The organism is Microbacterium invictum, assembly GCF_014197265.1.
In the GTDB taxonomy this organism is placed as follows: Bacteria; Actinomycetota; Actinomycetes; order Actinomycetales; family Microbacteriaceae; genus Microbacterium; species Microbacterium invictum.
Genome location: NZ_JACIFH010000001.1, coordinates 1017707 through 1132131 on the forward strand (window position 1 = coordinate 1017707; position 114425 = coordinate 1132131).

Here is a 114425-nt window from a genome sequence, read left to right on the forward strand (position 1 = left end):
CGTACGGGCGTCGCCGGGTCGACGAGGAGCGGTTCACCGCTGAGCTCGCCGGACTCGACGACCGGTTCCGCGGGCTGTCGCTGACCATGCCGCTCAAGTCCGCCGCGTACCGTGCCGCCGCCCGGCGCGATGCGCGCGCCGAGCTGACCTGCGCCGTCAACACCCTCCGCCTCACGCCCGACGGCCCGATCGGGTTCAACACGGACGTCGGTGGCGTCGTCGCGGCGCTTCGCGAAGAGGGGATGGATGCCGTGGCCGAGGCCCGCATCGTCGGCGCGGGCGCCACGGCGACATCGGCCCTCGTCGCCCTGGCCGAGCTGGGCGCGCAGCGCGTCGAGGTGGCGGCCCGGCGGCCCCTGGCGGTCGCGGGACTGGAAGCGCTCGGTGAGCGGATCGGCATCGCCGTCACGCCGGTGTCGCTTGCGGCATCCACTTTCGCAGACGTGCCCCTCACGATCGCGACGCTGCCCGGCGATGCCCGGGTGGCCACGCACACTGCCGACGGGCTCGCCGGCAGCGGCGGGCGGCTGCTCGACGTGGTCTACGGGCACTGGCCGACCTCGCTGTCGGAGGCGTGGGAGGCCGCGGGGAACCGGGCGGTCAGCGGAGCGACGATGCTGCTGCATCAGGCCGTGCTGCAGATCCGCGTCTTCGCCACCGGCGACGTCACCGAGCCGCTCCCGGACGAGCAATCGGTGGTGGCCGTCATGCGGCGTGCGCTCGTGGGAGGATAGAGCAATGCTCCGCGTGCTCACGGCCGGCGAATCGCACGGCCCCGAACTCGTCGCCGTCATGGAGGGATTGCCTGCGGGCGTCCCGATCTCCCGTGCGGCGATCCAGGCCGACCTCGCCCGCCGAAAGCTGGGCTACGGCCGCGGCTCGCGCATGAAGTTCGAAGAGGATGAGCTCACGATCTCGTCCGGCGTCGTCCACGGTTCGAGCCTGGGCAGCCCGATCGCGCTGCGCATCGGCAACACCGAGTGGCCGAAGTGGGCCGAGGTCATGAGCGCCGAGCCGGTGGAGCTGACCGACAAGTCCCGCGGCCGCGGTGCGGCCCTCACGCGGCCGCGCCCGGGCCACGCCGACCTCGTCGGCATGCAGAAGTACGGGTTCGACGAGGCACGGCCGATCCTCGAGCGCGCCAGCGCCCGTGAGACGGCGGCGCGGGTCGCTCTCGGCGCGGTCGCCCGCGCGTTCCTCAGCGAGCTCGGCATCGGCCTGGTCAGCCATACGCTGTCGATCGGCCCGGTGCAGGCGCCGGAAGGTTCCGCACTTCCCACTCCCGGCGACGTCGACGCGCTCGACGCCGACCCGCTGCGGTGCTTCGACGCCGGCACGTCGGCCGCGATGGTCGCGGAGGTCGACGCGGCCCGCAAGGACGGCGACACGCTGGGCGGCATCGTCGAGGTCCTCGCCTACGGCCTGCCGCCCGGGCTCGGCTCGCACGTGCAGTGGGACCGGCGTCTGGACGCGAAGCTCGCCCAGGCGCTCATGAGCATCCAGGCCATCAAGGGCGTCGAGGTCGGCGACGGATTCCAGACGACGCGTCGCCGGGGCTCTGCCGCGCACGACGAGCTGTTCGCCACCGACGACGGCATCACGCGCGCCAGCGACAAGGCCGGCGGCACGGAGGGCGGCATGTCCACGGGAACCGTGCTGCGCGTTCGGGCGGGCATGAAGCCGATCGCGACCGTACCGCGGGCGCTGCGCACGATCGATGTCAGCACCGGAGACGCGGCGACCGCGCACCACCAGCGCTCCGACGTGTGCGCTGTTCCCGCGGCGGGCGTCGTGGCCGAGGCGATGGTGGCGATCACCCTCGCCGATGTGGTGCTCGAGAAGTTCGGCGGCGACCACGTCGCCGAGACGCGCCGCAACGTGCAGTCGTACCTCGCCGCGATCCCCGAGAACCTCCACACCGCGCCCGACAGCGCCGACGCCCCCGAATGAGTGCCCCGGCCCTGGTCCTCATCGGCCCCATGGGCGCCGGCAAGTCCAGCGTCGGGCGCCGCGTCGCCAAGGCGCTCGGCACGTCCTTCTACGACAGCGACGCAGCCGTCGTCCGCGCGCACGGCCCGATCGAGGCGATCTTCGTCGACCACGGCGAAGAGCACTTCCGCGAGCTCGAGCGCGACGCCGTGCAGACCGGCCTCGACCAGGGCGGGGTCGTGGCCCTGGGCGGCGGGGCGATCCTGCATCCCGACACCCAGGCGGCCCTCGCCGCGCACCGGGTCGTGCTGCTGACCGTGTCGCCGCGGATCGTCGCATCCCGCATCGGCGGCACCGCGCGCCCCCTGCTGCAGGACGGCGACGCGGTGACGCGCTGGAACGAGGTCTACGCCTCACGGCGGGCGCTGTACGAGCGCCTCGCCGACGTCACGTTCGACACGTCCACGGGCCCCCTCCAGGCCGTCGTCGACGCCATCGTCACCTGGGCCCGAGGAGAGAGCACATGAGCCAGACCACGGTCATCCCGGTCGGCGGCGACCAGCCCTACGAGGTCCAGGTCGGGCGCGGCATCGTCTCGCGCCTGGGCGAGATCCTTCCCGCCGCGGCGACGCGCGTGCTGATCGTGCACCCGCCGACGCTGAGCGCACAGGCCGAGCAGCTGCGCAGCGCGCTGGGCGCGGACCGCCAGGTGCTGCTGGCCGAGATCCCCGATGCCGAGCAGGGCAAGCGCGTCGAGGTCGCCGCGTTCTGCTGGCAGGTCATGGGGCAGGCCGACTTCACCCGCACCGACGCCGTCATCGGGTTCGGCGGCGGCGCGGTCACCGACCTGGCCGGATTCGTCGCGGCCACGTGGCTGCGCGGCGTCGCCCTCGTGCAGGTGCCGACGACCGTGCTCGGGATGGTGGATGCCGCGGTCGGCGGCAAGACGGGCATCAACACCGCAGAGGGCAAGAACCTCGTGGGCGCCTTCTGGCCGCCGCAGGCCGTGCTCTGCGACCTCGACCTGCTCGACTCGCTGAGCGATCACGAGCGGGTCGCCGGGTTCGCGGAGGTCGTCAAGGCGGGGTTCATCTGGTACCCCGAGATCCTCGACCTCATCGAGGCCGGCCCCGTCGCCGCCGTCGACCCGCGCAGCGACGCGTTCCGCCGCTGCATCGAGCTCGCGATCGAGATGAAGGCGAAGATCGTGGGGGAGGACCTCCGCGAAGCCGGGGTGCGCGAGTTCCTGAACTACGGGCACACCCTCGGCCACGCGATCGAGCACGCCGAGCGCTACCGCTGGCGCCACGGTGCCGCGATCTCGGTCGGCATGCTGTTCGCCGCCGAGCTGTCGCGGCTGGCGGGGCGGTTGCCCGATGCCGCGGCGCAGCGTCACCGCGACATCCTCGAGCTGCTGGGCCTGCCCACGTCATACCGTCCGGGCGCCTGGCCGCAGCTGCTGGCCACGATGCAGCGCGACAAGAAGACGCGCGGCTCGATGCTGCGGTTCATCGTGCTCGACGACATCGCCAAGCCCACCGTGCTGCAGGCGCCCGACGAGTCGCTGCTGTTCGCGGCCTACCAGGAGGTCGCGGGGTGAGCGGTGCCGTCACCGTGCGCCGCGTGCGGCTGCACGAGTGGCGCGAGGTGCGTGACCTGCGCATCGAGGCGGTCAGCGACCCGGCCGCGACCATCGCGTTCCTGTCCACACGCGAGGAGGAGCTCGCCCGCGACGACGCCTTCTGGCAGCGTCGCGCCGCCGACGCGTCGCTCAGCGACCAGGCCGCCCAGTTCATCGCCGCCGCCGCCGACCGGTGGGTCGGCACCGCGACGGTGCTCCTGCGCGAGCCCGGCACCCGCAACCATCTCGGCCACGAGATCACCGTGCCGCGCGCCGACGTCGTCGGGGTGTACCTGGCTCCGGAGCACCGCGGCACCGGCATCCTGCCTCGCCTGTTCGATGAGATCGGCACCTGGGTCGCCGATCGGGGGATCGACGCGCTCCATCTCGATGTCCACGCCGAGAACGTCCGTGCCCAGACTGCATACCGGAAGGCCGGATTCGTGCCGACGGGTGTGACCTTCACGAGCACGATCGGTCCCGAGATCGAGATGCGCCGCGGGCTCGGCTAGCCGCCCTCCGCGACGATCTCGGCTTTGAATCCGGCGCTGTTCTCCAGCCAGCCGGCGTAATGGTCGGGCCCGCCCGCGTGCGGATACCGCTCGTGGTAGAGCGGTGTCCAGCCGTGCGAGCCGGCATCCATCATCACCGCGTCGACCTCGGCCCGGGTGCCGCCCCAGAGGGCGAGGTGATTGAGTCCGGGGCGACGACGATCATGCGGGGCAGCGGCGAGGTTCGGCGACGTCGTGAACGTCACGTACGAGCCACCCGCCGCCCAGGTGCTGCCGTCCGCCCAGTCCGGACCCCGCTCGAACCCGAGACGCTCCAGCAGCCAGCCCCACTCACGACGGGTCTGGTCGAGGTCGGCGATCCAGATCTCGACGTGGTGGATTCCGGGCATGGATGCCATCGTGCCACGCCCGGCTCGCTAGGGTGCTGACGTGACCAATCGGATCCTGCTCGTCAACGGCCCCAACCTGAACCTGCTCGGCACGCGCGAGCCCGCGGTCTACGGACACGAGACCCTCGCCGACGTCGAGGCGCTCGTGGCCAAGACCGCAGCGGCCCGCGGCTTCGAGGTGCGCGCGGTGCAGAGCAACCACGAGGGAGTGCTGATCGATGCGATCCACGCCGCCCGCACCGACTGCGCCGGCATCGTGATCAACCCGGGCGGCCTCACCCACACCTCGGTGGTGCTGCGCGATGCGCTGTCCGGCGTCGCGCTGCCGGTCGCCGAGATCCACATCTCGGACGTGCACGCGCGCGAGGAGTTCCGGCACCACTCGTACATCCACGACGTGGCCGTCGTCCACGTGATCGGCGAAGGCGTCGCCGGCTACGCGAGCGCGGTCAACCAGCTCGCCGACGCCATCACCCAGTCCTGACCCCCTCACCCGACCCGCACGTGCGCACAATCGCGCGAACTGCGCATCCGGAAGGGCGATCCGATGCGAGGTCGGCGCGATTCTGCGGACTTCGTGCCCACCGCCGCGGACCGGTAGAATCGACCGTCGGGCCCCGACTCGCCCACGAACCCACACGAAACGGAAACGCGACACTCATGGCATCCACCGCAGACATCAGGAACGGCGTCGTCCTCAAGATCGACGGACAGCTGTGGAGCGTGGTCGAGTTCCAGCACGTCAAGCCGGGCAAGGGCGGCGCGTTCGTGCGCACGAAGATGAAGAACGTCGTCACCGGCAAGACGGTCGATCGCACGTACAACGCCGGCACGAAGATCGACATCGAGAACGTCGACCGCCGCGATTTCAGCTACCTGTACAACGACGGCGACAACTTCGTGTTCATGGACCTGGCCGACTACGACCAGATCACCGTCCCGGCCGCCACGGTCGGCGACGCCGCGAACTTCATGCTCGAGAACCAGCAGGTTCAGATCGCACTGAACAACGACACGCCGCTGTACGTCGAGCTGCCGGCGTCGGTCGTGCTCGAGATCACCTACACCGAGCCGGGCCTGCAGGGCGACCGCTCGTCGGCCGGCACCAAGTCCGCCACGGTCGAGACAGGCTACGAGATCCAGGTGCCGCTGTTCCTCGAGACGGGCACCAAGGTCAAGGTCGACACCCGCACGGGCGACTACCTCGGCCGCGTGAACTGAGGTGAGCGCACGCTCCAAGGCCCGCAAGCGCGCGCTCGACATCCTGTACCAGTCGGATGTCCGCGGCGACGACCTCGGCACCACTCTCGCCGACGAGGCCAAGCGCGCGGCGAGCGAGCCCGCCCGCGAAGCGTCGTGGCTGTACGCCCGTGAGATCGTCGACGGCGTCATCGACAACCGCGATGAGATCGACGAGCAGATCATCACCCACGCGCGCGACTGGAAGATCGAGCGGATGCCGGCCGTGGATCGCGCGGTCCTCCGCATCGGCGTGTGGGAGATCGTCTTCAACGACGAAGTGCCCACCGCGGTGGCGATCGACGAGGCCGTCGAGCTCGCGAAGGAGTTCTCCACCGACGACTCCGGCTCGTTCGTGCACGGCGTGCTGGCCCGCATCTCGCGCGCCCAGTGAGGACGAGCTGAGTCGCGTCGGCGGCGGATGCGAGGATGGATGCCGTGCCGGCGCCCCGCATCGATGATCAGGCGATCCGCGACCTGACCGATGACGGAGCCTACGGTCGCGGGGCCGCCTACGCCCGCTCGGGCGCCGTGCGCCACATCGCCTGGGACGACCAGGCGAACACGCTGACCGGGCTGGTCGCCGGAAGCGCCGCGCAGCTGTACCGGTGCACGATCCGCATCGACCTCACCGCCGAGCCGCCACGCATCATGTCGGCCCGGTGCTCGTGCCCGATGCAGGCGAGCTGCAAGCACACCGTGGCCACCCTGCTGCGCAGCAACGCCGGCGGCGCGGCGTCCGTCATCCGCTCGCCCGAGACGGCGCCGCGTCCGAGCCCCGTGACCGCCCCGCCACGGCCACCGTCGTGGCGCGACGTGCTCGATCCGCTGCGCGTCCCGGGCGCTCAGCCGCTGGCGCTGGGTCTCGAACTGCGCGTGCGCGAACGTGCGCCCCACGATCCGTGGGGCCCGCAGCGCCTGCGCACCGCGACCGCGCGCGACCTCGCCGGCACGCCCCAGCTCCTGGTCGGGATGCGGCCCATGGCACGCAGCACGAGCACCGGCGCGTGGGTCCGCTCCGGGGTCTCGTGGGACAGCGTGCGCCGCGACGGCCGCCGCTTCGGAGACGCGCAGCGCCGATGGTTCGCCGACCTGTACGGCATCACCCGTGATGTGTACGGCATCACCCGCGACGAAGCGGACTGGGTCACCCTCGACCGGGTCGATTCGGCGCTGCTGTGGCCGCTGCTGACCGCCGCCGCCGCGCACGAGATCCCGCTCGTGAGCGCCGGCAGACGGCAGGAGGTCGCCCTGGCCGGACCGGCCGAGATCGCGGTGGAGCTGGCCGAGGCCTCCGACGGCGCCCTGCGACTCACGCCCCGGGTCACGATCGCGGGTGAGGCGGCCGACATGGCACACGTGCGCGCCGTCGGACGCACGGGCGTCTACCTGTTCGAGACACGCGGCACCGGCATCCATCTCACTCTCGCTCCGGTGACACTCAGCGAAACCGCCCACGCCCTGCTCACCGCGTCGGCAGAGGTCACCGTCCCCGCCGACGAGGCCGGCGAGTTCCTGCGCGAGATGTACCCGCGGCTGGCCCGCTCGGGGCATGTGCGGCCCGCGCCGGGGCTGAAGCTGCCGCCGCCCGAGCCGACGTCGCTCGTGGTCACCGTCGCGTTCCGGCCGCGTGACACCATCGACTACCGCCTGCACTGGCACCGGCCCGGATCGGGCACGGCGTCCTACGACGAAGCCGACCAGAGCGACACGAACGAGACGGCGCTGCGAACCGGCGTGCAGACCGCGTGGGCGAGGGCCGCGCCGCTGCCGTTCGCCGCCGCAGCGACCCTGGCGGGGGTGGATGCCGCGGAGTTCGCCGCGCACGTCCTTCCCGCCCTCGAGGATCTCGACGGCGTGCGGCTCGAGGTCTCGGGCCGGCGGCGCACGTACCGTGAGCTGACCGGCGATCCGCGGATCACCGTGAAGACCGTCGAGTCCACCGATCCGGACTGGTTCGACCTGGGCGTGCTCGTCGAGATCGACGGCCGCCGCATCCCGTTCACGCCGCTGTTCACGGCTCTCGCGACGCGGCGCAAGAAGCTGCTGCTGTCAGACGGACGCTTCTTCTCGCTGGCGCATCCCGCCCTCGACCGGCTGCGCGAGCTCATCGACGAGTCGAACGACCTCATCGAGTGGGAGGCCGGCCCGAAGATCAGCCGTTACCAGCTGCCGATCTGGTCGGACTTCGAAGACCTCGCCGACGAGGCCGAGCCGGCGGTGAACTGGCGCGACACCGCCACCGCGCTGCGCACCATCGACCACATCGATCCAGTCCCGCTTCCGGTGGGTCTGCACGCCGAACTGCGCCCCTACCAGCGCGAGGGCTACGACCGGCTGGCGTTCCTGTGGCGGCACCGGCTGGGCGGGATCCTCGCCGACGACATGGGGCTCGGCAAGACCCTGCAGATACTCTCGCTGCTGGCCCGGGCACGGGAGGACGGCGAGACGCGGCCGTTCCTCGTCGTCGCGCCGACCTCGGTGCTGTCGACCTGGCGCGACGAGGCAGCGCGCTTCACGCCGGGACTGACCGTCGCCACCATCGACGCCACGAGCGCGAAGCGCGGGCGCACGGTCGCGGCCACGGCGGCGAGCGCCGACATCGTCGTCACCTCGTACACCGTGCTGCGCCTCGACGAAGAGGAGTTCGCCGCCGTGGACTGGGCGGTGCTCGTGCTCGACGAGGCGCAGTTCGTCAAGAACGCGAACACCAAGCTCCACCGCGCCGTCGCCGGCCTGCGCACCGAGGTCACCATCGCGGTCACCGGCACGCCGATGGAGAACACCCTCGCCGAGCTGTGGGCACTGCTGTCGCTGACCTGCCCGGGACTGTTCCCGTCTGCGCGGCGCTTCCGCGAGGAGTACATCAAGCCGATCGAGAAGGGCAAGGTACCCGAGAACGAGGAGGACGGCCCGTATCGTGCCCGGCGCCTGGAGCGCCTGCGCCGGCGGATCCGCCCGTTCATGCTGCGGCGCACGAAGGACCTCGTCGCGAAGGACCTGCCGCCCCGTCAGGAGCAGGAGGTCCGCGTCGACCTCAGCCCCGCACACCGCACCGCATACGACACCGTCCTGCAGCGCGAACGGCAGAAGGTGCTGGGGCTGCTGGCCGACCTCGACCGCAACCGGTTCATCGTGTTCCGGTCGCTGACGCTGCTGCGCATGCTCGCGCTGGCCCCATCGCTGGTGGATGCCGGGGACCCCGGCATCCGCTCCAGCAAGCTCGATGCGCTCACCGAGAGACTCGAGGAGCTCATCGCCGAGGGGCACCGCGCACTCGTGTTCAGCCAGTTCACGTCATACCTGAGCCTCGTGCAGGACGCCCTCAACGCGCGGGGCATCGACTACGCCTACCTCGACGGCAGCACGCGCCGCCGCGACGAGGTGATCGGCGGGTTCCGCGCAGGCGACGCGCCGGTGTTCCTGATCAGCCTGAAATCGGGCGGATTCGGTCTCACGCTGACCGAGGCGGACTACGTGTTCCTGCTCGACCCGTGGTGGAACCCGGCCACCGAGGCCCAGGCGATCGACCGCACCCATCGGATCGGCCAGGATCGTCCCGTGAACGTCTACCGGCTCATCGCCGCCGACACGATCGAGGAGAAGGTCGTCGCCCTGCAGCAGCGCAAGGCTCGGCTGTTCCGGGCGGTGCTCGACGACGACGACCTGTTCGCCCGATCGCTCACCGCCGACGACGTCCGCGATCTCTTCGACGCCTGACAGCACGCCCTCACCCGGCTCGGCGCCAGGTTCGGCGCAGTCACTCGCGTAGACTCGTGGCGCTCGATCAGGAGGTACTTCATGCGGATCACAGGCCTGGGCCACGCCGGGATGTTCATCGAAACGGCGGGCGGCAGCATCCTTTGCGACCCGGTCATCGGCCCCACCTTCTTCGGGTCCTGGTTCCCCTTCCCCGACAACCGGGGCCTGGACTGGGAGCGCTTCGGCAACGCCGACTTCCTGTACGTGTCGCACCGGCACCGCGACCACTTCGATCCGGCTCTCATGCACCGCTTCGTCCCCAAGGACATCAAGGTGCTGCTGCCGGACTACCCGACCGACGACCTCGAGCGGGACCTGCGGGGACTCGGCTACGAGAACATCATCTACACGCAGGCGGGCGTCCCCCTGAGCTTCGGCGACCTCACGGTGATGGTCACCCCGCTGCGCGCCCCCAGCGACGGCCCCATCGGAGACTCGTCGCTGTCCGTCGATGACGGCACCGCCAGCATCCTGAACCAGAACGACTCGCACCCGCTCGACCTCGAGAAGCTGCTGTCGTTCTCCCAGCCCGACGCGTACTTCACCCAGGTCTCCGGCGCGATCTGGTGGCCGATGGTCTACGACCTGCCCCAGGATGCGAAGCAGAACTTCGCTCAGCTCAAGCGCGGCGCGCAGAACAAGCGCGCGATGTACTACATCGAGAAGGTCGACGCCGAGCACGTGTTCCCGATGGCGGGGCCGCCGATGTTCCTGCGCGAGGAGCTGTTCAAGTACAACGGGTTCGGGCAGGACGGCGACGCGATCTTCACCGACCAGCGCCAGTTCCTCGCGCACATGAAGGACCTCCGGCCCGAGCAGAAGGGGTACGAGTTCGTCCCCGGCACGGTCGTCGAACTGACCGGCGGCGAGATCTCGGTCACCCAGACCCTGTACACCGAGGCCGAGATCGACCACATCTTCGACGAGAAGTGGGAGTACCTCGCCGAGCAGCAGGGCAGCCGGCAGGACGAGGTCCGCGCCGAGGAGGCCTCGCGCGCACCCGTGCTGCCGCCCGCGGAGATGCTCGCCGAGCTCAAGGCCTGGTGGGAGCCGCTGCTGCGCCGTGGGCGCATCTTCCGCAACGGGGTCGGCGGCCCGGTGCGCATGACCATCGGCGAGCTCGACCTGTGCATCGACTTCCCCAAGGCGAAGGTGCGCGAGTACGCGGGAGAGGAGACCGCCTACTGGTTCACGATCCCCGCCGATCTCGTATCGACGAACATCCGCGACCACGAGATCGACTGGTCCAACTCGATCTTCCTGTCGATGCAGTTCACCGCCGGACGCATCGGCAAGTTCAACGAGTTCATCTACACGTTCTTCAAGTGCCTGTCGCGCGACCGCATCGAGTACGTCGAGAACTGGTACGCCGAGCAGTCCGATGTGTCGGAGGACATCGACCTGAACGACTGGACCGTGCAGCGCCGCTGCCCGCATCTGCGCGCCGACCTGTCCAAGACCGGGAAGATCGAGAACGGCGTCCTCACCTGCTCGCTGCACGACTGGAAGTGGGACCTCGCCAGTGGCAGGTGCCTCACGACGCAGGGCCACCCGATCCGGGCCTCGCGCAGCGCGGACGACGGCATCACCGAGGCCGCCTCGGTGCCCGCCGCCGTCTGACTCGCGCTCGAGAGGGCAGCCCGGCACGGTAGGCTGGACACCGCAAGCAACCCAGCAACCTTTAACCCCGTCCTGTGAGGCGGAGAAGGGAGCGGCGGATGAGCACGCGCACCGCGCTGCCCCGTGTCGTTCTGCACAGTGCCGACATAGCCCGGGCCCTGACTCGGATCTCGCACGAGATCCTCGAGTCCAACAAGGGCCCCGAGAACCTGGTCGTCCTCGGCATCCCGACCCGCGGCGTCACCCTCGCGGAGCGCATCGCTGCGCTGATCGGCGACATCGCGGGGGATCCGGTTCCCGTCGGCGCACTCGACGTGACGATGTACCGCGACGACCTGCACCGAAACCCCACCCGCACGCCGCGCCCGACGCAGATCCCGCCGGACGGCATCGACGGCAAGACCGTCGTGCTCGTCGACGACGTCCTGTTCTCGGGACGGTCCATCCGGGCGGCGCTCGACGCGCTGCAGGACATCGGCCGCCCCGCGGCGGTGCGTCTTGCGATACTCGTCGACCGCGGCCACCGCGAACTGCCGATCCGGCCCGACTTCGTCGGCAAGAACCTGCCCAGCGCCCGCGACGAACGCGTCAACGTCCACCTCGCCGAGGTCGACGGCGTCGAGGAGGTGACGATCGCATCATGAGGCACCTGCTCGACACCAAGACCCTCGCACGGGAGGACGCCCTGCGCATCCTCGACGTCGCCGAGGACATGCGCGACACGCAGAGCCGCGAGGTCAAGAAGCTGCCGACGCTGCGCGGCAAGACGGTCGTCAACCTGTTCTTCGAAGATTCCACCCGCACCCGCATCTCGTTCGAGGCGGCCGCCAAGCGACTGTCGGCCGATGTGATCAACTTCTCCGCCAAGGGCTCGTCGGTCTCGAAGGGCGAGTCACTGCAGGACACCGCGCAGACTCTGCAGGCGATGGGGGCCGACGCCGTGGTCATCCGCCACGGTGCCTCCGGCGCTCCGCACACGCTCGCCACGAGCGGATGGATCTCGGCCGGCGTCCTCAATGCCGGCGACGGCACGCACGAGCACCCCACACAGGCCCTCCTGGACGCCTTCACGATCCGCCGGCGCCTGTTCGCCGATGACAGCCGCGGCCGCGACCTGACCGGCGTGCGCGTCACCATCGTGGGCGACGTGCTGCACTCGCGGGTCGCGCGCTCCAACGTCTGGCTGCTGACGACACTGGGCGCGCGCGTCACGCTGGTGGCCCCGCCGACCCTGGTTCCGCAGGACGTGTCGGCCTGGCCGGTGCAGGTGACCTACGACCTGGACGAGGCGATCTCGGCCGGTCCCGACGCGATCATGATGCTCCGCATCCAGCTGGAACGCATGAATGCCGCCTATTTCCCCACTGAACGGGAGTATTCACGTCGCTGGGGTCTGGATGCCGGGCGGATGGCGGCGCTTCCGGACGGTAGCATTGTCCTGCACCCCGGGCCGATGAACCGCGGGTTGGAGATCTCCGCCGACGCCGCCGATTCCCCGCGGTCGACCGTGCTCGAGCAGGTCGCGAACGGCGTGTCGGTGCGCATGGCGGCCCTGTACCTGCTGCTGGCAGGCGAACGCGACACGAGCAACGCAGAGGAAGAAGCACGATGACACAGGCCATCCTCATCCGCGGTGCACAGCTCGCCTCCGGAGTCACTGCCGATCTCCTCCTCGAAGACGGCCGCATCTCCGAGACGGGCAGCGGCCTGACCCGGACCGGCGCGACGGTCGTCGACGCCGACGGACTGATCGCGCTGCCCGGTCTCGTCGACCTGCACACGCACCTGCGCGAACCCGGCTACGAGGCATCCGAGACGATCCTCAGCGGCTCACGCGCCGCCGCCGCCGGCGGCTACACCACCGTGTTCGCGATGCCCAACACCTCGCCGGTGGCCGACACGGCCGGGGTCGTCGAGCAGGAGCTCGCGCTGGGCGAGGCCGCCGGATACGTCCACGTGCAGCCCATCGGCGCGGTCACCGTCGGGCAGAAGGGCGAGCGTCTGGCCGAACTCGGCGCCATGGCGTCGTCCCGCGCCCGCGTGCGGGTCTTCAGCGACGACGGCTTCTGCGTCTTCGACCCGCTCATCATGCGCCGGGCCCTCGAGTACGTGAAGGCATTCGACGGCGTCATCGCCCAGCACGCGCAGGACCCCCGGCTCACCGAGGGCGCCCAGATGAACGAGGGCACCGTGTCGGCCGAGCTGGGCCTGGCCGGCTGGCCCGCCGTCGCCGAGGAGTCGATCATCGCCCGCGACGTGCTGCTCGCCGAGCACGTCGGCTCCCGGCTGCATGTCTGCCACCTGTCCACCGCCGGGTCGGTCGACATCATCCGGTGGGCCAAGAAGCGCGGCGTGAACGTCACCGCAGAGGTCACCCCCCACCATCTGCTGCTCACCGAGGAGCTCGTGCGCGGGTACGACCCCCGGTTCAAGGTCAACCCGCCGCTGCGCCGCGACGAGGACGTCCTCGCGGTCCGCGAGGGGCTCGCCGACGGCACGATCGACATCGTCGCCACCGACCACGCCCCGCATCCGGCCGAGGCGAAGTCGTGCGAGTGGCAGGCGGCGGCGAACGGCATGGTGGGCCTCGAGTCGGCGCTCCGCGTCGTCCAGCAGGCGATGGTCGACACCGGCCTCATCGGCTGGGACGACGTGGCCCGGGTCATGTCGGCCGCCCCCGCCCGCATCGGCCGGCTCGAACGCGCCGGAACCCCGCTCGAGGTGGGCGCTCCGGCATCCCTCACCCTCTACGACCCGGCGCCGGTCCGCACGTTCTCGCGCGACGACCTGCGCGGGCGCAGCCAGAACTCGCCCTACCTCGGCCGTGAGCTGCCGGGTGAGGTGCGCTGGACATTCTTCGGCGGTCGCCCGACCGTCGCCGACGCCCGCATCGCCGAGGAGGCGCGCGCATGACCCGCGAAGTCCTTCTGCTCATCTTCATCGCCCTCACCGTGGTGCTGATCGGGCTGGGGATCTGGGCGTGGCTGCGACGACGACGCCGGGACAGCGGCCTGCCGGCACCGTTCGCGGAGCTCCCGGAGGGCGCGACCACGACGGCGGTCTTCGCGGGCTTCTACGTCGCCACCACCCGTCATGGCGAGCCGCTCGAGCGTCTCGCCGTCCGCGGGCTCGCGTTCCGCTCCCGCGTGGCGATCACCGTCACCGACATCGGGGTGGCGCTCGACCTCACCGGCCAGCCGCGCATGTTCCTGCCCGCGACGCAGATCCGCGGTGTCGCCCAGGCGACCGTCGCGATCGACCGCGTCGTCGAGAAGGACGGCCTGGTGCGCCTCACCTGGCCCGCCGGCGACCAGCTCGTGGACTCCTATCTGCGGCCGCAGGACGACTCGGCCCGCGCCCTGGCCGATGCGATCACCGGCATCCTCCCCATTTCTGCCCCCGAGACCACACCGACGGGAACCGACGCATGACCTTCACTCTCGATCCCGCTGTCCTCGTCCTCGAGGACGGCAGCCGCCACACCGGACGCGCCTACGGCGCACGCGGCACCACGCTCGGCGAAGTCGTCTTCGCCACCGGCATGACCGGCTACCAGGAGACGCTCACCGACCCGTCCTACGCCGGCCAGATCGTGCTGCAGACCGCGCCGCACATCGGCAACACCGGCATGAACTCCGAGGACGTCGAGTCGCGCCGCATCTGGGTCGCCGGCTACATCGTCCGCGACCCCTCCCGCATCGTGTCGAACTGGCGCTCGGAGGAGTCGCTCGACGACGCCCTGACCCGCGACGGCATCGTCGGCATCAGCGGCATCGACACGCGCGCCGTGACCCGCGTACTGCGCTCGGCGGGCTCGATGCGCGGCGGCGTGTTCTCGGGCGAGGCGGCCGGCCTCGACCCCGAGGAGCAGCTGCGCATCGTCCGCGAGGCGCCGCAGATGGCCGGGCAGAATCTGTCGGCCCAGGTGTCGGTCGCCCAGGCCGAGGTGACCCCGGCGACGGGGGAGCGGATCGGCAGCCTGGCCGTCCTCGACCTGGGCGTCAAGAAGGCGACCGTCGACAATCTCGCCGCCCGCGGGTTCGACGTGCACGTCCTGCCGCAGGATGCCACCATCGACGACATCCGAGCCCTCGACCCGGTCGGGGTCTTCTACTCGAACGGTCCCGGCGACCCCGCCGCCAGCGACGACCACGTGGCGCTGCTGCGCTCGGTGCTCGACGAGAAGCTGCCGTTCTTCGGCATCTGCTTCGGCAACCAGCTGCTGGGCCGTGCCCTCGGCTTCGGCACCTACAAGCTGCCCTTCGGCCACCGCGGCATCAACCAGCCGGTGCTCGACAAGCAGACCGGCCGCGTCGAGATCACGGCGCACAACCACGGCTTCGCCGTCGACGCGCCCACCGAGGGCACCGTCGACAGCCCGGCCGGCTACGGCCGCGTCGAAGTCAGCCACGTCGGCCTCAACGACAACGTCGTGGAGGGCCTGCGCGCCCTCGACCTCCCGGCATTCTCGGTGCAGTACCACCCCGAGGCCGCAGCGGGACCCCACGACGCCAACTACCTGTTCGACCGTTTCCGCGACCTCGTCGTGACGACCATCGCCGCAAAGGCGGAGGGGAAGTAATGCCCAAGCGCGACGACATCACCAGCGTCCTCGTCATCGGCTCCGGGCCGATCGTCATCGGTCAGGCCTGCGAGTTCGACTACTCCGGCACCCAGGCCTGCCGCGTGCTGCGCGAAGAGGGCGTGCGCGTCATCCTCGTCAACTCCAACCCGGCGACCATCATGACCGACCCGGACTTCGCCGATGCGACCTACATCGAGCCGATCACCTGGCAGGTCATCGAGACGATCATCGCGAAGGAGAAGCCCGACGCCATCCTGCCGACCCTGGGCGGTCAGACCGCCCTGAACGCGGCGATCGACCTGCACAATCACGGGATCCTCGCCAAGTACGACGTCGAGCTGATCGGCGCGAACTTCGAGGCGATCAACAAGGGCGAGGACCGTCAGATCTTCAAGCAGCTCGTGATCGACTCCGGCGCGGACGTCGCCGACAGCCGCATCTGCCACACGATGGACGAGGTACTCGCCGGTGCCGCCGAGCTCGGTTACCCGCTCGTGGTGCGCCCGTCGTTCACGATGGGCGGACTCGGCTCGGGCTTCGCGTACGACGAGAACGACCTGCGCCGCATCGCCGGTGCCGGACTGCGCGACTCGCCGACGACCGAGGTGCTCCTGGAGGAGTCCATCCTCGGCTGGAAGGAGTACGAGCTCGAGCTCATGCGCGACACGTCCGACAACACGGTCGTGGTCTGCTCCATCGAGAACGTCGACCCGGTCGGGGTGCACACCGGCGACTCGATCACCGTCGCACCCGCGCTCACCCTCACCGACCGCGAGTACCAGAAGCTGCGCGACATCGGCATCGACATCATCCGCGCCGTGGGCGTGGACACCGGCGGCTGCAACATCCAGTTCGCCGTCGACCCCGCCACCGGCCGCATCATCGTCATCGAGATGAACCCGCGCGTCTCGCGCTCGTCGGCCCTCGCCAGCAAGGCGACCGGCTTCCCGATCGCGAAGATCGCCGCCAAGCTCGCGATCGGCTACCGCCTCGACGAGATCCCGAACGACATCACCAAGGTCACCCCGGCCAGTTTCGAGCCGACCCTGGACTACGTCGTCGTCAAGGTGCCGCGGTTCAACTTCGAGAAGTTCCCCGCCGCCGACACGACCCTCACGACCACCATGAAGTCGGTCGGCGAGGCGATGGCGATCGGCCGCAACTACGCGACCGCGCTGCAGAAGGCGCTGCGCTCCCTCGAGAAGCGCGGCTCGAGCTTCCACTGGGGCGACGAGGACCGCACGGCCGCGGAGCTGCTCGAGATCGCCAAGACACCGACCGACGGCCGCATCGTGGTGCTGCAGCAGGCGCTGCGCAAGGGTGCGACTGTCGCCGAGGCGTTCGACGCGACCGCGATCGACCCGTGGTTCCTCGACCAGATCGTGCTGATCAACGAGGTCGCCGCGTTCGTCGCCGCAGCCCCCGAGCTGGATGCCGCGACGCTGCGCCTCGCGAAGGAGCACGGCTTCAGCGATGCCCAGCTCGCCCAGCTGCGCGGCGGCACCGAGGCCGAGATCCGCGGCATCCGTCATGCCCTCGGCATCCGTCCCGTCTACAAGACGGTCGACACCTGCGCGGGCGAGTTCCCGGCGCTCACGCCGTACCACTACTCGTCCTACGACGCCGAGACCGAGGTGACCCCCTCAGACCGGCAGAAGGTCGTCATCATCGGGTCGGGGCCCAACCGCATCGGGCAGGGCGTCGAGTTCGACTACTCGTGCGTGCACGCGTCGTTCGCGCTGTCGGATGCCGGCTATGAGACCGTCATGGTCAACTGCAACCCCGAGACCGTGTCGACCGACTACGACACCAGCGACCGGCTGTACTTCGAGCCGCTGACCCTCGAGGACGTCCTCGAGGTGCTGCACGCCGAGGCCGCCTCCGGCGAGATCCTCGGCGTCATCTGCCAGCTCGGCGGCCAGACGCCGCTGGGCCTGGCCAAGGGCATCGAGGCTGCGGGCTACGCGATCCTGGGCACTCAGCCGGCCGCGATCGACCTGGCCGAGGAGCGCGAGCAGTTCTCGCGGCTGCTCGAGCGGGCGGGGCTCCTGGCCCCGCGCAGCGGCACGGCCACCGACGAGGCCGGCGCGATCGTCATAGCCGAGGAGATCGGCTACCCGGTTCTCGTGCGCCCCAGCTTCGTGCTCGGTGGCCGTGGCATGGAGATCGTCTACGACACCGACAGCCTGCGCGACTACTTCGTGCGCGTCGCCGACCAGGCCATCATCGGCGAGGGGGCTCCGCTGCTGGTGGACCGCTTCCTCGACGACGCCGTGGAGATCGACGTCGACGCGCTCTTCGACGGCCAGGAGCTATACATCGGCGGCGTCATGGAGCACCTCGAAGAGGCCGGCATCCACTCCGGCGACTCATCGTGCACCCTCCCGCCCATGTCGCTCGGCCGCACCGAGATCGACCGGGTCCGCGTCGCCACGCACGCGATCGCGGAGGGCGTCGGCGTCCGTGGACTGCTGAACGTGCAGTTCGCGGTGTCGGCGGGGGTTCTCTACGTCATCGAGGCGAACCCCCGCGCAAGTCGCACGGTGCCGTTCGTGTCGAAGGCGCTCGGCATCCCGCTGGCGAAGGCGGCCAGCCGCATCATGACCGGCAGCACCATCGCCGAGCTGAAGGACGAGGGGCTGCTGCCCGCACAGGACGGCTCGCGGGTGCCGCTGGATTCCCCGGTCGCCGTCAAGGAGGCCGTGCTGCCGTTCAAGCGGTTCCGCACGGCCGACGGCCACACCGTCGACTCGGTGCTCGGCCCCGAGATGCGCTCGACCGGCGAGGTCATGGGCATCGACCGCGACTTCCCGACGGCGTTCGCGAAGAGCCAGGCAGCCGCGTACGGCGGCATGCCTACGTCGGGCACCGTGTTCCTCTCGGTGGCCGACGACGACAAGCGCGCGGTGATCCTGCCCGCCCACCGGCTGCAGGAACTCGGCTTCCGGCTGACCGCGACCGAGGGCACCGCCGAGATCCTCGCGCGCAACGGCATCCGCGTCGAGATCGTGCGCAAGTTCTCCGACACGCAGCAGTCGGGGGAGCGCAACGTCATCGACCTCATCAACGCCGGCGAGATCGACATCGTCGTGAACACCCCCTCGGGCGGCATCGCACGCGCCGACGGTTACGAGATCCGCGCGGCCGCCGTCGCCGCGGACAAGGCGCTGTTCACCACGATGGCCGTGCTCGGCGCCGCGGTCACGTCGCTGCCGGTGCTGCGCGAAGGATTCCGCGTCCGGAGCCTGCAGGAGTATGCCGAAGACCGGAAGGCCGCGGGATGACGGGATTCGGCACGCGCCTGCGCGCGGCCATGGACGCCTCGGGGCAGCTGTGCGTGGGGATCGACCCGCACGCCGGGCTGCTGACTGAGTGGGGGCTGGATGCCACGGCATCCGGTGCCCGCGAATTCGGGCTGCGCGTCGTCGGCGCCGCGGCCGGGCGCGTCCCGGTGGTCAAGCCGCAGGTGGCGTTCTTCGAGCGCTTCGGCTCGGCCGGCTTCGCCGCCCTCGAAGAGGTCATCGCCGCCGCCCGGGCCGCCGGGCTCCTGGTGCTCGCCGACGCCAAGCGCGGCGACATCGGCTCGACCATGGACGGCTACGCCGAGGCGTGGCTCGCCGCCGGCTCTCCGCTGGAGTCGGATGCCGTGACCGTGAGCCCCTACCTCGGTCCCGGCTCGCTGCGCGGCATCGTCAGCGCGGCGGTACGGTCCGGCAAGGGCTTGTTCGTGCTCGCCGCGACCTCGAACCCGGAAGCCCTCGGCGTGCAGTCCGCCGAAGTGACGGTCGCCGACGCCCAGCGCGGGCAGTCGGTCGCCGACTGGGTCGCGCACGGCCTGGCCTGGGCGAACTCGTCGCCCGCCGCCGGTGACGGGCTCGGCCCGATCGGCTTCGTCGTGGGCGCCACCGTCGACCGCGCACAGGTCGGGCTCACCGACGACGCCCTGCGGGACGCCCCGATCCTCGCACCGGGGTTCGGGGCCCAAGGCGCGCGCCTGGCCGACCTCGGCGCGCTGTTCGGCGATCTCGCGCCCCAGGTCCTGGCATCTGCGAGCCGCAGCATTCTCGGCGCCGGCCCCGGCGGGCTGGTCGCCGCCATCGACGCACACAACAGAGAGCTCCAGGAGGGCATCCATGGCTGAGGGACAGCGTCCGCCCGAGGTCGATCGCGTCGCCGCATCCAGGCGCGCGGTCGCCGCACGGCGGGAGCGTGCCGCGCTCAAACGCGATGTGACGACGCGGGTCATCACCCCGCAGGAGCTTCTGCGTCGCGCCCAGTCGCATCCCGAGTCGCCGGCCGGGGCGATGCGGATCACCGAGTTCCTCACCGCGATTCCGGCCGTCGGCGAGGGCAAGCGCGACCGCATCCTGGCATCCCTCGAGATCTCACCGGTCAAGCGCCTGGGCGGTTTGGGCGTGCGCCAGCGGGTCGTCCTGCGCCGGTTCCTCGACGAGCGCTGGCCAGAACCCGCGCCCCGCGATGCGCGCAGCAACCTGATCGTGCTGGCGGGCCCGACGGCCGTCGGCAAGGGCACCGTCGCCGCGCACATCAAGGCGCACCACCCCGAGATCCTGCTGTCGGTGTCGGCCACCACGCGTGCGCCGCGCCCCGGTGAAGTCGACGGCGAGCACTACTTCTTCGTCGACGATGCGGAGTTCGACCGGCTCATCTCGAGCGGCGAGCTGCTCGAGCACGCCACGGTGCACAACGCCTTCCGCTACGGCACGCCGAAGGCGCCGATCGAGAGCGCCCTCGCCGAGGGCCGCACCGTGCTGCTCGAGATCGACCTCCAGGGTGCGCGCCAGGTGCGTGAGGCGGCGCCGGACGCGAACCTCGTCTTCCTGCTGCCGCCGAGCTGGGACGAGCTCGTGCAGCGCCTCGTCGGCCGCGGCACCGAGGGCGAGGAAGAGCGTACGCGGCGTCTGAAGACCGCACGCCGCGAGCTTGCCTCACAAGGCGAATTCGACCACCACGTGGTCAACGACGATGTGGCCCGCGCCGCCGCCGAGGTGGCCGCGCTCGCACACTGATCACGGTCGTCGAATGACCTTGACGAGCGTCTCGTCGACCTCGGTCGCGGTGCGGCGGACGCCGTCCGCGTCGACGTACTCATACGTGACGGTCGACAGTTCGCCCGTGCCGACATACCCGAGGCGCTCATACAGCGCGCGAGCGCGGGGATTGTCCTCAGCGACCCCCACGGCCAGCTGACCACCGCCGGCGACACGCGCTTCGGCGGCGGCGATGAGCGCGCTGCCCACGCCGAGACCCCGATGCGTCGCAACGACGTTCAGGTTCTTCAGCTCGGCATGGGAAGTCGATACCAGTTGCCCAGAACCCACGCAGCGGTCGCCCTCCCAGGCCACCAAGAGCACGCTGTATCCGCTCTGCTGCTGCTCCCACATGGCGCGCACAAAACCCTGGCCGGGCGGTTCGTCGGCTTCGATCCGCTCGATCTCCGCCTCCGCCAGCCGGCGCACCTCGACGTCGTCACTCATGGCCCTCATCCAAGCATGGGCGGCAGCAGGTGATCGAAGAGCTGAGACGCCGGGTGGGACAGCCGTCGGGCGGGATCTGATCTCACGTCTACGGCGCGAACCCGGCGTTTCGGTTCATTACGGCTGACTTCGTCATCGACGGTCCGCCCGCCACGATGAAGACATGTCCAGCACACTGCTCGCGCCCGCGCGCGCCTCGGCGACGGTGGCCGATGTCGCCGTTCACGCCGACGGTGTCGGGCGCGCGTTCGACTCGCCGACCGGCCGGAACCAGGTGCTGCGTGCCGTCGACCTCACTGTGGCCAAGGGCGAGATCGTCGCGATCGTCGGACCCTCCGGCTGCGGCAAGTCGACGCTGCTGCGCCTCATCGGCGGCCTCGACCGCCCCACCGCGGGCACGATCCAGGTGGGCGGCTCGCAGGTCACCGACACCGATGAGCGCACCGCTGTCGCATTCCAGGAGCCCCGACTGCTGCCCTGGCGCACCCTCGCCCAGAACGTCCAGCTCGGCCTGCGTCGTGGGACGAAGCAGCGTGCCGGCAAGGACCGGATCGCTCAGCTCCTGGAGCTGGTGGGTCTCGACCACGCCGCCGAGCTGCGTCCCCGCGAGGTCTCCGGCGGCATGGCGCAGCGTGCCTCTCTCGCCCGCGCTCTGGCCCGCAACCCCGAGGTGCTGCTGCTCGACGAGCCCTTCGGCGCGCTCGACGCCCTGACCCGCCTGCGCATGCAGGACCTCCTGCTCGATGTCCACGCCGCCCAGCCCACCACGGTGCTGCTGGTCACCCACGATGTCGAAGAGGCGCTCTACCTCGCCGACCGCGTCCTGCTGCTGCGGGCGCTCGATGCCGATGAGCCCGCAGCAGCCTCGATCGCCCGCACCATCGTCGTGCCGGGCGACCGGCCCCGCGACCGCGCCGATGCCGAGCTCGCCCGTCTGCGTGCCGAACTGCTCGAGGGCCTCGGCGTCGATACCCACCACTCGCACTGACACAGCAACCCACCCGAGAGAGCACCTGATGAACCGCACCTTCCGCCGCACCCTCCCCGCCCTCGCCGTCGCCGGCACGCTCACGCTCCTGGCGACCGGCTGCGTCGCCGGCGAGAACGCCGATGCCGCACCCGGCGACGGCGACACCTCGAACGGCGAATGGTCGACGACCACCCTGTCCATCGACTGGGCCACCTACAACCCGCTCAGCATCATCCTCAAGGAGCAGGGCATCATCGAAGAGGCGCTGGGCGACAGCGTCAAGGTCGAGTGGGTGCAGTCGGCCGGCTCCAACAAGGCCAACGAGCTGCTGCGCTCGGGATCGATCGACGTCGGCTCGACCGCCGGCTCGGCGGCGCTGCTCGCCCGCGCCAACGGTTCGCCCATCCAGGTCATCGACATCTACTCCCAGCCCGAGTGGTCGGCCATCGTCGTACCCGAAGGCAGCGAGATCACCTCCGTCGCCGACCTCGCCGGAAAGCCGGTCGCCGCCACCGTCGGCACCGACCCGTACTTCTTCCTGCTGCAGTCACTGGCCACCGCCGGCCTCACGATCGACGACGTCGAACTGCAGAACCTGCAGCACGCCGACGGCTGGAGCGCCCTGGCCGGCGGCTCGGTCGACGCCTGGTCGGGCCTGGACCCGATCATGGCCGCTGCTGAGGTCGACGCGGGCGCGCAGCTGATCTACCGCAACGTCGACTTCAACACCTACGGCTTCCTGAACGCGACCGAGGAGTTCATCACCGAGCACGCCGACGTCGCCCAGGTCGTCGTGGACGCCTACGAGCAGGCGCGCACGTGGGCTCTGGAGAACCTCGACGAGACAGCGGCTCTGCTCGCCGACGCCGCCGAGATCGACCTCGAGGTCGCGACGAAGGTCATCCAGGAGCGTTCGAACCTCGATGTCAGCGGCGTCCCCGGGGCAGACCAGCTCGCCGTGCTCGAGATCATCGCGCCGGTGATCATCGAATCGGGCGATGTCGCCGGCGGTGAGGATGCCGTCAACGAGGCACTCGAGACCATCATCAACCCGACCTTCGCCGAGCAGGCGGTGAGCGGGCAGTGACCCTCGCGGGGCAGGAGTACCTCACCGGGTCGGCGGTACCTTCTGAGGAACAGCCGGCCGGGACCCCTGCCTCGCGGCCGAAGAGCACGTCGTTCTGGGACCGCACATGGGTGCGCATCATCGGCGGCGCGCTCGTGCCGCTGGCAGTGCTGGCGGCCTGGCAGGCCGTCACCACGACGGGGCTGATCCCCACCTACCGGCTGGCCCCGCCCGCCTCGGTCTTCGCCGCCGCGGTCGACCTCATCGAGCGCGGCGAACTGTGGATCCACGTGGCGATCTCGGTGCAGCGCGTCCTGATCGGATTCGCGATCGGCTCGCTCATCGGTCTGACCGTGGCCGCGTTCGTGGGCCTGACGCGAGTCGGCGACGTGCTGCTGAGCCCGATCCTGGCCGCGTTCCGGGCCATCCCGTCGCTCGCGCTGGTGCCGCTGCTGATCCTGTGGATGCAGATCGGCGAAGAGTCGAAGGTCACCCTGATCGCGATCGGCGCCTTCTTCCCGGTGTTCACGACCGTGGCATCCGGGCTGCGGCACGTCGACCCGCAGCTGGTCGAGATGGGGCGCTCGTTCAGCCTCCGCGGCTGGAACCTGTTCCGCACCGTGCAGCTGCCCGCCGTCATCCCGGCGATGGTCTCGGGCCTGCGGCTCGCCCTGGCTCAGGCCTGGCTGTTCCTGGTGGCCGCGGAGCTGCTCGGTGCCTCCATGGGCCTCGGCTTCATCCTGACCGAATCGTCGAACACCGGACGCGTGGACCGGCTCCTGCTGGCCATCGTGCTGCTCGCCGTGCTCGGCACCATCTCGGACGCGATCGTGAGCCTGGTGCACCGGCGTCTGCTGAAGAAGTGGTCCTGACATGACGACAACCCTGGCCGCCGCTGAACTCCGGCTGGTCGAGACCCGCGTGTACCCGCCGACGGCGGCGTTCACGGCGCAGGCGAACGTCACCGCGGACGTCTACGAACGGGCCGCTGCCGACCCGGCCGCGTTCTGGGAGGATGCCGCCCGCCGGCTCGAGTGGGCCGAACCCTGGCACACCGCCCACGAATGGGAGCCGCCGCTGCCCGGCGCCGACGGCGAGCTGTCCGTCCCCGCCGCGCGCTGGTTCGTCGGCGGCACGCTCAACGTCTCCTACAACTGCGTCGACCGTCACGTCGTGGCCGGCCGCGGCGACAAGGTCGCGCTGCACTTCGAGGGGGAGCGGGGCGACCGTGTCGCCATCACCTATGCGGACCTCCAGCGCCGTGTCTCACAGGCCGCGAACGGCCTGCTGGCCCTCGGCATCGAGCCGGGTGACCGCGTCGTCGTGTATCTGCCGGTGCTCATCGAGACCGTCGTCATCGCGCTCGCGTGCGCCCGCATCGGCGCCGTGCACTCGCTCGTGTTCGGCGGGTTCTCGGCCGAAGCGCTGCGGTTCCGGGTGGCCGACACCCGCGCGAAGCTGCTCGTGACCACCGACGGCCAGTTCCGCCGGGGCCAGGCCGTGGAGGTCAAGACCGCCGCCGACCAGGCGGTCGAAGGCCTCGACCACCTCGAGCACGTCCTCGTGGTGCGTCGCACCGGCGACGACGTCGCCTGGACGCCGGGCCGGGACGTGTGGTGGCATGACGTCGTCGACACGGCATCCATCCACCACACCGCCGAAGCCTTCGACTCCGAGCACCCGCTGTTCATCATCTACACCTCGGGAACCACCGGCAGACCCAAAGGCCTCGTGCACACCTCTGGCGGATACCTGACCCACGCCAGCTGGGCGCACTGGGCGCACTTCGACGCGAAGCCCGACGATGTGCACTGGTGCACCGCCGACCTCGCCTGGGTCACGGCGCACACGTACGAGATCTACGGTCCGCTGTCGAACGGCCTCACGCAGGTCATCTACGAGGGCACGCCCGACACCCCGCATCGTGAGCGCCATCTCGAGATCATCGAACGCTACGGCGTCACCGTCTACTACACCGCACCGACCCTCATCCGGTCGTTCATGGCGTGGTTCGGCACCGACCTCCCCGCCGGTCACGACGTGTCGTCGATCCGGCTGCTGGGCACCGTCGGCGAAGCCATCAACCCCGAGGCGTGGGTGTGGTTCCGCCGCGCCTTCGGCCGCGACGCGGTGCCCGTGGTGGACACGTGGTGGCAGTCCGAGACCGGTGCGGCCATGATCGCGCCCCTGCCCGGCGTCACGACCCTCAAGCCCGGTTCGGCCACCGTACCGCTGCCCGGCATCGACGTCGCCGTGGTGGACACCGACGGAGAACCCGTGGAACCGGGCCGCTCCGGGACCCTCGTGGTCCGCCGCCCCTGGCCCGGCATGGCCCGCACCGTGTGGGGCGATCCCGAGCGCTACCGCGACTCGTACTGGTCGCCCTACGCGGGCCACGGCGAGCACGGCGCGTACTACGTCGCCGGCGACGGCGCCACTGTCGATGCCGACGGCTGCATCTGGATCCTCGGTCGCCTCGACGACGTCGTCAACGTCTCGGGGCACCGTCTCTCGACCATCGAGATCGAATCGGCCCTGGTCGCCCACGACAGCGTCGCCGAAGCGGGCGCCACCGGGGTGCCCGATCCGGTCACCGGCCACGCCGTCGCCGCATTCGTGGTGGCGTCCGGCCACGCCGACATCGAGCGCGACGCTCTGCGCGCACAAGTCGCGCGCGAGATCGGTCCGATCGCGAAGCCCGCGCACATCCATCTCGTGCCGGAGCTGCCCAAGACCCGATCGGGCAAGATCCTGCGCCGCCTGCTCTCCCAGCTGTGGGAGGCTGAGCAAGAGCGTCGCGCCGGCCGCGAGCCTGCGCCGCTCGGCGACACCACCTCCCTGCAGAACCCGTGGGCGATCGACGACATCGCCGCGGTCCTGGCCGCCCACTGACCGAACCGCCAAGCCGAAAGCAGACATGACGGAAGAACACCGCTTCGGGTTCCGCACCCGCGCCCTGCATGCCGGGGGAACACCCGACGCCGCCACCGGCGCGCGTGCCGTGCCGATCTACCAGACCTCGTCGTTCGTCTTCGACGATGCGAAGGATGCCGCGAACCTGTTCGCGCTGCAGAAGTACGGCAACATCTACTCGCGCATCGGCAACCCGACCGTCGCCGCGCTCGAGGAGCGCCTCGCCTCGCTCGAGGGCGGCATCGGTGCGGTCGCCACCGCCTCCGGCATGAGCGCCGAGTTCATCACCTTCGCCGCCCTCGTGGGCGCGGGCGACCACATCGTGGCATCCGCGCAGCTGTACGGCGGCACCGTGACGCAGCTGGACGTCACCCTCCGCCGCTTCGGCGTGGAGACGACGTTCGTCGCCTCCAGCGATCCGGCCGACTTCGCCGCCGCCATCCGTCCCGAGACCAAGGCGCTGTACGTCGAGGGGATCGGCAACCCGTCCGGCGAGATCGCCGACATCGAAGGGCTCGCGGAGGTCGCGCACGCGGCATCCATCCCGCTCATCGTCGACTCGACCCTCTCCACGCCGTACCTGTCGCGCCCCCTCGACCACGGGGCCGACATCGTCATCCACTCGGTCACCAAGTTCCTCGGCGGCCACGGCACCACCCTCGGCGGCGTCGTGATCGAGAAGGGCACGTTCGACTGGGGAAACGGCACCTTCCCGACGATGACCGAGCCGGTCGCCAGCTACGGCGGCATCCGCTGGTGGGACAACTTCGGCGAATACGGCTTCCTCACCAAGCTCCGCACCGAGCAGCTGCGCGACATCGGCCCGGCGCTGAGCCCGCAGTCGGCCTTCCTGCTGCTGCAGGGCGTCGAGACGCTGCCGCAGCGCATCGACGCGCACCTGGCCAACGCGAAGATCGTGGCCGAGTGGCTTCACTCCGACCCCCGCGTCTCGTTCGTGAGCTGGGCGGGACTGCCCGACCACCCGCACCACGACCGCGCCCTGAAGTACTTCCCGCTGGGTCCCGGCTCGGTCTTCGCCTTCGGCGTGAAGCCGACCGGCGACTTCGTCTCGGACGACGAGCGGCTCCGCGCGGCCCGGCGTACGGGGGAGCAGGTCATCGAGTCCCTTCAGCTCGCCTCGCACCTCGCGAACATCGGCGACGCCCGCACGCTCGTGATCCACCCGGCGTCCACCACCCATCAGCAGCTCGCCCCCGAGCAGCTCGCCGCAGCCGGTGTCCCCGCCGACCTCATCCGCATCTCGGTCGGGCTCGAAGACCCCGAGGACATCCTCTGGGACCTCGACCAGGCCATCACCCAGGCGACGGGAGTCCAGCGATGACCGACATCACCACCGGCGCATCGTGCGAGATCCCCGCGCCCGTGGCGGACGGTGCCGCGTGCGCACTGCCGGGCGCCCCCGCATCGGCTCATCCGGAGCGCACGTGGGTGGGCCCCGGCGCACAGGATCGCCTCTCGCTGCTGCGCGCCGCGCACTCGATCGCGATCGTCGGCGCCTCGGACAACCCGGCTCGGGCGAGCTACTTCGTGGCGACGTATCTGCTCAGCAGCTCGAACTACGACGTGTACTTCGTCAACCCGCGGGCGACCGAGATCCTCGGCCGTCCGGCGTACGCGTCACTGGCGGACCTGCCCGTCGTGCCCGACATCGTCGACGTGTTCCGCAAGCACGACGACCTGCCGCGGGTCGCGCGGGAGGCGATCGAGGTCGGCGCCAAGACGCTGTGGCTGCAACTGGGCTCGTGGAACGAAGAGGCCGCGACGATCGCCGAGGATGCCGGGTTGTCGGTCGTCATGGACCGGTGCATCAAGATCGAGCACGCCCGCTTCCACGGCGGACTGCGGCTGGCTGGCTTCGACACCGGAGTCATCAGCTCGAAGCGGCAGCTTCTCAGTCGCTGAGCACGACGTCCGGTAGACTGGTCGGATGCCGCGGTATCACCGCGCTGCGAGCTTTCCCACCGCCATCCGATCCAGGAGGTCCCCTATGGCCAATCGCGACAAGGGCATCATCGACCCGCCCATCGACGCACTGCTCGAGAAGGTCGACTCGAAGTACCAGCTCGTGATCTACGCATCGAAGCGTGCGCGTCAGATCAACGACTACTACTCCGACCTGCACGAGGGCAACCTGTTCGACAACGTCGGCCCGCTCGTGGACTCGAACGTCGAGGACAAGCCGCTGACGATCGCGCTGCACGAGATCCACGAGGACAAGCTGCGCCTGCGCCCCGTCGAGTGAGACCATGACGTCGTATGGCGTCGACATGCCCGCGCGTCCCCGTCTGTCGGGGGCCGCGGGCATGATGGTTCATACCCCCGTCCGTCCTGTCCGTGCCCGCCGCGCCCGCTTCCCGGGCCCGCCGGCACCTCGTCTGGAGCCACGATGACCGAGCTGCGCCTGTTCACCTCCGAATCCGTCACCGAGGGGCACCCCGACAAGATCTGCGATCAGATCTCCGACAGCATCCTCGACGCGCTGCTCGCGGCCGACCCGGGCAGCCGCGTCGCCGTGGAGACGCTCGTGACCACCGGACTCGTGCACGTCGCGGGCGAGGTCCGCACCGACGGGTACGTCGACATCCCCGGCATCGTGCGCCGTGTCGTCAACCACATCGGGTACACCTCGAGCGAGACCGGCTTCGACGGCGACTCGTGCGGAGTGACCGTGTCGATCGGCGAGCAGTCCAGCGACATCGCCCAGGGCGTCGACACGGCCCTCGAGCATCGCGAGGGCGGCTCGGTCGACCCGGTCGACGCACTCGGCGCCGGCGACCAGGGCATCATGTTCGGCTACGCGACGACCGAGACGCCGCAGCTCATGCCGATGGCGATCTGGACGGCCCACCGCCTCGCCGAGCGCCTCACCGAGGCGCGCCGCAGCGGTGCGCTCGGGTTCCTGCGCCCCGACGGCAAGACCCAGGTCACGCTCGGCTACGACGGGGCCGTGCCCCGTACGGTCGACACCGTCGTGCTGTCGACGCAGCACAACCCCGACATCTCCGTCCCGGCCCTGCGCGCCGCCGTGCAGGCCGAGGTCATCGACCCCGTGCTCGCGCAGACCGGCCTGGACGTGTCGAACGTGAACTACGTCATCAACCCGGCCGGCCCCTTCGTCACCGGCGGGCCCAAGGGCGACGCCGGGCTCACCGGCCGCAAGATCATCATCGACACGTACGGCGGCGCGGCGCGGCACGGCGGGGGAGCGTTCAGCGGGAAGGACCCGTCGAAGGTCGACCGCTCGGCCGCCTACGCCATGCGCTGGGTCGCCAAAAACGCCGTCGCGGCGGGGCTCGCCGACCGGCTCGAGGTGCAGGTCGCGTACGCGATCGGCCGCGCGGCGCCGGTGGGCCTGTACGTCGAGAGCTTCGGCACCGGGCATGTCTCCGACGAGCAGATCACCGCCGCGATCCGCGACGTGTTCGACCTGCGCCCGCAGGCGATCATCCGCGACCTCGACCTGATCCGGCCCATCTACGCCGCCACCGCCGCCTACGGGCACTTCGGCCGCGAGCTGCCCGGGTTCACGTGGGAGCGCACCGACCGCGTCGAGGAGCTCCGCACGGCCGCCGGCCTCTGACCGGACGTGCTGTGACGACCGTCGCCCGCGTCCTCATCGACTCGCCGCTGCCGCAGCTGGATCGCCTGTTCGACTACGCGATCCCGGCCGGGCTGGCCGGCGAGGCGCACCCGGGCGTGCGCGTCAAGGTGCCGCTGCGCAGTGCCGGGCGCGTCGTCGAGGGCTGGCTGGTCGAGCGGGGCGAGATCGAGGCGCCGGAGCGGCCGCTGTCCGAGCTGGATGCCGTGGTCTCGACCGTCGCGGCGCTGACACCCGAGCTGTACGCCCTGGCCCGGAAGGCCGCCGACCGGGCCGCAGGATCGGCCGGTGACGTCCTGCGCCTGGCGATCCCCAAGCGCATGGTGCGCGCCGAGAAGGCGTGGCTGGCCGCGCCCGAGCCGCCTGCGCCCGTGGTCGATGCGCAGTCCGCGGCGTGGGCCGACGGTATCCTGAACGTCTATCCGGGGCTCGCCGAGGCGATCGCCGCGGGGGAGCGGCTGGCGATCGACGCCCTGCCCCGGCCCGCCGTGGAACGGGTGGTGGGTGCGTGGGCCGAGCTGCTCGCCGCCCTCGCGGTCTCGATGCTGGCATCCGGACGCAGCACCCTGCTGGTCGTCCCCGACCAGCGCGACGAGGATCAGGTCCTCGCGGCGCTGGAGGGGCGCGCGCCGGCGGACACCGTGCTGCGCGACGACGCCCGGCGCTCCGGGCCCGAGCGCTACGGCGGGTACCTGCGGCTGCTGAACCCCGCGCCGGCGATCGTCGTGGGCAACCGCTCGACGGTATACGCGCCTGCCCGAGACGTCGGAGCGGTCGTGGTGTGGGACGACGGCGACCCGCTGCTGGCCGAGCCGCTGAGCCCCGGCATCCATGCCCGCGATGCGGCCCTGATCCGCCAGGAGCTCGAGGGCAGCGCGCTCATCTTCGCCGGGCACACCCGCACCACCGACGTGGAACGACTCGTCCAGCTCGGCTGGGTGCGCGAGGTGCCCGCCGCGCGCCGCGCGAGCCCCCGCGTCATCCTCTCGGCCACGCGGGAGGGTGAATCCCGCGGGCAGCGGGTGCCGTCTGCCGCGTTCGCCGCCGCCCGTGAGGCCCTGGCCGAAGGACCGGTCCTCGTCCAGGTGGCGCGTCCGGGGTATGCGCCCGTGCTCGTGTGCGCGGACTGCCGCACGCCGGCCCGATGCACGCACTGCGGCGGCCCGCTGCGGGCCCGCCGCGCCGGTGCCGTGCCGGACTGCACATGGTGCGGGCGCTCGGCGCCGAGCTGGTCGTGCGAGAACTGCCGGTCCACGCGGCTGCGCATGGCGTCGTCGGGCAGCGAGCGCACCGCGGACGAGCTCGGGCGCGCCTTCCCGAACACACGGGTGATCATCGCCGACGGCGATCACCCCGTCGAGCGCGTCGACGCCAAGCCGGCCCTGGTGATCGCCACCCGCGGCGCCGAGCCCGCCGCCGTCGGCGGGTACCGCGCGGTGATCCTGCTCGACGCCGACCGCATGCTGATGGCCGAGCAGCTGCGCGTGGGCGAGTCGTGCCTGCGCTGGTGGTCGAACGCCGCCGCCCTTGCCGCCCCCGGCGCGCCGGTCCACCTCGTGGGCGTCTCGGGGCCGGTGGCCCGCGCCCTCGCGACGTGGACGCATGACGCGTACGCGCGCGCCGAGCTGGCCGATCGGAGCCCCCTGCTCATGCCGCCGGTCGTGCGGGTCGCCGCGGTCACCGGCCCGGCATCCGTCGTCGACGCCACACTCGCCCAGCTGCGCGAGGATGTGCCCGGGCTGCCGGCGGCGGCGGTCCTGGGACCTGTGCCGGTCGAAGACGGGGTGAGAGCACTCGTGCGGTTCGAGTACGGGCAGGGGAGACGGGTCGCCGACACCCTGCGCGCGGCGGTCGTCGCCGAGGCGATCCGCGGTCGTCGCCGGCCGAAGACCGGCGCACCCCGCACTACACTCAGGGTGCGGCTCGACGTGCCCGAGCTCGATCTGTGAGGAGTCCCATGCGCATCGTCTTCGCCGGGACCCCCGCCCCGGCCGTTCCCTCGCTGCGGGCCCTGGCCGCCTCGTCGCACGAACTCGTCGGCGCGGTCACCCGCCGCGACGCGCCGCTCGGACGCAAGCGCGTGCTGACCCCTTCGCCGGTGGCCGCCGTCGCCGAAGAGCTCGGCCTGCAGACGGTGAAGGCCGATCGCCTCGACGCCGACGCGACCGCCGCGATCGACGCGCTGCGACCCGACCTCGGCGTCATCGTCGCCTACGGCGGGCTCGTGCGCGAGCCGCTGCTGTCGCTCCCGCAGCACGGCTGGATCAACCTGCACTTCTCGCTGCTGCCGGCCTGGCGCGGGGCCGCCCCCGTGCAGCACGCGCTCATCGCCGGTGACCGGGTGACCGGCGCGAGCGTCTTCCAGCTGGTGCCGGCGCTGGACGCCGGGGACGTGTTCGGCGAAGTCCGCTACGACGTGCCGCGGGGCGCCACGGCAGGAGACGTGCTGACCGATCTCGCGGATGCCGGTGCCGCCCTGCTCGTGGATGTCGTCGACGCCATCGCCGCCGGGAGCGCCGTCGCCGCTCCGCAGGCGGGGGAGCCGACCCTGGCCCCGAAGCTGTCCATCGCCGACGGGCTGCTCGACTTCACGGCATCCGCCGACGCCGTCCTCGACCGCTTCCGCGGCACGACACCCGAACCCGGCGCCCACACGTCCATCGGCGGGCAGCGGCTGAAGGTCCTCGCCGCGCACCGCGGACCCGACCTCGCACTCGCCGCCGGCGAACTCACCCTGAGCGGCCGCGACGTGGTCGTGGGAACTGCGGACGGCACCGTGCTGCTGACGACCGTGCAGCCGGCCGGCAAGGGGCCGATGGCCGCCGCCGACTGGTGGCGCGGCCTGCGCACCGACGACGTGCGGGTCGACGCCATGACCTCCCAGGGCATGGCATGAACCCCGCCCGCCTGGTCGCCTTCGACGTGATCCGTGCCGTCCACGAATCGGGCGCCTACGCGAACCTCCAGCTGCCGCGCGAGCTGCGGGCGGCGGGACTCACCAGCGCCGACGCGGGGCTGGCCACCGAGCTCACCTACGGCACCCTGCGCCGCCAGGGCACCTACGACGCGATCATCGAGGATGCCGCCGGGCGCTCGATAGACGACATCGACCCGCCGGTGCGCGATGCGCTGCGCCTGGGCGCCCACCAGCTGCTGGCGACCCGCGTGGCGCCGCACGCCGCCGTGCACGAGACCGTCGAACTCGTCCGCAGCGCCGCCGGCAAGCGCGCGACCGGGTTCGCGAACGCGGTCCTGCGACGCATCAGCGAGCGGTCCGCCGACGAGTGGCTCGAGCGCGTCGAGTCGGCCGCCCGCTCCGACGACGAGCGGCTGGGCCTGCGCTACGCACACCCGGTGTGGGTCATCCGCGCCGTGCGCCGTGCGCTGGCCGCCGAAGGCCGCCCCGAGGAGCTCGAAGCGCTCCTCGCGGCCGACAACGCCTCGCCGTCGGTGACCCTCGCGGCGCTGCCGGGGCTCGCGGAGGCACCCGCCGATGCGGAGCGCACGCCCTACTCGCCGATCGGCTTCCGGCTGGCCGGCGGCGACCCCGAGCAGGTCATCACGGCCGCAGGCGGGCGCATCCGCGTGCAGGACGAGGGCTCGCAGCTGGCCGCACTGGCGCTCACCCGCGCGCGGCCGGTGGCCGGCGGCGAGCGCTGGCTCGACCTGTGCGCCGGACCGGGCGGAAAGACGGCGGTGCTGGCGGCCGAGGCGCTCGCGCACGGTGCGATCCTCGAGGCGAACGAGGTGTCCCCGGTGCGCGCCGGGCTCGTCCGGACCTCGGTGAAGGGCGTCCCGCTCGAGGTGCCGGTGTCCGAGGAGGACGGCCGCGTCCGCGCCGGTGCGCACACCTACGACCGCATCCTGGTGGATGCGCCGTGCACCGGTCTGGGCGCTCTGCGACGCCGTCCCGAAGCGCGCTGGCGCAAGAGCCCGGCCGACCTGCCCGACCTGACCGAGCTGCAGGGGGAGCTGCTCACAGCGGCGTTCGAGGCGCTCGCGCCCGGCGGCATCGTGGCGTACGTGACGTGCTCGCCGCACCTGGCCGAGACGGCCGGGATCGTGAGCGAGATGCGGCGCCGCTTCGGCGACGAGGTGACCGAGCTGGACGCGCGTGCGGTCCTGGCATCCATCGCCGGGTCGCCGCTCGACCTGCCCGCGCCCGCCGACGGCTCGGGCCGCGCCCAGCTGTGGCCGCACCGTCACGGCACCGACGCGATGTCCATCTCCCTGCTGCAGCGCCGCTGAGCGGACGGCACTCGCCCCGTCGATAGGGTGGATGCCGTGGCCGACACCCCCCGCATCAACCCCAGCATCCTCGCCGCCGACTTCGTCAACATGCAGGCCGAGCTGGCGCGCATCGCGACCGCCGACTTCGTGCACGTGGATGTGATGGACAACCATTTCGTGCCCAACCTGACCTTCGGCCCGCAGATGGTCGAGCGCATCCAGGCGACGAGCCCCGTGCCGCTGGATGTGCACCTCATGATCGACGACCCCGACCGGTGGGCGCCCGGCTACGCCGAGATCGGCGCCGCGTCGGTGACGTTCCACCTCGAGGCGGCGACAGAGCCGGTCGCGCTCGCACGCCGGCTGCGGGCGATCGGCGCCCGGGCGGGCGTCGCGGTCAAGCCGGGCACCGACGTCGAGAGCCTGTTCGAGGTGCTCGACGAGTTCGACCAGATCCTCGTGATGACCGTCGAGCCGGGTTTCGGCGGCCAGGGGTTCATGGCCGACATGATGCCCAAGCTCGCCCGGCTGTCGGCCGAGACCCGGCGGCGCGGATCGCAGGTGTGGCTGCAGGTCGACGGCGGCATCAGCGGGTCGACGATCGCCCAGGCCGCGGAGGCCGGCGCCGACACGTTCGTCGCGGGCTCGGCCGTATTCGGCGCGGAGGACCCCGCGCAGGCCATCAACGCGCTGCGCTCTCAGGCCGCACACCACCACTGAGCACGGGTTCCGGCATCCACCCCCGCATCGGACCGGTAGCCTGTCAGGGTGAAGACGTTCGACGGGCTGTTCGCTGAGCTCACCGCCATCGCCGCTGCGCGCCCGGAAGGTTCCGGCACCGTCGCGCAGCTCGACCGCGGCGTGCACGCGATCGGCAAGAAGATCGTCGAGGAGGCCGCCGAGGTCTGGATGGCGGCCGAGTACCAGTCCGACGCGGAGACCTCTGAGGAGATCTCGCAGCTCCTGTACCACCTGCAGGTGCTGATGGTCGCGAAGGGACTCACCCTCGAGGACGTCTACCGACATCTCTGAGCGCACCCCCGACCTCTTCCCCCCGAGACTCCGAAAGCCCCGCAACATGCTGCGAATCGCTGTGCCGAACAAGGGATCGCTCGCCGAGACCGCCGCCGAGATGCTGGCCGAGGCCGGCTACACCGGCCGCCGCGACCCGAAAGACCTGCACGTCATCGACCCCGTCAACGAGGTCGAGTTCTTCTACCTGCGCCCCAAGGACATCGCGACCTACGTGGGCTCGGGCGCCCTCGATGTCGGCATCACCGGCCGTGACCTCCTGCTCGACGCGCGGATGCCGCGCGCGCTCGAGATCGAGAAGCTCGGCTTCGGGGCGTCGACGTTCCGGTTCGCGGGCCCGCCCGGACGGTTCGCCGACCTGGCTGATCTCGACGGCGTCCGGGTCGCGACCGCGTACCCGGGACTGGTGGACGCCTACCTCGACGAACACGGCGTCGCCGTCGACCTCGTGCCGCTGGACGGCGCGGTCGAATCCGCCGTCGAGCTGGGGGTGGCCGATGCCGTCGCCGACGTCGTCTCGACCGGCACCACACTGCGCCAGGCGGGCCTGGAGATCTTCGGTCCCGTGCTGCTCGAGTCTGAGGCCGTGCTGATCGGCGCCCCCATCGAGGCGGAGGGCACCGACGTCCTGCTGCGGCGCCTGCGCGGCGTGATGGTCGCGCGCCGGTACGTGCTGGTCGACTACGACCTGCCGGCGAACCTGGTCGACGAGGCCATCAAGATCGCTTCCGGCATCGAGTCGCCCACCATCTCGCCGCTGCGCGACCCCGAATGGGTGGCGGTACGGGTCATGATCCCGCGCAAGACCGTCAACCAGGTCATGGACGCCCTGTACGCGATCGGCGCCCGCGCGATCCTGGTGACCGCGATCCACAACGCGAGGCTCTGATGTCGCTGGCCTGCCGCGTCATCCCGTGTCTCGACGTCAAGGACGGCAAGGTCGTCAAGGGCGTCAACTTCGAGAACCTGCGCGAGATGGGCGACCCGGTCGAACTCGCCCGCCGCTACTTCGACCAGGGCGCCGACGAGCTGACCTTCCTCGACGTGACCGCGACCGTCGACGACCGCTCGACCACCTACGACATGGTGCGCCGCACCGCCGAAGAGGTCTTCATCCCGCTGACCGTGGGCGGGGGAGTGCGCTCGGCCGACGACGTCGCGCGGCTGCTGTCGGTGGGCGCCGACAAGGTCGGGGTCAACTCGGCGGCGATCGCCCGCCCAGAGCTGGTCGACGAGATCGCCGACCGCTTCGGGGCGCAGGTGCTCGTCCTCTCGCTCGACGTCAAGCGGGCGCCGGGCACTCCGTCGGGCTTCGCCGTCACCACGCACGGCGGCCGCACGCTGACCGCGCTCGACGCCCTCGCCTGGGCGCGTGAGGCCATCGAGCGTGGCGCCGGCGAGCTGCTGGTCAACTCGATCGACGCCGACGGGACCAAGGACGGCTTCGACCTCGAACTGGTCGGCCTCATGCGCGAGGTCTCGAGCGTCCCGGTGATCGCCTCCGGCGGTGCCGGTGCGGCCGAGCACTTCGCCCCGGCCGTGCGCGCGGGTGCCGACGCCGTGCTCGCGGCATCCGTCTTCCACTCCGGTCAGCTCACCATCGGCGACGTCAAGCAGTCGCTCTCCGACGACGGAATCGAGGTGCGATGACCACCGACGTGAGTGCCGACCGCGTACGGTTCGACGATGCCGGCCTCGTGCCCGCCATCATCCAGCAGCACGACACCGGCGAGGTGCTGATGCTCGGGTGGATGGATGCCGAGGCGCTGCGCCGCACGCTCACCGAGGGCCGCGTGACGTTCTGGTCGCGGTCGCGGCAGGAGTACTGGCGCAAGGGCGACACCTCGGGCCACGCCCAGTACGTCAAGGGCGCCCGCCTGGACTGCGACGGCGACACGCTGCTGATCACCGTCGAGCAGGTGGGTGCGGCGTGCCACACCGGCGACCGCACCTGCTTCGACGCCGACGACCTCGACCCCGTCGTGGGAGCACCGTGACGGGACGGTTCCGCCGCGCCCTCAGCGCGCTCGCGATCATCGCGCTCGTCGCCGGGGGAGCAGTCGCGCTCGACATCGCCCCGGCAAGCGCGGCGGCCGGCCAGGTGACGCGGATCGCCGGCGCGGACCGCTACGAGACCTCCGCTGCCATCAGCGCGGCCACGTTCGCGGCCGGTGCGCCCGTCGCCTACATCGCCAGCGGCGCACTGTTCCCCGACGCGCTCAGCGGCTCGGCCGCGGCGGCCGCAGGGGGCGGCCCTGTGCTGCTGACCACGCCGACGGCGCTGCCGAAGGCGATCGGTGACGAACTGCGGCGACTGAAGCCGAAGCGCATCGTCGTGCTCGGCGGCGAGGGCGCGATCTCCGCCACCGTCGCGGAGGACCTGGCGGGCTACACCGGCGGTAGCGTCGAGCGTCGTTCCGGCGCAGACCGCTACGAGACCTCCGCCGCCACCAGCGCGGCGACGTTCGCCGCCGGCGTGCCCGTCGTCTTCCTCGCCAGCGGTGTGGAGTTCCCCGACGCGCTCAGCGGTGCGGCGCTGGCCGCCCGGCTCGGCGGCCCGGTCCTGCTGACCACCCCCGGCGCCGTCCCCGGCTCCATCGAGGCCGAACTGAAGCGCCTGAAACCCACACGGCTCGTCGTGCTCGGCGGCACCGGTGCCGTGTCGAAGGCGGTGGCGGATGCCGCATCGCGCGCGACCGGACGTTCGGCCGAGCGCATCGGCGGCGCCGACCGCTACGCCACCTCGGCCGCGATCGCGCAGGAGTTCCCCACCGGCGCGCCGGTGGCCTACCTCGCCAGCGGCACCGTGTTCGCCGATGCGCTGTCGGGTGCCGCGGCCGCGGCGGGCGCCCCGCTGCTGCTGACGCAGCCCACCGTCCTCTCGCCTGCGACCGGCGTGGCGCTGACGCGGCTGGCGCCCGCGAAGGCGGTGGTGCTCGGCGGCACCGGCGCGGTCGCGCAGGCGGTGTCGACGCTCGTCCAGGACTTCGGCGTGGCACACGCCCGGGCATCGGGGGACCGCGTGACCGCGACGACCGAGCTGAAGGCCGGTTCCTGCCTCGCGTCGAACAACGGCACGGTCGGGCTGTGCGTGACCGCCAACGGGACCATCACCGTCGACCGGAACGGCAGCGTGCTGTGGAGTTCGGGCACGACGGCATCCGACGCCGCCACCCTCCGCATCCGCGCCGACGGCAACCTCGCGCTGTTCGGCACGGGCGGCCAGATCCGCTGGCAGGCCAGCACGACCGGCACAGCGGCCACCCGGCTCGTCGTCGCGAACGACGGCGAAGTCAGCCTGCAGACCGGCAGCGGCGCCATCCGCTGGGCGACGATGACCGGACCCGACGCGCCGACCTGGGGCCTGCCCTTCGCGGCCGGCGAGCGCTGGTCGGCCGGCGCCCCGCACACCTCCCTCGGCACGAACCAGGGCGCCCGCGGCTCCCTCGACTTCGGCCCCTCCCGCACGATCCCCGCATCGAGCAAGAAGGTCTACACGATCGCCGAGGGCACCGTCTATCGCTTCAACTGCGGTGGCGGCAAGGGCTACCTCGGCGTGAACCACACCGGCGGCTGGCAGTCGACGTACTACCACTTGAAGAACGAGCAGACCGCACGGATCGGCAAGAAGGTTCCCGCCGGAACCTACCTGGGCGATGTCGCCCAGGCACTCCCGTGCGGCGGTGGGTCGAGCTTCGAGCACGTCCACGTGACCATCCGTCGCGACGGGCAGCCCGTCTCGGTGGAGGGCATGACCTTCGGCGGATTCACCGTGCGCAGCGCGGGCAAGGACTTCTCCGGCACGTGGCGCGACGCGTCCGGTCGCACGGTACTGACCCCGAGCGGCGGGGCGGCGTGCTGCCTGACCGCGCCCGGTGCGAAATGACAGGGGAGCAGTGACATGGCATCCGCTCTGGTGACCCGCGCCCGCATGATCGCGGTGACGATCATCCTCGCCGCGGCAGCGGTCACCCTCATCGGCTCGACGCAGACCTGGCTGGACGTGACCCTGCGCGAAGGCACCCACCCGGTCCTGGCCGTCGACGGTGCCACCGCGCTCCCGCTGCTCGCACCGCTCAGTCTCGCTGCCCTGGCCCTCGCCCTCGCGCTCACCATCGTCGGGCGCGTGCTGCGCTGGCTCTTCGGTGCGCTGGCCGTGGGCATCGGCGTCGTCCTGGCCGTCGGGTCGGCCCAGATCGTCGCGGATGCGCCTGTGACCGCCTTTGCCACCGTGGTCACCGAGGCCACCGGTCTCAGCGGCACCGAGACCGTGCGCGGCCTCGTCTCGACCGTGACGACGACGCCGTGGCCGGCGGTGACCGTCGTGACGGCGGCGATCATCGCGCTCGGCGGCGTGTTCACCCTCATGACGGCGCACACGTGGGGACGATCGGGTCGCCGGTTCCGGACAGACGCCGCGACCACCGTCGAGGGCACCGCGGCACCGGCCGGCCGCGCCGGCTCGCGCCCGCACGACGCAATCGACTCGTGGGACGATCTCAGCCGGGGCGAGGATCCCACCGCATGACATGGATGCCGGTACCCGGCATCCGCCCCCGCTAGACTGGCCCGAGCGGGCATCGTCCGCACCGGCACGCGAAGGAGAACAATGAGCGACCACATCGGCGACCCTGGCCACGGACACTCCCCGGCAGCCTGGACGGCCGTCGTGATCATGCTCGTCGCAGTGACCTTCGGCACGCTGTTCTTCTTCCTCGAGATGCCCGTTCTGGTGTGGGCCTCGGCCGCCCTGCTGGTGGTCGGCATCGTCGTGGGCTGGGTGATGGCCCGCGTCGGGTACGGCGTCGGCGGATCCAAGTACACGCCGAAAGCGCACTGACGTGCTCGCCGACCTCACGGCCGGCGCGGTGGAGGACGCGGAGCAGCGCAGACTGGCCCAGCCGTTCGAGGCCGTGGAACGCCGCGCGCTCGCGCAGAAGCCCGCGCTCGACGCCCTCGCGGCGCTCGCCCCCGCCGACCGCGTCAAGATCATCGCCGAGGTCAAACGCGCGAGCCCCTCGCGCGGCGACCTCGCCGAGATCCCCGACCCTGCGCTGCAGGCCGCCCGGTACGAACAGGGCGGCGCCTCGGCGATCTCCGTACTCACAGAAGGCCGCAGGTTCAAGGGAACCCTGGCCGACCTCGAAGCCGTCCGCGCCGCCGTGTCATTGCCGGTGCTGCGCAAGGACTTCATCGCCACCGAGTACCAGGTGCTCGAGGCCCGGGCCGCCGGCGCCGATATCGTGCTGCTCATCGTCGCCGGTCTCGACCAGGCGACGCTCACCTCACTGCACACCCTGGTCCGCGACCTCGGCATGACACCACTGGTCGAGACGCATTCGCTCGATGAAGTGCACCGCGCCGCCGACATCGGCGCGCAGCTGATCGGCGTCAACGCCCGCAACCTCTCGACGTTCGAGCTCGACCGCGACCTGTTCGGCCGGCTGGCCGGGCACCTGCCCGCCGGCGCGGTCAAGATCGCGGAGTCCGCCGTGCTCGCCCCGGCCGACGTCGCACATTATCGCGCCGCCGGCGCCGATGTGGTGCTCATCGGCGAAGCCCTGGTGACCAGCGACCCGGTCACCACCCTGCAGTCGTTCTTGGAGGCCGGATCGTGAGTCTGCGCGAACAGAAAGGCCCGTTCTTCGGCGAGTTCGGCGGCCGGTACATGCCCGAATCGCTCATCGCCGCCATCGACGAGCTGACCGAGGTCTACGAGACGGCCATCGCCGACCCGGCGTTCGCGCAGGAGCTCAGCCATCTGCTGCACTCGTACGCCGGACGCCCCTCGGCGATCACCGAGGTGCCGCGGTTCGCCGCGCACGCCGGCGGCGCACGCGTCTTCCTCAAGCGCGAAGACCTCAACCACACCGGGTCGCACAAGATCAACAACGTGCTCGGCCAGGCGCTGCTGACCAAGCGCCTGGGCAAGACCCGGGTCATCGCCGAGACCGGCGCCGGCCAGCACGGCGTCGCCACGGCGACCGCGGCCGCCCTGTTCGGACTCGAATGCACGATCTACATGGGCGAGGTCGACACCGAGCGGCAGGCGCTCAACGTCGCCCGCATGCGGCTGCTCGGCGCCGAGGTCGTGCCGGTGAAGACCGGCTCACGCACCCTCAAGGACGCGATCAACGACGCCTACCGCGACTGGGTCGCCACCGTCGAGACGACGAACTACATCTTCGGCACCGCCGCAGGGCCCCACCCGTTCCCGGCGATGGTCCGCGACTTCCAGAAGATCATCGGCGAGGAGGCGCGCGCGCAGCTGCTGGACGAGACCGGTCGGCTTCCGGATGTCGTGGTCGCGTGCGTCGGCGGCGGCTCCAACGCGATCGGCATGTTCGACGCGTTCCTCGACGACGAGGGCGTGAAGCTCTACGGCGTGGAGGCGGCCGGAGACGGCGTCGACACCGACAAGCACGCCGCATCGATCGAACGCGGTCGCCCCGGCGTACTGCACGGCGCCAAGACCTACGTGCTGCAGGACGAGGACGGCCAGACCATCGAGTCCCACTCGATCTCGGCCGGACTCGACTACCCGGGCGTCGGCCCGGAGCACTCCTGGCTCGCCTCGATCGGCCGCGCCGAGTACATCCCGGCGACCGACGCCGAGGCGATGGACGCTCTGAGGCTGCTCAGCCGTACCGAGGGGATCATTCCCGCGATCGAGTCCGCGCATGCTCTGGCCGGCGCTGTGCGCCTGGGCCGCGAGCTCGGACCGGACGCGATCATCGCCGTGTGCCTGTCGGGCCGCGGCGACAAGGACATGGACACCGCTGCGCGCTGGTTCGACCTGTACGACGAAGGGGCCGCGCCGGTGGACGCCCCTGCGGACTCCGGCGCCGCCAAGGGCGAGGGGACGAAGCTGTGAGCCGGGTCGCCGCCGCCATCGACGCGGCACGCGAGGCCGGACGCGGTGCGTTCGTCGGCTACCTGCCGCTCGGGTTCCCGGATCTGGCCACGAGCATCGAGGCGGCCGTCACCCTCGCGCAGAACGGCGCGGATGTCATCGAGCTCGGCCCGCCGTATTCCGATCCGGTCATGGACGGCACCGTCATCCAGGAGGCCACCCAGGCCGCCCTCGCCGGCGGCTTCCGGCTGCGCGACACGTTCACCGCAGTGCGCGAGATCACGTCACGGGTCGACGTGCCCGTGGTCATCATGACCTACTGGAATCCCGTCCTGCAGTACGGCGTCGACCGATACGCCGATGATCTGCTCGCCGCCGGGGGAGCCGGGCTCATCACCCCCGACATCACCCCCGACGCCGCCGAGGAATGGATCGCCGCCTCGCAGCGCACCGGGCTGGATCGCATCTTCCTGGCCGCGCCCACGTCGTCCGATGAGCGCCTGGAGCTGATCGCACGGCAGTCGACGGGCTTCGTCTACACCGTCTCCACGATGGGGATCACCGGCGAACGCGCGGAGCTGGATGCCGCGGCGCGCGCCCTCGTGGGCCGTCTGCGCACGCACGGGGTGGAGCATGCCTGTGTGGGCATCGGCATCTCGACGCGTGCCCACGTGGAGGGCGTCCTGGACTACGCCGACGGCGCGATCGTCGGCACGGCACTGGTCCGGGCACTCCGCGACGGCGGTCTCGAGCAGCTCGCGGCGACCACCCGTGCGCTCACCGGGTCACCGGCATCGGCACCGGGGAACTAGACTCGCCGTCGTGACTTTCTCCGCTCTCCCGGTCATCGCGTCCATCCCGAGCCCGCCGATCAGCTCATTCCAGCTCGGCCCGCTGACGATCCACTTCTACGCGCTGTGCATCCTCACCGGCATCGTCGTGGCGACGCTGCTGACCAACCACCGCCTGACCAGGCGTGGTGCCGAGCCGTGGGTGGTCATCGACATCGCGCTTCTCGCGGTGCCGCTGGCGATCATCGTCGCGCGGCTCTACCACGTGTTCACGCACTTCGACTTCTACTTCGCCGAGGGCCGCGAATGGTGGAACCCGTTCGAGCGGGATGCGATCTGGAACGTGTGGGATGGCGGCATCGCCATCTACGGGTCGCTCATCGGCGGCGCGATCGGCGCCTGGCTCGGCTGCAAGTGGACCGGCATCCGGTTCTGGACCTTCGCCGACGCCCTCGCTCCCGGACTGCTGCTCGCACAGGCCATCGGCCGCTTCGGCAACTGGTTCAATCAGGAGCTGTTCGGCCTTCCGACCGACCTGCCCTGGGGCCTCGAGATCAGCCCCGACAACCCCGCCTTCCCGCCGGGACTGGCCGACGACACCCTGTTCCACCCGACCTTCGCCTACGAAGTGATCTGGAACGTGCTGGGCGTGCTGGTGCTGCTGTGGGCCGGCCGCCGGTTCCGGCTGCAGTGGGGCCGTCTGTTCGGCCTCTACCTGGTCTGGTACAGCGCCGGCCGCGTCGTGTGGGAGTCGATCCGCATCGATCCCAGTGACATCATCCTGGGACTGCGCACGAACGTGTGGGCGGCGATCTTCGGAGTCGTGCTCGGACTGGTCATCATGATCGTCCAGAAGCGCCGTCATCCCGGCTACGAGCCGTCCCCGTACGTCCCCGGACGGGAGTGGTCGCCCGAAGTCGCTGTACAATCGCAGAACACCGACGACTTCGTGGATGTCAGCGCACCCCCCGAGCCCGAAGCAATCGAGACCGCAGCCACAAGCAAAGGCATCTCCGAATAGAACCCCGCAGGGCCGACGACGTCCCCGTTGCACGTAACACCAAGAGGACGGTACGCATGGCCTCGAGCCTCCGTCGAGAAGACGCTGTGACCCGCCTGTCGGGCGCGCCCGCCAAGCAGGGCATGTACAACCCTGCGTTCGAGAAGGACGCCTGCGGCCTGGCGATGGTCGCCACGCTGCGCGGCACGCCGGGACACGACATCGTGTCGCTGGCGCTCACCGCGCTGCGCAACCTCGAGCACCGCGGCGCCATCGGCTCGGATGCGGGCACCGGTGACGGCGCCGGCATCCTGACCCAGATGCCGGATGCCTTCTTCCGCGACGTGGTCGGCTTCGACCTGCCTCCGGTGGGGGAGTACGCCGCGGGCCTGGCATTCCTGCCGCTCGCCGACCAGGCGCGCGCCGCGCTGAAGGCCGCGATCGAGAAGCTCGCCGCTTCCGAGGGGCTCAGCGTGCTCGGCTGGCGCGCCGTGCCCACCGACGACGCGCACCTGGGCAAGCTCGCCCACGACGCGCGCCCCGCGCTCGAGCAGATGTTCCTGTCCCGCCCCGCCATCGGTGGCGCTCCGGCGATGTCCGGGATCGAACTCGACCGCCGCACCTACCGGCTCCGCAAGCGCGCCCAACATGAACTGGGCGCGTATTTTGTTTCCCTGTCCAGCCGCACGATCGGCTACAAGGGCATGGTCACCACCCTCCAGCTCGAGCCGTTCTACCCCGATCTGCAGGACGAGCGCTTCACGAGTGAGCTCGCCGTGGTCCACTCGCGCTACTCGACGAACACGTTCCCGTCCTGGCCGCTCGCCCAGCCGCTGCGCATGCTCGCCCACAACGGCGAGATCAACACCGTCGGCGGCAACCGCAACTGGATGCGCGCCCGGCAGTCGCAGCTGGAGTCCGAGCTGCTCGGCGACATCCGGCCGCTGATGCCGATCTGCACCGAGGGCGCCAGCGACTCGGCGTCGTTCGACGAAGTGCTCGAGCTGCTGAACCTCACCGGCCGCAGCCTGCCGCACGCCATCATGATGATGGTTCCCGAGGCGTACGAGAAGCAGGCCGACATCTCCCCGAACCTGCGGGCGTTCTACGAGTACCACTCGATGCAGATGGAGCCGTGGGACGGCCCGGCGGCGCTGATCTTCACCGACGGCACCGTCGTGGGCGCGACTCTCGACCGCAACGGACTGCGTCCGGGCCGCTGGACCGAGACGACCGACGGCCTGGTCGTCGTCGGCAGCGAGACGGGCGTCCTCGACTTCGAGCCCGAGCGCATCAAGCGCCGCGGGCGCCTGAGCCCCGGCCGCATGTTCCTGGTCGACACGGCCCAGGGCCGCATCGTCGAGGACGACGAGATCAAGCGTGAGCTGGCCGCCATGGAACCGTGGCAGGAGTGGCTGGATGCCGGGAGGGTGCGTCTGCGGGACCTGCCCGAGCGCGAGCACATCGTGCACCCGATCGCCTCGATCACGCGGCGTCAGCGCACGTTCGGCTACACCGAGGAAGAGGTCCGCATCCTCCTGACCCCGATGGGCCAGAACGGGGCCGAGCCGCTGGGGGCGATGGGATCGGACACCCCGGTCGCCGTGCTCAGCGAGCGGCCGCGCCTGCTGTTCGACTACTTCACGCAGCAGTTCGCGCAGGTCACCAACCCGCCGCTGGACTCCATCCGCGAAGAGGTCGTCACCTCGCTCGGACTGGGCCTCGGTCCCGAGCGCAACCTGCTGTCGTGGGGGCCCGAGCACGCCCGTTCGATCACCCTGGACTTCCCGGTGATCGACAACGACGAGCTGGCCAAGCTTCAGAACATCGACAAGGCACTGCCCGGCCGGCGCTCGGTCATCATCCGCGGCCTCTACCACTTCGACCAGGGTCCCGGAGCGCTCGAAGCGCGCCTCGAGGAGATGTACGCCGAGGTCGACGAGGCGATCGAGCAGGGCGCCGAGTTCCTCATCCTCAGCGACCGCGACTCGAACAAGGACCTCGTCCCGGTGCCGTCGCTGCTCATGGTCTCGGCGATCCACCACCACCTGATCCGGCGCGAGAACCGCATGAAGGTGGGCCTCGTCGTCGAGGCGGGTGACGTGCGCGAAGTGCACCACGTCGCCACGCTGATCGGCTACGGCGCATCCGCGGTGAACCCCTATCTGGCCATGGAGACGGTGGAGTACCTCGTCCGCGCCGGGTTCATCACCGGCGTCACCCCCGAGCGGGCCGTCAAGAACCTCATCTACGCCCTGGGCAAGGGCGTGCTGAAGATCATGTCGAAGATGGGCATCTCGACGGTCTCGTCCTATGCGGGCGCCCAGGTGTTCGAGGCCATCGGCCTGTCGCAGGGGTTCGTCGACCGCTATTTCACCGGCACCGAGACCAAGCTCGGCGGCATCGGCATCCAGCAGGTCGCCGACGAGAATCAGGCACGGCACGACTTCGCCTATCCCGAGGATGCCGCGGCGCGCGCGCACGAGCGGCTGTGGACCGGCGGGGAGTACCAGTGGCGTCGTGACGGCGCCCCGCACCTGTTCAACCCCGACACCGTCTTCCGGCTGCAGCACTCCACTCGCACCCGGCGCTACGACATCTTCCGCGAGTACACCTCGCTCGTCGACGACCAGGCCACGCAGCTGAAGACCCTGCGCGGGCTGTTCGAGCTGCGCACCGGTCACCGTGAGCCGGTGCCGATCGACGAGGTCGAACCGGTCTCGTCGATCGTCAAGCGCTTCTCGACCGGCGCGATGAGCTATGGGTCGATCTCGAAGGAGGCGCACGAGACGCTCGCGATCGCGATGAACCGCCTCGGCGCGAAGTCGAACACCGGCGAGGGCGGCGAAGACGTCGAACGTCTCCTCGACCCCGACCGGCGCAGTGCGATCAAGCAGGTGGCATCGGGCCGATTCGGCGTCACGAGCATGTACCTGACGCACGCAGACGACATCCAGATCAAGCTCGCGCAGGGCGCCAAGCCCGGCGAGGGCGGTCAGCTGCCGCCGGCGAAGGTCTACCCGTGGATCGCGCGGACGCGCGGCGGAACGCCCGGCGTCGGGCTCATCTCGCCGCCGCCGCACCACGACATCTACTCGATCGAAGACCTCAAGCAGCTGATCTTCGACCTGAAGCGCGCGAACCCGGCCGCCCGGGTCCACGTGAAGCTCGTGAGCCAGTCCGGCATCGGCGCGGTCGCCGCCGGCACGGCCAAGGCCCTCGCAGACGTCATCCTCGTCTCGGGGCATGACGGCGGCACCGGCGCCAGCCCGCTGAACTCGCTCAAGCACGCCGGCACCCCGTGGGAGCTGGGCCTGGCCGAGACGCAGCAGACGCTCATGCTCAACGACATGCGCGACCGGGTGGTGGTGCAGGCCGACGGCCAGCTCAAGACCGGACGCGACGTCATCATCGCGGCCCTGCTGGGTGCCGAGGAGTTCGGCTTCGCGACCACGGCCCTCGTGGTCGAAGGCTGCATCATGATGCGCGTCTGCCACCTCGACACCTGCCCGGTGGGCGTTGCCACCCAGAACCCCGTCCTGCGCAGCCGCTTCGCCGGCAAGCCCGAGTTCGTCGTGAACTTCATGGAGTTCATCGCCCAGGAAGTGCGCGAATACCTGGCCGAGCTCGGCTTCCGCTCGCTCGAAGAGGCCGTCGGCCACAACGAGCTGCTGGATGTGAACCGCGCGATCGAGCATTGGAAGGCCGACGGGCTGGACCTGAGCCCCATCCTCGAGGGACCGGCGTTCGGGCCGGACACCCCGCGACGACATGTGCGCGACCAGGACCACGAGCTCGATCAGCACTTCGACGTGCCGATCATCGAGCAGGCGCAGGACGTTATCGTCCACGGCGGTCACGCCACCTTCGATCTGCCGATCCGCAACACCGAGCGCGCCGTCGGCACCATGCTCGGCAACCGCGTCACCCTGGCCCACGGCGAGCACGGCTTGCCGTCCGGGTCGATCGAGATCAACCTCACCGGCTCGGCCGGACAGTCCTTCGGCGCATTCCTCCCGGCGGGCATCACGCTGCGGCTCGAGGGCGACACGAACGACTACGTCGGCAAGGGACTGTCGGGCGGTCAGATCGTCGTACGCCCGCCGCGCGGCGCACGATTCGACGCATCCCGCAACGTCATCGCCGGCAACGTCATCGGCTACGGCGCGACGCAGGGGACCATGTTCCTTCGCGGTGTCGTGGGGGAGCGGTTCCTGGTGCGCAACTCGGGCGCGACCGCCGTCGTGGAAGGCGTGGGCGATCATGCCCTGGAGTACATGACCGGGGGGCTGGCCGTGATCCTCGGCCCCACCGGGCGCAACCTCGGCGCCGGCATGTCGGGCGGCACCGCCTATGTGTACCGGCTGAACCGCTATCTCGTGAACCGCGAGGCGCTTGCCACGGGCGAGCTCGCGCTGAGCGAGCTGGGCTCGGGCGACGTCGAGATCCTGCGCGACCTGCTCGCCCAGCACATCGCCGAGACCGACTCGACGCTGGCCGCACGGCTGCTCGATGACATCGAGCTCGAGGCGGCGAACTTCGTCAAGGTGGTGCCGCGCGACTTCGCGGCCGTCATGAACACCCGTCAGCAGGCGGCCGCCGAGGGGCTCGACCCCGACGGCGACATCGTCTGGACCCGCATCCTGGAGGTGACCGGTGGCTGATCCGAAGGGCTTCCTCAAGACCACCGAGCGCGAGCTGCCCACGCGCCGGCCCGTTCCCGTCCGCATCATGGACTGGAAGGAAGTGTACGAACCGGGTGACTCGGCGGTGCTGCGCCGGCAGGCCGGACGCTGCATGGACTGCGGCGTGCCGTTCTGCCACCAGGGCTGCCCGCTGGGCAACCTCATCCCGGAGTGGAACGACCTCATGTGGCGCGGCGAGGGCCGTGCCGCGATCGAGCGCTTGCACGCGACGAACAACTTCCCGGAGTTCACCGGGCGGCTGTGCCCGGCACCGTGCGAGAGCGCGTGCGTGCTCGGCATCAACCAGCCGGCCGTGACGATCAAGCAGATCGAGGTGTCGACCATCGACGACGCGTTCGCGCGCGGCTGGGTCGAGCCCGAGCCGCCCCAGCGTCTCACCGGCAAGACCGTCGCCGTGGTCGGCTCGGGCCCCGCCGGGCTCGCGGCGGCTCAGCAGCTCACCCGGGCGGGCCACACGGTCGCCGTCTACGAGCGGGATGACCGCATCGGCGGACTGCTGCGCTACGGCATCCCGGACTTCAAAATGGAGAAGCGCCACCTCGAGTCGCGCCTGCGGCAGATGCAGGACGAGGGCACGCGATTCCGCGCGGGAGTCGAGATCGGCGTGGACATCACGTGGGACGAGCTGCGCGCGCGATACGACGCCGTCGTGGTGGCCACCGGCTCCACCGTGCCGCGCGACCTGCCGATCCCCGGCCGCGACCTGGCCGGCGTGCACTTCGCGATGGAGTACCTCGTCGAGTCGAACAAGGCCGTCGCCGGCGACGGGGTGCCCAACCAGATCCACGCCGAGGGCAAGCACGTCATCGTCATCGGCGGCGGCGACACGGGTGCCGACTGCATCGGCACCGCGCACCGCCACGGCGCGCTGAGCGTCACCAACCTGGCGATCGGCGTCCGCCCACCGGACGAGCGCCCCGAGCACCAGCCGTGGCCGATGTCGCCGCACGTGTTCGAGGTGCAGTCCGCGCACGAGGAGGGCGGCGAACGCTCCTACCTGGCATCGACCGTCGAGTTCCTCGCCAACGCGGCCGGCGAGGTCCGTGCGCTGCGCGTCGCCGAGACCGAGTACATCGACGGTCGCCGCGTGCCCAAGAGCGGCACCGAGCGTGAGATCCCCGCCGATCTCGTGCTGATCGCGATGGGGTTCACCGGTCCCGAGCAGGACGCGCTCGACGCCCAGCTGGGCACCGCGTTCACCGGTCGCGGCACCATCGAGCGCGCCGAGGACTACCAGACCAGCACCCCGGGCATGTTCGTGGCCGGCGATGCCGGACGTGGACAATCACTCATCGTCTGGGCCATTGCCGAGGGCCGTGCGGCGGCGGCGGCCGTGGACGGGTACCTTATGGGTGAGACAACGTTGCCGGCGCCCGTGCGCCCGAGCGACGTCGCGATCGGCCTTCCGGTCGCCTGACCACCCTCCTGATACCCCACCCGAATACAGACCGGAGTCAATTGCTGTGAGACGCGCGAAGATCGTCGCCACCCTCGGACCCGCCACGGAGTCCTATGAGATGATCCGGGCGATCATCGAGGCCGGCGTCGATGTCACCCGCTTCAACCTGAGCCATGGCTCGTACGCCGAGCACGAAGCCCGCTTCGCGAATGTGCGCAAGGCGGCCGACGACGCCGGACGCGCCGTCGCCATCCTCGTCGACCTGCAGGGGCCGAAGATCCGCCTCGGCAAGTTCGAGAACGGCCCGCACGAGCTCGCCGTGGGCGATGTCTTCAAGATCACCACGGAGGACATCGCAGGCACCAAGGAGATCGTCTCGACGACCTTCAAGGGTCTTCCCGGCGACGTCAAGCCCGGTGATTTCCTGCTGATCGACGACGGCAAGGTCCGCGTGCAGGTTACCGGTGTCGACGGCCCGGTCGTGACCACCGAGGTCATCGTCGCCGGCGCGGTGTCGAACAACAAGGGCATCAACCTGCCCGGCGTCGCCGTCAACGTCCCCGCGCTGTCGGACAAGGACGAGGCCGACCTGCGCTGGGGCCTGAGGACGGGCGCCGACATCATCGCGCTCTCGTTCGTGCGCGACGCCTCAGACGTCAGTCGTGTGCACGAGATCATGGCCGAAGAGGGACGCAGGGTCCCCGTCATCGCCAAGATCGAGAAGCCGCAGGCCGTCGACAATCTCGAGGAGATCATCGATGCGTTCGACGGCATCATGGTCGCCCGCGGCGACCTCGGCGTCGAACTGCCGCTGGAAGCCGTGCCGATCGTGCAGAAGCGCGCGGTGGAGCTGTGCCGCCGCATGGCCAAGCCGGTGATCGTGGCCACCCAGATGCTCGAGACGATGATCGAGAACCCGGTTCCCACCCGCGCCGAGACCAGCGACGTCGCCAACGCCGTGCTCGACGGGGCCGACGCGGTCATGCTGTCGGGGGAGACGAGCGTCGGCAAGTACCCGGTCGGCGTGGTCGAGACCATGGCCCGCATCGTCGACTCGACCGAGGAGCACGGGCTCGAGCGCATCGCCCCGATGACCGCGCGTCCGCGCACGCAGCCGGGCATCATCACGATGGCCGCCAACGAGGTCGCCGAGTTCGTCGAGGCGAAGTACATCTGCATCTTCACCGAATCGGGTGACACCGCGCGTCGCATGTCGCGCCTGCGCCCCGGCATCCCGATGATGGCGTTCGCGGTCGACCCGGCGATCCGCCGCCGCATGTCGCTCACGTGGGGCATCCAGTCGACCCTCGTCGAACACGTCGCCCACACCGACCTGATGTTCATCCAGGTGGACAAGTTCTTCCTCGACAACGGACTGGCCACCGAGGGGGACAAAGTCGTCGTGATCTCGGGATCCCCTCCCGGAATCATCGGATCGACCAACGACATCCGCATCCACAAGCTCGGCGATGCGGTCAACGGCAACGCGCCGATCTACCAGGAACGCAGTTAGTCGCAATCCCGGACCGGAGCGGTCGTGCTCGCTATGCTGAGCACGACCGCTCCGGTCTTCGACGTTCTTGGAGGTGCGATGTGATCGGCGATCTCTTCTGGTTCACACTGACGGCGATCTACTTCGTCTCATACATCTTCGTGCTGTTCTTCATCATCTTCGATCTGTTCCGGGACGACTCGGTGAGCGGCTGGGGGAAGGCGGCGTGGATCGTCGCGCTGCTGATCGCGACCATCCTGACCGCGATCGTGTACCTCATCGCGCGGGGCAGCGGCATGGCCGCCCGTGCCAATCCGGGGCGCGCACGAGCCCCGGAGGAAGACTCCTACCGGCCCGTCGCGTCGTCGACGCCTGCCGCGGACATCGCGACGGCGAAGGAGCTGCTGGATGCCGGCACGATCAGCCAGGGCGAATTCGACGCGCTCAAGAGCAAGGCGCTGGGAAACCAGTACTTCGGCGCCTGAGGATACGTGCCGGTGGTGGGAGTCGAACCCACACGCCCTTGCGGGCAACCGAGTTTGAGTCGGTCGCGTCTGCCATTCCGCCACACCGGCGCACGTCGGGGGCGCCATCGGCGCATCCGGGTTCGACCATATCGTAGGATTGGGTGGTGACTGAGCAGGAACAGAACCCGGTGTCCACGGCGACCGCCCCCCGACGCGTTGTCGTCGCCGAGGACGAATCGCTCATCCGCCTCGACATCGTCGAGATCCTCCGCGACAACGGATTCGACGTCGTCGGCGAGGCCGGTGATGGTGAGACGGCCGTCCAGCTGGCCACCGAGCTGCGCCCGGATCTGGTGATCATGGATGTGAAGATGCCCGTCCTCGACGGCATCAGCGCGGCAGAGAAGCTCAGCAAGAACCACATCGCCCCCGTCGTGCTGCTGACCGCGTTCAGCCAGAAAGAGCTCGTCGAGCGCGCGACCGAAGCCGGCGCCCTCGCGTACGTCGTCAAGCCGTTCACCCCGAACGACCTGCTGCCGGCGATCGAGATCGCCCTGGCCCGGTACGAGCAGATCATCACGCTCGAGGCCGAGGTCGCCGACATGGTCGAGCGCTTCGAGACCCGCAAGCTGGTCGACCGTGCCAAGGGCCTGCTGAACGAGAAGATGGGCCTGAGCGAGCCCGAGGCGTTCCGGTGGATCCAGAAGGCGTCGATGGACCGCCGCCTCACCATGCAGGACGTCGCCAAGGCGATCATCGAGCAGCTCTCGCCCAAGAAGGGCTGAGCCCCCGCGAGCGGATGCCGGGGCCTCAGCGCTGCGGCATGTCCTTGATCATGTTGGTGATCCGGATCGTCGAGCACCGGCGGCCCTGATCGTCGGAGACGACGATCTCGTGCACGGTCATGCTGCGCCCCAGGTGCACCGGTGTGCAGACGCCGGTCACCCGGCCGCTCGTGGCCGAACGCGTATGGGTCGCGTTGATGTCGACCCCCACCGCCAGCCGGCCCTCGCCGGCGTGATAGTTCGCGTGCATCGATCCGAGCGACTCCCCGAGAACGACGAACGCGCCCCCGTGCATGAGGCCCACCGGCTGCGTGTTGCCCTCCACGGGCATGGTCGCCACGGCCCGCTCCCGGGTGAGCTCGACCCATTCGAACCCCATCCGGTCGGCGAGCGCGCCGTTGCCGCGCTGGTTCGCCCAGGCGATTCCGTCGATGTCTGCGGGGGAGAGGTCAGTGGTCATCTTCTGCCTTCGAAGGGGCCGGTTCGGGTGTCGTCGACGCTGACTAGGCTTGCAGGGTGACGGACTCCGCAAAGCCTACCCTTCTGATCGTCGACGGCCATTCGCTCGCATACCGGGCGTTCTTCGCGTTGCCGGTCGACAACTTCTCGACCAAGGACGGGCAGCACACCAACGGCATCTACGGGTTCCTGTCGATGTTCGTGAACCTCGTCAAGGCCGAGCAGCCGACCCATCTCGCCGTCGCGTTCGACACGTCGCGCCACTCGTTCCGCACCGACCAGTACCCCGAGTACAAAGCCAACCGCAGTGAGTCCCCGGCCGAATTCAAGGGGCAGATCCCGCTGCTGCAGGACTGCCTCGCGGCGATGAACGTCACGGTGCTGACCAAGGAAGGCGTCGAGGCCGACGACATCCTCGCGACGCTGGCCACCCAGGGCGTGGAGCAGGGCTTCAACGTGCTCGTGTGCTCGGGCGACCGCGACACGATCCAGCTCGTCACCGACGACGTCACGCTGCTGTACCCGAGCGTGCAGGGTGTGTCGCAGCTCAAACGCTATACGCCCGACGCGGTCGTCGAGAAGTACGGCCTGCCGCCGGCGAACTACCCTGACATCGCCGCCCTCGTGGGCGAGACCAGCGACAACCTGCCCGGCGTGCCGAAGGTCGGCGAGAAGACGGCCGTCAAGTGGCTCACCCAGTTCGGGTCGCTGGACGAGCTGCTCACGCGCGCCGACGAGATCAAGGGCGTCGTGGGCGGCAACCTGCGCGAGCACCTCGACACCGTGCGCCGCAACCGGTCGCTGAACGCCCTGCTCCGCGATGTGGAGCTCGACGCGGCGCCCGCCGACCTCGGCACGCAGCCGATCGACGCCGTCGCCGTGCGCGACATCTTCGCGCGGCTCGAGTTCCGCACCCTGCTGCCTCGCGTGTTCGAGGCGATGGGCGGCGACCCCGCCGACGCCGCGCCGGCAGAGCCTGCAGTGGCCGCCCCGGCGCCGGTCGAAGCCGACGCCGCGGGCCTCACCGCGTGGCTCGCCGCGCACACCGCGCACCCGGAGTTCGGCGTCACCGTCACCGTCGAAGGCGGCCTGCCCGCCCGCGTCGGGCTCGCAACCCTCGAATCGGCCGTCGAGGCGACATGGTCGCCCGATGTCGCCGATGCGCTGCGACCGTGGCTTGAGAGCGACACCCCCAAGGTCTTCACCGACGCCAAGACCCAGGTCAAGGCGCTGCGTCGCGCCGATGTCGTCCTCAGCGGACTCGCGTGCGACACCCTGCTGGCGGGGTGGCTGCTGCGCCCCAGCCTGCCCGACAAGAACCTCGCCGACCTGGTGTACCGCTTCCTCGACGAGAAGCTGCCCGAAGCCGACCCGACGCAACTCGTTCCCGAGACCGAAGGCGCCACGCCCGCGCAGCTGGCCTGGTACACGCTCCGGGTCACCGCGGCGCTCCGCGACGAGCTGCCGGCATCGGTGGCATCCGTCCTCACCGACATCGAGCTGCCGACCCTCGGCACTCTCGCCGCGATGGAGCTCGCCGGTGTGGCGGTCTCGCACGAGAAGCTGTCGTCCTTCTCGACCGAGCTGGGCACCCGCGCCGACGGCATCGCGCAGGAGGCGTATGCGACGATCGGCCGCGAGGTGAACCTCGGGTCGCCCAAGCAGCTGCAGGAGGTGCTGTTCGAGCAGCTCGAGCTGCCCAAGACCCGCAAGACCAAGACGGGGTACTCGACAGATGCCGGCGCCCTCGCCGATCTGCAGGAATCGCACCCGCACCCGTTCCTCGACCTGCTGCTGCAGCACCGCGAGGCGACCAAGCTGCGGCAGATCATCGAGTCGCTCGACACCGCGATCGGGGGCGACGGGCGCATCCGCACGACGTATGTGCAGACCGGCAGCCAGACCGGCCGCCTGTCGAGCACCGACCCCAACCTGCAGAACATCCCGATCCGCAACGAGGAGTCCCGGCGCATTCGCGCGGCGTTCGAGGTCGGCGCGGGCTATGAGACGCTGCTGACGGCCGACTACTCGCAGATCGAGATGCGCATCATGGCGCATCTGTCGGGCGACGAGGGACTGATCGAGGCGTTCAACTCGGGCGAGGACCTGCACCGCTTCGTCGGTGCGCGCGTGTTCGGCGTCGAGCCGTCGGATGTGACCCCGGCGATGCGCACGAAGGTCAAGGCCATGTCGTACGGGCTCGTCTACGGCCTGTCGGCGTTCGGGCTGTCCAAGCAGCTGCGCATCGAGCAGGCCGAGGCGAAGCAGCTCATGATGGAGTACTTCGCGCGGTTCGGCGCGGTGCGCGACTACCTGCGCTCCTCGGTCGAGCAGGCGCGCATCGACGGCTATACCGAGACGATCTTCGGCCGGCGCCGTCCGTTCCCCGATCTCACCAGCCCGAACCGGGTGCTGCGTGAGAACGCCGAGCGCGCGGCCCTCAACGCCCCCATTCAGGGCAGCGCGGCCGACATCATGAAGATCGCGCTGTTCCGGATCCACGACGAACTGGCATCAGCCGATCTCGCCTCGCGGGTGCTGCTGCAGATCCATGACGAGCTGGTCGTCGAGGTCGCGCCGGGGGAGTGGGATGCCGTGGCCGAGATCGTGTCGGCCCGCATGGGCGACGCCGCCGAGCTGACCGTCCCGCTCGACGTGCAGCTGGGCCGCGGCGACAACTGGGACGACGCCGGCCACTGAGAACGCGCCCCCGAGGATTAGGCTCGAGGAATGACAGAAGCACAGCGGACCCCCACGTCGATCGACACGATCGCCGACGCATGGGTCGACACCATCGCCGAGCTCTCACCGGGCCTGGCCACCTACATCGGGCGCTCCGAGTACAACGACCGGATCGACGACCTCTCGCCCGAGGGCGCCGAGCGCACCGCGCAGGCTGTCCGCTCCACCCTGGCCGCCCTCGACGCCGCCGAGCCGGTCGATGACGTCGACCGGGTCACCAAGGCGGACCTGGCCGCAGAGCTGCGCCTGCAGCTCGACCTCCACGACGCGAAGTCGCATCTGCGCGACGTCAATGTGATCGCCTCGCCCGCGCAGGAGCTGCGCAACGTCTTCGACCTCATGCCCACCGGCACCGTCGAGGACTGGAGCGTCGTCGCGAAGCGTCTGGCCGCAGTCCCTGCCGCACTCGACGGCTACGTCGAGACGCTGCGAAAGGGCGTCGCCGAAGGCGTGGTCCCCGCCCGCCGCCAGGTGACCGAGGTGGCCACCCAGATCGCGCGCTACACCGCTGACCAGGGCTTCTTCGCCGAGTTCGTGGGGGGAGCCACGCCCGACGAGGGTGAGCTGCCGGCGTCCCTTGCCCGCGATCTCGCCGACAATGCGAACGCCGCGCGCGTCGCCTACGACAAGCTGGCCGCGTTCTTCACCGGCGAACTGGCACCGGCCGCGAGCGAGACCGACGCCGTCGGCCGCGAGCTGTATGCGCTGCACTCCCGCCGGTTCCTGGGCGCGACGATCGACCTCGACGAGACCTACGAGTGGGGCATCGAAGAGCTCGCGCGCATGGTCGCCGAGCAGGAGTCGATCGCGAACGAGATCAAGCCCGGCGCCACGGTCGAAGAAGCCGTGGCCTTCCTCGAGGCCGACGAGTCGCGCAAGCTGCACGGCACCACGGCGCTGCAGGAGTGGATGCAGGCCACCAGCGATCGCGCCGTCGCCGAACTCGGCAAGACGCACTTCGACATCCCCGAGCCCATCCGCACGCTCGAGTGCATGATCGCCCCCACCAACGAGGGCGGCATCTACTACACCGGCCCCACAGACGACTTCTCGCGCCCCGGACGCATGTGGTGGTCGGTGCCCGAAGGGGTCGACTCGTTCGACACGTGGCGCGAGCTGACCACCGTGTATCACGAGGGCGTGCCCGGTCACCACCTGCAGATCGCCCAGTCGGTGTACAACCGCGCAGAGCTCAACTCGTGGCGCCGCCTGCTGGCCGGCTCCAGCGGTCATGCCGAGGGCTGGGCACTGTACGCCGAGCGTCTCATGGAGCAGCTGGGCTACCTCGACGACCCGGCCGACCGGCTCGGCATGCTCGACGGCCAGCGCATGCGCGCCGCCCGCGTCGTGCTCGACATCGGCGTGCACCTCGGCAAGCCGCAGCTCGACGGCACCGGAACCTGGGATGCCGACTACGCGCTGGAGTTCATGCTCCGCAACGTCAACATGCCCCCCGAGTTCGTGCGGTTCGAGGTCAACCGCTATCTCGGCTGGCCGGGCCAGGCGCCGTCGTACAAGGTCGGCCAGCGCATCTGGGAGCAGATCCGCGACGAGGCCGCCGAGCGCGCGGGCGCGGGCTTCGACATCAAGCAGTTCCACATGCGGGCGCTCCGCCTCGGCGGTGTCGGTCTCGACACGCTGCGCATGGCACTCGCAAACGGCTGACGCGCCGTCACACCGCCCGGTCGCGGGGGTCGCCGGCCAGCAGGTCGACGACCTCCGCGTCGGGTGTCTGGGTGAAGTCCGCGTAAAACTGCCCGACCGCCCAGAACGCCGCCTCCTGGTGCGGGCAGACGAGCTCGTCGACGGCATCGGGGGGTGGATGCCACCGGGCCGGCGCCACCGGCACCGCGAGGATGACCTCGGTGGCACCGCGGGCACGCAGCGCCCGGCAGGCGACGGTCGCCGTTGCCCCGGTCGCCACGCCGTCGTCGACGACGAGCACCGGACGGCCGGCGACGCCGGGCCCGCCGGCGAACAGCTCGCTGCGGCGCCGCAGCTCGGCCCGCTCGCGCTCTTCGACGGCCCGCATCGCCGCGGCGCCGGCGCCTTCGGCACGGACGGCGCGCTCGTCCACGAGCCGGATGTCATCGGCGATCGCACCGACCGCGAACTCCTCGTGCGCGGGTGCCCCGAGCTTGCGCACGACCACCGCGGTCAACGGCAGTGAAAGCTCGCGTGCCACGGCGGCGCCGACGACGACTCCGCCGCGCGGAATGCCCACGACCACGGCATCCGATCCGCGCCAGCGCTCCAGGGCGGCAGCGAGCAGGCGGCCCGCATCGGCCCGATCCCTGAACAGAGCCATGTTCTCACCGTACGCTCATGACATGGCTACCGTGCAGTTGGGTCTCGACACGTTCGGCGACATCGCGTTCGACGAGGACGGAAGGCCGCTCACCGCCGCCCAGACCATCCGCCACGTCGTCGAGCAGGCCGTCCTCGCCGACGACGTCGGCCTCCACTTCTTCGGCATCGGCGAGCACCACCGCCCCGACTTCGCTGTCTCCAGCCCCGAGATCGTGCTCGCGGCGGCCGCGGCGCGCACCCACCGCATCCGGTTGGGGACGGCGGTCACCGTGCTGTCCAGCGACGATCCGGTGCGCGTGTTCGAGCGTTTCGCTACCCTCGATGCGGTGTCGCACGGTCGCGCCGAGGTGATCCTCGGCCGCGGGTCGTTCATCGAGTCGTTCCCCCTGTTCGGGTACGACCTCTCCGACTACGAGGCGCTGTTCGAGGAGAAGCTCGACCTGTTCTCGCAGCTGATGCTCGAGAAGCCCGTGACGTGGCAGGGCACGACGCGGGCGCCGCTCGAGGATGCCGACGTGCACCCCAAGACCGAGAAGGGCCTCACCGCGTGGGTCGGCGTCGGCGGCAGCCCCGACTCGGTCGTGCGCACCGCCCGCTACGGGTACGGGCTCATGCTCGCGATCATCGGCGGGGGTCCGGCCCGGTTCCGCCCGTTCGTCGACCTGTTCCACCGCTCGCTCGCGACGTTCGGCCGCGACCGCCTGCCGGTCGGCGTGCATTCCCCGGGTCACGTCGCAGACACCGACGAACAGGCGTGGGAGGAGCTGTTTCCGGCGCTGAAGGCCAACCGCGACGCGATCGGGGCCGAGCGCGGCTGGGCGCCCTACAACCGGCTGCAGTTCCAGAACGACGTCGGCCCCGACGGCGCGGTGTTCGCCGGCTCGCCCGAGCGCGTGGCACGCAAGATCGCCGACTCCGTGAGGGTCCTCGGCGCCGACCGGTTCGACCTGAAGTTCTCGCACGGGCCGCTCTCGCACGCGAAGATGATGCGGTCGATCGAGCTCTACGGCACGAAAGTGACGCCGCTGGTCGCCGAGATACTGTCACAGGCGTGACGTGCTGCCCACGGCATCCGTACGATTCAAGGCATGACCGACGTCTCCACGCCCTCAGTGGCCGCCCGCCTCGATGCGCAGCCGTTCACCCGCGGGCACATGCGCATCCTCGGAGGTTCGGGCCTCGGCTGGGCGCTGGATGCCATGGACGTGGGCCTGATCTCCTTCATCATCGCGGCGCTGGTGTCGGAGTGGTCGCTCACGAGCGAGCAGGCGTCGTGGATCGCGTCGGCCGGGTTCGTCGGCATGGCCATCGGAGCCACCGTCGGCGGGCTACTCGCCGACCGCGTCGGCCGCCGTTCGGTGTTCGCGCTCACGCTGCTCGTCTACGGCCTCGCGACCGGCGCGAGCGCGCTGGTCGGGGGACTGGTGGCGCTGCTCATCCTCCGCGTGATCGTCGGGCTGGGTCTGGGTGCCGAACTGCCGGTGGCGAGCACCTACGTCAGCGAGTTCGCCCCGGCGCGCATGCGCGGGCGCCTCATCGTGATCCTCGAGGCCTTCTGGGCGGTCGGGTGGACGGCATCCGCCCTCATCGGGTACTTCGTCATCCCGAATGTCGACGACGGCTGGCGCTGGGCGTTCGCGATCGGGGCGATCCCCGCGGCGTACGCGCTCATCGTGCGCTGGGGGCTGCCGGAATCCGCCCGCTGGCTCGATCGCCAGGGCAGACGCGGCGAGGCCGAAGCGGTCGTCGCCGACCTGGAGGCGTCTCCCGCGGTGGGCTCCTCGACGAGGCGCCGCCTCGCCCCGGTCGTCGTGACCACCTCGCCCACACCCACCGCCGCGGCGACCACCGGGCGCGAGCGACTCGCCGCGCTGTGGTCGTCTGAGTTCCAGGTGCGCACGGCGTGCCTGTGGGTGGTGTGGTTCTGCGTCAACTTCGCCTACTACGGCGCTTTCATCTGGATCCCGACGCTCCTGTTCAGCCAGGGTTTCGACCTCGTCAAGTCCTTCGGGTTCACGCTCATCATCACGCTCGCACAGCTGCCCGGCTATGCGGTCGCGGCCTGGCTCATCGAAGTGTGGGGGCGTCGGGTGACGCTGTCGGTGTTCCTGGCCGGCTCGGCCGTGTCGGCCGTGCTGTTCGGGACGGCGTCGGGGGAGGCGGCGATCATCGCCACGGGCATGGCCCTGTCGTTCTTCAACCTGGGCGCATGGGGCGCGCTGTACGCGGTGACCCCCGAGATGTACCCGACGTCGCTGCGGGGGACCGGCTCGGGGTGGGCGGCCGGGGTCGGTCGCATCGCCTCCATCCTCGCGCCGCTGAGCGTGCCACCGCTGATCGTGCTGGGCGGTGTTCCCCTGGTCTTCGTCGTCTTCGCGATATTCTTCACGATCGCCACCGGGGCGGCGTGGGGACTCGTCGACCGACGAGGCGCTGCGCTGGACGAACGCTGAGCACCCGTACGCTGAGACGGTGGCATCCGTTCGATTCGTCGCCATCGGCGACTCTTTCACCGAAGGCGTCGGCGACGTGCTCCCCGACGGCACCGTGCGCGGCTGGGCCGATCTGGTCGCCGAAGGCTGGGCGCGCTCCCGAGGCGAGGCGATCGAGTACGCGAACTTCGCGATCCGCGGGAAGCTCGTGTGGCCGATCGTCGCACAGCAGCTCGAGCCGGCGCTCGCGCTGAAGCCGACGCACCTTTCCTTCAACGGCGGCGGCAACGACATGCTGCGCCCGCGCACGTCGATCGCGCACATCACCGACGCGTTCGCGCAGGTGCTGCGGCGCTGCGACGAGGAAGGCGTCACGCTCGTGCTGCTGTCGGGCGCCAACCCGAGCGCTCAGCTGCCGCTGAGCCCGCTCATCCAGCGACGCGGCGACCTGATGTCGGCCGCGGTGGTTGAGATGCTCGCCGACCGGCCCGACGTCATCCGCGCGCTGAACTGGCCCGACCACGAGCTGTCGGACCCCTCGTACTGGTCCGAAGACCGGCTGCACATGAACGCGCGGGGTCACCACCGCGTCGCGGCGCGCGTGCTGGATGCGCTCGGCGAGCAGGTGCCCGCCGGCTGGTGGTCGCTGCCGCCGCTGTCGGCGGCCGAGCGGCTCGGCCGGCAGCAGTACTTCCGCGAGCACCTCGCGCCGTGGGTCAAGCGCCGGCTGACCGGCACCTCATCCGGCGACAACCGCGAGCCGAAGCATCCCGTATGGCTCGAGGTCGCACCCGCCTGAGCACAGCGGCGTGGACGATGTCAAGGGCGTCGCCGTCCCGGCATCCATCGGTCACGATGGCCACATCCCTGCAGTGAGGAGTGGTGTCATGGGCATCGGAACCGGAATCGTCCTGTTCGTCATCGGAGCCATCCTGGTCTTCGCCGTCAACGTGGAAGTGGAGTGGGTGAACCTCGACATGGTCGGGTACATCCTCATGGGCGCGGGCGTCGTCGTGTTCCTGATCGCGATCATCCTGATGGTGCGCCGCCGCACGACGCAATCGGTCACCCACACGACCGACCCGGCAGTCGGCGAGCGCGTGACGCGGACCGAGACGAGCACGCCCGACGATCCGCGCGTGTGACCGTCAGCGGCGCGGGCGGCGCGGCTCATCCATGCCGATGTGGATGCGGGTGCGCTTGCGCTCGATGCTGATGAAGGTCGCACCGATAAGCCACAGCGGCACCTGCGTGAGGAACGCGAGGCGGAACGCGTCGAGGTTGTAGGTCTCGGGCGTGCCGGCGCCCTGCAGGTCGAGCGCGAGACCGATCAGCAGGATCGCGAAGAGTGCCGCCAGGAACCCCCCGGCATTGGTCACTCCCGTCGCGGTGCTCAGCCGCTGGGCGGGATTGTGCGTGCGAGCGTGGTCGAACGCGATCATCGAGGCGGGTCCGCCCATCGCGAGCGCGAACGCGAGGACGTACAGCAGCCACAGCGGCGCGGGGCCGGGCCACGCGATCACCGCGAGCCATGCGATCATCTGGATGAACACCGTCGGCAGCACCAGTGCGCGGGAGCGCAGGTGGGGGATGCGGCGCGACAGTTCGCCCATCACCGGCCCGATGGCCATGCCGATGATGACGTAGGTGGAGGTGACACCGGCGGCGGCCGCTGTGGACAGGCCTTCGCCGGCGGTGAGGAACGGCATGCCCCACAGCAGCATGAACGCCGTGCCGGCGAACGGCGTCGTGAAGTGCGACCAGAACGCGAGCCGGGTGCCGGGGTGCGCCCATGCCGCGCGGATGCCCACGCCGGTGTCGACGGACGAGCGCACGACGCGGATGGCGCCGGTGCCGGTGTCGACCGTGACATCCGCGGTGACTTCGGGCGGGTGGTTGCGGATGACGGCGAACACGAGGAGGGCGAACAGGACGCCCAGTCCCGCGATGCTGCCGAACGTGATCGTCCAGGTTGTGGAATGCAGGAGCGCCGCCAGCGGGATGAGGGCGACCAACTGACCCGCCTGCCCGACGATGCCCGTGAGCTGCACCATGACCGGGGCGCGCTGCGCGGGGAACCACGTCGCGACCAGTCGCAGCACGCCGGGGAAGATGGCCGCGTCGCCGGCGCCCAGCAGCATGCGGGCGATGAGCGCGACCCCGACGCTGGGGGAGAGTGCCATGGTCAGCTGGCCCAGCGCCATCAGGATCATTCCGACCGTCATGATGGGGCGCGCGCCGAACCGGTCCAGCAGCACGCCGACGGGGATCTGCATGCCGCCGTACATGGCGAGCTGGACGACGGCGAACATCGACAGCGTCGCGGCGTCCGCGCCGAAGCGCTCCGCGGCATCGACCCCCACCGCGGCGAGGGAGCTCCGGTTCGTGATCGCAAGCACGTACGCGGCGACGCCGACCGTCCAGATCACCCACGCGCGCACGCCGGGTCCGGAGTATGAGTCGATGCGGGCCACCCGACAACGCTACCCACCCGGGCGGGGGCCGGCGCACCGACGCCACAGTCCGGCCCGGTAAACTGAGAACCTCATGGAATTCGTCGTCCTGCTCATCGGCCTCATGTTCGCAACGGTGCTGCTGGCAGGACTCGGAGAACGGATCCGGCTGCCGTACCCGGTGCTGGTGCTCATCTTCTCGGCGGCCGCCGCGTGGCTGCCGTTCGTGCCGGAGCTGCACATCGATCCCGAGCTGATCCTGCCGCTGTTCCTTCCGCCGCTGCTGTTCGCCGTCGCGCAGCGCAGCTCGTGGGGCGTGTTCCGGCTGCGCTGGAAGACGCTCGTCCTGATGGCCGTGCTCCTGGTGGCACTCACCGCGGTGGCGGTCGCGGGCGTCGCCTGGTACTTCATGCCGATACTGTCGTTCCCGGCCGCGATCGCGCTGGGCGCCATCGTCGCCCCGCCCGACCCGGTGGCCGTCGAGGCCGTGGCCGGCAAGGTGCGGATGCCGCGGCGCATCGTCACGATGCTGCAGACCGAAGGCCTGTTCAACGACGCGATGGCCATCGTCATCTTCCAGACCGCCGTGTCGGCGGCCCTCAGCGGCAGCGAGGTGGGCTGGGGCCTGATCCCGTCGTTCCTGGCCGGAGCCGCGGGCGCGGTCATCCTCGGCTTCCTGATGGCCTGGGTCGTCGGTGCGATCAACCGGGTGGTGCCCGATCGCACGGCGCGTACGGCCATCACGCTCGTGGCCCCGTACGCGGTGTACATGCTCTCCGAGCAGGTGCACTTCTCGGGTGTGGTCGCCGTCGTCGTGACCGCCGTCGAGCTCGTCCGGCGCGACCGGCCGCAGGACTCGCAGGAGCGCCTCACGCGCACCTCGTTCTGGGAGGTCGTCGAGATGCTCACCACCGGGGTCGCGTTCGGTCTCGTCGGCATCGAGATGCGCTACGTCATCGAAGACGAGGGCGCCAACCTGCTCGGCTGGGTTCCCGCGATCATCGCGATCTGCGTGGTGGTCGTGCTCGTCCGGTTGGTCTGGGTCGCCATCGTGCTCGGCGCCGGCTGGCGTGCGGAGGGCGTGCCCGAGGAGAAACGCGTGTCGCTGTCGTCCCGGTTCAAGGACGTCATTCTGGTCACGTGGTGCGGGATGCGCGGGCTCGCGACCCTCGCGCTCGCCCTCGCTCTGCCCACCGGGGTGGGTTCAGGACGCAACTTCGTCATCACCACGGCGTGCGCGGTCCTGTTCGTCACCCTCGTGATACCCGGCCTGACACTGCCCGCGCTCGTGAGGATTCTGCGGCCGGTCGACGACCACGCCCTCGTCGAGAGCGAGGAGCGCCAGATCGCTCTGCGTGCCGAGCGGGCCGCGGTCACCGCGATCGCGAAGTCGCCGCACCTCGAAGGGCTCGACCCGGAGCTGGTGACGCGTGCACGGGCGCGGGTCAGCGGCCTGCACTCGGTGCTCGAGCACGACGACGACGTCATCGACGACGACTACGAGGCCGAGCAGCGCACGAAGGTGCGATCGGTCGAGTTCATGCTGCGCGACGCGCTGTCGGCGGCGCGGCGCGAGGTGCTCAGCATGCGCGGCGAGAAGGGCGTCGATCCCGAAGCCGTCAACGCCGTGCTGCGACGCCTGGACCTGCGCACGGTCTCGCTCGACTCGAACCCGCACTGAACTACGTCCGCGGCCGCCCCGCTCTGATCGCGGTCGCGACGTGCTCTGGTCGGAACCCCCTCCCGACGAGCCGTGACAGCACCCGGCGCGCGATCGGCGCCACCCCCGTCGCGATGACGGGTACGACACCCGGGATGCCGTGTCCGGCGGCGAGCGCGCCGATACCGCGGTGCGCCACGCGCTGCACCCGCTGCATGCGCAGCGCGGGGGACAGACGTCGACTCTGCAGGCGCGCCAGCACCTCGCTCAGCGGACCCGGCGCCGTCTGCAGCAGGTTCGCGAGCGCGACGGCATCCTGAATCGCATAGTTGACGCCGACGCCGAAGACCGGCGACATCGCGTGCGCTGCATCGCCTATGCAGACGACGCCGGGCCGGTACCATCGCTCGAGCGCATCGATCTGCACGGACAGCACCTTGATCTGGTCCCATGATTCGAGCGTGCCCACGACCGGGGCGATCGGCGGGGCGATGCGTGCGAGATGCTCGTGGAACGCATCGAGTCCGTTGTCGCGCAGGCGGCCGAAGCCGTCCTTCTCGATGACGCAGCCGGCCTGATAGTGGTCGCCGCGGTCGATCGTGAGCACAAGCCCGCCGCGGTCCGCATATCCGAGGGTCGTGGGCGGGGGCTCGGCGGGCTTGGGCAGGTGGAACCACAGCACATCGATCGGCACCCCGGCTGCGCGCGGCACCAGCCCGGCCGATGCGCGCACGCGCGAATCGCGCCCGTCCGCGGCGACGACCAGCGCTGCACGCAGCACGGACATCTGACCGCGCTCACTCACGGACACACCGACGACGCGCCCGTCTTCCTCGACGACCCCCTCGACCTCGGTGCCCATCCGCAGGTCGAAACCCGGCAGCGCACGCCCTTCGCGCGCAAGGAAGTCCAGGAAGTCCCACTGCGGCGCGAACACCAGGAAATCGTCGGGCGGGCCGAGGGTGCGGAAGTCGACGAAGGCCAGGCGACGGCCGGCGATGACGGCGTCCATCGTGTGGATCCGGGTCACCGGCAGTTCGAGGAAGCGCTCGCGCAGGCCGAGTTCGCCCAGGATCGTCAACGTCGACGGGTGGATGGTGTCGCCGCGGAAGTCCCGCAGGAAGTCGTCGTGCTTCTCGAGCACCGCGATGCGCCGGCCCGCCCGGGCCAGCAGGTAGCCGAGCATCACGCCGGCGGGGCCACCACCGGCGATCACGACGTCGTAGGAGGAATCGCCCATACCTGTAGCGCAGACCCGTAGCGCGCCGTTGTCAACCCCCGACGTGCGAGACTGCCGGGATGACCGACATCGAGCTGGCCCGGATCGGTGGTGGCTCGGTGGTCCTGCACGATGCGCGCCGCAAGATGCGCCGCACCGTCACGCTCGAGCCCTTCGAGATCGGCGTCTTCGCCGTCACCGAGGAGCAGCTGGCCGAGCTGCTCGGAGAACCGGCATCCCATCCCCGTCGGCCCGCCGTCGACGTCAGCTGGCTGCGCGCGGTGCGCATGTGCAACGCCGCATCGGAATGGGAAGGACTCGACCCCGCCTACATGTTCGACGGCGAGGAGGTCCGGTGGCAGGTGGATGCCGACGGGTACCGACTGCCCACCGAAGCCGAGTGGGAGTTCGCGTGCCGTGCCGGGTCGAGCGCGGCGCACTACGGTCCGCTCGTGGATGTGGCGTGGACCGCGGCGGACGGACACCGGCATCCGCAGGACGTCGGCGGGAAGCACCCCAACCTGCACGGCCTCTTCGACACGCTCGGCAATGTGTGGGAGTGGTGCTGGGACCTGCTCGATCCGGCACGCTACCGCGATTACCGCGTGTTCCGCGGGGGCGGGTTCGCCGACGATGCATGGAGCGTCCGAGCGGGCACGCGGCGCGGGGGAGCACCGCGGATGCACCACGACGATGTCGGCCTCCGGCTCGCGCGGGGCGGGTTCGACGCGGTCGACGCGGCGCAGGGCTGGTCGACAGCCGCGGACCGCGAGCGGGCGCTGAGCGACGGCCCGCTGCCGCCGGGGTGGACACCGCTGCGGTGATCCACGAAGAATCTTGTGAAGGTCATGTCGATTTCGCCGGCGGCCGTTCGACGTCTTGGTGAGGGCGCACCCGGCGCCTGCGACACAAGGAGATGGACAGATGAAGCACATGCTGATCATGCGGGCCTCCCAGGCCGCGGCCGACGCCTACGAAAAGATGGACTTCGAAGCGGTCATCAACGCGATGGGCGCCTACAACGAGCAGCTCATGAAGGCAGGCGTCATGGCCGGCGGCGACGGACTCGCGCCCGAACCGGGCTGGGTCGTCGACTTCGACGGCGAGACGCCGGTCGTCAGCGACGGCCCTTACGGGGAGGTCCACGAGCTGTTCAACGGCTTCTGGATTCTCGACACGTCCACGGCCGAAGAGGCTCTCGAGTGGGCGAAGCGCTGTCCGTTGGGCCCGGGCGCCAAGCTGGAGGTGCGGCGGATCACCGACGAGAGCGACTTCGCCGACTACAGCGACAACGAATACGTGCAGAAGGAAGCCGGCTGGCGCGAGGAGCTGGAGTCGAAGTGACCGCGCTCGACGTCTCTCGCGCGGTCGAGGCCGTCTGGCGCATCGAGGGCGCGCGCATCATCGCGACGCTCGCGAAGATGACCGGCGACCTCGGCCTCGCGGAGGACGTCGCGCAGGAAGCGGTCGCCGAAGCCCTGGCAGCCTGGCCCGAGCACGGCGTGCCCGCCAACACGGGCGCATGGCTGACCACCGTCGCCAAGCGCCGGGTCATCGACGCGTGGCGGCGCCGCGAACGCCTCGATGAACGCCACCGCACCATCGCACACGCTCTGTCTGAGGCGACCGAAGACGAGTGGATGCCGATAGAAGACGACCTGCTGCGGCTCGTGTTCACGGCGTGTCATCCGACGCTGTCGCGCGAGTCGCAGATCGCTCTGACGCTGCGCGTCGTCGGTGGTCTGACCACAGTCGAGATCGCGCGGATGCTGCTGGTGCCGGTCGCCACCGTGCAGGCACGGATCACGCGGGCGAAGAAGACGCTAGCGGCGGCGAACGTGCCCTTCGAAGCGCCCGATCCGTCGGAGTGGAGCGAGCGGCTCGGGGGAGTGCTCGGGGTCGTCTACCTGATATTCACCGAGGGCTATGCCGCGACGACGGGATCCAAGGGCACGCGCCCCGATCTCGCCGACGAAGCCCTGCGGCTCGGTCGGGTCATTGCGGGGCTGCTGCCGCGCGAGCCTGATGCGCACGCGCTGGTCGCGCTGATGGAGTTCCAGCGGTCGCGGTTCGGGGCACGCGAGGACCGTGACGGAGCGCCGGTGCTGCTGGCCGATCAGGACCGCACCCTATGGAACCGCGCACAGATCCGTCGGGGCCAGGCGGCGCTGGATCGCGCGGATGAGGCTGCCGCGGCGCGTCGGCGGGGGAGAGGCTCCTACGCGCTGCAGGCTGCGATCGCCGAGCGCCACTGCGTCGCCACGTCCGTGGACGACACGGACTGGGAGCGCATCGTCGTGCTCTACGAGGCGCTGGGACGGATCACTCCGAGCCCGATCGTCGACCTCAACCGCGCGGTCGCAGTATCGATGGCGACGGGACCGGCCACCGCACTGCGCATCGTCGACGACCTCGCCGCGACGGAGCGGCTGCGCGGATCGCCGCTGCTGCCGAGCGTGCGCGGAGAGCTGCTGGCGCGACTCGGGCGTGCGGAGGAAGCGCGCTCGGAGTTCGAGACCGCGGCATCCCTCACCCCCAACGATGCCCAGCGATCGGTGCTCGAGCGGAAGGCCGCTGCGCTGGGGTGACTCACCGCGGGACTCGAATGCGCGGACAGCGAGCACCGCGTCGGGTGTCTTGGGGTACAGGACGTAGGTCACGTCCGGTCCCCACGGGGCGAGCCCGAGGAGCCGGCCGATCGCTCCCTGGGCGACACCGCGGTCCGCGTGCTCACCAGCCACGTCGAACCCCTCATACACAGACTTCCCGACAGACCCGCGCGTAGGGATTACCCACAAGAACCTGCAGGTACGTCAGTCCCACCGCCAGCCGGCCCGCGTGGAGGGCTACTTCTGGACGATGATGAGGTTCACGCCGTTATCCGGGTGATAGCTCCATTGCGCGGAGAAACTGTCCCATTCACCGCTTAGCCGCCCGTCGAGCGACCGGGTCTGGCCCATGCTCTCAATCAGCCATTTCGGCATTTCTAAGCTCTCTTGCACGCAGGTGAGAGCCAAGGAGCTCACGCCGAGCACGTCGTCGTCTTGTGGCTTGGTGGCCACGATGAGAGTCTGCCCGCCGTCTTCTACCGAAACGACCCCATCGAAGTACTCATCGAACAGCTCGCCAGCTTCCTCGTCGGTGAGGCCTTCCGCGTTGTCTTTGGCGGGCTTGTCGGCACTGTCCTCGGTGGCGGACAGCCGCAACAACGGCTTGTTGCCTGCGCACTCGGCGCCAGCCCGCTCGATCGGTGTGGGCTGCGACAAAGCGAAGGCCAACCCAGCACCTGCGCCGGCGAGGATGAGCACGGCACTGGCAGCGATAAGCCAGCGGACCCACTTCGCGGTCATACGGGGTACAGGAGGACTTGGCATGTCGGGCTGCGGCGATGCAGCCTCGGGGGTCGGATCCTGGTCGGTCACAGTGCAGCCTGTCTGCTCGGCGGGAAGATGAGAGGTCTCTCATCCGCAACCATAGCGAGCGCGGCGGACACTGGCCGGCAGGGAACTAGCAGGGGGAGTCGTGCCAGGTGTCGTATTCGCATCCAAGGGGAACATGCCATCTTCGAGCTGACATAATGTGCATTATCGGCGAAAGCACGACAAGCGATGCAGACTCGGCGTCTGCCCGATTACAGCGCCGAGCCGATGTCTGTTCGCGCGAAGTCGTTGCCGAATCTCAGGACGGCAGCCCGTCCGCGCAGGCAGAAAGGTGGAAGATAAGGACGAATCGCGTTGGCGGCGGGCACCCGCACGGAGACGCCCTCCAACCGCCATAGGCTCGAAGCATGCTGGATACGCTCACCGGGTTCGTCGTGGTGGGCGTCGCGATCCTGGTGGGCTGGATCATCGGACGCATCGATCTGCTCGGCCCGCACGCGCGCCACGTCCTCAGCCGACTGACGTTCTTCGTCCTGTCCCCGTTTCTGCTGTTCGTCGTGCTGGCGCAAGCAGACATCCATCTGCTCTTTTCGGCCCTGCTGCCCGTGTCGGCGATCGCCGCGGTCTTCGTGTTCGCCATCGCCATCGTCGTCATGCGGTTCGTCTGGCGTCGTGACGTCGGCGAGACGCTCATCGGCACCCTGTCGGCCGGCCAGGTCAACTCGAACAACATGGGCATTCCGCTGTCGCTGTACCTGTTGGGCAGTGCAGCGTACCCTGCACCGGTCATCCTGCTGCAGCTGCTGGTCTTCACGCCGATCTCGATGGCGATCTTCGAGGCGGTCTCGACGGGTCAGCGACGCATGATCCCCATCCTCCGGCGCACCGTCACCAACCCCATCGTCCTGGGCTCTGTGCTCGGCGTGATCGTCTCGGCATCCGGCATCCAGATGCCCCCGATCGTCATCGAGCCGCTGACGCTCATCGCGGACGCCTGCGTTCCCGTGCTGCTGATCACCTACGGCATCTCACTGCACGGCCAGCGCGTGTTCGGCGCATCCGGCCGACGGCGCGACATCGTGCTCGCGACGAGCCTGAAACTGATCGTGATGCCGGTGGCCGCCTGGGCCGCCGCCACTTTCCTGTTCCAGTTGCCCGCGCACGACGTGCTCATTGTGACCGTGCTCGCGGCGCTGCCGACAGCGCAGAATGTCTTCAACTACGCCCAGCGCTACGACGTCGGCGAGACCGTCGCACGCGATACCGTCTTCCTCACCACGGTCGGCTGCGTGCCGGTTCTGCTCCTGATCATGGTCTTTCTCGGCTGAAAACGAACGGATGCCGATCTGAGAACGATGCGACTCCCCCGCGAGTCGGTGTCCTCCCTGTTGCATTCGAAGGTCTAACCTGAAGGAGTTTCCGCACAGGAATTTCCCAGAAAGGGCCCTCATGTCCACCGAAACCTCATTCGAGAAGTCGGCCGTCAACGGTATCCGCACCGCCCTCGGCATCGGCGGCGTCCTCGCGGTCATCCTCGGTATCCTCATCCTCGTCTGGCCGGGCAAGACCGCGATGGTCGTCACGGCCATCGTCGCGATCTACGCGATCGCCGCGGGACTTGCCTACGCCGGACTCGGGATCTTCTCCAAGACCAAGGGCGGGTGGGCGCGCGTCGGCCACATCGCCCTGGGCGTGCTGTTCATCATCGCCGGCATCATCGCGTTCTTCAATCTCGGCGCGACGACCGCCTGGCTGGCCGTGTTCGTCGGCATCCTCGTCGGAATCATGTGGATCATCGAAGGCGTGGTGTCGCTCTCGACCCTCGGCGACGCGGGGTCGAAGGGCTGGACGATCTTCTTCGCGATCCTCTCGATCATCGCGGGCATCGTGCTGCTGTTCTCGCCCCTCTGGGGTGCGGTCATCCTGTGGTGGCTGCTGGGCATCTCGGCGATCGTCCTCGGCATCATCAACATCGTGCGCGCGTTCACCTTCGGCAAGAAGTAACGCCCGCATACGAAGAACGCTCCGGAGCTCAACGGCTCCGGAGCGTTCTTCGTGCGTGTGGGCGTCAGCCCACCGGCAGGTGGCGCCGCCACCAGTCGACGATGGCGTCGAACCGCTCGACGCGGTGCCGCGGGCGGCCGCCACGGGTCAGCTCGTGGTCCTCCCCCGGGAACACGAGCATCTCCGCCTCGACGCCCTGGCGCTTCAGCGTGGCGTAGTAGCGCGTGGCCTGTTCGAGCGGGCACCGGTAGTCGAGCTCGGAGTGCAGCACCAGCGTCGGCGTCTTCACCTGCGAGATGACCGCCAGCGGGCTCTGCGCGGCGATCTGCTCGGGGTCCGTGCCGACGTACTCGTCGCCGAAGAACGATCCGATGTCGCTCGTGCCCACGAAGCTGGCCGGGTCGAGGAAGCCGCGCTCCACGATCGCACCGGCGAAGCGGTGATCGTGCGCGATGACCCACGCGGTCAGGTATCCGCCGTACGACCCGCCCATGACGCCGACGCGATCGCCGTCCAGCCGCCCGTCCGACGCGATGGCGCCGTCGAGGAAGTCCATGACGTCGTGGAAGTCCACCGTTCCCATCTTCCGGCGGATGCTGCGGCCGTGCGCCCGGCCATAGCCGGCGCTCCCCCGCGGGTTGCAGTAGACGACGGCGTACCCGGCGTCGACGAGCACCTGCGTCTCATCGAACAGATGTATGCCATACGAGGCATACGGCCCGCCGTGAATCTGCAGGATGACCGGGAACGGCCCCTCCCCCTCCGGCGTCGCGACCCAGCCGTGCACGGGGTACCCGTCGCGGCCACGGATCTCGAGCTCCGTCGGCACGATCAGGCCGCTGCGCTGCACCTTCGCCCCGAAGTCGGTGACGGTGCCCGCGCCGACCACGGCGAGTTCACCGAAGGTGTCGGGCGCGCGATACGCGACGACGATCCGGTCACCCTCATCGGTGTGCGCGGCGTCCTGACCGGCCACCTCGACGTCGCCGTCGAGGACGGTCGTGACCGCACCGTCGCGACCGATCCGCAAGAGCTCGACGCGTCCGCGGGTGCGGTTCTGCACGAGGAAGTCGTCGCCGATGACCGTGATGTGCGAGTCGACCTCGCCGAAGTCGAGGCTCTCGGCGTCGGTGAGCGCGCGCACGCCGTGGTCTTCGACCAGCCACAGTCCCACGCCCGGCGCGACGAAGTCCGTCCCCTCTGCGCCGACAGCCGACGCCAGCAGCGCGATGGTGCCATCCGCGGCGACGGCGGCGTCGCCGATCGACAGCCCGGCATCGCGGCCGACCACCTCCCGCTGCCCGGATCCGTCGACGGCCACGGAGATCAGGCGGGAGCGCAGATCGCGGCGCTCGGACTCGATCTCGTCGGGGAGCGTGAGCACTTCGCTGCCGTCGACGGTGAACACGACACCCTGGTGCGACTGGGAGCCGTCGGTCAGCTGGACGGCCTCGGCTGCGACGACCGTCTGCTTGGGGGCGGTTTCCCCCTCGGCGACCACGACGGGTGCCGGGGCGTAGAACGGTTCGGCGCCCGGGTCGGGTGCGTCGATCACGAACACGTGCGAAGGCCGGTCGATGATGTAGCCGAGACCATTGGCATGCCAGCGGATGCCGGTGATGCGGCGCGGCGGCTCCGCCGCGGCATCCCGCCCCTCCACGGTTCCGTAACGCCCCTTCTCGGGCACGCGGGCGGTGTAGGCCAGGCGTGTGCCATCGGGCGACCAGTCGAACGATCCCACGCCGGCAGTGGCGTCGGTGGCCTGCACCGGCTCCCCTCCCCCGGCATCCATCACGAAGATCTGCCCCTTGCCGGCGTCGTCACTGCGAACGAACGCGACGCGAGCACCGTCCGGGGACAGTCGCGGCGCACGGTCGGCCACGCCGCGCGTGAGACGCCGCGGTGTGGTGTTCGCCAGGTTGCGCAGATCGACCCGCCACAGCTGCCCGACCGTGCGGTCGGCGGCGACGTCGGGGCGCGAGGCCGCGAAGATCGCGAACGAGCCGTCAGGCGCGAGGGTGGGCCGGCCGACCGAGACGAGGCCGTCGATATCCGTCGCCCGCACGGTCACTCCCCACCGAACGAGCTGGTGTCGCCGATGAGGCGCGTGTTGTCGGCGGCGATCGGCTCGACCGCGGCGAGGGCGACCTCGGCGGCGAACTCCGACACGTTGTAGAGCTTGCCGGCTGACTCGCGACGCGAGGCGATGGCGCCGGGGTTCGCACGCTCGAGGAGCGTTGCGGTGATGGTGCCCTCGATCATGTCGCCCGAGACGACCACGAACTCCACGCCGCGCTCGGTGAGCGCGGGGATGCGCTCGCGCAGTGCGTCCTCGCCGGCACGCTTCGACAGCGCGACCGGCTCGTACTCGGGCATCGTCGGCGTCGTGCGGATGAAGTGGGCCTGGTGGCTCGTGACGAACACGACGCGGCCGCCCTCGGGCAGCAGCGGCAGGGCGGTCTCGAGCACGCTGACCTGCGCGTCGCGGTTCAGCAGCAGGGCGTAGTCCTCGGCCATCCCGCTCTCCATGCCGCCCGAGGCGTTGAGCACGAGGATGTCGAGGCTGCCGAAGCGCTCCTTGACGGCGTCGAACATCTCCTGGACGGATGCCGGATCGGTCAGATCCGCACCGACCACCAGCACCTCGACGCCCAGCTCGCGCAGCTCGGTCGCGAGCTTCTCGGCACGCGGCGCCTTGTTGCGGAAGTTGATGACGACATTCGCCCCGCCCTGGGCGAGATAGCGCGCCGTGTCGGCTCCGATGCCGCGCGACGACCCGGTGACGAGGGCGGTGCGGCCGGTGAGCGTGCCGGCGGGAATGGGCTGGGACATGGAACTGCTCCTGCGGAATCGGTGTGCGCGCGACGAGCGCCGCGACCGCTCCAAACTTTAGCAATCGCTTCCCGCCGGGCCGGCCGTGGTCCGATAGTGTCGAAGCAGGGATCTCGGGAAGGAGCGTCGATGCTGCCGGACCTCACGCAGTACATGTGGATCGTGTGGCTGGTGCTCGCGCTGCTGTTCGTCATCGTCGAGCTGATGACCCTCGAGTTCACTTTTCTCATGCTCGCCGCAGGCACTCTGATCGGCGGTCTCGGCGTGAACCTCCTCGGCGGCCCGTGGTGGCTGCAGGTGCTGATGGCGGCGGCGGTCTCGGGCCTGCTGCTGTTCACCATCCGCCCGCTCCTGCTCCGGGCCCTGCGGCGCAGCAGCGCCCTCCAGCCGACCAATGTCGACGCGCTCTACGGCATCAGCGCGCGCGTTCTCGTCCCGTTCGTCGACGGTGACGGCTCGGTCAAGCTCGACAACGGCGAGACCTGGACCGCTCGTCTCATCGACGGCGATGCGACACAGCTCGACGTCGGCAGCCGCGTCGTGGTGCGCGCCGTGCGCGGCGCGACGGTCGAGGTCGCTCCCGAAGCCGCCCCCGAAGAAAGGACCATCGACCATGGTTGACGTCGGAGCCTTCATCGGCCAGATATTCATCATCGTCCTGCTGGTCGTCGTCGCGATCTTCGTGATCGTGATGCTGTTCCGGTCGATCCGCATCATCCCGCAGGCCTACACCGGCGTCGTCGAGCGGCTCGGTCGCTACCAGCGCACGCTGAGCCCGGGCCTGAACCTGCTCGTGCCCTTCATCGACCGGCTCCGCCCCCTCGTCGACATGCGCGAGCAGGTCGTGTCCTTCCCCCCGCAGCCGGTCATCACCGAAGACAACCTGGTCGTCTCCATCGACACGGTCGTGTACTTCCAGGTCACCGACGCCCGCGCGGCGACCTACGAGATCGCGAACTACCTGAGCGCGGTCGAGCAGCTCACCACCACGACCCTGCGAAACGTCGTGGGCGGTCTGAACCTCGAAGAGGCGCTGACCAGCCGCGACAACATCAACGGCCAGCTGCGCGTCGTGCTCGACGAAGCCACCGGAAAGTGGGGCCTGCGCGTCTCGCGCGTCGAGCTGAAGGCGATCGACCCGCCCCACTCGATCCAGGATTCGATGGAGAAGCAGATGCGCGCCGAGCGCGAGCGCCGTGCCACGATCCTCACCGCCGAAGGATCCAAGCAGGCGCAGATCCTCGAAGCGGAGGGTCGCCGTCAGGGCGAGATCCTGCGCGCCGAGGGCGACAAGCAGGCCGCGGTCCTGCGCGCCCAGGGCGAGTCCGAGGCGATCAAGATGGTCTTCGACGCGATCCACGTGGGCGATCCGGACGACAAGCTGCTCGCCTATCAGTACCTGCAGACGCTGCCCAAGATCGCAGAGAGCCCGTCGAGCAAGCTGTGGATCGTGCCGAGCGAGCTGACCTCGGCGCTCAGCGGCATCGGCGAGGCGTTCGCCGGCCGGGCGCAGACCCGTCCGCACCGGGCGACACCCGCGGAAGGCTCCGGCACGGCGAGCGAGATCGCCGATGCCGCCGTCTCCGCCGCGCGCGACGCGGCCTCAGAGGCCGCAGAGATCACCACCGAAGCGCAGGCGATGCCCGGTGAGACGCGCGCGACGCTGCGGAGTTCTGCGGCGGAGGGTGCGCCCGCGGCTGCCCCCGACACGCCCGCGGCTGAGCCGCCGGCATCCACGTGACCCACCCCTGGTTCACGGCCGGACCGACACCGCGCGTACTGGCTCATCGCGGGCTCGTGCCGGCCGACTCCGAAGGGATCGCGGAGAACACGACGGCCGCGTTCGCCGCGGCGCACGCGGCCGGGGCGATCTACGTCGAGTCGGACTGTCATCTGACCGCCGACGGCGAAGTCGTCCTCTTCCACGACGAGGACCTGTCACGGGTGGCCGGTGACCCTCGGGCCGTGGCAGCGGTCACGTTCCGCGAACTGGAGCGCGTCATGGGCACGCGCGGCGGGCTGCTGAGCCTGCCGCAGGCCCTGGACGCATTCCCGACCTTGAGATTCAACCTCGACGTGAAGGTTGCTGCGGCGGCCGAGCCGATGGGCAGGGCCGTGGCCCGCCATGCCGAGCGCGTGCTGCTGTCGAGCTTCGATGACGACCGCCGCCGGGTCGCGATGGCCGCCGCCCGCGCGGCCGGCGGCGAGCCGGCCGCCTCGGCCGGAACAGGCACCATGGTGCGCGTTCTGGCGGCGGCCGCCGCCCACTCCGATCGCCTCGTGCGCCGAGCGCTGGCCGGCATCGATGCCCTCCAGATCCCCGAGCGATACGGGCGTCTGCGGGTGGTCACGCCACGCGTGATCGCCGCCGCGCACGGGGCCGGCGTCGAGGTGCACGTATGGACCGTCAACGACCCCGCCGAGATGGAGCGGCTCCTCGACATGGGGGTCGACGGCATCGTCACCGACCGCGCGGATGTGGCGCTGGCCACCGTGGCCGGCCGCGCGTAGTCGCGTCCACTGAAGATAGTCTGTGAAAGCCCGTCCGATCCAGGTTCCTCGGATGATCCGCACAGGTGGACGCGTTATACCTGAAGACGACGAGAGGACCACACAATGGCAGATCGCAGCCTGCGTGGCTCACGGATCGGCGCCTCAAGCCTACAGAGCGAAGAGGGCGTCGTTTTTCATGAGCGCGCCAACCACACCTACGCTTGCACGCAGTGCCAGCGCGAGACCGTCTTGACCTTTGCGGCAGACGCCGAAGTGCCCGACGCATGGGAGTGCCGCACCTGCGGTGCCGAAGCCCTGCGCCGCGTCGGCGATGGTGTCGCCGAGGTCGACCACTCGGGCGACAAGATCGCCCGCACCCACTGGGACATGCTGATGGAGCGCCGCACGCTCCCCGAGCTGGAAGAGCTGCTCGAAGAGCGCCTCGCGCTGCTGCGCGAGCGTCGCGGCGGCAGCGCCCGACTCACCGCCTGATCGTCAGCCGTCGACGCCGGCCTCGTTCGAGGCCGGCGTCTTCGCTGTCCCCCGGCGGCGCGCGAGCACCCAGGCGACCACCAGCGCGGCCAGGCTTCCCCAGCCGAGCAGCAGCTGCAACCAGGGGCCGATGACCACCGCCGAGGTGAGTCCCGTCCGCAGCGGCACGTCGGTGAGCATCGCCCCGGCCTCGGCCGCGGGCAGCGACTCGATCGTCGATCCGTCCGGGGCGATGACCTGACTCGTGCCGACCGTCGAGAGGTTCACGACGGCGCGGCCGGTCTCGATCGCGCGCATGCGGGCGAAGGCGAGCTGCTGGAGATTCTCGTCGGTGTCGCGGAAGTCGGCGTTGTTGGTCTGGAACATGTAGACCTCGGCGCCCTCACGCGCACCCTCCCAGATGACGTCGTCGTAGATGACGTCGAAGCAGATCGCCAAGCCCACCCCGACGCCGTCGACGTCGAAGAACGGCGGATTGGTGCCCGGGGTGTACTCGCGCTGGATGAGCCCGATGAGATCGGGGGCCAGCATCTCGTAGAACCAGCGATCGGGCACGTACTCCCCCATCGGCACGGGGTGGCTCTTGTCGTGGTAGGCGACGGGGTTGTCGGCTCCGTCCTGCCACAGCATCGACGTGTTGAACACGTCCTCGCCGCGCACGGTGGCCGCGTTGACGAGCAGAGGCACATCGATCCTGGCCGAAAGTCGGTCGAGTACCTGCGCCACCGATTCGTTGTTCGTGGGGTCGGCGTCGATCCCGCCCTCGGGCCACAGCAGCACGTCCATGTCCTCGTCCAGCAGCGGCTCTGTCGCCTTCAGCTGCGCGTCGAGCACGGCGTAGGGCTCGCGCTCGTCGAAGTAGCCCGCGGGACCGTTGCCTTGAACGGCGCCGACGCGCATGGTCCCGGCATCCATCGTCGGGAACTGCGGCACCGCCACCATCAGCACTGCAGCGACCAGCGCCGGCACCGCGGTGCGCACGTCGCGCCACTGCCACATCCGCGCCCATTCGATCACCGCGGCGGCGAGGAACACCATCAGGAACGTGAGCCCGCTGACTCCCGTCCAGGACGACAGCTCGGCGAGCGGGCTCTCGGACTGGCTCATTCCGATGCGCCCCCACGGGAAGCCGGTGTACGGCCACGAGCCGAGGAACTGCTCGCGCGCGGTCCACAGACCCGCGATGAGGGCGGGGAGAGCCAGCAGGCGCCCCCACCGGCCGGGCGCGACGCGCGGCAGCCAGCGGTACGCCAGGCACAGCGCGATCGCCCCGAGCGCGCTGAGCAGCGTCTCGATGCCCGCCAGCGCGAACCACGGGACCACGCCGAGGTATCGGGTGATCCACATGATGTGGATGAGGTAGAAGGATGCCGCGAAGGCGAACCCGACGACGAACGCACCCCACGCGGACCGGCCGATGAGCGACACGAGCGACAGGGTCACGCCGACGAACGCGAGCGGCCACCAGCCGATGTCGGGGAAGGCGAGATCGAGGACCGCCCCGCCGGCGACGGCTGCCATGAGGGCGAACCACATCGGCAGCAGCGGGCGAGGGCGTTCGGGCACCTATCGAGCCTAAGCGGTGTTGCCCGGAGGAGTCCGCCACCGCCCGGTCGGGCCGGCGATCACACCGAGCTGTAGTCGACGATGCCGCGGCGCACCGCTTCGAGCGCCTTGCGCGCGGTCGTCGCGACGGGGGCGTCGGCCACCATGGACAGCTGGTCGAGCAGGTCGATGACCTGTTTCGTCCAGCGCACGAAGTCGCCCGCGGCCATGTCCGCCATGTCCAGGACCTGATCCAGGGGAATGCCGCGCGCCCACGCCGCCATCGCGGGGGCGAGACCGGTCGCGGGAGGCTCCGATCCCGGCAGCCGGTGATCGCGCTCGAGGTCGTCGAGCCGCGACCACAGGTCCTGCGTCTCGCTCAGCGCCTGCCGGAACGGACCACGCGGCAGCGCGCGCGTCTCCGCATCGCCGGCGTCTCCGCGAGGCTCGTAGACGAGGCAGGATGCCAGGGCCGCAAGGCTCGGCGCATCGAGCGAGTCCCAGAGCTTCCGGCGCAGCGCCTCGGCCACCAGCAGGTCGCGCTCACCGTAGATCCGGCGCATCGTGCGACCCGCGGCGGTCAGGCTCGTCGTGCCGTCGGAGTCGATGACGACGTAGTCCAGGGCCGAGAGCACATCGACGACTCGGTCGAACACGCGCGCGACGGTCCCGGTGCGGGTCGCGATCTGCTGACGGATCTTGTCGGCCTTGCGCCCCAGCCGCTCGTACCGCTCGCCCCAGCGGGCGTGGTGCTCCCGGTCCGGGCAGCTGTGGCACGGGTGACGCTGCAGGCGGCGCCGCAGTCCCTGGATCTGCTGCTGACGCTTCTGCCGGGCCGCGTGCGGAGCGTGCTGGTCGCCCCGACCGCTCTTCTCGAGATCGCTGAGCTCGCGGCGCAGCGCGGCGTATTCGGCGAAGTCGCCACGGTCGCACGTCATCGCCTCGGCGTAGCCGGCGAGCGTCTCCTCGGCCTCTTTCACCTGACGCGCGAGCCCCACGACCGCGCGGTCGGCCTGGAACTGGGCGAATGACGACTCGAGGATCTTGCGTGCTCGGGCCCGGCCGAAGCTGTCGATCAGGTTGACGGCCATGTTGTAGGTGGGCCGGAAGCTCGAGTTCAGCGGGTACGTGCGGCGTGAGGCGAGGGCTGCGACCGCCTGCGGGTCGAGGGCCTCGGTCCACTGGATCACCGCGTGGCCTTCGACGTCGATCCCCCGGCGACCGGCGCGGCCGGTCAGCTGGGTGTACTCCCCCGCGGTGATCGCGACGCGCGCTTCGCCGTTGAACTTCTCGAGCTTTTCGAGCACGACCGTCCGGGCGGGCATGTTGATCCCGAGCGCGAGGGTCTCGGTGGCGAACACGGCCTTGACGAGCTTGCGCTGGAACAGCTCCTCGACGATCTCCTTGAACGCCGGCAGCAGCCCCGCATGGTGGGCCGCGACACCACGTTCGAGGTTCTCCTTCCACTCCCAGAATCCGAGGACGGCGAGGTCCTCGTCCTGCAGGGTGCGAGTGCGTGCGTCGACGATCTGACGGATCTCGTCGCGTTCCTCACGGGTGGTCAGCCGGATCCCGGCGCGACGGGCCTGCTCGACGGCCGCATCGCAGCCGACCCTGCTGAAGATGAAGAAGATCGCCGGCAGCAGGCTGCTGCGCTCGAGCAGCCGGATCACCTCCGGCCGGTCGATCCGCTCGATGCGCTGCGCGTTCGGGCGCTTCTGATTGCGTGCGGGACGCCCGCCGCCGGATCGGTACTGCTGGGAGCGTCGGTTGTTCTCGAAGTTCACGCCCTTGGGCGACCGGACGCGCATCAGCTCGCGGTTGACCTGTGCCGTCGCGATGCCGGCGCGGTCGTCGAACAACGGCAGCAGGTCGCCGCGCACCAGCACGTGCTGCTCGAGCGGCACCGGGCGCGTCTCCGACACGATCACGGCCGTGTCGCCGCGCACGGTGTCGAGCCAATCGCCGAACTCCTCGGCGTTGGAGACCGTGGCCGACAGCGACACCACCCGCACCGGTGAGGGCAGATGGATGATGACCTCTTCCCACACCGCCCCGCGGAACCGGTCGGCGAGGTAGTGCACCTCGTCCATCACGACGAACCGCAGGCCCTCGAGGGCCGGCGAGTCGGCGTACAGCATGTTGCGGAGCACCTCGGTGGTCATCACCACGACGCGCGCGTTGCCGTTGATATTGGTGTCGCCGGTGAGAAGGCCCACCTCGGACTCGCCGTACACGGCCTGCAGCTCGCGGAACTTCTGATTCGACAGCGCCTTCATCGGCGTCGTATAGAAGGCTTTGGCTCCCGGTTCGCGCATGGCCAGGTGCACCGCGAATTCTCCGACGATCGTCTTGCCGGCGCCCGTGGGCGCGGCCACGAGCACGCTGCGGTCGTCTTCGAGCGCATGGCACCCGGCGATCTGGAACGGATCGAGCTCGAACCGCTGGGCGGCCGCGAAGTCCGCGGTGATCGGATGGGCGGCAGCCGCCTCGGCGCGCGCGAACCGGTCGGCGGGGTCGGTCATGGAAGAGGTCCGAGCGCCACGGTGTCACGTCTGCGGCGTCGCCAGTCGAACAGCAGCGACAGCCCCGCCGCGGCGAAGAAGAGGACGATCAGGATGCCGGCGAGCATGAGCATGCTGACCACGTCTGCGGCCGGGGTCGCGACGCCCGCGAACACCACGGCGATGAGCACGGCGACGCGCCATCCCTTGAGGATCGCCTTTCCCGTCATGATGCCGGCAAGGTTCAGCGCCACGAGGAAGACCGGCAGGATGAAGGAGACCCCCACCACGAGCAGCAGTTTGAACACGAAGTCGTAGTAGTACTTGCCTTCGTACAGGTTCGCTGATCCTTCGGGCGAGAAGGATGCCATGATCTCGACGATGTGCGGCATGACCCACCAGCCGACGTAGCACCCGGCGAAGAACAGCGGGACCGCGGCAGCCACGAAGCCGACCGTGTAGCGGATCTCCTTGCGGGTGAGGCCGGGCATGAGGAAGGCCCACAGCTGCCAGAGCCACACCGGTGCCGAGATGATGATGCCCACCGCGAACGCGATGCGCAGCCGCATGTCGAAGGGTCCGGTGACCGTCGAGTACATGAGCTGGACGATCGCGTCCGCATCCTCCCCGCGCTGGTCCGCCACGATGCGGATCGGCTCACTCATCGCCCAGATGATCGCGTCGGTGAACACGAACGAGACGATCATGCCCACCACGAGGGCGGCGAGGGCGATCAGGACGCGCTTGCGCAGTTCGATCAGATGCTCGCCCAGCGACATCTTCTTGTCCCGGCGCGGGACATCGTCGCTCAGGCGCGGGCGTTCGGCCGTAGCCACTGACCGCTAGCGCTGAGGATCGGCGGAGGTGCCGGGTCCGGAAGGCGGTGCAGGCTCGGCGGCGATCGACGGCGCCGTGCCCGCGGCCGGTGCCGTCGGGGTGGCCGTGTTCTGGCCGGTGACGTCGGTGGCATCTGCAGCGGAGCCGTCGTCCTTCATCGCCTTCATCTCACCCTTGAAGATGCGGGCGGACTGTCCCATGCTCTTGGCGAGCGCCGGCAGCTTCGCCGCACCGAACAGCAGCAGGATGACGATCAGGAGGATCCACAGGTGTGGACCTGCGAACAGGTTGGAAGGCATGGCATCCCCTCATCAGAGCGTTGTCCCAGTGTACCTGCCGTGCCGCCGAGAGTGGTCAGCGATACTGGGCGAGCCCCGCCGCGGCCCACGCGGCGGTCGCGGCACGTGCCGATTCTGGCGCCAGCACCTCGATCTCACCGCCGTGTCGCGCAGCGAGTCGCTTGAGGGTGCGGCCATCGGCGACGCGCACCCGCCCGACACGGCGATCGCCGTCGGCGGCGACAGTGGCGCGGTCGAGATAGGCCGGCATGAGCGGCAGGAGGTCGGCGGCGAAGCGGATTTCGGCCACGGCATCCGTCTCACTCGCTTCGAACAGCTCGGGGACCATGTCGCCGCCATGCGTGATCGCGATGTCGGTGAGCTGAACGTCGCTGACCCGGTCGAGGTGGAACGTGCGCATCGCCTCGCGCAGGTGGCACCAGCCCTGCAGATACCACTGCCCGTCGGCGATGTGCACCTTCACGGGGTCGACGGTGCGGGTCGTGACGGGCTTGTCGGGGGCCTTGTACGCGAACGAGATCGCGACCCCGGCGCGCAGGGCGGCATCCACGGCCACGCGGACGTCGTCCACCGCGTCCGGCGCGACGATGACCTGTGCCGGCGCGCTGGCGGCGCCGCGGGCGAGCTTGGTGAGCAGCCCCTGCACCACGCCGCTGTCGCCGACGCCGGGCAGTGACGCCGCCAGCTGCAGCCCGGCGAGCAGGGCGGCCGCCTCCCGGGCCGTCAGCCGCGGGGCGCGTTCGAGACCGACCGGATTGGTGATCGAGATGAGATCCTGCTGGTCGAGCAGGTCCCAGTCGATGTCGAACAGGTCGTTGGCCATCTGCCAGAAGCCGCCGTCGCCGGGCAGACCGATCACCGTCAACTTCTCGACCATCGCGCGCATCTGCTCGGGCGTCACGTCGAACTCGTCGGCGGCCTCGGCGACCGAGACCTCCCCCTTGCCGATCAGGTAGGGCACGAGCTGCAGGATGATCGCGGCCCGGTCGGTGGCCAGCAGCTGCGCGGCGCTCACCGGGCACCCCCGTGGATCGCGAGCGTGCGCTCCAGCCGCGCGATCACCTTGTCGCGCAGATCGGCCGGCTCGACGACGCGCACCTCGGGACCGTACGAGGCGAGCTCGTCGGCGAAGATGTGGGCGTCGACATAGGACACGTGGATGCCCTGCGCGGCGGGGGCGGCACGCCGGCTCAGTCGCAGCGCCGCTTCGGTGCCGGGGTCGATTTCGAGCAGCGCGAACTGGCGCGCGGCGAGCTCCTGGAGCCCGGCGACGGCTTTCTCGCCGGCACCTTCGCGCAACTGCGCATCGAACCCGGTACGCGTCACCTGCACGGCCGACACGATGCGTGACAGCAGGAAGGTGCGCTCGGCGTTCTGGTCGAGATCGAACCCGTACACGTGCCAGCGGGCTTCGAACTCGACGAGCGCGAGGGGCTGCACGCGGCGGCGGTGCGTGTCTTCGTCGCCGCCCTTGAGGTAGTCGAAGGTCACGACCCGCGCCTGCTCGATCGCGCGCTGGAGCGGATCGAACGCGGGTTCGCGCAGGTTGATGCGCGGCGAGTAGCCGATGATCGGCGCATCGACCTCAAGCCCGAGCGCACGGATCTTGCGCAGCCCGCTGCGCGCCTGCGCCGACATCGAGCTCTCACTCCAGACACCCCCGGCGAGGTTCAGCACCGTCAGTTCGGCGGGCGTGAAGTCGATGTCGACGGGCAGCTCGTATTCACTGGTCGGCACCCGGTAGCGGGCTTCGCGCAGGTCGTCCGGATCGGCGTAGTCGCCGATCGTCTCGATCGGAACGCCGAGTCCGCGGAGATTCTCCTTGTCGCGTTCGAACATCTTCTCCAGGGCGTCCTTGGACGCACCGGCGGCACTCTGCTCGCGATAGCCCGACACCGACGTGAGGATCGTGTCCTTGGTCAGGCCCTGCTCGGTCGCCAGCAGCGCGACGACGAGGTTGACCAGCCGCTCCTCGGGAGCGCTGCGGTTCGTCTCCGCGGAGTTCGAGTCGGGGGCCACTCGACCATCCTAGGACCGGTGCGCGGGCGCCGATCCGACCCGCGTCACTGTGTCGGGGTCTGGTCGATGCCGAGGATGTCGATCACGAACACGAGGGTGGATCCTGCCGGGATCGAGCCACTCGCCTGGTCGCCGTAGCCCAGCTCGGGCGGGATCACGGCGAGGACCTGTGAACCGACGGTCTGCCCCTCGAGCGCCTGCGCGAAGCCGGGGACGACACCGTCGAGCGTGAAAGTCGCCGATGCGCCCTTCTCCCAGCTGGAGTCGAAGACCTCGCGCTCGGCCCACGTCACGCCCGTGTAGTGCACGCGGACGTTCGAATCGGCCGTGACCTCTTCGCCGTCGCCCTTCTTGAGGACCTCGACGGCCAGGTCGGCGGGCGGGTCGCTGTCGGGCACGACGATGCCGGGGCGCCCGTCGGGTGCCAGCACGACCTGCGGCAGCGAGTTGTCGGTCATCCGCTGCGGCACGCCGTCCGCGGCGGCGAGGTACACCGTGTGCAGGTCGATCACGAACACGGCGGACTCGCCGTCGGCCACGCCGAGGCTCGTGGCGGCCTGCTCTCCCAGGTCGTCGGCGGGGACGGCGCCGACGATGCGTGAGCCCTCGGTGGCGCATTCGAGCATCTTCGCGATGCCTTCGTACTGCGTCGCCCACTGGCTGACCGGCAGCACCTGGGAGGGCGCGGTCACCAGGGTCTCGCCGGTCTTGCCGTTGAGGATCGCGGTGGTGAACTGCACGTCCTGCGCACGCGTGGTCACCGCGCGCCCCTCGCCGACGATCTCATCGGCGAACACCGTCTCGTCGACGTAGACCGGGGGCTCGACCGTGACGGTCGGGTCGCCGAACTCGCCGGTGACGTCGATCAGGCCGATGGCCGACGAGTCGGTCGTGGGGCGCTCGCACGACGCGGCAGAGGCCCCCGGTGCCGACGCGCAGCCGACGAGGGCGAGGGCAGACAGCCCGAGGACAGCGAAGACAGCAGGGATCCGGCGCACCGGATCAGTCTACGTCGTCGCCGGCGGGCTCCCCCGCGCCCGATGCCAGCCGCGCTCCGTCGGCCGCGCGCTGCGCTTCACGGACGCGCTTGCGCAGATTCCGGTCGGTGATCGCGCGGTCGCCGACGGCGCCGGGCGTCCACACCTCGATGTCCTCGTCGCCGTAGCTCGGCTTCTTGAGGGCACGCTTGCGCACATCGGGCGGCACGGCGCCGGGCGCGAGCCGCCGGGCGGTGATGAGGAATCCGGTGTGCGCGACCATGCGGTGGTCGGGACGCACTGCGAGACCCTGGACATGCCAGCCGCGCACCATCGTCTCGGTCGCCTCGGGCTCGGTGAACAGCCCGGTCGCCCGCAGGTACTCCGCCACGCGGCTCAGCTGCGTGGCGGTGGCGATGTAGCAGAGCACGACGCCCCCGGGCGTGAGCGCCTCGGCGACGGCATCGATGCACTCCCACGGCGCGAGCATGTCGAGCACGACCCGATCGACGGATGCCGGGGCCGCAACGTCCGGCAGCTGCTCGACGAGATCGCCGACGACGACGTCCCACGTGTCCGGCCGGTGCCCGAGGAACGTCTCGACGTTGGCCTCGGCGACCTGCGCGAACTCCTCGCGGCGCTCGAAGGAGTGCAGGCGGCCCTCGGCGCCGATCGCGCGGAGCAGCCACAGCGACAGCGCGCCCGAGCCGACGCCCGCTTCGACCACGATGGCGCCGGGGAAGATATCGGCCGCGGCGAGGATCTGCGCGGCGTCCTTCGGGTAGACGATCGCGGCGCCGCGGGGCATCGACATGACGAAGTCGCGCAGCAGCGGCCGCAGCGCGAGGTACTCGTGTCCCCCGCTGTTCGTGGCGACCGATCCGTCGGGCTGCCCCACGAGCGTCTCGTGCTTCAGCACGCCGTGGTGGGTGTGCAGCTCACCGCCCTCGCGCAGGGTGATGGTGTGCAGACGGCCCTTGGGCCCGGTCAGCTGCACGCGGTCGCCGTAGCGGAAGGGTCCGGACGGCCGCAGGTCGGCGTTCATCGGGTCGCTCCCGCGCGGTGCGCGGCGAAGTGGTCGGTGAGGTCGGCGACGGTGCGCCCCTCGAGGGTGTCCCACAGTGCGTCGGCCCCGGTGCCCACCAGCGAGACCATGAGCGGGACTCCGAGCGTCACGGCGCCCGAGGCCACGGCCGATCGCATGCCGTTCGGCGAGTCCTCGATCGCCAGCGCGTCCTCCGGCGCCACACCGAGCGCCTCCGCGGCCTGCAGGTAGGGGTCGGGGAAGGGCTTGGGCCGGGTCGCGTCGTCGCCCGCGACGACGACGTCGAACGCGTCGAACCCGAGCTGGGCGAGGAAGACGTCGGCCATGCTCCGCATCGACATGGTCACCAGGGCCGTGGGGATGCCGGCGTCCCGCAGTCCGCGCAGCATCTCCACCGCACCGGGGCGGTACGGGTTGCCCTGCGCCTGAAGCTGCGCGGTGACCTCGGCGGTGAGGTGGGCGACGATCTCGTGCACCGGCATCCGGACACCCGCCTCCTGAAAGACCCCCGCGGCATCTTCCAGCCCCATACCCACCATCTGGAGCGCCTGCTCGTGCGACCAGGTTCCGCCGTGCGCGGTCACCAGGCCGGTCTCGGCGGCCATCCAGTACGGCTCGGTGTCGATCAACGTGCCGTCCATGTCCCAGAGGACCGCGGCGGGAAGGAGGGGCATCGGTCCATCCTATCGGCGGCCTCGCGACAAGCCGCGGGGGTGGCCCGCACACTGCCTGCCCGGCGTATCGTGGGGGGAACCTCAACGGAAGGAGCGCGGTGGGACCTCTCGGAGAACGCGTACTCGTCGTCGCCTTCGACGGCTGGAACGACGCCGGTGAAGCCGCGTCGGCCGCCGCGGCCCGCATTCGCGCGACCGGCGGTCACGAAGCGGTGTTCGCGGTCGATCCGGAGCTGTACTTCGACTACCAGTACACCCGCCCGCACATCCAGATGGATGCCGAGGGCAAGCGCTCCCTGACCTGGCCCGATGCCACGCTGTGGCGCCCGGGTCCCGGCGACGACGCCACGCGACTGTGGGTGCTCAGCGGCGTGGAACCCGCCCGCGCCTGGCAGGCCTTCGTCGCTGAGTTCATCGACGCCGCGCTCAGCGAGGACATCACCGGACTCGTCGCGCTGGGCTCGATGATGTCGGATGTCCCCCACACCCGACCCATCTCGGTGTTCGGCGGCAGCGACGACGAGCACGTCCGTCAGAAGCTGGACCTGGAGAAGACGACCTACGAGGGACCGGTCGGCATCCTGAGCGTGCTGGCGGCCGCGGCGGCGGATGCCGGCATCCCCACCGCGACGCTGTGGGCCAGCGTGCCGCACTACGTCGCCGGTCACACTCCGTCGCCGAAGGCCACCCTCGCGCTGATGGATCGGCTCGGCGAGATCACCGGCGCCACGATGCCTCGGGGCGAGCTGCCCGCCGAAGCGCTCGCGTGGGAGGCGTCTATCGACGCTGCCGCCGCGGACGACGAGGAGATGACCGAGTACATCAAGCAGCTCGAGCGCACCCGAGACACCTGGGACTCCCCCGAAGCGTCCGGCGATGCGATCGCGCAGGAGTTCGAGCGGTACCTGCGCCGCGGCGAGGGCCCCAAGGGCCACGGGCGTGACGACGGGCGCCGCTGACGCACCCTCACGGGCACGCGCTCAGTACGCGGACAGCACGCCGGTGGCCAGCAGCACGATCAGCACGACCCCGAGCGCGATCCGGTAGATCACGAACGGCAGGAAGCTGCCGCGCTTGAGGTACTTCATCAGGAACGCGATGATCGCCAGGCCCACCCCGAAGGCGACGACGGTCGCCAGCGCCGTCTCGGCGAGGGTGAACACGGCGGTGCCGGGCTCCTGGATCGCCTGGAGCAGCTCGTAGAGCCCGCTGCCGAAGACGGCCGGCACGGCGAGCAGGAACGCCACCTCGGCGGCGGCCGGGCGGGTGTAGCCCAGCGCCAGGCCCATCGTGGTGGTCGCTCCCGAGCGCGAGACGCCGGGAATGAGCGCGAGAGCCTGGGCGAAGCCGAGGGCGAGGCCGTGCGGGTAGGTGAGGTCCTTCTCCTCGCGGGTGCGCTTGCCGAGCGCATCGGCGATGCCCAGGATCACGCCGAACACGATGAGCACGATCGCGACGAGCCAGAGGTTGCGGAACGTGTCGCGGATGACGTCCTGGAACAGGAAGCCGAGCACGCCGATCGGGATGGTGCCGATGATGACGATCCACCCCATGCGGGCGTCGGGGTCATTGCGGGGCACCGCGCCGGTGAGCGATTTGAACCACTGCGCGACGATGCGGACGATCTTCTTCCAGAAGTAGACCAGCACCGCGACCTCGGTGCCGATCTGCGTGATCGCGGTGAACGTCGCGCCGGGGTCCTCGGCCGACGGCAGGAACTCTCCGAAGATGCGCAGGTGCGCGCTGGAGGAGATCGGCAGGAACTCGGTGAGCCCCTGGATGAGTCCGAGGATGATCGCCTCGATGGCGTGCATGGGTGCCTTTCGATGCCGGGCGGTGCCGGTCGGGATGTGACGTCAGTAGGAGCGCAGCAGGTCGGTCAGCACCTGCTGGCCGAACGTGAGCGCGTCGATCGGGACGCGTTCGTCCACCCCGTGGAACATACCGGTGAAGTCCAGGCCCGCCGGAAGGCGCAGCGGCGCAAAGCCGAATCCGGCGATGCCGAGCTCGGCGAGGGCCTTGTTGTCGGTGCCGCCGCCCATCAGGTACGGCAGGACCGGCACGCCGGGATCATGGCGTCCCAGGGCGCCCACCATGGCGTCGACGAGGGACCCTCCGAACGGCACCTCGAGCCCGATGTCGCGGTGGACGACCTCGATGGCGATGTCGTCGCCGACGATGCGCTGCACGTCGGCGAGGACGGCGTCCTCCTGACCGGGGAGGGTGCGGATGTCGATGGCGGCGACCGCGGCATCCGGGATCACGTTGTGCTTGTACCCGGCGGTCAGCCCGGTCGGGTTCGTCGTCGTGCGGAAGGTCGACTGCAGGAAGGGAGCCGCCGGTCCCGCTGCCGTCGCGACGGCGTCGGGGTCACCGGCATCCGTCCCCGACAGCCCGGCGAGGGAGTCCACGAGTTCGCGGGTGGTCGCGGTCAGCTCGATGGGCCACGGGCTGCGGCCGAGTGCCGCGACGGCCTCGGCGAGACGCGTGACGGCGTTGTCGGGGTGGAAGCGGCTGCCGTGGCCTGCGGCGCCGCGGGCGTGCAGGCGGATCCAGACGAGCGCCTTCTCCCCCACCTGCAGCAGGTAGGCGCGGCGGTCGCCGACGGAGATCGAGTAGCCGCCCACCTCGCTGATCGCCTCGGTGGCGCCGGCGAACCACTCCGGCCGGTCGCGGACCACGAGCTGCGAGCCCTCGACCCCACCGGCCTCCTCATCGGCGAAGAACGCCAGGATCAGGTCGCGTTCGGGCTGCTCGCCCGCACGGATGAGGTCTGCGACGGATGCCATGATCATGGCATCCATGTCCTTCATGTCGACGGCACCGCGCCCCCACAGCATGCCGTCCTTGACGACGCCCGCAAACGGATCGACGCTCCAGTCCGCAGCGACGGCGGGCACGACGTCGAGGTGGCCGTGCAGCACGAGCGCGGGCTTGTCGCGGTTGCGCCCGGGAACGCGCGCCATGAGGTTGGTGCGGCGTGGGATCGGCTCGTAGTACTCGGGGGTGAGGCCGAGCGATCCGAGGTACGCGCCGACGTACTCGGCGGCTTCGCGTTCGCCGTTGCTGCGGCCCTCGCCGTAATTGGTCGTGTCGAACCGGATCAGGTCGCGCGCGATGCGGGCGACCTCGGGGAGGTCGGCGGTGTCTGGCATGGCTTCCACGGTACCGGCCCCGCTCGTCTCGGCATGCGCGCGCCATCACACTCGCGCGCCCGTTCTCGGCATCCGCGCCAGTTACCGACACGCGCCGCACCACACACGCGCCTCTTCCCTGCATCCGCGCCAGTTATCTTTGGCGCGGATGCAGAGAACTGGCGCGTATGCGTGATCAGTGGTCGCAGATCCGGACGGCAGCACGAAGTGCGCGCGCCGAGTGCGCACGACGACCGCGAGGCACGAGAAAGGCCCCCGACCTCGAGAGAAGAATCTCAGGTCAGGGGCCATTTCGTTCTGTGCGCGAGGGGGGACTTGAACCCCCACGCCCGTTAAAGGGCACTAGCACCTCAAGCTAGCGCGTCTACCTATTCCGCCACCCGCGCATGGGTGTGTGGTTGTCGCCAACCGAAGATCGACACTACCACGTCGTCCGGCCCGCGACGAAACCGGGGCGTCACCCCAGCGTCACCCCGAACGCCAGGCCGAGCAGGTACGTGATCAGGGCCGCGCCGAAGCCGATCGCGAGCTGCCGAAGCCCGCGCCACAGCGGCGGGCCGCCCGACAGCAGGCCCACCATGGCGCCGGTGGCCAGCAGCGCCAGGCCGACCATGACCAGGGCGAGGATCACGGCCGGCAGACCGCTCATTCCGAAGATCCACGGCAGCACGGGGATGACGGCACCCGAGGCGAAGAACAGGAAGCTCGACGTGGCGGCGCCCAGCGCCCCGCCCACGACCTCGTGGTCCGTCGTCTGCGCGTGGGACAGCCGGTACGGCGTGCTGCGATCGGCCTCCTGCGCGGTCGCGATCACGCCGCGGGCGCGGGTGAGCGCCTCGTCGGCCGGCACGCCGCGGGTGCGATAGACGAGGGCGAGCTCGTTCGCGTCGAGGTCGAGGTCGGGCAGCGCCGCGTCGGCGTCGTCACTCGGTTCGGTGGATGCCAGCAGCTCCCGCTGCGAGCGCACGGAGACGAACTCGCCCGCCCCCATCGAGAGGGCACCGGCCAACAGGCCCGCGATGCCGCTGAAGAGGACGAACTGGGGCGCCACGCCGGTCGCGCCGATGCCGATCACCAGTGCCAGATTCGACACGAGGCCGTCGTTCGCGCCGAACACGGCGGCGCGGAACGTGCCGGAGAGACGGCGGCGTCCGCGGGCGGCGAGGCCGCGCACGACCTCGCCGTGGATCTTCTCGTCCGCGGCCATGCTCGCCGGGGCATGCGGGTCGGCGTCGTAGGGCGAGCGGCCCTCGGCGTTCTGCGCGAGGGCGAGCACGAAGATCGACCCGAAGCGGCTCGCCATCCAACCGAGCAGCCGGGTCCCGAAGCCGGGCCTGGGCAGCCGGGCCGGCTCACCACCCAGCAACGTCAGCCAGTGCGCCTCGTGCCGGCCTTCGGCCTCGGCGAGGGCCTCGAGGATCTCGCGCTCCTCCCCCTTCTTGCGGGCGGCCAGCTCGCGGTAGACGTGCGCCTCGGCTCGCTCGTCCACCAGGTACCGGGCCCATCTCCTGCGGTCGCGTGCGGTCGGTTCGGGCGGGGCGGGGGCGTTCACGATGCTCCAGGGGTCGAGACGGACATTTCACCGTAGCCGCCGCGGCAGGGGTGAACCGGCCGGTAAGCCCGGATTGACAGCATTTCGGAGCTCCGAAGGCACGGCGAAGCGGAGCCTCGAGCCCCCGGCATCCACCCCTCAGGATCGGACGCGGGAGCGCAGCACGTCGATGCGCGACTGGAGCTGCGCGACCGTCGCGCGGGCGACCTCGGGGCCGCCGCAGACGCGGCGCAGGTCGGCGTGCACGGCGCCGTGCGGCTCGCCGCTCTGCCGGGCGTAGAGGCCGACGAGGCTGTTGAGCAACTGCCGCTGCTCGCGGAGCGTGCGGTGCAGCGCCGGCGGCAGCGTCGTGGCCGTCGCCGCCGACTCGACACCGGTGCCCTCGCCGCCCTCACTCCCCGAGCCCGCCTCGCGGGCCTCACGGGCCCGGCGGTGCCGGGACTGGCGGGACTGACGCTGGATGAGCAGCTCGTGGACGTGCTCAGGCTCGAGGAGGCCGGGGATGCCCAGGAACTCCTCCTCCTCGGGGGTGCCGGGCACCGCCAGCTGGCCGAACTCGCGCCCGTCGAACAGCACGCGGTCGAAGTGCGCCTCGGAGCCCAGCGCCTGATAGCTGAACTCCTGCTCGAGCTCGTCGGACGCCTTCTCCTCACGCTCGGCGGCGTCGAGCAGGTCGTCGTCGAGCCCATCGCCGTCACCGTCGGTCTCGCGGTCGAGGGCGTGGTCGCGCTGGCGTTCGAGCTCGCCGGCGAGTTCCAGCAGCTGGGGAACGTTCGGCAGGAAGACGGATGCCGATTCGCCGCGCCTGCGGGCCCGGACGAAGCGGCCGATGGCCTGCGCGAAGAACAGCGGCGTCGACGCACTGGTGGCGTACACTCCCACGGCCAGTCGCGGCACGTCGACGCCTTCGGACACCATGCGCACCGCGACCATCCAGCGTGTGGTGCTCTGCGCGAACGTCTCGATGCGGCCCGACGCGGCCTTGTCGTCGCTCAGCACGACGGCCGGCGCCTCACCGGTGATCTCGCGCAGGATCGCGGCGTAGGCGCGCGCCGCAGTCTGATCCGTCGCGATGACGAGCCCCCCGGCATCCGGAACATCCTGGCGCACCTCGCTCAGCCGCCGATCCGCCGAGCGGAGCACCGCGGGGATCCAGTCGCCCTCGGGGTCGAGCGCGGTGCGCCACGCCTGCGCGGTGACGTCCTTGGTGTTGTCCTGCCCGAGGTGCGCCTCGAGCTCGTCGCCGGCCCGGGTGCGCCAGCGCATCTTGCCCGCGTAGACGAGGAACAGCACCGGTCGCACGACGCCGTCGGCCAGGGCGCGCCCGTAGCCGTAGTCGTAGTCGGTGCGCGAGAGACGGATGCCCTTGGAGTCCGGGTGGTACTCCACGAACGGGATGGGCGACGTGTCGGAGCGGAACGGCGTGCCGCTCAGCAGCAGCCGGCGGGTCGCCCGACTGTACGCCTCGCGCAGCGCGTCACCCCAGCTGAGTGCGTCGCCGCCGTGGTGCACCTCGTCGAGGATGACGAGGGTGCGCGCGTCCATCGTGAGTCGCTGATGGACGGAGGCCTTGACGGCGACCTGGGCATAGGTCACCGCGACGCCGTGGTACTGCCGCGACGGCGTGAAGTGACGGTTGCTGAACCGCGGGTCGAGGCGGATGGAGACGCGGGCAGCGGCATCCGCCCACTGGGTCTTCAGATGCTCGGTGGGCGCGACGACGAGGATGCGGTCGATGACGCCCCGCCGGAGCAGCTCGGATGCCAGGCGGAGCGCGAACGTCGTCTTTCCGGCGCCCGGGGTCGCGGCGGCGAGGAAGTCGCGCGGACCCTTGCCGACTCCGTCCGGGCCGTCCATGCCGAAGTACTGGTCGAGGGCCTCTGCCTGCCAGGCGCGCAGGCTCTGTGCGGTTCCCCACGGGGCGCGCTGCGGGAAGGCGGGTGACAGATGCTCGGCGGCGAAGCTGCCGAAGTGCGTCTGCTCGTCTGTCACCTGCTCCGCCTCCTGCCCGACTGCCACGAGTGACCACCCTAAACGGTGCCGGGGACAGGTAGCCTCGAACCGGCCACGAGCCGCCGACCACGACCACGAGTCCAGGAGCAGCAATGCCGAAGAACGACCCGCATCCCGAACCGAATCGCACGCCGTACGTCGCGAACGAGACGGTGCACCCCTGGCGGCGCATGGTCGCCATCGGCGACTCGTTCACCGAGGGCATCGGCGACCCCGAGCCGGCGCTGCCCGGCGGACACCGCGGGTGGGCCGACCGGGTGGCCGAGGTCCTGGCCTCGCAGGTCCCGGATTTCGCCTACGCGAACCTGGCGGTGCGGGGCAGGTTGATCGGCCAGATCGTCGCCGAGCAGATCGAGCCCGCCCTCGAGTTGGCCCCCGACCTGATCACCTTCTCGGCGGGCGGCAACGACGTCATCCGTCCGGGTGCGGATCCGGATGCCGTCGCGCAGCAGTTCGAGGATGCGGTGGCGCGTCTGTCGTCGCAGGGCGCGACCGTGGTGGTGTTCACGGGCATCGACACGTCATTCACTCCCGTGTTCCGCGGGATCCGCGGGCGGGTGGCGATCTACAACGAGAACATCCGCGGCATCGCCGACCGGTACGACTGCATCGTCGCCGACCAGTGGGCGCTCAAGACCGTGCAGGACATGCGGTTCTTCGACGACGACCGGCTGCACATGAACGCGCTCGGCCACCACGAGGTGGCCCGTATGGTGCTGCGCGCGCTGAACGTACCCAACGACCTGCAGCCGATGCGGCCCGACCCGCTCCCGGTGCTGCCCTGGCGCGCTGCGCGCGTCAACGACCTCGTGTGGGCCCGCGAGCACCTCGTGCCGTGGGTGCTGCGGCGCCTGCGGCACCAGTCGTCCGGCGACAACGTCACCGCGAAGCGCCCCGAGCCGACCCCCGTCATCACGGAGCATCCCGCTGCCGAGGGCTGAGCCGCACGCCGTGCGCTGAGCGGCACGCCGTGCGCATGGAAGAGTGAACGCATGCCCATCGAGCGCATCGATTCCGCCGACGACCCGCGGCTGGCCGACTACCGCAACCTGACCGACGTCGCCCTGCGGCGCGTGCTCGAGCCCGCCGGCGGCCTCTACATCGCCGAGTCGGCGAAGGTCATCGCGCGCGCGATCGGCGCCGGACACCGCGTGCGCTCGGCGCTGGTGCAGGAGAAGTGGATCGCCGACGTCGCCCCCTACGTCACAGACGCGCCCGTGTACGTCGTGTCGGACGCGGTCGCGGAGGATGTGACCGGGTACGCCATCCATCGCGGCGCGCTGGCGGCGATGCATCGCCCGGAGATGCGATCGGCGGCCGACGTGGTCGCGGGCGCGCGCACCGTGCTGGTGCTCGAAGACATCGTCGACCACACCAACGTCGGCGCAGCGTTCCGTGCGGCCGCCGGTCTCGGCGTCGACGCGGTGCTGGTCACGCCTCGTTGCGCCGATCCCCTCTACCGCCGCAGTGTGCGGGTGAGCATGGGGACGGTGTTCCAGGTGCCGTGGACGCGCCTGCCGGCGTGGGGTCGGGCCGACGCACCGTCCGGCTCCGGCATCCTGCACGACGCCGGACTGCATGTGGCTGCCCTCGCCCTCGCCGATGACGCCGTCCCGCTCGACGTGTTCGCCGCCTCCCGCCCGGACCGGGTGGCGCTGCTGCTGGGCGCCGAGGGCGACGGCCTCTCGCGGCGGGCGCTCGCGGCGGCCGACACGATCGTGACCATCCCGATGGCCGGCGGGGTCGACTCGCTCAACGTCGCTGCGGCTGCGGCCGTCGCCCTGTGGGCGCTGCGCTGAGCCGAGCTGCCGCGCTCGACGCGAGAGGTACGCGCTCGCGGCGCAGCGACACATGCCGGAAATGCGGCGGGCGTAGGCTCTGCGCATGACGTCGGTGCGCGCAGCGGAACCCCGGGCGGGGGAAGTGGATGCCACGGCGTCAGCCGCGCTCGACGCGGCCGTCGACGTGCTGTCCGGCCGTCGCATCGCCGTGCTCACCGGGGCGGGCATATCGACCGACTCCGGCATCCCGGACTATCGCGGCCAGGGCTCCCGGGTGCGCACTCCCATGACCGTGCAGCAGTTCCTCGCCGGCGAGGACTTCCGCCGCCGCTACTGGGTCGGCAGTCACCTCGGCTGGCGTGCGTTCGCCGCCGCCGGCCCCAACACCGGCCACGCCGCCCTGGCGCAGATGGAAGCGGCCGGCACCGTCACGGGCGTCGTCACCCAGAACGTCGACGGACTGCACGTGCGCGCAGGCAGCCGTCGCGTGGTCGAACTGCACGGCACGATGCGGCGTGTGCACTGCCTGCACTGCGGCCAGGTGTTCGACCGGCGCGACCTCGCGGAGCGCATCGAGGCGGACAACCCCTGGATAACGGTGCCCGACAGCGTCGCCCTCGGCCCGGACGGCGACGTGCTGCCCGCGTCGAGCGACGGGTTCATCGTGCCCACGTGCAGCGTGTGCGAGGGCATGCTCAAGCCCGACGTCGTGTTCTTCGGCGAGTTCGTGCCGGCGGGGCGGTTCCGCCGGGCCGAGCAGCTGGTCATGCTCAGCGATGCCCTCGTGGTGGCCGGGTCGTCGCTCGTCGTCAATTCCGGCATCCGTCTCGTCGAGCGCGCGCGCCGCAAGCGGCTGCCGGTCGTCATCGTCAATCGGGGGCAGACGCGGGCGGATGCCCGGGCGACGGTCAAGATCGACGCCGGCACCTCACAGGTGCTGTCGGCGTTCGCCGAGCGCCTGACGGCCTGACCCCGCGGGAAACAGCCTAGGCTCGAGGGGTGACGACCCTGACTCTGGTGCGCCACGGCGAGACCGATTGGAACCTCAATCGGCTGATCCAAGGCTCGACCGACATCCCCCTCAACGACACCGGCCGCGCGCAGGCGCGGGCCACGGCGCTGCGCCTGCGCGAGCAGCTCACCGGCCACGACCCCGTGGTGGTGGCCTCGAGCGATCTGTCGCGCGCGCACGAGACCGCGCGCATCATCGCGGCCGAGCTCGAGGCGTCCGCGCCGCACCAGTACCCGGCCCTGCGCGAACGCGGCTACGGCGAGGCCGAGGGCATGGACGTCCACGAGTTCCGCACGCGGTTCGGCGACTGGCACGGCGCCCAGGTTCCCCGCGCCGAACTGTGGGCGGACGTGCGCCTGCGCGCCGTTGCCGGCATCCAGGAGGTCATCCGCGACGCACGCTCGGCCACCGCCCCCGCCGCCCCGGCGCTGGTGGTCGTCTCGCACGGCGCGCTGATCCGCGAGGTGATCCGGCACGCGACCGGCGGCGAATTCCCCAGCGAGGGCGAACGGCTCGCCAACGGCTCGACCCACACGTTCCTGGTCGAGCGCGACCGGCTCCGGCTGCTCTCCTACGCCGGCATCCCGCTGGACTGACGGCCCGCCGGCCGGGCCGAGTTCAGACCGCGCCGCGGCTCACCAGCAGGCGCGCGTGCCGCAGCACGGGCTCGTCGACCATGCGGCCGCGGTGGCGGAACACGCCCCGCTCCCCCTCGGCGGCCGCGAGCACCTCGCGCGCCCACGTCAGTTCGCGCGCGTCGGGCCGGTAGGCGTCGCGGATCAGTGCCACCTGGTCGGGGTGGATGCACGCGGTCGCCGCGAAGCCGCTCGCCGCGGCATCGGTCGCCTCCCGGATGAGCCCCTTGTGGTCGGCGATGTCGATGTGCACGGCGTCGATGGCTGCCTTGCGGCGTGATCCGGCGGCCAGCAGCACCCGGGCACGGGCGTAGCGGGCGATGTCGCGGTATCCGCCCTTGGGCTTGCGGCTCGATGTGCCGCCGAGCGAAGCGACGAGGTCTTCGGCACCCCACATGAGGGCGGCGACGTTGTCCTGGGCGGCGATCTTCTCGGCCGCTGCGATGCCGCGCGCCGTCTCGCACAGCGCCACGACGGCGAAGCGTCCGTCGATGCGCGCGATCTTCCCGGCCGACTCCGCCTTGGCGACCATGATCGTGCGGTAGTCGGTCTGGGTCAGCGTGGCGATGTCGGCGGCGAAGTCGTCGGTCCCGAGGGGGTTGACCCGCACGATCACGCGTGCGGGATCGAGCTCCGCTTCGATGAGCGCACCGCGGGCGAGCTTCTTGGCATCCGGTGCGACGGCGTCTTCGAGATCGAGGATGACGGCATCTGCGCGCGCGGCGGCCTTCGCATAGCGCTCCGGGCGATCGGCGGGGCAGAACAGGAGGGCCGGCCCGAGGCCGAACGCGGTATCGGTCATGCGTTCACGCTACCGCGCGCCGACGCGGCACCGCCGCTGCCCGCGATAGGCTCCCCGCGATGCGCACTTCTGTCGTGATCCCGTCGCTGAACGACGCCGTGATGCTGCGCACCTGCCTGGCCGCGATCGCCGTGCAGACCCGGCCGCCCGACGAGGTCATCGTCGTCGACAACGGCAGCACCGACGACACCGCCGACGTCGCCCGCGCGGCCGGTGCGCACGTGGTGGCCCAGCCCGTGCGCGGGATCTTCCCGGCCACGACGGCGGGCTTCGACGCCGCCGAAGGCGAGCTGCTGCTGCGGCTGGATGCCGATTCCGTGCCGCCGGCGGACTGGGTGGCGCGCATCGTGACGGCTTTCGAGACCGACCCGGGACTCGACGCGCTGAGCGGCCCGGGGCGCTTCTACGGGGGCAACGCCGTGACCCGGTGGATCGCGGCGAACCTGTACCTGGGCGCCTACCCCACCCTCATCCGGTGGGCACTGGGGCACCAGGTGCTGTTCGGCTCGAACCTCGCGATGCGCACCGCGCTCTGGCGCGATGTGCGCGGCCGCGTCCACCGCGACGACCCGCGTGCGCACGACGACTTCGACATCACGATCAACCTCGTCCCGGGCACGCACGTCCGCTATGACCGGTCACTCGTCGTCGACGTCTCGGCCCGCCCGTTCTCGTCGGTCGGCGCGCTGCGCACGCGCCTGGCCTGGGCGCTGCACACCATGGCGATCAACCAGCGCGAGATGTCGTTCCTCGCGCGTCGCCGGCAGTGGCAGGCGTGGACGAGGGCAGTGGATGCCGGCGACCCGCCGCCCGCGCCCGGCGAGGTCAGCGACCGCCGAGGCCGGCGCGCCCGACGATCGCGTGCGCGAGCTCGGTCGGCGAATCCTCGCTGGGGCTGTGCCCGCCGCCGGTGAGCAGCAGATCCGCGCCGATACGCGCCGCATAGTCGCGATGCAGCTGCTCCGGCCAGAGGTCGTGCGCACCGGCGACGACGAGCTTCGGCGCGGCGATGGCCGCGATCTTCTCATCGAGGTCCGGGGTGCGCATCATGAGTTCGAACGCGTCCGCGACACTGTCGGGTCGGGTGAGCGCGAACCGCTCGCGCACGAAGTCGATGCGGTGGCGCGGCGCCCGGTTGAGGTTGCGGCGCACGCCCCACATCATGAGCCTCGCCGCCGTGCGCGGCGAGACGGCACGGGCGAGCGGACCGATGATCTTGATGCGGTGGAACACCGGGCCGATGACGGGCGGCGCCGAGATCAGGGTCAGCGACGCGATCGCCTCGGGGTAGCGGGCGGCCAGCGCCGAGACGACGCTGCCGGCGAACGAATAGCCGACGAGGTGCACGGGCACCGGCCCCACTGTGAGGACCTCCTTCAGATCGTCGACGAACAGGGCCTCGTCGTAGGAGTCTCGGCGCGGCCGGAGGTTCTCAGGCCCTGCCCGATGCGACTCGTACTGACCGGCCATGTCGAACGTCTCGGCGCGCATGCCCGCGACCGCCAGCAGTGGCAGCATCAGGATGAAGTCCTCTTTCGACCCGGTGATCCCGGGGACCAGCACGACGCGCGGTGCGGCCGGCTCCCCCGCCACCAGGCCCGCCAGCCGGCCGCTGGGCACCGCGTACTCGGTCCGCATCACGCCGTCGGGAATGCCCCGCCAGTCGACATCGCCCAGAGCAGCATCCACCGCCCGCGCCTGCGCGGCCTCGAGACCGCGCACGTCCACCGGCTCGATGCGACGTGGCGGGACGACCGTCATGGGGCGGTGCCGTCCCCCGCGGCATCCACGCACCACATGAGCGCGACCCGCGACGCGGTCGCGACCACGGTGCCGTCCTGGTTGCGGCCGGTGTGGCGCATGGTGACCAGCCCCTGACCCGGCCGGGACGACGACAGTCGCTTCTCGGTGATCTCGGTGTCGACGTAGAGCGTGTCGCCGTGGAACAGCGGCGCCGGGAAGGCGATGTCGCTGAGCCCGAGCTGCGCGACGAGCGTGCCCTGGGTGAGCTGGGTGACCGATGCGCCGACCAGGGTGGCGAGGGTCCACATCGAGTTCATGAGGCGCTGGCCGAACGGCTGGGTCGCGGCATACGCGGCATCCAGATGCAGGGGCTGCGTGTTCATGGTCAGCGAGGAGAACAGCACGTTGTCGGCCTCGGTGGCGGTACGGCCCGGGCGATGCGCGTACACGGCGCCGACCTCGAACTCCTCGTAGTAGAGGCCGCGCTGGACGATGGGAGTCACATGCTCACGCTACTGCGCGACGCCCAGCGCCCGCGCAACGACAAGCAGTTGCACCTCACTGGTGCCCTCGCCGATCTCGAGGATCTTCGAGTCGCGGTAATGCCGCGCGACCGGGTACTCGTTCATGAACCCGTTGCCGCCGAAGATCTGGGTCGCATCGCGCGAGTTGTCCATGGCCGCGTCGCTCGCGGTGAGCTTCGCGATCGCCGCCTCGGTCTTGAACGGCTTTCCGGCATCACGCAGCCGGGCGGCGTGCAGCCACGCGAGGCGTGCGATGTGCACGCGCTGCTGCATGCGCGCGAGCATGAACTGAATGCCCTGCCGGGTCGACAGCGACTGCCCGAACACCATGCGCGTTCCGGCGTAGTCGACCGCTGCCTGCAGGCATCCCTCGGCAGCACCGGTCGACAGTGCGGCGATGGCGATGCGCCCTTCGTCGAGGATGTGCAGGAAGTTCGCGAATCCGCGTCCGCGTTCGCCGAGCAGGTTGCCGGCCGGGACGCGGGCACCGTCGAACGTGAGCGGGTGGGTGTCGCTCGCATGCCATCCGACCTTGTCGTACGCGGGCTCCACCGTGAAGCCGGGCGTGCCGCTCGGGACGATGATCGTCGAGATCTCCTTGCGGCCGCCGGATTCGCCCGTCACGGCGGTGACGGTGACGAACCGCGTGATGGCGGTGCCGGAGTTGGTGATGAACTGCTTCGCGCCGTCGATGACCCATTCGTCGCCGTCCAGCCGGGCCGTGGTGCGCGTCGCACCGGCATCCGACCCCGCCTCCGGCTCGGTGAGGCCGAACCCGGCCAGAGCGCGCCCGGCCAGCAGGTCGGGCAGCAGTTCGCGCTTCTGCTCTTCGGTGCCGAACCGGAACACCGGCATCGCACCGAGGCTGACGCCGGCTTCGAGCGTGATCGCGATCGACTGGTCGACGCGTCCGAGCGCCTCGATGGCGAGGCACAGCGCGAGGTAGTCGCCGCCCTGCCCGCCGTACTCCTCGGGGAACGGCAGCCCGAACAGCCCCAGCTCGCCCATCTGCGCGACGACGTCCAACGGCAGCGTCTTGGTGCGGTCGGCCTCGTAGGCGATCGGGGCGACGACCTCGTCGGCGAACGTGCGCACCAGGCGCGCGAGTTCGAGCTGTTCGTCGTCGAGCCCGTAGGCGGACAGGTCAATCATGGGGTTCCTCCCGGTCGGCTTGGGCCCGCACATCGGCCAGCACCTCGTCGCGGCGCACCTGCGTGCCCACGGCGACGTGGATCCGTGCGACACCGTCGTGCGGCGCCGTCACGGCGTGCTCCATCTTCATGGCCTCGATCGTGACGAGGCGGTCTCCGGATGCCACGGGGGCACCGTCGGCGACGTGCACGGCCACGACGGTGCCCGGCATCGGCGCGCGCAGCTCGGGGTCGAGCGCACCGGTGGCGCGCTCGATCGCCGCGTGGCGCTGCGCCATCGCCGCTCGGCGGGTGACCGGCTGCAGCCGCCACGCCCGCCCGCCCGCGTGCACCCACACGGCGCCGTCCGCGTCGACCTCGGCGAGGGCGGATGCCGGTGCGGCGGGGTCGTGCCCGGACCGGGGGACGTCGGGCGCCGTGACGCCGGCCACCGTGACTTCGACCTCGTGCACTGCGCCGTCGTCGCCGCGCAGCAGCACACGATGCGCCTCACGCTGCCCGCCGATCCGCCACCCCGGAAGCCGCTCCCACACCCCGCGCGATTCGTGAGACGCACCGAGACCCGCCGTCTGCCGCGGTGTCCCGTCACGGATGTGGTGTCTCGCCTCGGCCGCCGCCTGCAATGCCGCGGGCGTCGGCGTCGCGGGCCCGGGCGCGGGCAACCTGTCGATGAGTCCGGTGTCGAGGTCGCCGGCCCGCACGGCAACCTGAGCGAGCAGTCCGCGCAGGAAGGCGATGTTGGTGTCGACGCCCAGCACCACGGTGCCGGCGAGTGCGGCGTCGAGGCGGTCGAGGGCCTCGGCGCGATCGGCGCCGGCGGCGATGACCTTCGCGATCATGGGGTCGTAGTCGGCGGTGATCGTGCTGCCGGTCTCGACACCGGCATCCGTCCGCACATCCGGTGCCGCCTGCCACCGCAGCACATCGCCGGTGGCGGGCAGGAACCCGCGTTCGGGGGCCTCGGCGTACACGCGCGCCTCGATCGCATGACCGGTCAGGCGCACATCGTCCTGGGCGAACGCGAGCGGCTCACCGGCGGCGACGCGCAGCTGTTCGGCGACGAGGTCGACGCCGGTCACGAGCTCGGTGACGGGGTGCTCGACCTGCAGCCGCGTGTTCATCTCGATGAAGAAGAACTCGTCGGGCCGGTCGGCGGCGACGAGGAACTCGACGGTCCCGGCCCCCCGGTAGTCGACGGATGCCGCGGCCGCACACGCGGCCTCGCCCAGCCGCGCACGGGTGGCGGCGTCGATGATGGGCGACGGCGCCTCTTCGATGACCTTCTGGTGTCGGCGCTGCAGGGTGCATTCGCGCTCGCCGAGGTGCACGATCGTGCCGTGCGCATCGGCGAGCACCTGCACCTCGATGTGGCGCGGCCTCTCGATCAGCCGCTCCAGCAGCAGCGTGTCGTCGCCGAAGGCGGCCGCCGCGATCCGGCGGGCGGTGACGAGCGCATCGGGCAGGGCCGCGGCATCCCGCACGATCTGCATGCCCTTGCCGCCGCCGCCGGCCGAGGGCTTCACCAGCAGCGGGAACCCGGCCTGCGCGGCCCGTGCCACCACCTCGTCGTCGGTGAGCCCGGCGGCGGAGAAGCCCGGCACGGTGGGAACGCTCCGCGCTTCGACCTGCGTCTTGGCCCGGATCTTGTCGCCCATCACCTCGAGCGCCTCGGGGCCGGGCCCGACGAACACGATGCCGGCGTCGGCGCAGGCCCGCGCGAACGCCGCATTCTCTGACAGGAACCCGTACCCGGGATGGATCGCCTGGGCACCCGTCTCACGCGCCGCCCGCAGCACGGCGCCGATGTCGAGGTACGACTGCGTGGCCGGCGCGGGGCCGAGCCGCACGGCCACGTCCGCCTCGCGCACGTGGGGTGCGCCGGCGTCGGCGTCGCTGTACACGGCGACCGACCGGATGCCCAGTGCGCGCAGCGTGCGGATCACCCGCCGCGCGATCTCGCCGCGGTTCGCGACCAGGACTGTGGTGAACACGCCGCTCACATCCGGAAGACGCCGAAGCGCGGTTCGGGCAGCGGGGTGCGTGAGCAGACGTCGAGGGCGAGGCCGAGCACGTCGCGGGTGTCCAGCGGGTCGATGATGCCGTCGTCCCACAGCCGTGCGGTGGCGTAGTAGGGATCGCCCTGCTCTTCGAACTGCGCGCGGATGGGTGCCTCGAACGCGGCGCGCGCGTCCGGGTCCCACTGCTCGCCCTGCGCCTCGAGCCGGTCGGCTCTCACGGTGGAGAGCACCGATGCCGCCTGCGGGCCGCCCATCACCGAGATCCGGCTGGCCGGCCACGACCACAGGAATCGCGGCGAGTACGCGCGGCCGCACATCGAGTAGTTGCCCGCGCCGAACGAGCCGCCGACGATCACCGTCAGCTTCGGCACGCGCGTGGTGGCGACGGCGGTCACCATCTTGGCGCCGTCCTTGGCGATGCCGCCCGCCTCGGCATCGGTGCCCACCATGAAGCCGGAGATGTTCTGCAGGAACAGCAGCGGCACGCCGCGCTGGTCGCACAGCTCGATGAAGTGCGCGCCCTTCATCGCCGACTCGCTGAACAGGATGCCGTTGTTGGCGACGATCCCGACGGGGTGGCCGTGGATGCGTGCGAAGCCGGTGACGAGGGTGTCGCCGTACTCGCGCTTGAACTCGTGGAACTCGCTGGCGTCGACGATCCGCCCGATGACCTCGCGCACGTCGTACGGCTGGTTCACGTCGACGGGGACGGCGCCGTAGAGCTCGTGCGGGTCGAGAGCCGGGGGGATGGATGCCGTGACCTCCCACACCGGCGCCGCGGGCGCGGGCAGGGTGGCGACGATGTCGCGGACTATCTCGAGCGCGTGCTCGTCGTCCTCGGCGAGGTGGTCGACGACACCCGACGTGCGCGCGTGCAGTTCTCCCCCGCCGAGTTCCTCGGCCGTGACGACCTCGCCGATCGCGGCCTTGACGAGGGGCGGGCCGCCGAGGAAGATCGTGCCCTGATTCCGGACGATGACGGTCTCGTCACTCATCGCCGGCACGTACGCCCCGCCCGCCGTGCACGATCCGAGCACGGCGGCGATCTGCGGGATGCCGGCCGCCGAGAGCCGCGCCTGGTGGTAGAAGATGCGCCCGAAGTGGTCGCGGTCGGGGAACACCTCGTCCTGCATCGGCAGGAACGCCCCGCCGGAGTCGACGAGCGAGACGACCGGAAGGCGGTTCTCCAGCGCCACCTCCTGCGCGCGCAGGTGCTTCTTGACGGTGAGCGGGTAATAGGTGCCGCCCTTGACCGTGGCGTCGTTGCAGATGACCATGACTTGCCGCCCGTGCACGAGGCCGATGCCGGCGATCACGCCGGCCGCGGGGGCGTCGCCGTCGTACAGTCCGTCGGCGGCGAGCGGGGCGAGCTCGACGAACGGGCTGCCCTCGTCGAGCAGGCGGTTCACGCGGTCGCGCGGCAGCAGCTTGCCGCGCGCGACGTGACGCTCCCGCGCGGGGGCCGGCCCCCCGAGGGCGACCTCCGCCAAGCGGGAGCGCAGGCGCCGGGCGGCGGCTGTCTGGCCGTCGCGGCGACGCGCGTACTCCTCGTCATGGGCGAGGCGGCTCGTCAAGGTGGTCATGACATCTCCGTCGATGCTGGCGCCGCAGGGACGCAATCCGTTAGTGTTCACTAACTGATCCACCGCCAGGTTAGCGACTACTAACTGAAATCACAAGGGGACCTCATGGTCGACGGCACCTCTACGACGCCGCGCGAACGCGCGAAAGCCGATCGCCAGCGCGCGCTGCTCGACGCCGCCGCCCGGCTGTTCGCGGCGCACGGGTTCGACGGCGTCAGCCTCGAAGACCTCGGCGCGGCGGTCGGCGTCACCGGCCCGGCCGTCTACCGCCACTTCGAGAGCAAGCGGGCGCTGCTCGGCGAGATCCTGCTGCACACGAGCGAGAACCTGCTCGCCGGCGGACAGCAGGTCATCGGCACGGCCGACTCCCCCGAGACGCGCCTGCGCGGACTCATCGCGTTCCATGTGGACTTCGCCCTGACCGACGCCGACGTCATCCGCGTGCAGGATCGCGACCTCGCCCAGCTCGACGACGCCGACCGCCACCGGGTGCGCCGGCTCCAGCGCGAGTACGTCGACCTGTGGACGGGGGTGCTGGCCGACGTGCTGGCGGCACCGGCATCCACTGATCTCCGTGTCCGCGCGCAGGCGGGCTTCGGCCTGATCAACTCGACCCCGCACAGCGTTCGGGGACTTCGCGGCGCCCCCGGCGACGACGAGGTGCGCGCACTGCTGGGTGCGATGGCCTACGCCGCGTTGACCGCCGCGGGCTGAACCGCGGGCGCCTCCCCGTCGCCCACGGCACCCTCGCCCCAGCTCTACAGCATCGCCCGGCCCGGCTCTCGCAGCACGTCCGCGACGTCGACGAGGAACCGCGACCCCTGCTCGCCGTCGGCGAGGCGGTGGTCGAACGACAGGCTCAGCGTCATCACATCGCGCAGCGCGATCTCGCCCTCGTGCTCCCACGGCTGGCGGCGCACGGCCCCCAGCCCCAGGATTCCGGCCTCGCCGGGGTTGAGGATCGGCGTGCCGGCGTCCACGCCGAACACTCCGAAGTTCGTGATCGAGAACGTCCCGCCGCGGAGGGCGTCGAGCCCGGTCTTGCCGCTGCGTGCCGTCTGCGCCAGTTCGCCGATCGCGTCGGCGAGCGCTGCCAGTCCCATGCGATCTGCGTCCTTGATGTTCGGGACGACCAGCCCGCGCTCGGTCGCCGCGGCGACGCCCAGGTTCACGTAGTGGAACTGGACGATCTCCGCTGCGGCCTCATCCCAGCGGGAGTTGAGCTCGGGGCGCGCGCGCAGCGCGAGGCAGACGGCCTTGGCCGCGACCGCCATGATGCCGATGCGGTGATCGGCGAGCCGCTTGTCAGACCGCAGGCGTGCGAGCAGCTCGGTGGTGGCGGTGACATCGACGGTGAGGAAGCTCGTCACGTGCGGGGCGGTGAACGCGCTCGCGACCATGGCCTGCGCGGTGGCCTTGCGCACGCCGCGGATCGGCATCCGCGTCTCGCGGTCGCCTCCCGGCAGGTCGTCGGCGGGCAGCTGGGCGGCGCTGCGCGTCGGCGCCGCGGACACCGGCGCCTGCCGCTCGGCGGTGCGCGCGGCGTACTCCTCGACGTCGGCGCGGGTGATGATCCCGCTCGCCCCGGATGCCTCGACGAGGGCCAGATCGATGCCGAGGTCCTTCGCGAGCTTGCGGACCGGAGGCGTCGACCGCGGCCGCTCGTGCCGGGTGTCCGGCGGCGGCTGCGAAGTGACCGCATCGTGGGGTGCGGCCTCGAGGACGGCGGTGTCGGCTGCCGGGGCTGCACGTCCCGCGCGGGCCCGGCGCTGCGGGCGGGCGCCGCTGCGCGGCGCCGCCCCGTAGCCGACGAGGTTGGGCGGGTCGGCAGGCTCTGCCCCGGCCTCGCCGGCCGGAGTGCTGTTCGACTCTGCGCCCGCGGGCACTGCGGACGGTGCGGCGGGTGCTCCCGCGGCATCCACCTCGAACGAGATGAGCACGGCGCCCACGGCGACGGTCTCACCTGCTTCGGCACGCACGTCTCTCACCGTGCCCGCATACGGCGAGGGCAACTCGACGACGGCTTTGGCCGTCTCGACCTCGGCGATCGTCTGGTTGAGTTTCACGGTGTCGCCGGGAGCGACCAGCCACTGCACGATCTCGGCCTCGGGCAGGCCCTCGCCCAGGTCGGGCAGACGGAACTCGGCGATCACGACTCCACCCCCGACAGGCTGTTCGGGCGCTCGAGGACGCGGTCCACGGCATCCAGGATCCGGTCGAGGTCGGGCAGGTGGTGCTTCTCGAGCTTCGCGGGCGGGTACGGGATGTCGTGCCCGGTGACCCGCTCAGGTGCAGCCTCGAGGTAGTGGAAGCACTTCTCGGTGATGCTGGCGATGAGCTCGGCGCCCACTCCCGCCTCGCGCGCGGCCTCGTGGGTCACCACGACCCGTCCGGTCTTGCGCACCGATGCCGTCACTGTCGGGTAGTCCACCGGCGAGATCGAGCGCAGGTCGATCACCTCGATCGAGGTGCCCTCGTCGTCGGCGGCGGTGGCCGCGTCCAGCGCCGTGGCCACCTGGGCGCCGTAGGCGAGCAGTGTCACATCGGTCCCGGCGCGCACGACGCGGGCGAGCCCCATCGGAGCGGCGTCGGCGATGTCGGCGCCGAGGTCGACCTCGTCCTTGGTGTGGTAGAGCCGCTTGGGCTCGAAGAAGACGACCGGGTCGTCGCACGCGATCGCCTGGCGCAGCATCATGTAGGCATCCTGCGGGTTCGACACGGCGACCACGCGCAGGCCGGAGGTGTGCACGAAGTAGGCCTCGGGCGATTCGGAGTGGTGCTCGGCGGCTCCCACACCACCCGCCCACGGGATGCGCACGGTGATCGGCATCGTGACGTTGCCGCGCGTGCGGTAGTGCAGCTTCGCGACCTGGCAGACGATCTGGTCGAACGCGGGATACACGAAGCCGTCGAACTGGATCTCGACCACCGGGCGGAATCCTCGGAAGGCGAGGCCGACGGCGGTGCCCATGATGCCCGACTCCGCCAGCGGCGTATCGATGATGCGGGGTGCGCCGAACTCATCGATCAGGCCGTCGGTGATGCGGAAGACGCCGCCGAGCCTGCCGATGTCCTCCCCCATCACGATGACCTTGTCGTCGTCGGCCAGCGCGCGGCGGAGGCCGGCGTTCAGGGCCTTGCCCATGGTGAGCAGCTCGCTCATCGCTGCGCCTCCTCGTCGGCGAAGCCGGACAGGTACGACGCGAAGCGCTCGCGCTGCTCGGCGATCCCGCTGTGGGGCTCGGCGTACACGTCGTCGAGCACCTCGATGGGCGGGCGGGTCACCGCGCCGAGCGCGGCTGCGCGCATGCCGGCGGTGAACTCGTCGGCATCCGACTCGACCTCGGCGGCGAACGCGTCGTCGAACGCGTCCTGCGCGCGCAGATGGGCCTCGAGGCGGGTGATCGGATCGCGCTCGCGCCACGCCGCGACCTGCTCGGCGTTGCGGTAGCGCGTCGGATCGTCGGAGGTGGTGTGCGGGCCCATCCGGTAGGTGACCGCCTCGATGAAGGCGGGTCCCTTGCCGCTGCGCGCGTGGTCCGTCGCCCACCGCATCGCGGCGAGGCACGCGAGCACGTCGTTGCCGTCGACGCGCAGGCTCGGAATGCCGAACCCCGGCGCGCGCCCGGCGATCGGGAACTTCGCCTGGACGGTGACCGGTTCGGAGATCGCCCACTGGTTGTTGGAGCAGACGAACACCATCGGGGCCTGGAACGACGACGAGAACACCATCGCCTCGTTGACGTCGCCCTGGCTGGTCGCGCCGTCGCCGAAGTAGGCCACCGCGACCTGGTCGCCGCCGTCGCGCTGGATGCCCATGGCGTACCCCGCCGCGTGCAGCGCCTGCGCGCCGATGATGATCTGCGGGGTGGCGAGACTCAGCTCATAGGGGTTGTACGTCGAGTGCATCTCGCCGCGCCAGGCGAGGATGAAGTCGGCCGGCTTCGCACCACGGACCAGCTGCACCCCCAGCTCGCGGTAGCTCGGGAACAGGAAGTCGTCGTCGCGGCACGCGCGCGCAGTGCCGACCTGCACAGCCTCCTGGCCTTGCGCGGGCGCCCACAGGCCGAGCTGTCCCTGACGCTGCAAGGCGACGCCTTCGATGTCGAGTCGCCGGGCGATCGCCATGTCGCGGTAGAGGCCGCGCATAGCGTCGGTGTCCAGGTCGGAGATCCAGGGATCGAGCTGTCGATCCGGGATGCGCTCGCCGTCCGGCGTCAGAAGCCGGGCGAGGTCGTCGAGGTCTGTCGAGGTCTCGGTGGACGGGGTCAGGGTGTGCATCTTCGTCATCCCTCCAGGTCGCAGCCGCTCGTCTTGTGGACGGGTCGGCCGGTGCCGGTCGCCGGCAGCGTCGCCGACACTCTGAGGCTACGTCGACATCGCACCTAGCTCAAGCACGTCCACGCATGTTGAGCATGTTGCCCAGCACGAGACGCTCCAGCCTGCTAATGTTTCGCACTATGGGTTCCCTCGATCACGTCGATCTCGAGTTGCTCAACGCGCTCACGGAAGATCACCGCGCCACGGTGGTGGCGCTGGCCGACCGGCTCGGCATGTCACGGAACACGGTGCAGGCGCGCATGGCCAAGCTGGAGCGATCGGGGGTCTTCCTCTCGTATGAGCGGGCGATCGCGCCGCGCGAGCTGGGTTTCCCCATCGAGGCGATGATCAGCGTGACGGTGCAGCAGGCCGACCTTCCCCGGATCACCGAGGCGCTGGCCCGGCTGCCCGAAGTCGTGCAGGTGCACGGGCTCAGCGGACCGGTGGACCTGCTCGTCCGCACGGCGGCGCGCGACACGCGTCACCTGTTCGACGTCGACGCCCGCATTCTCGCCATCGAGGGCGTCGAGCGGACCGAGACGTCGCTGGTGATGGGCGAGGTCATCGGCTACCGGGTGCGGCCCCTGCTGGAAGAGGCTCGACAGGAGGGCTGACCACCCGCGCCGCGGCGCCGTCGAGCCGAACGAGCACGACGCCCGCGAGAATCAGCGCGCCGCCGGCGAACTGGACCGGTCCCAGCGCCTCCCCCAGCAGCAGCCAGCCGAAGCCCAGGGCGAAGAGCACTTCGGACAGCCCGATGAACGAGGCCAGCCGCGCGCCGATCCGCGGCACCGCCATGATGCCCAGCGCGTAGCCGAGGGTGGTGCCGATCGCACCGACCCACAGGATCGGGACGAGCCCGGGCACCTCGATGCCGCGGAAGGCCACCGTCACATCGGGCGCGGCGAACGGCAGGATGCCGGTGACGGCGAGCACCGCCATCGTGAGCGTTCCGACGAGCAGTCCGCCGGATGCCAGCGCGAGCGGGGGCAGGTCGTCGCCGGCGCGCTCGGACATCACGAAATACATCGCCGCGCACACGGCTGCGCCGAGCGCGAAGAGTGTGCCGAGCAGATCGAAGCGGGCGCCGGCGATGTCGACGACCAGGACGAGGCCGGTGATCGCGACGACGGTGCCGCCGATCACGCGAGCGGAGGGCGCGCGGCGCGTGCGCAGCCAGAGGTAGGCGACCAGGAGGACCGGGGCGAGGTACTGGATGAGCAGCGCCACCGCCACCGGCATGCGCTGCATCGCCAGGAAGTAGAACATCTGGCATCCGATCACGGGGAACAGGCCGAACATCACCAGCGAGCGCCAGTGGCGGCGCAGGAACGACCGCTCCCGCGCGATGGCGCGGATGAGCATCGGCGACAGCATCACACCGGCGAGCCCCATGCGCACGATGAGGGCCGCCGACAGCGACCATCCGGCTTCCAGGAGCGGCTTGACCAGCGGGCCGCTCGACGCGAAAGCGAAGGCCGAGACGACCGCCATGACGATGCCGGCGGTGCTGGGCGTGATGACGCGAGACCCCGTGGATGAGGGGGGCGCGATGAGGGGAACGGACGCCGTCTGAGTCACCGTCGGTCCTTGCATGTCATGAGTGACTGGTGTTTACACTGGTGACGCTAGTACCCGACGACGTCAGGAGTCAAGGTGGTTTTCATTCGTGACACGGAGATGTCGCTGCGCGCGGCCGCCGCGCTGGTCAACTCCCTGCCCACGGTCGGCACCGAGGACGTCGACACACTGGTCGATCAGGCGGATCTGGACGCGTTCCTCGCCGAGTTCCCGTATAGCGGGGCCGTCCGTCACGACGACGACGAGATCGCCGCGCTGCGGGCGATCCGTCCGCGGCTGCGTGCGCTGTGGGGGGTCTCCCGCGACCGGGCCGTGCCCCTCGTGAACGAGATGCTGCGCGACGGGCGGGCGCTCCCCCAGCTGGTGATCCACGACGACTACGACTGGCACATCCACGCGACGGACGAGTCGGATCCCCTGGCCACCCGGATCCTCGTGGAGGCGGCGATGGCGTTCGTCGATGTGATCCGCTCGGACCAGTACGACCGGGTCCGGGTGTGCGAGGCGGACGACTGCGACGCCGTCTACGTCGACTACTCGAAGAACGGGTCGAAGCGGTACTGCGATGTCGGAAACTGCGGGAACCGGATGAACGTCAACGCGTACCGTCGGCGGAGGGCGCGAGAAACCGCGTGATCGCCTCCGCCGCGGGCTGCGGCGTCTCGTAGTGGATGAGGTGCCCGACGCCGGCGATCTCGACGAGTTCGGCCTGCGGGAACAGCTTCTGCAGTGCGCGCTCGGCCTCGATGGGCGTGATGTCGTCGCGATCGGCGGCGACCAGGAGCGTCCGCTGCGTGATGCGCGGGGCGGACTCGCGCACGTCGTGCGACACGCTCGTCACGAAGGCATCGTGCAGCACATCCCGGTCCGCGAACCGCGAGAAGTAGGTGTCGTGCTGCTCGTGGATGAAGGCCAGCAGGGCTTTGTCCTTCGTCTTGGCCATCGACACGCTCATCACGCGCACGACGATCCGGCTGCGCAGCAGCGCGTCGCCCAGCCGCTTCGGGAGCCGGGCGCCCGCCCAGTAGTAGAAGACGGCGAGGCGGGTGAGGATGCCGCGCGGGCCCTCCAGCGCCGGGGCGCCGATGGGGTTGACGAGGATCACGCGCGGAGTGTCGAGCCCGCCGGCGACCGCGGCCGCCACGACGATCGAGCCGAACGAGTGCCCGAGGATCTCTGCCCCCGGCGCCACGGAGGTCGCGAACGCGGTCAGCCACTGCGCGTAGGCATCGAGGTCGTGCCGGCGCCCAGGCAGCGGGGCGGTCTCGCCGAATCCCGGCAGGTCGGGTGAGATCACCCGGACGCCGTCGAGGTAGGCGACGACCGGCTCGAGACCGTGGTGCTCACCGCGGAAGCCGTGCACCGCGATCAGCGTGATCGGCGCGTCGGCCGGACCGTACACCCAGTAGGCCGTGGTCCCGCCGAGCACGTCGATTTCACGCCGTTCGACCGGGATCTGCGCGAGGCGGTCGGCGGCGTACGGGTGCGGAGCGGTCACCCGTCGAGTCTACGAGTCCGGCGCGCCGCGACGTGCGTGTCGGTGGTCGCCCATACCGTGAGAGGCATGGACCCGCAGCAGCCCACGCTCCCCCTCTGGGACGATGGTGGGTGGGACAGCAGCCCGGTTCAGCCCGAACCCGTCGCCCCCGGATGGGCGCACGCCGTGGGCGTGTTCGACCTCGAGACCACCGGCATCGATGTGACCACCGACCGGGTCGTCACCGCTCACGTGGGGCTGCTCGGCCCCGGCGGCGCCGTCCTGCGCGCCCAGGGGTGGCTGGCAGACCCGGGCATCGAAATCCCCGACGGTGCGACGGCCGTGCACGGCATCACCACTGGGCACGCGCGCGAACACGGGCGCCCCGCGGCCGACGTGGTCGCCGAGGTCGTGGCCGCGCTGCGCGAGCTGCTCGACGCCGGCATCCCGGTCGTCGCCTACAACGCGCCGTACGATTTCTCCCTGCTCAAGTACGAGGCGCTCCGGCACGGCATCGCGCCGATCCTCGACCCGTCGCCGGTGATCGACCCGCTCGTGGTCGACAAGACCTACGACCGCTACCGCAAGGGCAAGCGCACCCTCGAAGTGGTCGCCGCGCACTACGCCGTGCCGCTCGAGGGCGCGCATGACGCCGCGGCCGATGCCATCGCCGCCGGGCGGGTCGCTCAGGCCCTGGCAGGGCGGTTCGCCCTGCCCGCCGATGCGAACGAGCTCCACACGCAGCAGATCGGGTGGGCTCGCGCTCAGGCCGAGAGCCTCACCGAGTACTTCATCAAGGTCGGCCGGCTCGACCCCGAAGATGCGCTCGACGGCAGCTGGCCGATCCGCTGACGATCAGTCCGCAGGCCCTGCCGTCCGCCGTGCGCTCGTGCACGCAGGCGCGACACGACGAAGGCCCCGCCGAAGCGGGGCCTTCGTGACACGGCTCGTTACTTGGAGCCACCGAAGTTCTTGAAGCGCTGGTTGAACTTCTCGACGCGACCGGCCGAGTCCATGATGCGCTGCTTGCCCGTGTAGAACGGGTGCGAGGCCGACGAGATCTCGACGTCGATGACGGGGTACGTGACGCCGTCGAGCTCGATCGTCTTGTCGCTGGTGACCGTCGAACGGGTCAGGAACGTCTCGCCGGAGCCCAGGTCGCGGAAAACGACGGCCTGGTAGTCGGGGTGGATATCAGTCTTCATAGTGATCCTCTAGCCTGGTGTCCTGGATTTTGCCAGGACGGTCAAAGTCCGCGGTGCGTGAGCACCAAAGAGCGATTCTATCAGCCGGCGGCGCGCGCCGCGAACCGCCCGTTCTCGTGCGACAGCGCGATCTCCACGCCGAAGGTGCGGGTGAGGTTCTCGGCGGTCAGGGTCTGATCGATCGGCCCCTGGGCGACGATGCCACCCTCGGCCATGAGGAGCACGTGAGTGAATCCGACCGGGATCTCTTCGACGTGATGGGTCACCATGATCATGGCGGGCGTGGTGGGCGCCTGCGCGTAGCCGCCCAGCAGTGCGAGCAGCTCTTCGCGGCCCCCGAGGTCGAGGCTCGCCGTCGGCTCGTCGAGCAGCAGCATCTCGGGGTCCGTCATCACGGCACGGGCGATCTGCACGCGCTTCTGCTCGCCGTCCGACAGCGTGCCGAACGTGCGCTCGGCGAGGTGCTCGAGCTTCCATTCGGCGAGCACCCGGCGGGCGCGCTTCTCGTCGATCTGCTCGTAGTCCTCGTTCCAGCGGCCGAGCACCGAGTACGCGGCGGTGAGCACGACATCGAGAACGGTCTCCTCCGGCGGCACGCGCTTGGCCATCGCCGAGGAGGCGAACCCGATGCGCGGGCGCAGTTCGAAGACGTCGGTGCGGCCCAGCCGCTCGTCGAGGATCGTCACGATCCCGGAGGTGGGATGGATGAGCGTCGCCGCGAGCTGCAGGATCGTCGTCTTACCCGCGCCGTTGGGGCCGAGGATGACCCAACGCTGGTCGTCGGTGACGGTCCAGTCGACGTGATCGACGATGTTGCGGGCGTTGCGGCGGACGACGACGTCGGCGAAATCGAGGACCTGGGGCATGCATCCAGCCTATCGGCCGGATGCCGTGACCTCGCGGTACAGCGCCGCCGTGGCGTCGGCGATCGCCGACCAGCTGAAGTGCGTCGCCGCGCGTTCCCGGCCCGCGGCGCCGTACGCGCGTGCCCGCTCCGGGTCTGACACGACCTCGGTGAG

Annotated in this window: 108 protein-coding genes and 2 tRNA genes (2 of these 110 running past the window's edge); 72 read left to right on the forward strand and 38 right to left on the reverse strand. The window is 70.6% G+C overall.

Annotated features, from left to right (window positions below; genetic code table 11):
• The 5 genes in view from BKA10_RS04935 to BKA10_RS04955 are tightly spaced (at most 4 nt apart) and all read left to right on the forward strand, a layout consistent with a single transcriptional unit that may run on beyond the window.
• Positions 1-734: the 3' portion of a shikimate dehydrogenase family protein gene (locus BKA10_RS04935; RefSeq protein WP_183498862.1), read on the forward strand. The gene continues 100 nt to the left of window position 1, outside the view; only the last 734 of its 834 coding nucleotides appear in the window; its start codon lies off the left edge, out of view; its stop codon occupies positions 732-734.
• 4 nt (positions 735-738) lie between these two features.
• Complete coding sequence (gene aroC, locus BKA10_RS04940; protein ID WP_183498863.1) at positions 739-1950, forward strand: chorismate synthase; 1212 nt, start codon at positions 739-741, stop codon at positions 1948-1950.
• Positions 1947-2456 (forward strand): shikimate kinase, encoded by a 510-nt coding sequence (locus BKA10_RS04945; protein WP_183498864.1) that lies wholly within the window; start codon positions 1947-1949, stop codon positions 2454-2456. The genes aroC and BKA10_RS04945 overlap by 4 nt, the downstream gene beginning before the upstream one ends.
• Entirely contained in the window at positions 2453-3529 is a 1077-nt protein-coding gene (gene aroB, locus BKA10_RS04950) for a 3-dehydroquinate synthase (RefSeq protein ID WP_183498865.1), read from the forward strand. The genes BKA10_RS04945 and aroB overlap by 4 nt, the downstream gene beginning before the upstream one ends.
• Positions 3526-4062 carry a GNAT family N-acetyltransferase gene (locus BKA10_RS04955; RefSeq protein ID WP_183498866.1) on the forward strand — a complete coding sequence of 179 codons (537 nt, stop codon included), beginning with the start codon at positions 3526-3528 and terminating at the stop codon, positions 4060-4062. Before aroB ends, BKA10_RS04955 begins: the two co-directional genes overlap by 4 nt.
• On the opposite strand, the gene BKA10_RS04960 is transcribed toward BKA10_RS04955, so the two are convergent.
• Positions 4059-4451 (reverse strand): VOC family protein, encoded by a 393-nt coding sequence (locus BKA10_RS04960; protein ID WP_183498867.1) that lies wholly within the window; start codon positions 4449-4451, stop codon positions 4059-4061. The genes BKA10_RS04955 and BKA10_RS04960 overlap by 4 nt on opposite strands.
• 40 nt (positions 4452-4491) lie before the next feature.
• Here BKA10_RS04960 and aroQ point away from each other — a divergent pair, with 40 nt between their 5' ends.
• The 13 genes from aroQ (at position 4492) to gmk (ending at position 20687) form a co-directional block, all read left to right on the forward strand.
• Positions 4492-4935 carry a type II 3-dehydroquinate dehydratase gene (gene aroQ / locus BKA10_RS04965; RefSeq protein ID WP_183498868.1) on the forward strand — a complete coding sequence of 148 codons (444 nt, stop codon included), beginning with the start codon at positions 4492-4494 and terminating at the stop codon, positions 4933-4935.
• A gap of 176 nt (positions 4936-5111) precedes the next feature.
• Positions 5112-5672, forward strand: coding sequence for an elongation factor P (gene efp, locus BKA10_RS04970; protein WP_183498869.1), 561 nt, complete (start codon positions 5112-5114; stop codon positions 5670-5672).
• 1 nt (position 5673) lies between these two features.
• Positions 5674-6084: a transcription antitermination factor NusB gene (gene nusB, locus BKA10_RS04975; RefSeq protein WP_183498870.1), complete on the forward strand. Its 411-nt coding sequence runs from the start codon at positions 5674-5676 to the stop codon at positions 6082-6084.
• Between the two features lie 35 nt (positions 6085-6119).
• Positions 6120-9410 (forward strand): DEAD/DEAH box helicase, encoded by a 3291-nt coding sequence (locus tag BKA10_RS04980; RefSeq protein WP_183498871.1) that lies wholly within the window; start codon positions 6120-6122, stop codon positions 9408-9410.
• 81 nt (positions 9411-9491) lie between these two features.
• The gene (locus BKA10_RS04985; protein ID WP_183498872.1) at positions 9492-11072 is read left to right on the forward strand and encodes a Rieske 2Fe-2S domain-containing protein; all 1581 of its coding nucleotides are present in this window, start codon (positions 9492-9494) and stop codon (positions 11070-11072) included.
• A gap of 98 nt (positions 11073-11170) precedes the next feature.
• Positions 11171-11716: a bifunctional pyr operon transcriptional regulator/uracil phosphoribosyltransferase PyrR gene (gene pyrR, locus BKA10_RS04990; RefSeq protein ID WP_183498873.1), complete on the forward strand. Its 546-nt coding sequence runs from the start codon at positions 11171-11173 to the stop codon at positions 11714-11716.
• Positions 11713-12684 (forward strand): aspartate carbamoyltransferase catalytic subunit, encoded by a 972-nt coding sequence (locus tag BKA10_RS04995; protein WP_183498874.1) that lies wholly within the window; start codon positions 11713-11715, stop codon positions 12682-12684. The genes pyrR and BKA10_RS04995 overlap by 4 nt, the downstream gene beginning before the upstream one ends.
• Complete coding sequence (locus tag BKA10_RS05000) at positions 12681-13985, forward strand: dihydroorotase (RefSeq protein ID WP_183498875.1); 1305 nt, start codon at positions 12681-12683, stop codon at positions 13983-13985. Before BKA10_RS04995 ends, BKA10_RS05000 begins: the two co-directional genes overlap by 4 nt.
• Entirely contained in the window at positions 13982-14503 is a 522-nt protein-coding gene (locus BKA10_RS05005) for a PH-like domain-containing protein (RefSeq protein ID WP_183498876.1), read from the forward strand. The genes BKA10_RS05000 and BKA10_RS05005 overlap by 4 nt, the downstream gene beginning before the upstream one ends.
• Positions 14500-15654: a glutamine-hydrolyzing carbamoyl-phosphate synthase small subunit gene (gene carA, locus BKA10_RS05010; protein ID WP_183498877.1), complete on the forward strand. Its 1155-nt coding sequence runs from the start codon at positions 14500-14502 to the stop codon at positions 15652-15654. Before BKA10_RS05005 ends, carA begins: the two co-directional genes overlap by 4 nt.
• The gene (gene carB / locus BKA10_RS05015) at positions 15654-18941 is read left to right on the forward strand and encodes a carbamoyl-phosphate synthase large subunit (RefSeq protein WP_183498878.1); all 3288 of its coding nucleotides are present in this window, start codon (positions 15654-15656) and stop codon (positions 18939-18941) included. Before carA ends, carB begins: the two co-directional genes overlap by 1 nt.
• Positions 18938-19798, forward strand: coding sequence for an orotidine-5'-phosphate decarboxylase (pyrF, locus tag BKA10_RS05020; protein WP_183498879.1), 861 nt, complete (start codon positions 18938-18940; stop codon positions 19796-19798). The genes carB and pyrF overlap by 4 nt, the downstream gene beginning before the upstream one ends.
• A complete protein-coding gene (gmk, locus tag BKA10_RS05025; RefSeq protein WP_183498880.1) occupies positions 19791-20687 on the forward strand; it encodes a guanylate kinase in 897 nt (298 codons plus the stop codon). The genes pyrF and gmk overlap by 8 nt, the downstream gene beginning before the upstream one ends.
• Here gmk and BKA10_RS05030 read toward each other — a convergent pair whose 3' ends face one another.
• Complete coding sequence (locus BKA10_RS05030; protein ID WP_183498881.1) at positions 20688-21155, reverse strand: GNAT family N-acetyltransferase; 468 nt, start codon at positions 21153-21155, stop codon at positions 20688-20690.
• A 163-nt stretch (positions 21156-21318) separates the two neighbouring features.
• Between BKA10_RS05030 and BKA10_RS05035 the strand changes: the two genes are divergently transcribed.
• The 27 genes from BKA10_RS05035 to BKA10_RS05165 all read left to right on the forward strand — a co-directional run bounded on the left by BKA10_RS05035 (position 21319) and on the right by BKA10_RS05165 (position 51711).
• Positions 21319-22143 carry an ABC transporter ATP-binding protein gene (locus BKA10_RS05035; RefSeq protein WP_183498882.1) on the forward strand — a complete coding sequence of 275 codons (825 nt, stop codon included), beginning with the start codon at positions 21319-21321 and terminating at the stop codon, positions 22141-22143.
• A 28-nt stretch (positions 22144-22171) separates the two neighbouring features.
• Positions 22172-23212: an aliphatic sulfonate ABC transporter substrate-binding protein gene (locus BKA10_RS05040; protein WP_183498883.1), complete on the forward strand. Its 1041-nt coding sequence runs from the start codon at positions 22172-22174 to the stop codon at positions 23210-23212.
• Complete coding sequence (locus BKA10_RS05045; RefSeq protein ID WP_183498884.1) at positions 23209-24063, forward strand: ABC transporter permease subunit; 855 nt, start codon at positions 23209-23211, stop codon at positions 24061-24063. The genes BKA10_RS05040 and BKA10_RS05045 overlap by 4 nt, the downstream gene beginning before the upstream one ends.
• Position 24064: 1 nt before the next feature.
• Positions 24065-26083 (forward strand): acetate--CoA ligase, encoded by a 2019-nt coding sequence (acs, locus tag BKA10_RS05050; protein ID WP_183498885.1) that lies wholly within the window; start codon positions 24065-24067, stop codon positions 26081-26083.
• A 25-nt stretch (positions 26084-26108) separates the two neighbouring features.
• The gene (locus tag BKA10_RS05055; RefSeq protein ID WP_183498886.1) at positions 26109-27446 is read left to right on the forward strand and encodes an O-acetylhomoserine aminocarboxypropyltransferase/cysteine synthase family protein; all 1338 of its coding nucleotides are present in this window, start codon (positions 26109-26111) and stop codon (positions 27444-27446) included.
• Positions 27443-28027, forward strand: a complete 585-nt coding sequence (locus BKA10_RS05060) for a CoA-binding protein (RefSeq protein WP_183498887.1) — start codon at positions 27443-27445, stop codon at positions 28025-28027. The genes BKA10_RS05055 and BKA10_RS05060 overlap by 4 nt, the downstream gene beginning before the upstream one ends.
• Before the next feature lie 85 nt (positions 28028-28112).
• Positions 28113-28367 (forward strand): DNA-directed RNA polymerase subunit omega, encoded by a 255-nt coding sequence (gene rpoZ / locus BKA10_RS05065; RefSeq protein ID WP_183498888.1) that lies wholly within the window; start codon positions 28113-28115, stop codon positions 28365-28367.
• A gap of 144 nt (positions 28368-28511) precedes the next feature.
• Positions 28512-29705: a methionine adenosyltransferase gene (gene metK, locus BKA10_RS05070; RefSeq protein ID WP_183498889.1), complete on the forward strand. Its 1194-nt coding sequence runs from the start codon at positions 28512-28514 to the stop codon at positions 29703-29705.
• Between the two features lie 11 nt (positions 29706-29716).
• Positions 29717-31672 carry a primosomal protein N' family DNA-binding protein gene (locus BKA10_RS05075; RefSeq protein ID WP_183498890.1) on the forward strand — a complete coding sequence of 652 codons (1956 nt, stop codon included), beginning with the start codon at positions 29717-29719 and terminating at the stop codon, positions 31670-31672.
• Positions 31673-31680: 8 nt separating this feature from the next.
• Positions 31681-32619, forward strand: a complete 939-nt coding sequence (gene fmt / locus BKA10_RS05080) for a methionyl-tRNA formyltransferase (RefSeq protein ID WP_183498891.1) — start codon at positions 31681-31683, stop codon at positions 32617-32619.
• Positions 32616-33971 carry an RsmB/NOP family class I SAM-dependent RNA methyltransferase gene (locus BKA10_RS05085; protein WP_183498892.1) on the forward strand — a complete coding sequence of 452 codons (1356 nt, stop codon included), beginning with the start codon at positions 32616-32618 and terminating at the stop codon, positions 33969-33971. Before fmt ends, BKA10_RS05085 begins: the two co-directional genes overlap by 4 nt.
• Positions 33972-34007: 36 nt before the next feature.
• Positions 34008-34673, forward strand: coding sequence for a ribulose-phosphate 3-epimerase (gene rpe, locus BKA10_RS05090; protein ID WP_183498893.1), 666 nt, complete (start codon positions 34008-34010; stop codon positions 34671-34673).
• 48 nt (positions 34674-34721) lie between these two features.
• A complete protein-coding gene (locus tag BKA10_RS05095) occupies positions 34722-34985 on the forward strand; it encodes a phosphoribosyl-ATP diphosphatase (protein ID WP_183498894.1) in 264 nt (87 codons plus the stop codon).
• Positions 34986-35031: 46 nt separating this feature from the next.
• On the forward strand, positions 35032-35874 hold the full coding sequence (gene hisG / locus BKA10_RS05100) for an ATP phosphoribosyltransferase (RefSeq protein WP_183498895.1): 843 nt from the start codon (positions 35032-35034) through the stop codon (positions 35872-35874).
• Entirely contained in the window at positions 35874-36635 is a 762-nt protein-coding gene (hisF, locus tag BKA10_RS05105) for an imidazole glycerol phosphate synthase subunit HisF (protein ID WP_183498896.1), read from the forward strand. The genes hisG and hisF overlap by 1 nt, the downstream gene beginning before the upstream one ends.
• Positions 36632-36982, forward strand: coding sequence for a phosphoribosyl-AMP cyclohydrolase (gene hisI, locus BKA10_RS05110; RefSeq protein ID WP_183498897.1), 351 nt, complete (start codon positions 36632-36634; stop codon positions 36980-36982). The genes hisF and hisI overlap by 4 nt, the downstream gene beginning before the upstream one ends.
• Positions 36979-38871 (forward strand): cell wall-binding repeat-containing protein, encoded by a 1893-nt coding sequence (locus BKA10_RS05115; protein ID WP_183498898.1) that lies wholly within the window; start codon positions 36979-36981, stop codon positions 38869-38871. The genes hisI and BKA10_RS05115 overlap by 4 nt, the downstream gene beginning before the upstream one ends.
• 15 nt (positions 38872-38886) lie before the next feature.
• Complete coding sequence (locus tag BKA10_RS05120; RefSeq protein ID WP_183498899.1) at positions 38887-39513, forward strand: Trp biosynthesis-associated membrane protein; 627 nt, start codon at positions 38887-38889, stop codon at positions 39511-39513.
• Positions 39514-39594: 81 nt separating this feature from the next.
• A complete protein-coding gene (locus BKA10_RS05125; RefSeq protein WP_183498900.1) occupies positions 39595-39825 on the forward strand; it encodes a DUF6704 family protein in 231 nt (76 codons plus the stop codon).
• A 1-nt stretch (position 39826) separates the two neighbouring features.
• Positions 39827-40603, forward strand: a complete 777-nt coding sequence (gene trpC, locus BKA10_RS05130; RefSeq protein ID WP_183498901.1) for an indole-3-glycerol phosphate synthase TrpC — start codon at positions 39827-39829, stop codon at positions 40601-40603.
• Positions 40600-41859, forward strand: coding sequence for a tryptophan synthase subunit beta (trpB, locus tag BKA10_RS05135; RefSeq protein WP_183498902.1), 1260 nt, complete (start codon positions 40600-40602; stop codon positions 41857-41859). The genes trpC and trpB overlap by 4 nt, the downstream gene beginning before the upstream one ends.
• On the forward strand, positions 41856-42650 hold the full coding sequence (gene trpA, locus BKA10_RS05140) for a tryptophan synthase subunit alpha (protein WP_183498903.1): 795 nt from the start codon (positions 41856-41858) through the stop codon (positions 42648-42650). The genes trpB and trpA overlap by 4 nt, the downstream gene beginning before the upstream one ends.
• 10 nt (positions 42651-42660) lie before the next feature.
• Positions 42661-43650 carry a prolipoprotein diacylglyceryl transferase gene (gene lgt, locus BKA10_RS05145; RefSeq protein WP_183498904.1) on the forward strand — a complete coding sequence of 330 codons (990 nt, stop codon included), beginning with the start codon at positions 42661-42663 and terminating at the stop codon, positions 43648-43650.
• Between the two features lie 56 nt (positions 43651-43706).
• Complete coding sequence (gene gltB, locus BKA10_RS05150; protein ID WP_183498905.1) at positions 43707-48293, forward strand: glutamate synthase large subunit; 4587 nt, start codon at positions 43707-43709, stop codon at positions 48291-48293.
• The gene (locus BKA10_RS05155) at positions 48286-49752 is read left to right on the forward strand and encodes a glutamate synthase subunit beta (protein ID WP_183498906.1); all 1467 of its coding nucleotides are present in this window, start codon (positions 48286-48288) and stop codon (positions 49750-49752) included. The genes gltB and BKA10_RS05155 overlap by 8 nt, the downstream gene beginning before the upstream one ends.
• A 46-nt stretch (positions 49753-49798) precedes the next feature.
• Positions 49799-51247, forward strand: a complete 1449-nt coding sequence (gene pyk, locus BKA10_RS05160) for a pyruvate kinase (RefSeq protein ID WP_183498907.1) — start codon at positions 49799-49801, stop codon at positions 51245-51247.
• Between the two features lie 80 nt (positions 51248-51327).
• Positions 51328-51711: an SHOCT domain-containing protein gene (locus BKA10_RS05165; RefSeq protein ID WP_183498908.1), complete on the forward strand. Its 384-nt coding sequence runs from the start codon at positions 51328-51330 to the stop codon at positions 51709-51711.
• A gap of 7 nt (positions 51712-51718) precedes the next feature.
• Here the strand turns inward: BKA10_RS05165 and BKA10_RS05170 are convergent.
• Positions 51719-51801: transfer RNA gene (locus BKA10_RS05170), tRNA-Leu, on the reverse strand.
• 56 nt (positions 51802-51857) lie between these two features.
• Between BKA10_RS05170 and BKA10_RS05175 the strand changes: the two genes are divergently transcribed.
• On the forward strand, positions 51858-52478 hold the full coding sequence (locus BKA10_RS05175; RefSeq protein ID WP_183498909.1) for an ANTAR domain-containing response regulator: 621 nt from the start codon (positions 51858-51860) through the stop codon (positions 52476-52478).
• A 25-nt stretch (positions 52479-52503) separates the two neighbouring features.
• Here BKA10_RS05175 and BKA10_RS05180 read toward each other — a convergent pair whose 3' ends face one another.
• Positions 52504-52938 carry a hotdog fold thioesterase gene (locus tag BKA10_RS05180; RefSeq protein ID WP_183498910.1) on the reverse strand — a complete coding sequence of 145 codons (435 nt, stop codon included), beginning with the start codon at positions 52936-52938 and terminating at the stop codon, positions 52504-52506.
• 56 nt (positions 52939-52994) lie between these two features.
• On the opposite strand from BKA10_RS05180, the gene polA reads away from it, so the two are divergent.
• Both polA and BKA10_RS05190 read left to right on the forward strand, forming a co-directional pair.
• Complete coding sequence (gene polA, locus BKA10_RS05185; protein WP_183498911.1) at positions 52995-55637, forward strand: DNA polymerase I; 2643 nt, start codon at positions 52995-52997, stop codon at positions 55635-55637.
• A gap of 30 nt (positions 55638-55667) precedes the next feature.
• The gene (locus BKA10_RS05190; protein ID WP_183498912.1) at positions 55668-57344 is read left to right on the forward strand and encodes a DUF885 domain-containing protein; all 1677 of its coding nucleotides are present in this window, start codon (positions 55668-55670) and stop codon (positions 57342-57344) included.
• Positions 57345-57351: 7 nt separating this feature from the next.
• Here the strand turns inward: BKA10_RS05190 and BKA10_RS05195 are convergent, their stop codons facing one another.
• Positions 57352-57987: a phosphoribosyltransferase gene (locus BKA10_RS05195; RefSeq protein ID WP_183498913.1), complete on the reverse strand. Its 636-nt coding sequence runs from the start codon at positions 57985-57987 to the stop codon at positions 57352-57354.
• Positions 57988-58009: 22 nt separating this feature from the next.
• Between BKA10_RS05195 and BKA10_RS05200 the strand changes: the two genes are divergently transcribed.
• The 4 genes from BKA10_RS05200 (at position 58010) to BKA10_RS05215 (ending at position 61566) form a co-directional block, all read left to right on the forward strand.
• Positions 58010-59044: an LLM class flavin-dependent oxidoreductase gene (locus tag BKA10_RS05200; protein WP_183498914.1), complete on the forward strand. Its 1035-nt coding sequence runs from the start codon at positions 58010-58012 to the stop codon at positions 59042-59044.
• A 33-nt stretch (positions 59045-59077) separates the two neighbouring features.
• Positions 59078-60442 carry an MFS transporter gene (locus tag BKA10_RS05205; protein WP_183498915.1) on the forward strand — a complete coding sequence of 455 codons (1365 nt, stop codon included), beginning with the start codon at positions 59078-59080 and terminating at the stop codon, positions 60440-60442.
• 19 nt (positions 60443-60461) lie between these two features.
• Complete coding sequence (locus tag BKA10_RS05210; RefSeq protein WP_183498916.1) at positions 60462-61220, forward strand: SGNH/GDSL hydrolase family protein; 759 nt, start codon at positions 60462-60464, stop codon at positions 61218-61220.
• A gap of 88 nt (positions 61221-61308) precedes the next feature.
• Positions 61309-61566 (forward strand): DUF6458 family protein, encoded by a 258-nt coding sequence (locus BKA10_RS05215; protein ID WP_183501064.1) that lies wholly within the window; start codon positions 61309-61311, stop codon positions 61564-61566.
• A 3-nt stretch (positions 61567-61569) separates the two neighbouring features.
• On the opposite strand, the gene BKA10_RS05220 is transcribed toward BKA10_RS05215, so the two are convergent.
• The gene (locus tag BKA10_RS05220; RefSeq protein WP_248198951.1) at positions 61570-62895 is read right to left on the reverse strand and encodes an MFS transporter; all 1326 of its coding nucleotides are present in this window, start codon (positions 62893-62895) and stop codon (positions 61570-61572) included.
• A gap of 73 nt (positions 62896-62968) precedes the next feature.
• Here BKA10_RS05220 and BKA10_RS05225 point away from each other — a divergent pair, with 73 nt between their 5' ends.
• Positions 62969-64555, forward strand: a complete 1587-nt coding sequence (locus tag BKA10_RS05225; protein WP_183498917.1) for a cation:proton antiporter — start codon at positions 62969-62971, stop codon at positions 64553-64555.
• Position 64556: 1 nt separating this feature from the next.
• On the opposite strand, the gene BKA10_RS05230 is transcribed toward BKA10_RS05225, so the two are convergent.
• Entirely contained in the window at positions 64557-65774 is a 1218-nt protein-coding gene (locus tag BKA10_RS05230; RefSeq protein ID WP_183498918.1) for an FAD-dependent oxidoreductase, read from the reverse strand.
• A 59-nt stretch (positions 65775-65833) separates the two neighbouring features.
• Between BKA10_RS05230 and BKA10_RS05235 the strand changes: the two genes are divergently transcribed.
• The 3 genes from BKA10_RS05235 to BKA10_RS05240 all read left to right on the forward strand — a co-directional run bounded on the left by BKA10_RS05235 (position 65834) and on the right by BKA10_RS05240 (position 68341).
• Positions 65834-66577, forward strand: a complete 744-nt coding sequence (locus tag BKA10_RS05235) for a formylglycine-generating enzyme family protein (RefSeq protein WP_183498919.1) — start codon at positions 65834-65836, stop codon at positions 66575-66577.
• Between the two features lie 100 nt (positions 66578-66677).
• Positions 66678-67097, forward strand: coding sequence for a YciI family protein (locus BKA10_RS16605; RefSeq protein ID WP_206686500.1), 420 nt, complete (start codon positions 66678-66680; stop codon positions 67095-67097).
• Positions 67094-68341: a sigma-70 family RNA polymerase sigma factor gene (locus tag BKA10_RS05240; RefSeq protein ID WP_308221557.1), complete on the forward strand. Its 1248-nt coding sequence runs from the start codon at positions 67094-67096 to the stop codon at positions 68339-68341. Before BKA10_RS16605 ends, BKA10_RS05240 begins: the two co-directional genes overlap by 4 nt.
• Positions 68342-68599: 258 nt before the next feature.
• On the opposite strand, the gene BKA10_RS05245 is transcribed toward BKA10_RS05240, so the two are convergent.
• A complete protein-coding gene (locus BKA10_RS05245) occupies positions 68600-69103 on the reverse strand; it encodes a hypothetical protein (protein WP_183498921.1) in 504 nt (167 codons plus the stop codon).
• 437 nt (positions 69104-69540) lie between these two features.
• On the opposite strand from BKA10_RS05245, the gene BKA10_RS05250 reads away from it, so the two are divergent.
• Together BKA10_RS05250 and BKA10_RS05255 are read left to right on the forward strand one after the other, a co-directional pair.
• Entirely contained in the window at positions 69541-70461 is a 921-nt protein-coding gene (locus BKA10_RS05250) for an AEC family transporter (protein ID WP_183498922.1), read from the forward strand.
• Positions 70462-70582: 121 nt separating this feature from the next.
• Entirely contained in the window at positions 70583-71137 is a 555-nt protein-coding gene (locus tag BKA10_RS05255) for an HdeD family acid-resistance protein (RefSeq protein ID WP_183498923.1), read from the forward strand.
• 64 nt (positions 71138-71201) lie between these two features.
• On the opposite strand, the gene BKA10_RS05260 is transcribed toward BKA10_RS05255, so the two are convergent.
• Positions 71202-73202, reverse strand: coding sequence for a prolyl oligopeptidase family serine peptidase (locus BKA10_RS05260; RefSeq protein ID WP_183498924.1), 2001 nt, complete (start codon positions 73200-73202; stop codon positions 71202-71204).
• Between the two features lie 2 nt (positions 73203-73204).
• Entirely contained in the window at positions 73205-73969 is a 765-nt protein-coding gene (locus BKA10_RS05265; protein ID WP_183498925.1) for an SDR family oxidoreductase, read from the reverse strand.
• Between the two features lie 129 nt (positions 73970-74098).
• Between BKA10_RS05265 and BKA10_RS05270 the strand changes: the two genes are divergently transcribed.
• The 4 genes from BKA10_RS05270 (at position 74099) to BKA10_RS05285 (ending at position 76954) form a co-directional block, all read left to right on the forward strand.
• A complete protein-coding gene (locus BKA10_RS05270; RefSeq protein WP_183498926.1) occupies positions 74099-74590 on the forward strand; it encodes an NfeD family protein in 492 nt (163 codons plus the stop codon).
• Entirely contained in the window at positions 74583-75710 is a 1128-nt protein-coding gene (locus BKA10_RS05275) for an SPFH domain-containing protein (RefSeq protein ID WP_241739909.1), read from the forward strand. The genes BKA10_RS05270 and BKA10_RS05275 overlap by 8 nt, the downstream gene beginning before the upstream one ends.
• Positions 75707-76480, forward strand: a complete 774-nt coding sequence (locus BKA10_RS05280; RefSeq protein ID WP_183498927.1) for a glycerophosphodiester phosphodiesterase family protein — start codon at positions 75707-75709, stop codon at positions 76478-76480. Before BKA10_RS05275 ends, BKA10_RS05280 begins: the two co-directional genes overlap by 4 nt.
• A gap of 105 nt (positions 76481-76585) precedes the next feature.
• The gene (locus BKA10_RS05285; protein WP_183498928.1) at positions 76586-76954 is read left to right on the forward strand and encodes an RNA polymerase-binding protein RbpA; all 369 of its coding nucleotides are present in this window, start codon (positions 76586-76588) and stop codon (positions 76952-76954) included.
• 3 nt (positions 76955-76957) lie between these two features.
• On the opposite strand, the gene lnt is transcribed toward BKA10_RS05285, so the two are convergent.
• The 9 genes from lnt to BKA10_RS05330 all read right to left on the reverse strand — a co-directional run bounded on the left by lnt (position 76958) and on the right by BKA10_RS05330 (position 86854).
• Entirely contained in the window at positions 76958-78490 is a 1533-nt protein-coding gene (gene lnt / locus BKA10_RS05290; RefSeq protein WP_183501066.1) for an apolipoprotein N-acyltransferase, read from the reverse strand.
• 89 nt (positions 78491-78579) lie between these two features.
• Positions 78580-81024: a DEAD/DEAH box helicase gene (locus BKA10_RS05295; protein WP_183498929.1), complete on the reverse strand. Its 2445-nt coding sequence runs from the start codon at positions 81022-81024 to the stop codon at positions 78580-78582.
• Positions 81021-81782 carry a twin-arginine translocase subunit TatC gene (gene tatC, locus BKA10_RS05300; RefSeq protein ID WP_183501067.1) on the reverse strand — a complete coding sequence of 254 codons (762 nt, stop codon included), beginning with the start codon at positions 81780-81782 and terminating at the stop codon, positions 81021-81023. The genes BKA10_RS05295 and tatC overlap by 4 nt, the downstream gene beginning before the upstream one ends.
• 63 nt (positions 81783-81845) lie before the next feature.
• Positions 81846-82139, reverse strand: a complete 294-nt coding sequence (locus tag BKA10_RS05305; RefSeq protein WP_183498930.1) for a twin-arginine translocase TatA/TatE family subunit — start codon at positions 82137-82139, stop codon at positions 81846-81848.
• 55 nt (positions 82140-82194) lie between these two features.
• Positions 82195-83154: a WYL domain-containing protein gene (locus BKA10_RS05310; RefSeq protein WP_183498931.1), complete on the reverse strand. Its 960-nt coding sequence runs from the start codon at positions 83152-83154 to the stop codon at positions 82195-82197.
• A complete protein-coding gene (locus BKA10_RS05315) occupies positions 83151-84158 on the reverse strand; it encodes a helix-turn-helix transcriptional regulator (protein ID WP_183498932.1) in 1008 nt (335 codons plus the stop codon). Before BKA10_RS05315 ends, BKA10_RS05310 begins: the two co-directional genes overlap by 4 nt.
• A 44-nt stretch (positions 84159-84202) precedes the next feature.
• Positions 84203-85156 carry an FKBP-type peptidyl-prolyl cis-trans isomerase gene (locus BKA10_RS05320; RefSeq protein ID WP_183498933.1) on the reverse strand — a complete coding sequence of 318 codons (954 nt, stop codon included), beginning with the start codon at positions 85154-85156 and terminating at the stop codon, positions 84203-84205.
• A 4-nt stretch (positions 85157-85160) separates the two neighbouring features.
• Complete coding sequence (locus BKA10_RS05325; protein ID WP_183498934.1) at positions 85161-86180, reverse strand: tRNA (adenine-N1)-methyltransferase; 1020 nt, start codon at positions 86178-86180, stop codon at positions 85161-85163.
• Positions 86177-86854: an HAD family hydrolase gene (locus tag BKA10_RS05330; protein ID WP_241739908.1), complete on the reverse strand. Its 678-nt coding sequence runs from the start codon at positions 86852-86854 to the stop codon at positions 86177-86179. Before BKA10_RS05330 ends, BKA10_RS05325 begins: the two co-directional genes overlap by 4 nt.
• A gap of 98 nt (positions 86855-86952) precedes the next feature.
• On the opposite strand from BKA10_RS05330, the gene BKA10_RS05335 reads away from it, so the two are divergent.
• Positions 86953-87813: a PAC2 family protein gene (locus BKA10_RS05335; protein ID WP_183498935.1), complete on the forward strand. Its 861-nt coding sequence runs from the start codon at positions 86953-86955 to the stop codon at positions 87811-87813.
• A gap of 21 nt (positions 87814-87834) precedes the next feature.
• On the opposite strand, the gene BKA10_RS05340 is transcribed toward BKA10_RS05335, so the two are convergent.
• The 5 genes from BKA10_RS05340 to BKA10_RS05360 all read right to left on the reverse strand — a co-directional run bounded on the left by BKA10_RS05340 (position 87835) and on the right by BKA10_RS05360 (position 93580).
• Positions 87835-88668, reverse strand: coding sequence for an undecaprenyl-diphosphate phosphatase (locus tag BKA10_RS05340; protein ID WP_183498936.1), 834 nt, complete (start codon positions 88666-88668; stop codon positions 87835-87837).
• Positions 88669-88710: 42 nt separating this feature from the next.
• Positions 88711-90009: a M20/M25/M40 family metallo-hydrolase gene (locus BKA10_RS05345; protein WP_183498937.1), complete on the reverse strand. Its 1299-nt coding sequence runs from the start codon at positions 90007-90009 to the stop codon at positions 88711-88713.
• 300 nt (positions 90010-90309) lie between these two features.
• A tRNA-Leu gene (locus BKA10_RS05350) sits at positions 90310-90395 on the reverse strand.
• 71 nt (positions 90396-90466) lie between these two features.
• Entirely contained in the window at positions 90467-91561 is a 1095-nt protein-coding gene (locus BKA10_RS05355) for a VIT1/CCC1 transporter family protein (protein WP_183498938.1), read from the reverse strand.
• Between the two features lie 138 nt (positions 91562-91699).
• Complete coding sequence (locus tag BKA10_RS05360; protein ID WP_372491412.1) at positions 91700-93580, reverse strand: DEAD/DEAH box helicase; 1881 nt, start codon at positions 93578-93580, stop codon at positions 91700-91702.
• An 86-nt stretch (positions 93581-93666) separates the two neighbouring features.
• On the opposite strand from BKA10_RS05360, the gene BKA10_RS05365 reads away from it, so the two are divergent.
• From BKA10_RS05365 to BKA10_RS05380, 4 genes are all read left to right on the forward strand, one after another.
• Complete coding sequence (locus BKA10_RS05365; RefSeq protein ID WP_183498939.1) at positions 93667-94515, forward strand: SGNH/GDSL hydrolase family protein; 849 nt, start codon at positions 93667-93669, stop codon at positions 94513-94515.
• A gap of 51 nt (positions 94516-94566) precedes the next feature.
• Complete coding sequence (locus tag BKA10_RS05370) at positions 94567-95373, forward strand: TrmH family RNA methyltransferase (RefSeq protein WP_183498940.1); 807 nt, start codon at positions 94567-94569, stop codon at positions 95371-95373.
• 85 nt (positions 95374-95458) lie between these two features.
• Positions 95459-96325 carry a Sir2 family NAD-dependent protein deacetylase gene (locus tag BKA10_RS05375; protein WP_183498941.1) on the forward strand — a complete coding sequence of 289 codons (867 nt, stop codon included), beginning with the start codon at positions 95459-95461 and terminating at the stop codon, positions 96323-96325.
• Between the two features lie 29 nt (positions 96326-96354).
• A complete protein-coding gene (locus BKA10_RS05380; protein ID WP_183498942.1) occupies positions 96355-96963 on the forward strand; it encodes a histidine phosphatase family protein in 609 nt (202 codons plus the stop codon).
• Positions 96964-96985: 22 nt separating this feature from the next.
• Here BKA10_RS05380 and BKA10_RS05385 read toward each other — a convergent pair whose 3' ends face one another.
• Positions 96986-97804, reverse strand: a complete 819-nt coding sequence (locus BKA10_RS05385; RefSeq protein ID WP_183498943.1) for an HpcH/HpaI aldolase/citrate lyase family protein — start codon at positions 97802-97804, stop codon at positions 96986-96988.
• Positions 97805-97863: 59 nt separating this feature from the next.
• Here BKA10_RS05385 and BKA10_RS05390 point away from each other — a divergent pair, with 59 nt between their 5' ends.
• A complete protein-coding gene (locus BKA10_RS05390; RefSeq protein ID WP_183498944.1) occupies positions 97864-98718 on the forward strand; it encodes a glycosyltransferase family 2 protein in 855 nt (284 codons plus the stop codon).
• Here the strand turns inward: BKA10_RS05390 and BKA10_RS05395 are convergent.
• From BKA10_RS05395 to BKA10_RS05415, 5 genes are read right to left on the reverse strand one after another with little or no spacing between them, the layout of a single operon-like run.
• A complete protein-coding gene (locus BKA10_RS05395) occupies positions 98630-99565 on the reverse strand; it encodes an alpha/beta fold hydrolase (protein ID WP_183498945.1) in 936 nt (311 codons plus the stop codon). The genes BKA10_RS05390 and BKA10_RS05395 overlap by 89 nt on opposite strands.
• Positions 99562-100050 carry a MaoC/PaaZ C-terminal domain-containing protein gene (locus BKA10_RS05400; RefSeq protein WP_183498946.1) on the reverse strand — a complete coding sequence of 163 codons (489 nt, stop codon included), beginning with the start codon at positions 100048-100050 and terminating at the stop codon, positions 99562-99564. Before BKA10_RS05400 ends, BKA10_RS05395 begins: the two co-directional genes overlap by 4 nt.
• A gap of 9 nt (positions 100051-100059) precedes the next feature.
• Entirely contained in the window at positions 100060-101223 is a 1164-nt protein-coding gene (locus tag BKA10_RS05405; RefSeq protein WP_183498947.1) for an acyl-CoA dehydrogenase family protein, read from the reverse strand.
• Positions 101216-103213, reverse strand: coding sequence for an ATP-binding protein (locus BKA10_RS05410; protein ID WP_248198949.1), 1998 nt, complete (start codon positions 103211-103213; stop codon positions 101216-101218). Before BKA10_RS05410 ends, BKA10_RS05405 begins: the two co-directional genes overlap by 8 nt.
• 5 nt (positions 103214-103218) lie before the next feature.
• Positions 103219-104823: a carboxyl transferase domain-containing protein gene (locus tag BKA10_RS05415; RefSeq protein WP_183498949.1), complete on the reverse strand. Its 1605-nt coding sequence runs from the start codon at positions 104821-104823 to the stop codon at positions 103219-103221.
• A gap of 105 nt (positions 104824-104928) precedes the next feature.
• Between BKA10_RS05415 and BKA10_RS05420 the strand changes: the two genes are divergently transcribed.
• Positions 104929-105537 carry a TetR/AcrR family transcriptional regulator gene (locus BKA10_RS05420; protein WP_183498950.1) on the forward strand — a complete coding sequence of 203 codons (609 nt, stop codon included), beginning with the start codon at positions 104929-104931 and terminating at the stop codon, positions 105535-105537.
• 44 nt (positions 105538-105581) lie between these two features.
• Here the strand turns inward: BKA10_RS05420 and BKA10_RS05425 are convergent, their stop codons facing one another.
• From BKA10_RS05425 to pdhA, 3 genes are read right to left on the reverse strand one after another with little or no spacing between them, the layout of a single operon-like run.
• Positions 105582-106976 (reverse strand): 2-oxo acid dehydrogenase subunit E2, encoded by a 1395-nt coding sequence (locus tag BKA10_RS05425; protein WP_183498951.1) that lies wholly within the window; start codon positions 106974-106976, stop codon positions 105582-105584.
• Complete coding sequence (locus tag BKA10_RS05430; protein ID WP_183498952.1) at positions 106973-107986, reverse strand: alpha-ketoacid dehydrogenase subunit beta; 1014 nt, start codon at positions 107984-107986, stop codon at positions 106973-106975. Before BKA10_RS05430 ends, BKA10_RS05425 begins: the two co-directional genes overlap by 4 nt.
• Complete coding sequence (gene pdhA, locus BKA10_RS05435; protein ID WP_183498953.1) at positions 107983-109113, reverse strand: pyruvate dehydrogenase (acetyl-transferring) E1 component subunit alpha; 1131 nt, start codon at positions 109111-109113, stop codon at positions 107983-107985. The genes BKA10_RS05430 and pdhA overlap by 4 nt, the downstream gene beginning before the upstream one ends.
• Before the next feature lie 170 nt (positions 109114-109283).
• On the opposite strand from pdhA, the gene BKA10_RS05440 reads away from it, so the two are divergent.
• Entirely contained in the window at positions 109284-109757 is a 474-nt protein-coding gene (locus BKA10_RS05440) for an Lrp/AsnC family transcriptional regulator (protein WP_183498954.1), read from the forward strand.
• Here BKA10_RS05440 and BKA10_RS05445 read toward each other — a convergent pair.
• Entirely contained in the window at positions 109705-110724 is a 1020-nt protein-coding gene (locus BKA10_RS05445; protein WP_248198946.1) for an EamA family transporter, read from the reverse strand. The two genes, BKA10_RS05440 and BKA10_RS05445, sit on opposite strands and share 53 nt — an antisense overlap.
• A gap of 75 nt (positions 110725-110799) precedes the next feature.
• On the opposite strand from BKA10_RS05445, the gene BKA10_RS05450 reads away from it, so the two are divergent.
• Positions 110800-111360: a CGNR zinc finger domain-containing protein gene (locus BKA10_RS05450; RefSeq protein WP_183498955.1), complete on the forward strand. Its 561-nt coding sequence runs from the start codon at positions 110800-110802 to the stop codon at positions 111358-111360.
• Here the strand turns inward: BKA10_RS05450 and BKA10_RS05455 are convergent.
• Positions 111320-112222: an alpha/beta fold hydrolase gene (locus tag BKA10_RS05455; protein ID WP_183498956.1), complete on the reverse strand. Its 903-nt coding sequence runs from the start codon at positions 112220-112222 to the stop codon at positions 111320-111322. The genes BKA10_RS05450 and BKA10_RS05455 overlap by 41 nt on opposite strands.
• Positions 112223-112288: 66 nt before the next feature.
• Between BKA10_RS05455 and BKA10_RS05460 the strand changes: the two genes are divergently transcribed.
• Complete coding sequence (locus BKA10_RS05460; RefSeq protein WP_183498957.1) at positions 112289-113053, forward strand: exonuclease domain-containing protein; 765 nt, start codon at positions 112289-112291, stop codon at positions 113051-113053.
• 98 nt (positions 113054-113151) lie between these two features.
• Here BKA10_RS05460 and BKA10_RS05465 read toward each other — a convergent pair whose 3' ends face one another.
• The 3 genes from BKA10_RS05465 to glgA form a co-directional block, all read right to left on the reverse strand.
• Positions 113152-113406 (reverse strand): type B 50S ribosomal protein L31, encoded by a 255-nt coding sequence (locus BKA10_RS05465; RefSeq protein WP_183498958.1) that lies wholly within the window; start codon positions 113404-113406, stop codon positions 113152-113154.
• An 80-nt stretch (positions 113407-113486) separates the two neighbouring features.
• Positions 113487-114272, reverse strand: a complete 786-nt coding sequence (locus tag BKA10_RS05470; RefSeq protein ID WP_183498959.1) for an ABC transporter ATP-binding protein — start codon at positions 114270-114272, stop codon at positions 113487-113489.
• A 9-nt stretch (positions 114273-114281) separates the two neighbouring features.
• Positions 114282-114425, reverse strand: partial view of a glycogen synthase gene (gene glgA, locus BKA10_RS05475; RefSeq protein ID WP_183498960.1) — the final stretch only. 1050 nt of this gene lie beyond the right edge of the window; only the last 144 of its 1194 coding nucleotides appear in the window; its start codon lies beyond the right edge, outside the window; the stop codon is at positions 114282-114284.

Excerpts from the sequence above, each read along its gene's own strand:
- aroC (WP_183498863.1), top strand. The coding sequence starts at position 739 with ATGCTCCGCGTGCTCACGGCCGGCGAATCGCACGGCCCCGAACTCGTC.
- BKA10_RS04945 (WP_183498864.1), top strand. The coding sequence starts at position 1,947 with ATGAGTGCCCCGGCCCTGGTCCTCATCGGCCCCATGGGCGCCGGCAAG.
- aroB (WP_183498865.1), top strand. The coding sequence starts at position 2,453 with ATGAGCCAGACCACGGTCATCCCGGTCGGCGGCGACCAGCCCTACGAG.
- BKA10_RS04960 (WP_183498867.1), bottom strand. The coding sequence starts at position 4,451 with ATGCCCGGAATCCACCACGTCGAGATCTGGATCGCCGACCTCGACCAG.
- efp (WP_183498869.1), top strand. The coding sequence starts at position 5,112 with ATGGCATCCACCGCAGACATCAGGAACGGCGTCGTCCTCAAGATCGAC.
- BKA10_RS04980 (WP_183498871.1), top strand. The coding sequence starts at position 6,120 with ATGGATGCCGTGCCGGCGCCCCGCATCGATGATCAGGCGATCCGCGAC.
- BKA10_RS04985 (WP_183498872.1), top strand. The coding sequence starts at position 9,492 with ATGCGGATCACAGGCCTGGGCCACGCCGGGATGTTCATCGAAACGGCG.
- pyrR (WP_183498873.1), top strand. The coding sequence starts at position 11,171 with ATGAGCACGCGCACCGCGCTGCCCCGTGTCGTTCTGCACAGTGCCGAC.
- BKA10_RS04995 (WP_183498874.1), top strand. The coding sequence starts at position 11,713 with ATGAGGCACCTGCTCGACACCAAGACCCTCGCACGGGAGGACGCCCTG.
- BKA10_RS05000 (WP_183498875.1), top strand. The coding sequence starts at position 12,681 with ATGACACAGGCCATCCTCATCCGCGGTGCACAGCTCGCCTCCGGAGTC.
- BKA10_RS05005 (WP_183498876.1), top strand. The coding sequence starts at position 13,982 with ATGACCCGCGAAGTCCTTCTGCTCATCTTCATCGCCCTCACCGTGGTG.
- carA (WP_183498877.1), top strand. The coding sequence starts at position 14,500 with ATGACCTTCACTCTCGATCCCGCTGTCCTCGTCCTCGAGGACGGCAGC.
- carB (WP_183498878.1), top strand. The coding sequence starts at position 15,654 with ATGCCCAAGCGCGACGACATCACCAGCGTCCTCGTCATCGGCTCCGGG.
- pyrF (WP_183498879.1), top strand. The coding sequence starts at position 18,938 with ATGACGGGATTCGGCACGCGCCTGCGCGCGGCCATGGACGCCTCGGGG.
- gmk (WP_183498880.1), top strand. The coding sequence starts at position 19,791 with ATGGCTGAGGGACAGCGTCCGCCCGAGGTCGATCGCGTCGCCGCATCC.
- BKA10_RS05030 (WP_183498881.1), bottom strand. The coding sequence starts at position 21,155 with ATGAGTGACGACGTCGAGGTGCGCCGGCTGGCGGAGGCGGAGATCGAG.
- BKA10_RS05035 (WP_183498882.1), top strand. The coding sequence starts at position 21,319 with ATGTCCAGCACACTGCTCGCGCCCGCGCGCGCCTCGGCGACGGTGGCC.
- BKA10_RS05040 (WP_183498883.1), top strand. The coding sequence starts at position 22,172 with ATGAACCGCACCTTCCGCCGCACCCTCCCCGCCCTCGCCGTCGCCGGC.
- acs (WP_183498885.1), top strand. The coding sequence starts at position 24,065 with ATGACGACAACCCTGGCCGCCGCTGAACTCCGGCTGGTCGAGACCCGC.
- BKA10_RS05055 (WP_183498886.1), top strand. The coding sequence starts at position 26,109 with ATGACGGAAGAACACCGCTTCGGGTTCCGCACCCGCGCCCTGCATGCC.
- BKA10_RS05060 (WP_183498887.1), top strand. The coding sequence starts at position 27,443 with ATGACCGACATCACCACCGGCGCATCGTGCGAGATCCCCGCGCCCGTG.
- rpoZ (WP_183498888.1), top strand. The coding sequence starts at position 28,113 with ATGGCCAATCGCGACAAGGGCATCATCGACCCGCCCATCGACGCACTG.
- metK (WP_183498889.1), top strand. The coding sequence starts at position 28,512 with ATGACCGAGCTGCGCCTGTTCACCTCCGAATCCGTCACCGAGGGGCAC.
- fmt (WP_183498891.1), top strand. The coding sequence starts at position 31,681 with ATGCGCATCGTCTTCGCCGGGACCCCCGCCCCGGCCGTTCCCTCGCTG.
- BKA10_RS05085 (WP_183498892.1), top strand. The coding sequence starts at position 32,616 with ATGAACCCCGCCCGCCTGGTCGCCTTCGACGTGATCCGTGCCGTCCAC.
- hisG (WP_183498895.1), top strand. The coding sequence starts at position 35,032 with ATGCTGCGAATCGCTGTGCCGAACAAGGGATCGCTCGCCGAGACCGCC.
- hisF (WP_183498896.1), top strand. The coding sequence starts at position 35,874 with ATGTCGCTGGCCTGCCGCGTCATCCCGTGTCTCGACGTCAAGGACGGC.
- hisI (WP_183498897.1), top strand. The coding sequence starts at position 36,632 with ATGACCACCGACGTGAGTGCCGACCGCGTACGGTTCGACGATGCCGGC.
- BKA10_RS05120 (WP_183498899.1), top strand. The coding sequence starts at position 38,887 with ATGGCATCCGCTCTGGTGACCCGCGCCCGCATGATCGCGGTGACGATC.
- BKA10_RS05125 (WP_183498900.1), top strand. The coding sequence starts at position 39,595 with ATGAGCGACCACATCGGCGACCCTGGCCACGGACACTCCCCGGCAGCC.
- gltB (WP_183498905.1), top strand. The coding sequence starts at position 43,707 with ATGGCCTCGAGCCTCCGTCGAGAAGACGCTGTGACCCGCCTGTCGGGC.
- BKA10_RS05180 (WP_183498910.1), bottom strand. The coding sequence starts at position 52,938 with ATGACCACTGACCTCTCCCCCGCAGACATCGACGGAATCGCCTGGGCG.
- BKA10_RS05190 (WP_183498912.1), top strand. The coding sequence starts at position 55,668 with ATGACAGAAGCACAGCGGACCCCCACGTCGATCGACACGATCGCCGAC.
- BKA10_RS05195 (WP_183498913.1), bottom strand. The coding sequence starts at position 57,987 with ATGGCTCTGTTCAGGGATCGGGCCGATGCGGGCCGCCTGCTCGCTGCC.
- BKA10_RS05200 (WP_183498914.1), top strand. The coding sequence starts at position 58,010 with ATGGCTACCGTGCAGTTGGGTCTCGACACGTTCGGCGACATCGCGTTC.
- BKA10_RS05205 (WP_183498915.1), top strand. The coding sequence starts at position 59,078 with ATGACCGACGTCTCCACGCCCTCAGTGGCCGCCCGCCTCGATGCGCAG.
- BKA10_RS05215 (WP_183501064.1), top strand. The coding sequence starts at position 61,309 with ATGGGCATCGGAACCGGAATCGTCCTGTTCGTCATCGGAGCCATCCTG.
- BKA10_RS05225 (WP_183498917.1), top strand. The coding sequence starts at position 62,969 with ATGGAATTCGTCGTCCTGCTCATCGGCCTCATGTTCGCAACGGTGCTG.
- BKA10_RS05230 (WP_183498918.1), bottom strand. The coding sequence starts at position 65,774 with ATGGGCGATTCCTCCTACGACGTCGTGATCGCCGGTGGTGGCCCCGCC.
- BKA10_RS05235 (WP_183498919.1), top strand. The coding sequence starts at position 65,834 with ATGACCGACATCGAGCTGGCCCGGATCGGTGGTGGCTCGGTGGTCCTG.
- BKA10_RS16605 (WP_206686500.1), top strand. The coding sequence starts at position 66,678 with ATGAAGCACATGCTGATCATGCGGGCCTCCCAGGCCGCGGCCGACGCC.
- BKA10_RS05245 (WP_183498921.1), bottom strand. The coding sequence starts at position 69,103 with ATGACCGCGAAGTGGGTCCGCTGGCTTATCGCTGCCAGTGCCGTGCTC.
- BKA10_RS05250 (WP_183498922.1), top strand. The coding sequence starts at position 69,541 with ATGCTGGATACGCTCACCGGGTTCGTCGTGGTGGGCGTCGCGATCCTG.
- BKA10_RS05255 (WP_183498923.1), top strand. The coding sequence starts at position 70,583 with ATGTCCACCGAAACCTCATTCGAGAAGTCGGCCGTCAACGGTATCCGC.
- BKA10_RS05265 (WP_183498925.1), bottom strand. The coding sequence starts at position 73,969 with ATGTCCCAGCCCATTCCCGCCGGCACGCTCACCGGCCGCACCGCCCTC.
- BKA10_RS05270 (WP_183498926.1), top strand. The coding sequence starts at position 74,099 with ATGCTGCCGGACCTCACGCAGTACATGTGGATCGTGTGGCTGGTGCTC.
- BKA10_RS05275 (WP_241739909.1), top strand. The coding sequence starts at position 74,583 with ATGGTTGACGTCGGAGCCTTCATCGGCCAGATATTCATCATCGTCCTG.
- BKA10_RS05285 (WP_183498928.1), top strand. The coding sequence starts at position 76,586 with ATGGCAGATCGCAGCCTGCGTGGCTCACGGATCGGCGCCTCAAGCCTA.
- lnt (WP_183501066.1), bottom strand. The coding sequence starts at position 78,490 with ATGTGGTTCGCCCTCATGGCAGCCGTCGCCGGCGGGGCGGTCCTCGAT.
- BKA10_RS05295 (WP_183498929.1), bottom strand. The coding sequence starts at position 81,024 with ATGACCGACCCCGCCGACCGGTTCGCGCGCGCCGAGGCGGCTGCCGCC.
- tatC (WP_183501067.1), bottom strand. The coding sequence starts at position 81,782 with ATGTCGCTGGGCGAGCATCTGATCGAACTGCGCAAGCGCGTCCTGATC.
- BKA10_RS05305 (WP_183498930.1), bottom strand. The coding sequence starts at position 82,139 with ATGCCTTCCAACCTGTTCGCAGGTCCACACCTGTGGATCCTCCTGATC.
- BKA10_RS05325 (WP_183498934.1), bottom strand. The coding sequence starts at position 86,180 with ATGAACGCCGACCTGCGGCCGTCCGGACCCTTCCGCTACGGCGACCGC.
- BKA10_RS05330 (WP_241739908.1), bottom strand. The coding sequence starts at position 86,854 with ATGCCCCTCCTTCCCGCCGCGGTCCTCTGGGACATGGACGGCACGTTG.
- BKA10_RS05340 (WP_183498936.1), bottom strand. The coding sequence starts at position 88,668 with ATGCACGCCATCGAGGCGATCATCCTCGGACTCATCCAGGGGCTCACC.
- BKA10_RS05345 (WP_183498937.1), bottom strand. The coding sequence starts at position 90,009 with ATGCCAGACACCGCCGACCTCCCCGAGGTCGCCCGCATCGCGCGCGAC.
- BKA10_RS05365 (WP_183498939.1), top strand. The coding sequence starts at position 93,667 with ATGCCGAAGAACGACCCGCATCCCGAACCGAATCGCACGCCGTACGTC.
- BKA10_RS05370 (WP_183498940.1), top strand. The coding sequence starts at position 94,567 with ATGCCCATCGAGCGCATCGATTCCGCCGACGACCCGCGGCTGGCCGAC.
- BKA10_RS05375 (WP_183498941.1), top strand. The coding sequence starts at position 95,459 with ATGACGTCGGTGCGCGCAGCGGAACCCCGGGCGGGGGAAGTGGATGCC.
- BKA10_RS05385 (WP_183498943.1), bottom strand. The coding sequence starts at position 97,804 with ATGACCGATACCGCGTTCGGCCTCGGGCCGGCCCTCCTGTTCTGCCCC.
- BKA10_RS05390 (WP_183498944.1), top strand. The coding sequence starts at position 97,864 with ATGCGCACTTCTGTCGTGATCCCGTCGCTGAACGACGCCGTGATGCTG.
- BKA10_RS05395 (WP_183498945.1), bottom strand. The coding sequence starts at position 99,565 with ATGACGGTCGTCCCGCCACGTCGCATCGAGCCGGTGGACGTGCGCGGT.
- BKA10_RS05405 (WP_183498947.1), bottom strand. The coding sequence starts at position 101,223 with ATGATTGACCTGTCCGCCTACGGGCTCGACGACGAACAGCTCGAACTC.
- BKA10_RS05415 (WP_183498949.1), bottom strand. The coding sequence starts at position 104,823 with ATGACCACCTTGACGAGCCGCCTCGCCCATGACGAGGAGTACGCGCGT.
- BKA10_RS05420 (WP_183498950.1), top strand. The coding sequence starts at position 104,929 with ATGGTCGACGGCACCTCTACGACGCCGCGCGAACGCGCGAAAGCCGAT.
- BKA10_RS05430 (WP_183498952.1), bottom strand. The coding sequence starts at position 107,986 with ATGAGCGAGCTGCTCACCATGGGCAAGGCCCTGAACGCCGGCCTCCGC.
- pdhA (WP_183498953.1), bottom strand. The coding sequence starts at position 109,113 with ATGACGAAGATGCACACCCTGACCCCGTCCACCGAGACCTCGACAGAC.
- BKA10_RS05440 (WP_183498954.1), top strand. The coding sequence starts at position 109,284 with ATGGGTTCCCTCGATCACGTCGATCTCGAGTTGCTCAACGCGCTCACG.
- BKA10_RS05460 (WP_183498957.1), top strand. The coding sequence starts at position 112,289 with ATGGACCCGCAGCAGCCCACGCTCCCCCTCTGGGACGATGGTGGGTGG.
- BKA10_RS05465 (WP_183498958.1), bottom strand. The coding sequence starts at position 113,406 with ATGAAGACTGATATCCACCCCGACTACCAGGCCGTCGTTTTCCGCGAC.
- BKA10_RS05470 (WP_183498959.1), bottom strand. The coding sequence starts at position 114,272 with ATGCCCCAGGTCCTCGATTTCGCCGACGTCGTCGTCCGCCGCAACGCC.